The organism is Bacillus sp. FSL R5-0659 (genome assembly GCF_038008785.1).
Classification (GTDB): Bacteria; Bacillota; Bacilli; order Bacillales; family Bacillaceae; genus Bacillus; species Bacillus safensis.
In genome coordinates, this window is the sequence record NZ_JBBOZU010000001.1 from 2,878,634 (window position 1) to 2,993,976 (window position 115,343).

Consider the following 115,343-nt stretch of genomic DNA (forward strand, 5'->3'; position numbering starts at 1 on the left):
TAATACCGATACGCACCTTATCTCCTTCTACTTTGACCCATTCATGTTCTTCTGAATAACGTAAATCTTTTGGTGTGCTCATTCAATACCCCTCCAGTCTTTTCTTACAATCTATATTGAAGATACCACAATCTGAATGAAAGTTACATCATTTCCAGACGCTTTTAAATGTATCTTCGTTAAATCCAACTGTCACTCGTTTACCGTCTGTTGTAATCGGGCGCTTGATCAGCATTCCGTTAGACGCGAGTAATTCTAGCTGCTCGTCCTCTGACATTGCAGGAAGTTGATCTTTCAGCTGCAGCTCCCGGTATTTTTGTCCGCTTGTATTAAAGAATTTCTTCAGCTCTAAACCGCTTTTTTCGTAAAGGGCTTTTAATGTTTCTTTATCAGGCGTCTCTTCGACGATATGTATGCTGTTGATGTCTTTATTGTGTGCTTCCAGCCACTTTTTTGCTTTTCGGCATGTACCGCAAGATGGGTATTCGTAAAAATCTAAAGCCACCATTTTCACCTCCTGCAAATTGTGACAACATTTTATCACAAAATATTTTAAAAACCTAAATGTATGCTTACAAAAAGGTGCGGAGTGATATCCGCACCTTTTAAGCCATCCTTATACGATATATTTCTCTGCTTCAAAGATTCGTTTTGCCACTTCACGCTTTTTGGCGATGACATTGATTGGAGTAAATCTTGTCAGCTTGCGAAGGGCTGACAGGCTCATGCGGAGTGAATCTCCTTCCTCCATCGCAATCAAGGATTCTTTTGCATGGGCTTCAATCTTTAAGAAAGCCTCCTGCGTGAAAATTTGTGTGTAAGCCAGCTTTTGAGCGTTCTTTTCTGCGCCTGATGCAGCGATTGCCTTTTCCGTACGCAGAATTGCTGATTCAGCAGCAAAAATTTCATTGACGATATCGGCTATGTTCACAAGAATTTCTTGCTCTTTGTCTAAGGATTTCCCGTATTTCATGGCTGCCATACCAGCTACCATTAAGGCGACCTTTTTCGCATGGACGAGCAAATATTTTTCTTGATCGAGCGGCTGATCGCCTGGCTCTTCCGGCATCATCATCATCAGCTCTTCCTGTAAGGTCTGCGCTTTTTGAAGCAGCGGAAGCTCTCCTTTCATCGCTTTCTTCAAGAATGTACCTGGTACAAGCAAACGGTTGATTTCGTTTGTCCCTTCAAAGATCCGGTTAATTCGTGAGTCGCGATAGGCTCTTTCGACCTCGTATTCTTGCATGAATCCATATCCGCCGTGAATCTGCACGCCTTCATCCACAATATAATCTAACGTTTCAGAGCCAAGGACTTTACAGAGAGAGCATTCAATCGCATATTCCGCAATGGATTGAGCAATTTGTTTGCCGTCTTTTTGCTCTTCGTCACTTAATAGACCCATCCGCTGTTCAAATAATCCAACCGTGCGGTAAACAGCACTTTCCATCGCATAGAGCTTTGCTGACATATTGGCTGCTTTTTCACCAATTAAGCTGAATTGAGAAATTGGTGTTTTGAACTGCTTACGCTGGTTCGCATATTCGGCCGACAATTGAATGACGCGCTTTGATGCACCGATTGTGCCGACTGCAAGCTTATAGCGTCCGATATTTAAAATGTTAAAGGCAATCACATGTCCTCTGCCGGCTTCACCAAGCAAATTCTCCTTCGGTACTTGGGCATCTTCAAGAATTAATGTTCTTGTCGATGACCCTTTAATGCCCATCTTTTTCTCTTCAGGTCCCGTTTTGACACCTGGAAAATCCTTTTCGACAATAAAAGCAGAGAAGTGTTCACCATCAATCTTCGCATACACAACAAAGACATCGGCAAATGCGGAGTTTGTGATCCACTGCTTTTCTCCATTGAGGACATAATGGGTACCTGCTTCATTCAGAACCGCAGTTGTTTTTGCTCCAAGAGCGTCAGAGCCTGATCCTGGCTCAGTGAGTGCGTACGCCGCAATGGTTTCACCAGAGGCGAGTCCTGGCAGGTACGTTTCCTTTTGCGCTTGATTTCCGAAGAGCACGATCGGCAGAGAACCAATACCGACATGAGCGCCATAGGAAAGTGAGAAGCTGCCTGCTCTAGCGAATTTTTCAGTAATGATAGCTGAACTGATTTTATCCAATCCAAGCCCGCCGAATTCTTCAGGTACATCGGCTCCTAAAAGTCCAAGCTCACCAGCCTTTTTGAGAAGCCTGACCGAATGCTCGAACTCATGATTTTCAATTTGATCTATATGCGGAACCACATCTTGTAAAATATAATCCTCTGTGGTCTTTCCAATCATTTGATGTTCATCAGAGAAATCCTCCGGTGTAAAGATATGCTCATAATTCGTCTCATCAATTAAAAAGCTTCCACCCTTTTTTACATCTTCCAATGCTTTCATCCTGATTTCCCCCTTTAGATCAATTCAAAAATTCCTGCTGCTCCCATGCCCCCGCCGATACACATTGTGACAATACCAAATTGCTCGTTTCGCCGTTTCATTTCATGAATAAGTGACAGCGTTAGTTTTGTTCCTGTACAGCCGAGCGGATGTCCGAGCGCAATTGCCCCGCCGTTGACATTCACTTTTTCTTCATCAATTCCTAAATGGCGAATGACTTGAATTGCCTGAGAGGCAAACGCTTCGTTTAATTCAAACAGTCCAATATCCTTCAGCTCAAGTCCAGCAATCTTCAGCGCACGCGGTATGGCTTCAACCGGACCGATCCCCATCACCTCAGGCGGTACACCGCCAACAGCAAATGCTCTGAATTTAGCGAGCGGCTGAAGAGAAAGTGATGATGCTTTCTCGCGGTCCATCATCATCACACACGCAGCCCCGTCACTTGTTTGAGACGAGTTCCCTGCGGTCACCGTGCCTTTTGTCGAAAAGGCTGGACGCAAAGTGGAAAGAATCTCTTCCGTTGTGCCTGCTCTCACACCTTCATCCTGTGAGAACGTGAATTGATGCTCTTCTAATTGATATTGCTCTCCTACCCGTCGCTCTGTTACATCAACGGGCACAATTTCATCAGAAAACTTCCCTTCTTGAAGTGCCTTTGCTGCCTTTTGATGACTCCTCACCGCAAAGGCGTCCTGATCTTGACGTGTGACCTGATACTTTTGCGCCACTTGCTCTGCCGTGTGCCCCATGCTCATGTAGTATTCAGGTGCTTGCTCTGCCAAGAGAGCATTCGGACGAATGGAATGCCCCATCATCGGCACCTGCGACATCGATTCGACTCCTCCGGCTAAAATCGTGTCTGCCTGACCGAGCATAATTCGTTCACCCGCATAAGCGATAGACTGAAGACCTGACGAGCAGTAACGGTTTATGGTGATGGCAGGTACCGTATAAGGCAGTCCCGCTAGTGCTCCAATATTTCGGGCTACATTTAACCCCTGCTCTGCTTCTGGCGTTGCACAGCCGATGATCAAATCATCTATTTGACCGTCGTATTCACCGGCACGCTTTAACGTTTCTTTTACACATAATGCGCCCATATCATCAGGCCGGACATGTTTTAACGATCCCTTTTTCGCCTTCCCTACTGGTGTTCTTGCGCCAGCGACAATGACTGCTTCTCTCATTTTGACTCCCCCTTAGTTACGTAAAGGTTTTCCTTTGACGAGCATGTGCTGCATACGTGCCTGTGATTTCACTTCTCCTACAAGACTTAAAAAGGCTTCTCTTTCAAGCTCTAATAAGTATTGCTCTTCTACCTCTGTTCCAAATGGCAGTTTCCCGCCGGAAATGACATGAGCTAATTTTTTTACGATGGTCATGTCATGCTCTGAAATGTATCCTGACAGTCTCATATTTTCAGCAGCCAAAATCATCGCTGCATAGCCTGTTTCTCCCATGACCGGCACCTTTTGCTTGAGCGGCGCACGATAACCGGCTTCATCAAGAGAGAGCACCAGTTGTTTTGCATCATAGATCAGGTGATCCCCGTTCATACTAATCCGGTCGCTCACGCGGAGCATGTTCATATCCCGCGCTTCCTCAGCTGAAGTTGACACTTTTGCCATTGCAATTGTTTCAAATGTTTTTAGCGTGGCATCCTGTATAGCCGTCTGCGACGGCTTCGCTGATCCTTGCAGGTGACGAAGATATAATTCTTTATTTCCACCGCCCCCTGGAATCAGTCCAACTCCCGCTTCCACAAGTCCCATGTAAGTTTCGCTGGACGCCTGTATAGCCGCTGCCGGCAGACAAACCTCCGTACCGCCTCCTAATGTCATCCCAAACGGTGCGGCTACAACTGGGCGGTCGCTATATTTCACCTTCATCATCGCCTGCTGGAAGCGCCTGATCACAAAGTCAATTTCAAAGAAATTGTCGTCCTGTGCTTCCATTAAAATCAGGGCAAGGTTGGCGCCAACACAGAAGTTCTTCCCTTGGTTTCCGATGATAAGCCCTTTGTAATTCTTTTCCGTCTCATCAACAGCGCGATTGATCATATCAATGACATCTAGTCCAATGGCATTGCTTTTAGAGTGAAATTCGAGCAAGGCGACATCATCACCAATATCAATCAGGCTCGCACCAGAATTTTTGAAGATGACGTCCTGTTTCTTTTTCAATCTAGCTAAAGAAATATGTTTGTCGTTCCCTTTTTCCTGTACGTAAGCCCCATCCTGATAAAACGCACGCTCTCCATCAGCATTCTCTTGATAGAATGTGTCGTGTCCTTTTGACAGCATGTCTTGCACCCATGCTGGGATGCTGTGGCCTTCTGCTTCCATGCGCTCGGCGGCTTTTTTGACGCCTATTGCATCCCACAGCTCAAATGGGCCGTGCTGCCAGCCGAATCCCCATTTCATTGCGTTATCGATGGACTGAATATCATCCGCAATTTCGCCTTTTAGATGCGCTGAATAAAGAAGTACGGGCGCTGTCATATTCCAAAGCAATTGCCCTGCACGGCCATCTTGATAAATAAGCGCTTTCAACTTTGCTTTTGTACCCTTTTGCTGTTTCGCCATCTCAATGCCTGGATCTTTAAGCTTTGTGCGCTCTCCATATGTGAGCGTCACTGGATCAAGCTCTAAAATGACCTTGCCATTTTTTTGATAAAATCCTTGTCCTGCCTTGCTGCCAATCCATCCTTTTTCGAGCATTCTTTCAATAAACTCAGGCAGCTGGAAAATCTCTTTTTCCTTTCCTTCTACCTGTTCATAGACGTTTCGTGCCACATGAGAAAATGTGTCAAGCCCCACTACATCAAGTGTACGGAAGGTCGCACTTTTCGGTCTTCCAATGAGAGGTCCTGTGACAGAATCCACTTCTCCAATGGTGTATTTGTTCTCAAGCATTTCACGCACTGTGACAAGAAGCCCATACGTGCCAATGCGGTTTGCAATAAAGTTCGGTGTGTCTTTAGCTTCAACCACACCTTTGCCGAGTACATCCTCGCCAAACGTTTTCATAAATGACAGTACTTCTGGATCTGTTTCTTGAATAGGAATGATTTCTAAGAGCTTTAAATAACGAGCTGGGTTAAAAAAATGTGTGCCTAAAAAGTGGCGTTTAAAATCATCTGATCGGCCTTCTGCCATTTTTTCAACCGAAATACCAGATGTATTGCTCGAAACGATGCTTCCTTCTTTGCGGTGTTCGTCGATGAGAGAGAATACGTGTTGTTTGATGCTGAGCTTTTCAGTGACGACTTCAATGATCCAGTCAGCATCGTGTAATAAGGAAAGGTGGTCTGTGAGATTTCCCGGTGTGATGTATGATAGGTTTTTTGCTGAAGTAAGAGGTGCTGGCTTTTGCTTTAACAATTTTTTCATCGCTTCTTGACTTAATCGATTCCGAACACTAGGGTGATCAAGCGTTCGCTTTTTCGCCGTTTCTTCTTTTGTCAGTTCATTTGGCACAATATCTAGCAGTGTTACTGGTATCCCGATATTGGCTAGATGCGCAGCAATGCCTGAGCCCATGACACCTGAACCAATGACAGCCGCCTTGCGAATATGTTTGCCCATAAATATCCCCCTAAACATTTTGAATGAACAGTCATTCATTTTTTGTCCAAAAAAAAGCAATGCCTCTTTCTTTATCTTAAAAGATTTTCCGAAACAGTTCAATAGCGGATTTCAAAAATTTACACATTCTCATGTGCCTTATTTTGCGGTGTATGAATTAAAGATCAAAGGGAATTGTAAGAATGGAGGTGATGTCCACATGTCTCGTTTGAAGAAAAACCCATCGAAAGCTGGCGTAAGCGCTGCAAGTGTAAAAGGAAACGCAGGTCCATCACAGGAAGCAGACCTAGGCGGGAAAAAAACCAGTCAAAATCAGCAATATAAAAAGAATCAGTAAGGAAACAAAATCGTAAGGAGGAACACATGTTGAACAATCAGCCAATGAATATGCCCCCAGAAGTCATTTCAGTGAAGGATTCCTTGTACTTAGAGGATATGCTCAACTGGAACTTGATCGCCATGAAAAAGGCTCATTTTATGGCCGAGCATTGCCAGGATCAAACATTGAAACAAGAATTAAATCAAGTTGGCCAAATGCATCATCAGCATTACACACAAATTCTTCAGCATTTAGGCAGCTCAGGGCAAGGCCAGTCTACTGGCTTTATGCAATAGGAGGAAAAAACATGGAACAGCAAAACCAACAAAAAATCGGGAATCCACAAACCCCGGTTCCCACAACTACAAACATGAACGATCGTGATTTCGTTACAGATCTCTTGTCTACTGAAAAATACATGACAAGTGGATACAACACAGCGCTCAATGAATTCAGTCATGAATCTCTTTACCAGGATATTCAGCGAATTGCGCTGGAAACACAGAAAACACAAAGACATTTATATGATGTCATGTTCCGATATGGCTGGTATTCTGTTGAAGCGGCTGATCAGCAAAAGCTCCAGCAGACACACCAGAAATTCCAGCAAACACTGACAGATCAATCTCCGTACGGATCATCACAAATGTCATAAGAAAAAAACTGCCAGTCTGATGCTGGCAGTTTTTTAACGGTCTTTATTGGCGCGATGAGCTTCGTTCAACTGTTTGATTCGTTGAATCGTGTGTTTGATTTCTTCTTTTGCTTCCGGATACGTTTCATTGAAATGCTTTGCTAGCGGCGGCATGCTTTTGGCAATATGAGAGTAGATCACCCATTGTTTCACATCTTGTTTCAGCTCGTCTGTTGATTCACCGAGCAGCAGCTCTGTATATTTATCAAGCAAGCCTTCCAGCTTTTCTTCTAATTCTTTTCCCATTGACATTCCGCTCCTTTTTCAGAAAAAAGCCTGACTCTGTGAGACACAGATGTCAGGCTTTTGACATACGATTATCTTGCAGCAAGAAATGTTTCAGCTTGCGCTTGCTGCACAATACAGCGTCCTCTACCGTGCGGAATACATAATGGTGTTCCAAATAGAGGATCTGTTGTCACTTGGCAATTCATATCAAAGACATTTTTCACGAGATCACAATTAATCACTGTTTCTGGTCTGCCTTCTGCATAAATTGACTTGTCTTTAATCGCGACAAGATGATGAGCATATCTGCATGCGAGATTGAGATCATGAAGAACCATCACAATCGTGCGCTGCTCTTTCTCATTTAAATCAAACAGAAGGTCCAAAATTTCGATTTGATGCGTCATGTCTAAATATGTCGTCGGCTCATCTAACAAAATAATATCGGTCTCTTGGGCCAGCGTCATCGCAATCCATGCACGCTGCCTTTGTCCACCTGATAATGAATCAACGGTCCGATCAGCAAGATCTTCCATCTTTGTTGACTTCAATGCGCGATTCACTGCTTCTTCATCTTGCTTCGACCACTGCTTCAGCCAATTTTGATAAGGATATCTGCCTTGCTTCACTAACTGATGCACAGTTAATCCTTCTGGCGCTTCTGGTCCTTGTGGAAGAATAGCGAGCTGTTTCGCTACTTCTTTTGTTGGTAATTTTGCAATGGAATGACCTTCAAGCAGGACAGAACCACCCATTGGCTTCATGAGACGGGCCAAAGAGCGAAGTAGCGTGGATTTACCGCATCCATTACTGCCAATAAATACTGTGATTTCACCCTTAGGGATTGATACATTTAGTTCATCGATGATCATTGTTTCTCCGTAGCCTAAGCTTAAACCTTCAGTAGAAATGGCACTCATTCCGCTCAAACGCTCCTTTTCTCATCCAAATTTTTATATGAAATATCGTCTATGTACAGACGTAAAAGATCACTTATCTCAATTTAGTGTATCAGATTTAAGTGATCTTGAAAATCATTTTCAATTAAAAAATGAGAAAGTCTCGTTTATTTCTTCCTTTGGAATGTACGTTTGGTCCCATCCTCGAGCTTCAGATCGATCTGAATCCGCTGATAATCATCATCTAAATTAAAAGCAGCTAATAGTTCATTTACATACGCTTCATTGATCTTTGCACTAGGAATCGACATATCATTCAGCTTCATCTTCATCTCACGCAAGGCTTCTTCCCCTTCATAGCGGACCCCATTCATATGATCACGAATGATTGCCTCCTCTTTGCCTCTTGCCTGACGGTAGGTCGCTTCGTATAATTCGTTTTTCTGTCCATATTGTACATGCAGATGCAGATGCTGAAATGGCAGTTCCTTCATTTGAACAGCTGACAGACTTTCTGCCTCTGCTTCATGTGTTTGTTGTAATGGTTCAATTGATTGACAGCCGGACAGCATAAAGAGCAGCACTCCTATTTGTCCCGCCTTCTTCCAACACATCATGTGTTTCCTCCTATTTCATAGCATCGCTTTTTATTCTTCTCCAGGCTCCTTTTTGTTATTCAATAAAACATCTCACTATGATAAATTTAAACAAAAAGGAGAACCGGATGATGAAAAAAACAGCCATTGTAACTGGTGCCAATAGCGGCTTTGGCAAGCTCATCACGATGCATCTCGCCAAGCAGGGCTATACAGTGATTGCCGGCGTCAGACAGGAAACCAATGCAAAAAAGCTCGCTGAAGAAATCGAGCAAGCCTCTTTATCCGGCATGATACATATTGAAGCGTTAGATGTGACGGATACGCAGTCGATCCAAGCATTTCAGAAGAAACTTCATGCCTATGCACCTATTACCCTGCTTGTGAACAATGCGGGAACAGCCTTTGCTGGTTTTGCGGAGGAGGTTCCTGTTGACACGTACCGCCAGCAATTTGAAGTGAATGTCTTCGGTGTGATGGAAATGACCCAAGCAGTGCTGCCGTTTATGGCGAGCGGCGCAAAGATTTTCAATATGAGCAGTATCAGCGGATTAATGGGAATGCCTGCACTTTCTCCATATGTATCCTCTAAGTTTGCGTTGGAAGGCTATACAGAAAGCCTACGGATTGAACTAGCTTCGTTCGGTATCCAGGCGGCCTTAATTGAGCCGGGCTCTTTCCAAACAAATATTTGGAATACCTCCATGAACGAGCAAATGATTCAGCCAGCAGAGGGATCGAAATACATAAAACTCTATCAAAAGATGATGGCCCATATTGATACCCAGAAATCCAACTATGGAGATCCTCATGAAGTGGCAGCGCTTGTTGTTCGATTAGCAGAGAAGAAGCGGCTGAAACGGCTAAGATATCTTGTTGGAAAAGGCGTACGACTTTCATTCACAGCAAAACAGCTTCTGCCGTGGAACATGTGGGAACACCTCATACTGCGTACACTCTCTTCAAAAAAATAAGCACAAAAAAACAGGTGGATATGTTGACATCCACCTGTTTTTTTCATTTATTCGCTCTCTGACTGCCCAAGGGTAATATCTAGATTTTTGTTCTTTCCTTCACGGATGACAGTCATTGTGGTTTTATCGCCGACTTTTGTTTCTTTGTAAAGAATTTCTTTCAGCTGAGAGCTGTTCACTACATCTTTCCCTTTGAACTTGATGATGACATCTCCAGATTTCAAGCCTGCTTTTTGAGCAGGTGAACCTTTTGAAACATCCTTTACGTAAATGCCTTTGCCGATTTGTTTATCAAATAAGCCGAGCGTATTTTCCTGATACGTCTCAGGCACTTGCTCAAGGTCAATCATTTGTACGCCAAGGTATGGACGTTCAACTTTTCCATTTTTCAACAGCTCATCTACAATCGGTTTGACATCGTTACTTGGGATGGCAAATCCGAGTGATTCCACACCGCTTTCGCTGATTTTCAAGCTGTTAATACCAATGACTTGACCATCTGTATTGATCAGTGGCCCCCCACTGTTTCCTGGGTTAATGGCTGCATCTGTTTGCAGCACATTCATCTCCACTGTACCAGATGACGTATTTGCTTCAACAGTACGATCAAGACCACTAATGATTCCTTCTGTCACAGTACCTGAGAACTGTGCACCGAGCGGGTTCCCAATGGCGATTACTTTATCTCCAGCACGCAGCTTAGAAGAATCACCAAAGCTCGCCACTTTATCAATGCCGTCAGCATTGATTTCAACAACGGCTAAATCTGTCATGACATCACTGCCGACAAGCTTTGCATCTTTTGTTTTACCATCGTATAGTGTGACCTTTAATTTATTGGCACCTTCGACAACGTGGTTATTTGTAATAATGTACGCTTTTTTACCATCTTTTTTGAAAATGACACCAGAACCTGTTCCAGCTTCAGCTTCTGTTTGATCACCGCTCAGGCCAAATGAATTTTGTGTAGATTGATAGTTTGAGACCCCTACAATGGTGGGCTCTAAATCTTCTACCATATCAGCAACATTTGTCGCATTGGTGATTTGTTTTGTCGAGAAATTATCTGAGGCTGCCGGCTCACTTGATGCGGTTTGCGTTTGCGTGTTGGCAGCTGTATCCTGTGACTGCGGCAAAAGCGGTGTAATGCCAAGTACAAGACCCCCGCCAATAATTCCTCCAAGAATCGGGCTGAGCCATGCCGCCTTCCGCTTTTTCTCCTTTTTTGACGCACGGTCATCCACCATTTGAGGAGAATGATTTGTCACACTCTCCTGCGCGGCAGATGCTTCGTTTTCATGCTGGTGTAAAACGAGTTCCTTCTCTTTTTCTGGTGCGTCTATTTGTTTCTCATTCTCTTGATGGGTATCTTCTTGATGGTTCATTTCATTGTCTTGATTCGTGTTTTCTGGATGATTCATCTTATTCTCTTCATCTTCTCTTCGGAAATCCATCGCTTGCACTCCTTTACATCATGTTTCATTTCATATGTCTAGATAGGACTCATGTCCTCTTAATGGAAAGATCATTGAAAAATACTTTATGGCAATATGTCAAATTATATAATACTTATTCATAGAAAAAAAGCAAGGTGCGCACATTGATGAAAAGCACCTATTCATCCGCCTTTTGTCTATGCCCTTTTTTCCCTTGACCTTATCATAATCAAACATTATGGGATAATGATGAGAAGAATATGTGAAATTGTGAAAAAAGCGTGTGATTGTTGACATGCCGCCTTTGTATCCCGTTATAATGACGTTGAGAGGATGTGGAAGACTTTGTCGTACACCATTTATTTAGTTGAAGATGAACAAAACTTAAATGAACTGTTAACCAAATATTTAGAGAGTGAGGATTGGAATGTCTCCTCTTTTTTAACCGGAGAAGCGGCACGCGAGGCAATGAACAAGCCGCCGCATCTATGGATTTTAGATATCATGCTGCCTGATACAGACGGCTACACCCTCATTAAAGAAATCAAAGCCGCATCACCTGACGTACCGGTCATTTTCATTTCAGCACGTGATGCCGATATCGACCGTGTCCTCGGTTTAGAGCTGGGAAGCAGTGATTATATTGCGAAGCCGTTTCTTCCGCGTGAGCTGATCATTCGGGTACAAAAGCTGCTGGAGCTTGTGTATAAAAACAGTGATACCCCGCAGCAGCAAAGTGTCACAACCGTTTCTTCTTATGTCATTCATGAGGATGTAAGAGAGGTGTATGAAGAGGGTCAGCTCATTAACTTAACTTCTAAGGAATTTGACTTGCTGCTTTTATTTACACATCACCAAGGACATGCTTTTTCTCGTGAAGATATCCTCGTCAAAATTTGGGGACACGATTACTTCGGGACAGATCGTGTAGTCGATGACCTTGTTAGACGGCTGCGCAAAAAAATGCCCGACTTAAAGGTCGAGACCATCTATGGATTCGGTTATAGGATGCTGAAAGGATGAAGAACAAACCGCTCGCTTTTCAAATTTGGGTTGTGATCTCTGGCATTTTGCTCGCCATTTCCATTGTCCTGATCATTCTATTTTCTAATACATTACGTGACTTCTTCACAAATGAAATTTATAAAAATATTGAAAATGAACAGCAAGTGCTGACAGAATATCCATTAAACCGAGACGGCTCGCCAAAGTCGACACCGGAAAACCGCTCCGTGCAGCACATTTTGATTCCGTCAAATGAATTAGATCAAATGGCGCAGTTTTTTCCGCATGCCTTTATTGAGAAAATCCAATCGTTTGTGAAAAAACAAAAAAGCGCAACGAAACGGTATTCTGAAGAGGTGAACGGCCAGCATATCTTTTTTGTCATCAAAAAGGTATCATCAGGCAATACACCATATATTCTTCTATCCTATGCACCAGATTCTTATCGAGACGACCTGTCCTTTACGCTGTTTAAACAGCTGATCTTTATCTTAGGCACCGTTATTTTACTAAGTTGGATTCCATCGATTTGGCTTGCCCGCTATTTATCCCGACCAATCGTTGCGTTTGAAAAGCACGTCAAACGGATTGCACAAGAGGACTGGGACGATCCTGTCATCGTTGACCGGCAAGATGAAATTGGCAAGCTTGGTCATACCATTGAAGAAATGAGACAAAAACTCATTCAAAAGGATGAAACAGAACGGACACTTTTGCAGAATATTTCACATGACTTAAAAACACCTGTCATGGTCATCCGCGGCTACACGCAGTCCATTAAAGATGGTATTTTTCCTAAGGGAGATCTTGAACAAACGGTGGAAGTCATTGAAGGTGAAGCGGAAAAGCTTGAGAAGAAAATCAAGGATCTGCTGTACTTAACAAAGCTTGATTATTTATCAAAACAACATCCCGCACATTCTTCCTTCCTAATCAGTAATACGATGCTAGAAGTGGTCGACCGAATACGCTGGTCGAAAAATGAATTGCAGTGGAACGTGGACTTAGATGATGAGGCTGCTCTTGAAGGCGATCCAGAACAATGGAGCAAATTATTTGAGAATGTACTAGAAAATCAACTTCGCTACGCAAAAAGTAAGATTGATATTCAGATGAAACAGGAAGAGGATCAAATCCGCATTGTTATTCGAAATGACGGTCCTCCAATTGAAGAACATATGCTGTCCAACCTATACGAACCTTTTAGTAAGGGAAAAAAGGGCGAATTCGGTATTGGATTAAGCATTGTCAAAAGAATCCTTTCAATGCATCAAGCGTCCATATCTATTGAAAATGATGATCTAGGTGTACGTTATACAATCATAGTTCCAAAGAAGAGACTGTAGGTTTTTGACCGCAGTCTTTTTTAGATGAATGAATACCCATTGAAATCACGGTATGTGGCTTTGATCTTTTTGCCAGCTTGATACATCCATTTCTTTTCAATTGTTGTCTCTTTCGGCATTTTGACTTTTTCTACTTGAATCCCTTTTGTTCGCAAGCGTCTAATCATATCATCAATTTCTCTCATGGAACATCATCCTTTCACATATTTTGACCAGTTGGTCACCTTACTTTATAATATAAAGAATTACACTGTAAAAAACAAGTTACAATCTGATTAATTTTTGAAAACTTTCGTCGTTTATGACCGATAAGTCATATCTCTTTGCGCACGTTTCCTAAGACATTTGTCTCTCGGTAAGAAAGGATGACATTCATATTGAAAAAGAAAGAAAAAATGATCATTGAGGCTGGCATGAAATTATTTGCCAGCAAAGGCTACAACACAACGTCTGTTCAGGAAATTGCGGATGAATGCCACATGTCAAAGGGTGCTTTTTATCTTTATTTTAAATCAAAGGAAGCATTGCTCATTTCGATCCTTCATTACTATTACGATAAGGTATTTACCCGGATTCATGAGGTTCAAACAGAGGGCGGCACACCAAAAGAAGCCTACCGAAAACAGCTCACTGTCTATTACGATAATATTTTGCAGCAAAAGGATTTTATTAAAATGCAGCTGAGCGACAGGGCGCTTCCACTGAATGAAGAAACGCAGCAGCTCGCAAAACAAATTAGGCTTGCGACCATCCAGCTTCACATTGATAACATTAAACAAGTATATGGAGATGCTGCAATTCCTTATATGGCTGATTTATGTTTGACGATTGAGGGCATGAGCCACGTTTATTTCGAGCTGGCGATTTTATATGATTTTCAGCTGGAAGCAGAAGAACTTGCCACAACCATGATTCATCGTATCGATGATTTGATGGGCGGTATGATGAAGCGAAATGACCTTCCTCTCATTTCTGTAGATCAAGCGAGCGATTGGTTTGGCCCGATTTATGAACGGTCATTCGATCCGCTCACAGAATCTCTTTTAAAGGAATTAAGAGAGATTGCTGAATCACAATATGAAGTGAAGAACGAACCTGAATTATTTGAAGCGCTTGGCATACTAGAAAATGAATTAAACAAACAAAAACCAAGACAAGTCATCGTGAAAGGCATGCTGTACCAATTAAAATTATACGCACCGCTTCAAACCAACTCTGAGTCACTTTTGCGTATTTTGAAAGAGGATCATTTGTAAACACATCACTTTTAATGAAAAAAACCAGGGGCAGCCGCCCCTGGTTTCTTATTTTGCTTTCGGTGTCACCATTTCTTCTGGTTTCACAAATTGCTCGAACTGCTCCTCTGTTAGCAGCTCTAATTGAAGTGCTGCTTCTTTAAGTGTTAATCCTTCTTTGTGAGCAAGCTTCGCAATTTTCGCTGCATTTTCATATCCGATGTGCGGGTTAAGTGCCGTCACAAGCATCAATGAATTGTTCAAGTTTTTCTCAATTGTTTCTAGGTTTGGTTCGATTCCAACTGCACACTTGTCATGGAATGAGTTCATGCCGTCAGCAAGTAGTTCAACTGATTGCAGGAAGTTATAAATGATGACTGGCTTGAATACGTTCAGCTCAAAGTTTCCTTGGCTTGCCGCAAAACCGATTGTGGCATCATTCCCCATGATTTGTGCTGCAATCATAGTTAAAGCTTCACTTTGAGTTGGGTTGACTTTTCCTGGCATAATAGAGCTTCCCGGCTCATTTTCAGGAATGATCAATTCGCCAATTCCACAGCGTGGGCCACTTGCAAGCCATCTCACATCATTGGCAATTTTCATTAAATCAGCTGCAAGTGCTTTTAAGGCACCATGCGCATACGTAATTTCATCATGGCTTGTCAGCGCATGGAATTTGTTTGGTGAAGAATTGAATGTTTGACCTGTCAGCTGGCTGATTTCCTCAGCAACATATTGACCGAACTCAGGATGTGCGTTAATGCCTGTACCAACAGCAGTTCCGCCAATGGCTAATTCTCTCATTTTTTCAGTTGATTCTAGAATCATTTCTTTTGAACGGTCCAGCATGTATACCCAGCCGCTAATTTCTTGGCCTACTGTCAGCGGTGTTGCATCCTGCAAGTGCGTACGGCCGATTTTCACAATCTCTTGATACGCTTTTGCTTTCTCATCAAGAGTTGTTCTTAACTGGTCAATAGCAGGCAGCAATTTTTTGTACACAGCTAAAACAGCTGCCACGTGCATAGCCGTTGGGAATGTATCGTTTGAGCTTTGGCTACGGTTAACGTCATCATTCGGGTGAATGCTGAACTCACTATTTTTATCTTTCAAATAAGCAGTTGCTCTATTTGCAACGACTTCGTTCATGTTCATGTTACTTTGTGTTCCACTACCTGTCTGCCAAACAACAAGCGGGAAATGCTCGTCATACTTTCCGCTGATGATGTCATCACATACAGCAGCAATTGCTTCTGCTTTTTCGCTTTCAAGGTTGCCAAGACGCTCGTTGGCAATCGCTGTGCTACGTTTCAAAATTGCAAACGCATTCACAACTTCCTTTGGCATTTTCTCAGAACCGATTTTGAAATTTTCTTTGCTTCGTTGTGTTTGTGCACCCCAGAACTTGTCCTTCGGCACTTTGATTTCGCCCATTGTATCTTTTTCGATTCTAAATTCCGTCATTATGTATCCCTCCATAGCTTCTCATCACTCAACTCTATTCTATACAAAAAACGAAAATCCTTTAAGCGTTTTCAATTAAAATTTTATCTTTATTTTAATTTTAGTTCAATATAAACGCGAACATCCTTCGAATATTTGTATTTTGGGTTCGTTTTTCCGTAGTCCTTTGATGTATATGTCACCTCATAATGCTTGTCAAACGACTGTAGAATACGGTCGATCTCCTCTTTTGTTCCTGCTAAACGAATCTGTGCCATCTTGTTTCCTCCAAAACCCTCATTCTTTCTTTTACCACAAAATAATGTAACACAGAATATTGTTTTTTCAAGCAGGTAATGCTAAGAAAAAGATTTGAGGCGGGTGATCCGAATGAATCAAACTCCATTAAAAGAGCACTTATACGATAACCTCTCCGTCATCCTTCCACAATTAAAAGAAATGGACGACTTGGTTCATGAGAAAAAAACGTTGCCTCACGGACAGGTTGTTTACTATTTATACATAAAAGAAATGAACGAAACGATGGAGATTCAAACCTTTTTAAAGCTGCTTCTCCAAGATCATACGTCTCTCACAAAAGAGAAGCTGGAATCCAATTTATCGATGATGACCACCCGTTCGGTGAAGACTTCTGAGGAATTGGTCGCTGCGATTTTTGATGGGCATTGCGTGGTACTGATTAACGGTTTTCAGCATGCGTACATTTTAGAAACGCATGGAACGAAGAAACGCAGTATAGGGGATGCTACCTCTGAAACAGTTGTGAGAGGACCGAAAATTGGCTTTATTGAAGATTTAGATACGAACTTAGCTCTTGTAAGACAGCGCTTGAAAAACCCCGATCTCAAAACGGTTGATATGAAGATTGGACAAAAGAAGTACACCCAAGTGACCATCATGTACATAGATGGCATGGCTCAATCGTCTGTTTTAAAAGAAGTGAAAAAACGACTCAAGCAAGTCACCATTGATGATATACAAGATTCTGGTGTTCTTGAGGAACTGATTGAAGACAATGTGTACTCGCCTTTCCCGCAAGTCCAAAACACAGAACGGCCGGATAAAGTGGCATCTGCTTTAAATAATGGACGTGTCGCCATTTTTGTCGATCATTCACCTTTTGTGTTAATTGTACCTGCTTCTCTCGCGACGATTATGCAATCACCTGATGATTATTATGAAAGGTGGATCGCCGCCTCTCTCATTCGGATGCTGCGGTTTACCTCTATCTTTCTGACCTTATTTTTATCAGCTATTTATATTGCGCTTGTGTCCTTCCATCAAGGACTTTTACCAACAACACTGGCTATTTCGATCTCAAGTACAAGAGAAAATGTCCCATTTCCTCCTATTGTGGAGGCACTCATTATGGAAATAACGATTGAGCTGCTGCGGGAAGCGGGTTTAAGGCTGCCAAATCCGCTCGGTCAAACGATTGGACTTGTAGGTGGAGTTGTCATCGGACAGGCGGCCGTTCAGGCTCATATTGTGAGCTCAATCATGGTGATTATCGTCAGTGTGATTGCCCTTGCGTCCTTTACTGTTCCTCAATACGGGATGGGCATGTCGTTCCGCGTGCTCCGCTTTGTGTCTATGTTTACGGCAGCTACTTTGGGTTTATATGGGATTGTGCTGTTCATGCTCGTTCTCCTTACTCATTTAACACGGCAAAAAAGTTTTGGTACGCCTTATTTTTCACCAGATTTTGTGTTCAGCTATAAAAATGAAGACAATTCCATCATTCGATTGCCTTTGAAAAATCAAAAGAAAGGAGAACGATATGGTCAATCATAAAGAGTCGATCACCAGCTATCAGGCAAGTGCCATTATTGCCAATACAACATTAGGTGCAAGTATGATGATTCTGCCAAGAGCAATGGCTCAAGCTGCAGCTACACCTGACGGCTGGATTGCGCTCTTGCTCATGAGTGCCATTTACATTATATTTATTTTTGCAAATGTCCTTATGATGAAAAAAGTCCCCTTCTCCTCTTACTATGATTATACAAATGAGGGTCTTGGAAAGTACATTGGCGCTCTTGCTAACATATTGATTATTATTTATTTTCTTGGCGTTGCCAGCTATGAAGTACGAGCGATGTCGGAAATGGTGAAGTTTTTTTTGCTTCAAAACACACCTGTAGCAGTGACAATGATCAGCTTTATTTTGGTTGGCCTTTATCTCGTAGTCGGTGGGATTGGTGATTTTGCCAGACTGTGCCCCTTTTTCCTCATTGTCACCTTGATTATCTTATTTGTTGCATACGGACTCAGTGTTCAAGAATTTAAGTTAGATAACCTCCGGCCTGTTTTAGGAGAGGGATTCTCCCCTGTCTTCAAATCCCTTAACGCATCAGCCATTTCGTTTGTTGGCATTGAAATGATACTGTTTATGCCTGTCTATATGAAAACGCAAAAACACACCTTTGCTTATGGCGCAGTCGGCTTTTTGATTCCTGCGATCATCTATATTTTCACCTATATTCTTGTCGTTGGTGCGTTCACGGTGAAAGAAACAGCGACTTTGACTTGGCCGACGATTGCCTTATTTCAATCGTTTGATATACAAGGAATCTTTATTGAGCGAATCGAATCCTTTTTGCTCATCGTTTGGCTTGTTCAACTTTATACGAGCTTTGTAGGATATACGTTTTTTGCTGCAATGGGGTTATCAAAACTCACAAAATTCCCTAAAAAGATCGTGCTCGCGCTGATGGGAATTGTCATCTACTTTGCCGCCATTTTCCCAAAGGATGTTGATACAGTGCGCAATTATTTAACGTATGTAAACCATTTATTTTTCCTTTTATTCGGTATCCTCCCGTTTCTCTTATTTATCATCGTGTTTTTGAAAAGGAGGCGGAAAACAGCATGAAAAAGAAGAAGGTCTTTGCATTACTCGCCCTTGTTCTATTAAGTGGATGCTGGGATAGTACCAATATTGAGGAGCTCAACATGGCGATTGGTTATGGCTTAGATAAAGGAGATAACGGTCATAAGCTGAAAATATCTATGCAAGTCCTTGTTCCTCAAAAAATTGAACAGGAATCCAGCGTAAAAGACCCAACAAAGATTATTGAAACTAGCGGTGATTCCGTGCATCAAATATTCCGAACAACGACTCTCAAAAGCCATCGGATTTTCGCCCAGCAGCTGAGGGTGTATTTATTTTCTGAGGAGCTTATCAATGAAAATAATTTCGACCTCGTCATCAATCAATTTATTCGCGACAATGAAACGCGGAGAGGAAGCCTTGTCTTTATGACCGCTGAAAAGCCTGGAGACTTGCTGAAAATCAATGATGATGGGCAGCCTGCTTCTTCTACATTATATGATATTTCGGGGAATACAAAATCGACCATCCGTATGTTAAAGCCTGTTTCATTAGGAGATATTTCTACTGCTATGCAAAACAACGTATCTTTTGCTGTTCCAAAAGTCAGTGTGGATCAAGGGAAATTAATACTCGACGGTGCCTCTATTATTAAAAACAAACGATTTCTCACCGACATCTCTCCGTTAGCCGTGCAGTCATACAACCTATTGACAGGGGAAGGAAAAGGTGGAGTCATTGAATTTAAATATGACCACAGCATCTATTCTTATGAAATATTTAAACTGAAACACAACATTGAAACGAAGAAAAAAGCCAGCGGAAGATATCAATTTGATGTATCAGTAGAGCTTGATGGAAGATTATCTGAGGATTGGAATGAGCGTGAGAATGCATTTAATGAGAAGTATCTTCAAGAGATTGAGGGTGCAGTGGAGCGTCAATTAAAGAAAACTGTAAAAGATTTCATTGGGGAATTACAGCATGAGATCAAAGCAGATATTTGCGGGTTTTCTCAAAAAGCCAGTATTGCGTATCCGAAGGACTTTCGAAAAGAAGCGAAGCATTGGGATGAGATTTTTAGTGAATCGGACATTCGTTACAAGGCAAATGTGAAAATCCGTGACTTCGGGACTAAGGGCGCAACACAATCTTTATAGAGTATGTTAAAATGGTAAGAAAAAAAGGGTGTCAATCATGAAACGAGCTTTACTTTCGGCCGGCATTCTATTTTTGATTCTAGGGATACTTCTGTTAATCGTTGTATTCATGCAATCAAAAGAAGATTTCTTCATTGAAGCCGACAGCTTTTCAAGCACATTTTTGATCGTGGTTTATTATGGACAAACCCCTGCGCTCCTTCTATTGGGAGGCGGATTATTCGTCGGACTTTCACAGATCATTGATTTGCAGGAAAAAAAAGCGGCAGCAGCAAAGGAGAGCGTAAAGCTTTTATCCGAAATGAAGAAAACCCTGGAAGAAAAATCGGCCAAGGAGCAGGAGGCTTTTCCAGTTCCTGAGCTCCATCAACTATCCGAACGTCCGATCACAGGACAGAAGGACTAATTTTACGCATGTTCTAGCAGCTTTCACTTGAAAGCTGTTTTTTTATTGAATCAGCTTATGGCGGTGGGCATACACAGCCGCTTGCGTTCGATCTTCCACATCAAGTTTGGAAAGAATGTTGGTAATATGGGTCTTCACCGTTTTAATTGTAATAAATAATTCCTCAGCAATGACCTTATTCGATTTCCCATCCGCAATCAGCTTCAAAATCTCCATTTCTCTTGCTGTTAATGAATCGTGAAGGATAGACCCATTTGATGAATGACGGAGTTTATTCATGACCTTTCCTGCCACTTTCGATTCAAGTCTTGGTTCGCCGATACTTGCAGATCTGATGGCATCCGCAATTTCTCCTGCCTTGGATGTTTTTAATAAATAGCTTAAAGCACCCGCCTCAATCACTGGATAGACTTTATCATCGTCAATAAAGCTCGTCAGAACAATGATCTTGGCATCTTCAATTTCCTGACAAATTCTTTTCGTTGCTTCTATGCCATCCATCCCTTCCATGACGAGATCCATTAAAATCACATCTGGCCTTAATTCAACGGCTAGCTCTACACCTTTTTGTCCATCTGACGCTTCACCAATGACTTCAATATCAGCCTGCGCCTCTAAAAAGGCCGCAAGCCCCATTCTCACCATTTCGTGATCGTCGATTAAAAGCACTCGAATCATCGAACGTTCTCTCCTTTTCCTTCATCAAAAATGGGAACCTTCACATCAATTTGTGTGCCTTTTCCCTCAAATGACATAATCTCCGCGACACCGCCTACCTCACTTGTTCTTTCTCGAATCGATTCCAGTCCGTAGGAGGCCGTCTTCACATGGTCTGTTTGAAAGCCAATACCATTATCAATAATCTTTAGCTGCACTTGCCGGTTTCTTATGAGCAGACGCACTGTCACTTTTGTCGCCTTTGCATGCCTAAACACATTCGACAGTGCTTCTTGCACAATTCGGAAGAGGTGGTCCTCTACTCCTTTAGATAACGGAACATCATCTTCGATTTCCCAATCAATATCAATCGGCTGCTTTGCTTGAAATTCATTTAGCAGCTCAATTAAGCCTTTTTTCAGGTCTTTTCCTTCTAGAGTGATCGGTCTCAAATGAAGCAGAAGAGCACGCATCTCATTTTGTGCATCGCCAGACATTCGTTCGACAAGCTGCATTTGTTTTAAAATCTTTTCGTCCTTTTCCTTCATGCCTTCAAGAATAGCTGAGGTCATCATCGAAATCGCAAATAACTGCTGGCTGACCGCATCATGGAGCTCTCGTGCCAGCCGCTGACGCTCTTCTGAGACAACCGATTTCTTCATTTGAACCTGCCATTCAGCCCGTTCATTCGAAAGCTTTTGCAAAGAGGCTACTTGCCCTTCCACCCGCTTCGCCATTTCGTTTAATTGATCGGCGGCTAAGCCAATTTCATCATCGCCAAGCGACGGCAGTCTGTATGCAAAGTTTCCATTTTCGAACTTCAAAATCGACTCTACAAGCTGGTCGAGCCTCTTCTTATGCTGATAGCCAAATACACTCGCGGCAGAAATCCCAATCGCAAGACTAACGATGAGTAAAATACAAAAAAACGGTATGCCAAACCAGCGGGTAGAAAGCAGGATCATTGGATCAAGCTGATAATAAAAAAACATCAGCAGTGTCGTCATCGTTACAACACCGAGCGAGACGCCGACTCCAAGACGAACAGATTGCCACTGGATACCTAAATGCAATTTCCTCATAAGTATCTCACATCCACATCTCCGATCAGTAGAGAGATGGAGATTTTCACTTTTCGTTTGCTCTCATCATAATCGTTGGTCATCACATACACTTTACTGCCGAAGCCGCTTCTTTTTTCATCTATGATTTTCATATCACCAATCGCGGCGGAAGCACTCACACATACTTCAATATCCTGCGGTACGTAAATATCCACATCGCCGATCAGTCCGCTAATCACGATTGTGCTCTCTTCTTCTGCAATGATCGCCTTTGATAAATCGATTTTAACATCGCCAATAAAACCTGAAATCGTCAAATCACTTAATTGAAACGGCTTTTTCATCAGCCTGACTTCACCGATAAAAAAGTCATGCTCTTTGCGCGGCTTTGTCTGGCTTTTTGTTTTCTTCTGATCGCCCTCTTTTTCAAGATTGACTTTCAGTGAAGGCTTCCCATCGTCTGATGTTTCCTTTTTATCGACATCAAAAACAGGTTTATTTTTCAATAAGCGATAGCCCGCATAAATCAAAAAGGCCGCAAATAAGTAACCTGTTAAACTAAATGTAATATTGAGCAGAAATTTTAAGAAGAGAAAGCCGGCAAAAATATAGGAAACTGAACCGAGCCAACGTTTGGATCGTGAGTGCAGCCAATAACCCGCCAGCGCAAAAAACACAGGCCAAAACAGATCTGCTCCGATCCCAATAATTTTGAGAAATAAATTAATACCAAAAATCACAACAATGATGCCTAATATTTGATTCCTTGTAAAACGCAGTTGACTCGCCTCCTTCCTTTTCTTTCATTCATTACCGCAGCTTGAGGTTACCACTTGTCATTTCAATATCGACTAAATGTGTCCCTTTTCCCTGCGTACCTGTAAAGCCTCGACCTTCATTATCCACTTGATCAAAGTCATACGAGTGATCGACGCTTCCACTTGTTTTTTTCACCTGAACGTTGAAATCTCCGTCATCTGGCAAATTAAATTTCGCGCTCCCTGATGTCATCTGAAAGGAGACAGGTGACTTAATTGTATCAAAACTTGCCGTCATTCGGCCGCTTGTCATGCCCAATTGCAGTTTGCCTTTGACATCATTAATATCGGCACGCCCTGAAGTTGCCCCAATATCACTATCCTTCGCATCGATATGCGACACTGCCATCCTGCCAGAGGTTGCTTTGATTTCTACATTTTTTGCTGAAAAATTCTCGGCTGTGAGGTTTCCACTCGTTGATTTGAGTATCACATCTTGAAGGGACAGCTTTCCTCCTCCATCAATCTCACTGACGCCGCTTCCACCTGTAATCTTCACATTTTTATGATAATCTGTTGGAATTTTAACCAAAAGCTCTCCTTTTTCAAATTGAGTGAAAAACAAGAAGCTTTTATTTTCAGCACGAATTTTGAAGGTACCACCTGTTTGCTCCGCATACATTTTCCCTTTTCCATTGACAGCAGTTACGGAAATATCGGAACGATTTTCAGGTTTTACCTTCACGCGAAACCCAGAAAGAGAAATATCTAATTGATCAATCTCCTCTGTTTTTGCTGAAGCTGTTGTCACTGGTTTTTCACGGGAAAAACTTAAATGAAAGAGACCTTCATTTTTGAAAAGCATGCCAATCATTAAAAAGATACCTACAAGTATACAAATTAGACCGATTAATCGCTTCATTCATACCATCCCTTTATCTTCTGACCTTTTCATTATAAGGAAAAGCGAAACAGAAAGAAATCAAATATCGGAAGAAAAAGCCTGCTTTTCTTCCGATGTGATCTCTATACGTTTGCTTGCTGCTGTTCAGGCTTTTTCTCGAGCTTCAGTTTCTGCCATTCTTTTTCAACCTCATCGGCATAGTCTAAATGAGCATATGCCCCTTGATCCGCAAATTGTGCATAGCTGCCTGCTTTTGTTTCCATTTCTTCAATACGGTTCTCCATTCGAAGAAATTCTTTATATGCACTTTCACTGTCTACTTTATTGATGGAATCATTCATATGCTGCTTTGCCTGTGCGGCATTGGCTCTTGCAATCAGTGCCTGTTTCTTGTCTTTTATATCACGCAGCTTCGTTTCTAAGTGCTGTAATTGCTCTTTCAGCTCTTTCAATTGTTTCACAGACTGCTGGTACGCTTCCTGATATTCGTTGTGCTTTTCTTCAAAATACTTCATTTCTGTGAGCGCTTTTCGTGCAAGCTCCTCTTCTCCCGCATGATATGCCAGCTCCGCCTGCTTCTTTCGCTTTTCAGCAAATGCTTCCGTCTCTTCTGCTTTTCGCAGGAATCCTTGCTGAATCGTTTGCTGTTTGATGATGGCATGTTTCGCTTTCGCAACATCATCCTCCATATCACGTACGTATTGATTCAGCATGACACGCGGATTCTCCAATTTATCTAACCCTTCATTGACAGTTGCAACAAACATATCTCTTACTCTTCTTAATACCATTTGATGTTCCTCCTTTTATTTTTTCTTTAAAAAGTCTTCCCATTCTTGATCAAATGACGTGTGAATCGGTTCCTCCGTATTGGGTGCCGTGTTTGGCTCCATATAGGCTCTGCTTGATGATTTTTTGGTAGATTCACCACTAATCATCGACCAGCCAAAATAAAGAAGTACCCCTGCAAATGCAATGCCGAGTAAAAACGGCAGGAATTGCACGACAATCAGTACACCAATGACTGCTAGAATGATCCCTGAGGTTTTACTGCCTTTTTCATATTTTTTAACACCTACATAGATGAGCCATGCCCCAATCAAAACCGGAATCAGTCCACCTAATGAACCACCAAAGAAGATGGATAAACCGACAAACAATAAAATTGAACCGATAATGGTTTTACTTGTTATTTTCATCTTCATGCCTCCTTTCTTGCTCCTTGCTTTAACTATAGTCAAAAAAGAAAGCCAGCAAAACGTGTTACAGATTGATCTTTGATTGCGACTAGAGTCGTAACAATGCTCAGACTGAACGGTTGAATCAAACAAAAAACACTCATCGGAAAGAAGAGTGGTGTTAAACGTATGGTAGAATCACAGAATAAGTTGTATCTAAATCAAGTCAGAGGCAGGTGTCGTATATTGATAAATAAAGATCAACTAGCTGATCTATTTGCTAGTCATTCTTTTCACATACAAGAAATCTATCGTTTAGTCATCCAGCCCCATAGTACATTAAGGGAGTTTAAGACAGAAAGTGCTGGCTTTCTTTTCAGTATTCGCGGGGAAGCTAGGCTGAATGTTAATGGAAAGAGCTACGATTTGCAGCCAGGGTCCGTCATCCATGTAACACCAGGATGCCAGCTTGCCCTGCAGGTGATCAGTCAATCAGAATACGAGTACCATTCACTTTTCTATCATTTGAATTGTGATAAAGAATCTGACTGTGACACTGTTTTCAAGCTGGAAACGGGAGCAAATCCGAGAATCATTGAATTACTCACCATGCTCCATCAGAATGTCCATACACCTGGCGGAATGGGGAAACTTCGAGTCAAAGAATTATTTTTACGCATCCTATATCAAATACTAATGGGCTGTAAGCAGGAAGAGAGCTCTCCTCATGAAAGGGTCATTGAGGAAGCCATCGCTTATATTAGAGGACAATATATGATTCCATTAACACTTCAGGATCTCGCTGAACTGTTCGATATGAATCCTAAAAGCTTCTCATACTTTTTCCATAAATATACCGGACTTCACCCAATTGACTATGTCATCCAGTATCGTATGGAAAGAGCGCTTGAAATACTAAAGGCAGGCAATATTTCGATTCGTGACGTTGCTATGACTGTCGGCTATCCCAATCCGCTATATTTTAGCAGACTATTTAAAAAGAAATTCGGAGTGCCGCCTAGCGCATATACCGCGAAATAAATCTGTCGTATTTCTTCTCAAAACGATAGACGCCAGCCTCATTCCTTAAAGGAATTCCACAGCTCTCTATGAAATAACCAGCCTAACTGCCTCATAAATTGAAGTCGATCAAGATCATCGCTCTTCTGTCAGTCCAGATTAGATAATAATGCATATGATATTCGCTATTTGTGTATTCGCATTTCACGAGGTCCTTGCTATACTATTCAATGATAATGATTATCAATATCGATTATTACTGACTAATAATCAGCAACGACAGGGAGGCAGATGATGTGAACAAAAAAAGGCAGCTTTGTATCGGATTGTCCTTGTCAGCGACCTGGTTGAAGGGAAAAGGCTGGCAGCATCCGAGCAGCATGGTAGAACACTTATTTTCAACCAACTTTTACGTTGAGCTTGCAAAGAGAGCAGAGATGGCCAAGCTTGACTTTCTTTTTAAGCCGGATGCACTGACACTCCACATAGAGTCATTGGATCACTCCCCTGGCTTTGGCGGTCTTGATCCAACGGTTTTGCTTGCTTCGATTGCTCATGAGACGGATCGAATCGGACTTGTTTCAACTGCCTCGACTACGTTCAATCCTCCCTATGTAGTGGCGAGACAGCTTCAGTCCTTGCACTCGATCAGCAATGGGCGTGCCGGCTGGAATATTGTCACTTCGATCGACGGAGCCGATAATTTTAGCCATTCACCCATGCCAACCTCAGAAGAACGATATAAGAAGGCGATGGAATTTACGGATGTTGTACGCAAGCTTTGGGAGAGCTACCCAAATGAGGCGCTGCTCATCAATCGAGCGACAGGACAGTTTGCTGACAAGGAGAGAATTTCTTCTATTCAACATGAGGGTCATTTCTTTCAAATTAAGGGGCCGCTTAATGTGCCGGCTCATCCGTCAGGAACTATTCCTTTGTTTCAGGCAGGTGCTTCGGAAACGGGGCGGGATTTTGCCGCTTCAACCGCAGATGCGATGTTTGCAGCAACCCCTGATATGGCCTCAGGCATTGAATTACGGAAAGACATGAGGAGAAGAGCATGCAAGCATGGCCGCCAGCCTGATGAGATCCGTGTGTTGCCTGGCTTGTACTTTTTTATAGGAAAAACACGTGACGAGGCGCATGAAATGTATCGAGAGGCGCATTCCCATTTAAGCACTGCACAAGGTTATGCATCGATACAATCGATTCTAGGTCTCGATATTCGTCACCTTCCCTTAGATCAACCCGTTCCTGCCGATATGCTGCAAGGATTGGATGAGCAGGTACGCAGTCAGACTCATGCTGATTTGCTGTGCAGGTTGATTGTACAAACGCAGCCTACCATAAGAGAACTACTCTCCAGACCAGAGGTCATTGGATCGGCACACTGGGTCATCGTGGGAACAGCTGAGGATGCACAGAGAGAAATAACCAGATGGTTTGAAGCAGGCGCTTTAGACGGTTTCATTGCTCTTCCGGGCTCAGTACAATCACTAGAATTATTTTTTGACGAATTGGTCCCCTTACTCGTCCAACATGGCTTATTTAAAAGTGAATATACAGGATCCACCTTACGGGAGCAACTGGGGATGAAATAAAGCACGACTACAATAGACAGTTTGAGAGGAGTTTTAAAAAGATGAATAAGAAATTAATGATCATCGGCTTCATTTCCTTATTGATGCTGATCATGGCGGCATGCGGCGGAGGAGACAAGCCTAAGCAATCAACTACAGCCTCCGGAAGCAAAAATGCCGGAATTGAAAATTCAGGTGATGCTGCTACGAAAACAATAGAGTATCTTGGGAAAAAGTATACCATCCCGAAAAAAGCCGAAAAAATCGTCATTACTGGAGCAATGGAAGCGATGGAAGATGCCGTTGTACTTGATGTTCATCCGGCAGGGGCAATATCAGTAGGAGGAAAGTTTCCGAAAATATTTGCTTCAATCACAAGCGATTCCGAATCAATCGGTGAAAAACAGCAGCCAAATTTTGAGAAAATATTAAGTTTGAAGCCTGATGTTATTTTAGGCTCCTCTAAATTTCAACAAGTCGTACTGAACAAGTTAGAGAAAATTGCGCCGACCATTCCAATCTCCCATATCGCGACAAATTGGGAGGCTAATTTAGAGCTAATGGCCGAATTAACAGGAAAACAAACGAAAGCAGAGAAAATCCTCACTCAATACAAAACAGATGTCAAAGACGCAAAAGCTTCGTTAAAGGAAAAGCTCAAGGATAAAAAAGTAGCCATCATTCGCATTCGGGGAGCACAAGCCTTCGTATATCCAGAAGATGTGTATTTCAATCCTGTCTTGTATAACGAATTGGGTCTCGCCGTTCCTCAGCCGATTAGTTTGGCAAAGACACAAGAAGCAATTTCTGTCGAGCAGCTAGGGGAAATAAATCCGGATTATCTGTTTGTACAATTTTCTACGGATGAAAATCAAGAGGCAAGGCAGGCATTTGATGACATGAAAAAGAATCCTGTTATTCGAAACATGACGGCCTTTAAAAAGGATCAGGTTTATATCAATGTGGTACATCCACTCCTTGAAGGAGGACCTGCTTATAGCCGAATCCAGTTTTTAGAAGCCTTGCAGCAGCAATTAGAAAATAAATGAGACTGCATGAATCAGCTATGAAATCATGACTATGGTCATTTTTAAAAATAAATGAAGCAAAAGAAGTGGGGAGAATTGTACGATGCAGGATATGGAAGTTTATGATGTAACCATTATTGGCGGCGGACCTGCTGGATTGTTTTCCGCCTTTTATAGTGGATTGCGTGAAATGAAAACGAAACTGATTGAATTCCAGCCTTTCCTTGGAGGAAAGGTTCATGTTTATCCAGAAAAGATGATCTGGGATATAGGAGGATTAACGCCAGTTCCAGGCTCGCAGCTGATTGAACAAATTGTTACTCAAGGACTGACCTTTGATCCAAAGGTCGTACTCGGAGAAAAGGTGATCTCTATTTCTCAAGACGAAACAGGTCAATTTGTTCTCCACACCGCGTCCAATCAAAAACATTACTCCAAAACCGTCATTTTAGCTGTTGGAGGAGGTATCCTCAAGCCGATTAAATTAGATATTGAGGGTGCAGAACGATTTGAGGTTCAAAATTTGCATTATACGGTCAAATCCCTTGCACGTTTTAAAGATAAAACCGTGTTGATCTCAGGAGGTGGTAATTCAGCCATTGACTGGGCGAATGAGCTGGAGCCGATTGCCAAGCAAGTGTATTTAACCTACCGGAAAGATGCTTTAAAAGGCCATGAAGCCGAAATATCAAGACTTAATAACAGCTCTGTCCAATGTCTGCTTCATACCTCGATTGAAAAGCTCATCGCAGCAGACGATCATGAGCGGATTGAAACGGTTGTCCTCAAAAATAATCAGGACAATACTTTATTTAAGCTAGCCATAGATGAAGTCATTATCAATCATGGATACGAACGAGACAAAGAATTACTTTCGAATAGTACCATTAAACTAGAGCAGAAGGATTACTGGATTGCAGGAACTCCACTGAGTGAGACGTCAGTCCGGGGCATTTATGCAGCAGGCGATATTTTGCATCATGAAGGAAAATTACATTTAATTGCTGGGGCTTTCCAGGATGCTGCGAATGCGGTAAACCAAGCGAAGCAATACGTAATGCCTGATGCAAGCGCTCGTGGAATGGTTTCTTCGCACAATGACATATTTATTCAAAAAAACAAAGAGCTAATGAAGCATTTGTATACGAAATAAAGTGTCCATTGCACAAGCAAGACCTGGAATCCCTTTTGTGCTTATAGAACGAAGACGTTTTAGCACTCTTCTCATTCGAAGAGTGCTTTTTCTTATTTAGAACGAAACACGTCTGCACTTCGTTCATATTCAACATCAGCTTCACCAAGCCGATGATTCACGATTCGGGCGGCAGCAAATAAATAATCGGATAGACGGTTTACATATGTGAGCGCAACGGATGGAATCTCCTCCTGTTTCGCAAGCGTCACAATATGCCGCTCTGCTCTTCTGACGACTGTCCGCGCCACATGTAAGAGAGCAGCGCCTTCCTGACCGCCCGGTAAAATAAACTTGGTGAGCGGCGCAGCTTCTTCTACATAGACATCCATTCTTTCCTCAAGGACTGCCACAGAGGCTTCTGTTAATTTGCCTACTTTACGTGGTTTCACTGCTGCCAAATCACCGCCGCAGTCAAACAGCTCATGCTGTATAACGATCAGCTCTGACAAAAGGTCCTGAAACAATTCGCCATGCTGCCGTAATTTTGCATGGGCGAGTCCAATGAAGCTATTCGCCTCATCTAATGTGCCGTACGCTTCAACTCTCACGTCATCTTTATCGGCTCTTCCTCCGATCAAGCCTGTTTGTCCCTGATCCCCGGTTTTCGTATAAAGTTTCAACGGTATTCCCCCTTTTTTACTGCTTTGTCTCTTTAGTATAACCCGAACTAAATAGGATGTAGATGTTTTACTAAAACATGGTGAATGAATGTCATCAATGCAACAGAAAAGTGAACCATTTGTCCATTAGAAGGCCAACCATCCTTATTATTTCCTTATAAAATAATGATTGAAGATATAGTTTAGAGTGTCTAAAATGTGATTAAGACAAAATGAAGGAGGATGGTATGAGTAAATTTAGTTTATTTAACAAGTTTTTGGTGCAAGAAGGCGAAAAAGAAAAAATGGTTGATATTCTGTTACAAGCAGCAGAATCAATGAAGAATTTGGATGAATGTGAAATATATCTTGTGAATATTTCCGAGAATGAACCAAATTCTGTTTATGTTTATGAAGTGTGGGCAAATGAAGATGCCCATCAAGCGTCTCTAGGTCTTGAAGCTACCCAAACTTTAATAAGTCGTGCGAAACCAATTATTACTGGTATGGAAAGAATCAATACTTTAATAACACAAGGCGGAAAGGGCATTTCATCTAATTAGAATTCAACCGTCTTAGATATAAAATTAGAACTGGCTGACATTGTGGCAGCATTTTTTCTTATTTAAAGCAGAGATTAAGAACAATTGTAAGGACTACACATTTTAGATATGTGTAGTCCTTACAATATCAACAGTTTTATTCAACTAACCTAAATATAACTGTACGTTCACTTTTGAATGACTTTCAACTTATGAAGAAGCCCATACACCTTTTGTCCTAATCTTTCGTGTAGAAGGTCAACATCTTCCGTTTCCTGCGTATTGGGTGCAGCAATACAAAGATGATGGATTGGAATGCTTGTTTCTTGCTTTACGATGTGCATAAGCTGACCTATGAGCTGAACAGCTGCGCCGTCTGATAAAGATCGTTTCAGGATAAGCCAAATAGTCAACGTTTCCTGCTGAAGCATACCGTAAAGGATCAAATCGTCTTCGGCGTCTTCTTCGGCGTATTTCGCTAATCCTTTAGCTTGCTCGAAAAACAGCATATCTTCAGTTGGCTCTAACTGATGATGAAGCGTCTTCGTTCCCGTTCCAATCGACCTTTTCCAAAAGAACCCGCCGTTTTCCTTATGTGAGGTAAGGATGCGAAGAGGCTGATTAATGGAAAATGTCATTCCTTCTGAGCCATATGTCCTCCAGCCATCCGCTATGTTTACAATTGATGCATTAGAAGAAACCGCAGGTTCAACCATCAACTGAGGGTTTGCCCTAAATGGATGCTGGAGCGGTGTCACATTTGTTTCATACACACGGTTGATTCGTTCGGTGGTCAAAACGTGATGCGGCAGTCCTAACATGTCAGTCTTTCCTTCATGAAGCAGCAGCAGCCGATCACAATATAAACTAGCAATGTTCACATCATGGAATACGCCAATGACCGTTAACCTAGAGGAAGTCGTTTCTTCTTTAATTAAATCAAGCAAATCTTTTTGATAGGCTAAGTCAAGGAAACTGGTTGGTTCATCCAGCAATAAATATTCAGGTTGCTGCGCCAATGCCTGTGCCAAATACACACGCTGCTGTTCTCCTCCGCTTAACTCATGGATGGGTTGATCCTTAAACTGTGCAACACCCGTTTGTTCCATTACTTTTCTGACGACCTGCACATCTTCTTGCGTGACAGATTGCAGCCACCCTTTTTGATATGGATAACGGCCGAATTGGACGGTTTCTTCCACCGTAAATGAAAAAACTTGATCCGTTTTCTGCGGCAGAACTGCCATCTTTTGCGCAAGCGCCTTTGGCTGATAGGATTGAACAAGGTGACCGCCGAGGCGCACTTCACCGCTCTCAGGGGCTAAAATTCCTGCCATCATTTTAAGCAGGGTCGTCTTCCCGCTCCCGTTTGGGCCGAGTATACCGAGAAATTCTCCTTGCTTTACTTCAAGGCTAATGCCACGAATGATCTCTTTCTCTCCATAGCCACCTCTGATTTCCTTCACTTGAATCATACGTGCGTCCCCCCTCTATATTGACGAATGAGGATGATGCCAAATACAGGTGCACCAATTAACGCAGTAATGATGCCAATCGGTAATTCAGTCGGCTCAATGATGGTACGGGATAACACATCTGCTAATACGAGAAAGGAAGCACCGTTCAACATAGACAAAGGCAGCAGATGCCGATGATCCGTGATAGTTAAGAGGCGGATAAAATGCGGAATCACAAGTCCTACAAAACCGATCGTCCCTGATACCGCTACTGCACTTCCGGTCAGAATTGAGCCCGCCAGCAGCACAATATATTTGCTCCTTTTCACATGGACACCTAATAGCTTTGCTTTCTCCTCTCCATACGTCATGACATTCAAATCTCGCCCCATCAACATTAACGTAAAGGTCCCAATAAGAAAGAAAGGAAGAAAAAGCACAATATAACGCCAGCCCCTCATGGACACACTGCCAAGCAGCCAATGAATGATCTCTTTTAGATCATCACCTGTTAAAGCAATCATCAATGAAATGAGCGCACCTAAAAAAGAGCTAAAAATCACTCCTGTCAAAATTAAAGAAGAAATGCTCATCCCCCGATGAACAAGACGCGCAAAAAAGAGAACGAGACACAAGGTCACAAGCGCCGTTGTCATACTGAATAATGGCAGTGTGAAACTGCCAACAAGCGGGAGCTGCAAGCTAAAAAACAGAGTCGCTACGGCTCCAACTGATGCCCCTTGAGATACCCCCAGCGTATAAGGGTCAGCGAGAGGATTTTTTAATAAACCTTGAAAAGCTGCACCAGATAGCGCCAGTGATGCTCCGACTAATGCCGCTAATATGACTCTTGGCAGCCGAATGTTCATCATAATATTGCGATCGATGGAATCAATGGTTCCAAACTGTACTCCGAATAGTTCATGAACAAATATACGAAGAATAGAAGGAATGGGAATCCCTAAGCTTCCAAAGGAGATTCCCATTCCAATGCTCATCACAAGAAGTAAAGCACTTAGTGTATATGCGATGATCAATTTATTTGAACGTGTCAGGATAGACGCTTTTCGCAAGAGCCTCGACTCCTTCAACCAATCGCGGTCCCGGTCTTGATGCGAGATCCGTATTCAATTGAAAGACTTGTTTTTCTTTCACTGCTTTCATTGCATTCCAGCCGTCTCTTTTTTTCAAATCAGCTAAGCTGGAACCATCAATTGTCACGATGACATCAGGATTTCGTTTGATGATCGATTCTTCTGTCATTTGCACCCAGCCAGTTTGATCGCCAGCAGCATTTTTGGCATGGATAACAGAAAGCATTTCATCCATAAATGTATTTTTACCTGTTGTATAAATTTCAGGAGCACCTGACACTTCGACAAAGACAGTTTTTTGTTTGTCTTTTGAAATCGCCCCTGCTTGTTTCTTGATGTCATTCAATTTTGTTTTCATCTCGTCTACAAGTTTTGTTGATGCTTCTTTCACGCCAGCTGCTTCACCGATCATATGGATTGATTTGTACACATCCTTAAAGGAGGTTGCATCATTTACAGTCAGAACTTTTATCCCTGCCTCTTCAAGCTGTTTAAATCCTTCTTTTGATCCCATTTGAGATGCATGCGCTAACACAAGATCTGGCTTTAAGGAAATGACCTTCTCAACATTAAATTCAAGTCCGCCAATCTTCTCTACCTTTTCGACTTCCTTTGGATAATTATCAAAGTCTGATCGTCCAACCATTTTATCTCCAAGACCGAGTGCATAGGCAACTTCTGTATTACTTGGAATTAACGAAACAATTCGTTTAGGCTGTTCTTTGATTTCGACTGTTTTGCCAGCTGCATCTTTAATCGATACTGGAAATGCCGCAGTGACCGTTTCTTTATTTTGTGACCCTGTTGCTTTATGATCTGTCTCAGCGCCTGCACATCCTGCTAAAACACCCATCACAAGCAATAACGATAGCCAAATAGCTGTTAACTTTTTCATGAGTGAACCCCCTGGTTTATGTACTGCTTAACGAAATCTCTTTCGTCAATTCTTTTCTAATTTCGGGAATATTATACTACAGTGCAGATAGGTTGTATATGTGATTTCTAAAAGCGTCTTTTCTGTTCATAAAACAAAAAAACAGCCTCTAAAAAGACTGTTTTTCACTCTTCTATTGATTGATTGGTTCTCCATTGATAACGACTTTCTGAAAATCAGGAGAAACTGCATGCTCTAAAGATAAGGGATACGCCACTTCATCTATGACACAATCTTTCATTTTAAAATGAGTAACAGGAGAATGTGCGTATGCGGCTATTTTCACACCATATCGTCCGCCGCTGCTTTTGAGTCCTTCTACTTCAATATGACGTACAACAGGACGATGCGGACCAGCATCTCCTTCCTCATACATCATGTCGATACAGATCACTTCATGATTTAGACTTTTGACTGTATTGTTTTTAAAATAAATATGTTCAATCGTACCGCCTCTGACAGAGTTGGTTTTAATACGCAGTGCCCGATCAAGGTTTGGACTGTCCATTACGTTATCTTCTGCATAAACAAACTTTACCCCGCCAGAAATCTCGCTCCCGATCGTCACACCGCCGTGTCCATCCCTCATCTCATTTCTACGAATGACGATGTTTTCAGATGGAACCCCTATTCTCCGTCCATCCTCGTTTCTGCCCGATTTGATGGCAATACAATCATCTCCGTTATCAAAGTAACAATCTTCAATGAGCACATTCCGGCAAGACTCCGGATTGACACCATCTGTGTTTGGTCCATGCCCAATGATTTTAACGCCGCGGACGATGACGTGACTACTTAATACAGGATGAATTTGCCACATCGGTGAATCCTTCACTGTCACTCCTTCGATTAGAACTTGCTGACATTGGTATGGCTGAATAAAGCTCGATCTTAAATAATGGCCTTCTCCAAACACCCTTTCTTCTACCGGTATTCTCTTTTCCGCCATTTCAAACAAAAGCTGACGATCCCGATCCTGAGAGGGCTGGCCATTTGTCCCATACTTCCAAGGCCACCAATGATGCTCATCCCCTCTGCCATCAAGCGTTCCTGCTCCTGTAATAGCGATATTTTCTGCATGGTGTGCATAAATGAGAGGTGAATAATTATAAAGCTCAACCCCTTCATATCTTGTCAGTACAAGAGGCAGGTAATCCTTTGGGTCTTGGCTGAATGTTACATAGGCTTTCTCATGCAGATGAAGTTCTACATTGCTTTTCAATTCTAAAGCACCTGTCACAAACGTCCCTGCTGGGATCAGCACACGTCCCCCTTTCAACCGATGCGCATCATCGATGGCAGACTGAATGGCATTTGTAGATAACTCTTTCCCTTCCGCATCTGCTCCATAATGAACCACATTCAATTCACGATCTGGGAAATGCGGCGCTTTTATCTGCTTTAACACTTGATCGATCCCGTTTGCTTTTTTATCTTTCTTCCCTTGCTTTGCTAAACGAGCAATTCCGACTCCAGTTAGTACCGTTCCTGCTGTGATATACATCAAATTCCGTTTTTTAGACACTTTCTCATCCCCCAGTCGCCTTAAAGTGTGACACCTGTTTTGAAAATAGCCAGCTCTCTAAAATTGTTTTTTTCATGATTTAACAGCTTCCCACTCGCCACATCAATAACCGTTGAAATGAATTTTTCTAACACAACATCTTCCGGTACATCTTCAACCAGTTCTCCAGCATTAAAATCAATCCAATGCTTTTTTGTTTCATATAAAGCTGTGTTGGTCGAGATCTTCATTGTTGGCACAAACGTACCAAATGGTGTCCCCCTGCCTGTTGTAAAAAGCACCATTTGACAACCGGAAGCAGCAAGAGCAGATGAAGCAACCAAATCATTACCAGGTGCACTTAATAAGTTCAATCCCTTTTGTTTCAGCAGCTCCCCATATTTCAATACATCTTTAATATCAGAAGTGCCTGCTTTTTGTGTACAGCCAAGAGACTTATCCTCTAATGTCGAAATTCCACCAGCTTTATTTCCCGGGGAAGGATTTTCATATACCGGCTGTCGATGATCCAAGAAGTATTGTTTAAAGTCATTGATCATTTGCACAATATTGTCGAAAGTCGCTTCTGATGCTGCTCTCTCCATTAAAATCGTTTCAGCACCAAACATTTCGGGCACTTCTGTCAGCACCGTCGTTCCGCCTTGTGCGACAATAAAATCGGACAGTCTGCCTAAAAGCGGATTTGCAGTAATACCAGAAAATCCATCTGATCCTCCACACTTCAAGCCAATTTTCAGCTCAGATAACGGAATGTCTTCACGATGATCTTCTTTCGCCGCATCATAAATTTCCTTGAGTAAAGCGACTCCCGTCTCAATCTCATCTCCTACTTCTTGACTTCTTAAAAATTTCACTCTCGTACGGTCATATTCACCTAATGTGGACTGAAAATCCTCAATATCATTGTTTTCACACCCAAGTCCAAGAACAAGTACTCCTCCAGCGTTAGGGTGCTTCACCACATTTTGTAAAATGGTTTTCGTATTTTCATGATCGTCCCCAAGCTGTGAGCATCCATAATTGTGCTTTAATACGAGGGCTGTTTCAAAAGGATGGATGTTTCCACCCATTTCAGCGGTGAATATTTGGATCATTTGATCGGCGATGCCATTCACACATCCAACGGTAGGAACAATCCAAAGTTCATTGCGGATTCCGCTTTCGCCATTTTTTCGTTTATATCCTTTAAATGTAAGATTCGTTTTTTCATAGGGGTTTTCTGATAATGAAGGCTGGTATTCGTATTCTAGCTTGCCAGATAAATTGGTTTTAATATTATGCGTATGCACCCATTCTCCAGCAGAAATGGCAGTCACTGCATGACCAATGGGATAGCCATATTTGATAATATTCTCTCTTTGCTTGATATCAGCCAATGCAAACTTATGACCTTTGCCAACGGTCTCTTTTAAGATAATCGTCTGTCCTTGATGCTGCAGCTCTTCCCCTTGCTCCAATCCTTTTAAAGCAATACCGACATTATCTGAAGGTCGGATGACAATAAAGTCTTTCATGCCTTCTCCCCCTGGTTTTCATATTGATGAAGCATCATTTGGTGAACAGCCGCACTCATCCCGTGCTTCTGTATGAGGGTAAGCTGATCAGCTACAGCTTGACTCAATCCATTTACATCGGTTAAATCTCTGCCCCATAATGATTCGTATGAAAGGATCCTCGCTGCAACCGTTTCATTGGAACGGTTTTCCCAAGCTTCCTTCATGAGCGTGAGCACAGTTTCATCATCCTTTACCCTTCCTGCATGTGCTCTGTAGAAATAAATGAGACTGCTAAGTGAAAACACAAGTTTCATTGGCAGCTGTTTCTTTTGCTCGACATAATCAAGCAATGACGGAAGATTACGGGTTCGGAATTTGGATACCCCATTCAGTGCAATATCCAGCAATTGATGCTTTACAAATGGATTGCAAAAACGATCCCAAACGGATTGTGTATAAAGAAGAAGCTCATCTTGAGGAAGTTCAAGTCCTGGAAGTACTTCCTCCTCCAGCATACGCCGGATGAACGGACCAACATGCTCATCATCCACAGCTTCTTTTACAGTTTCTATACCGCATGAGTAAGCAATCGGCACCATCGCTGTATGTGCACCATTTAAAATTCGTACCTTGCTCATACGATAAGGCGCAATATCCTCTACAAAAAGAACATTTAACCCTGCTTCTTGAAAGGGGAGCTCCTTTTGTACGAAGGCAGGTGCTTCAATGACAAAAAGATGATAATATTCTGCCGTGACAAGCAATTCGTCAATATACCCTTCTTCCTTTTCTACGATTTCAGCCGCTTCCTTAGAGAATCCAGGGACAATCCGGTCCACAAGCGTATTACAAAACGTGTTGGCCTCTTTTATCCATGTCATAAACGCAGGCGGCAATTCCCACTCAGCTGCCATACTGATCACATATTCCTTCAATCGATCACCATTTTGTTCAACCAATTCACAAGGTAGAATGATCAGACCTTTCCGCTCATCTCCAGCAAAAGCTTTAAACCGGTGATACAAGAACGCTGTCAGCTTTCCTGGAAAACTGGCTTGTGGCCGATCCTCCAAACGATCCTCCTTTTTGAGCACAAGTCCTGCCTCCGTCGTGTTTGAGAAGACAAAGCGGAGATCCGGGTTTTCCGCTACGTGTAAAAACTCCTCGTAATCCGTATACGTACTAATTCCTCTGCTAATCGATTGGATGATCATACGTTCATTCATTTCTTGCCGGTCATGATATCCCTGAATACATAATGTGTACAAGCCATCTTGTTCATTTAAGGCTGACACTGATCCTTTTCGAGGAGGGACAACAACCGCTCTTCCTTTAAAATCTGTGCAGTCGTTCAGCTTCTGGATGTGCCAATTGATAAATCCTCGCATAAAATTTCCTTCGCCAATCTGCAAAATCGTTTCCGGATACTCAGGTGCCGGGTAAATGGCTTTTGATAATCGTTTCAAATGGATTCCCCTCTCCAAGTAAGATGCACACGTGAACATTTTTCTAAAAAGGTGCTGATTACTGCACCTTTTTAACTGAACCTCTGATCATCAGCTCTGTGTGAACATACACTTTTTCCATATGATCTTCTTCTTGCTCTTCACCGTTTATTACTGAAAGGATGGCTTCTGCTCCAAGTGCACACATTTTTTCAATCGGCTTTTTCACCGTTGTCAATGCAGGTGTGGTATAGGATGAAAATGCAATATCATCAAAACCAATAATAGAAATATCATTTGGACACGTTTTGCCTTTTGCAAATAAAGCATTCATTGCACCGATCGCCATGTCATCATTTGAGCAAAAGAGCGCTGTTGGTGGTTCATCAAGGGCCAGCAGCGATTCCATTGATTCATAGCCGCTTTTCATGTGATAATCGCCTTTCATCATATATTCTTTCTTCATAGGTATTTGGTGATCAATTAACGCTTGCAGGAAACCAGCTTTTCTTTCTTGAGTTGATTTAAAGCCTTCTTTCCCTTCAATGATGGCGATTTGTTCATGACCTTGCTGAATGAAATGGTGTGCAGCCTGGTAAGCTCCTTGACTATCATCTGCTAATATATTCATGACTTCATGACTTTCTACACGGCGATTCAGCACAATGATGGGAATGCCCTGTTTCTTCACATGATGGATAAACGCCTCATCGTGCTCGCTTTGACTCATGAGCAAAATGCCATCATAGCGTTGTTTATGAATGGTTGTATAATCGTGAAAGTCATCAATTCCTCTTACAAAGAGATTATAATACTCTGTCATGACGCTATTGACACCTTTTAACGCATCCACAAAGAAGCTTGAAGATGTGCCCTCTGTTAAACTCGTAAAAAACAGACCGATTGTAAATGATTTTTGTGATACAAGGCCTCTCGCATGGACATTCGGTGAATAATTCAGCTGTTTTGCAATCGACAAAATCTTTTGTTTTGTCTTCTCTTTAATAAAAGGACTGTTATTCAAAGCCCTTGATACCGTGGTATGAGAGACGTTTGCCAATTTTGCTATGTCTTTAATTGTGACTGTCATGCTATTCCGCCTTTTATGATTTTTTACCATCTTATCATAAAATCGCTTTCATTTTCTTCATGTCATTTTGTTCGGATGCTGGAGCTGCTTCGCCCGGTCAAATTGGAAATACTGTCTGGCATTTTCATAGCTGATTCCCTTCACGATTCCCCCTAACAGATCAAGATCATATGGAGCTTCCCCTTTTTCTACCCAATCTCCGATGATATCGCAAAGCAGTCTTCGAAAATATTCATGCCTTGTATACGACAAAAAGCTTCTTGAATCTGTCAGCATCCCAATGAAACGGCTGATCAGTCCAATACTGGATAGAGCCATCATCTGCTCTGTCATCCCTTGTTTCGTATCGTTAAACCACCAAGCTGTACCGTGCTGAATCTTCCCAGGTGCCGTTCCGTCTTGAAAGCTTCCAGCCAATGTGGCAATCACAACATTATCCCTTGGATTCAAGGAATATAAAATGGTTTTTGGCAGTGCCTGTTCTTGTTCTAAACGATCCAATATTCGGCAAAGCGGCTTGGCAATGTCTTCATCATTCATCGCATCATACCCTGTATCTGGCCCAAACCGCTCAAACATTTTCGTATTGTTGTTCCTAAGCGCATTGATATGAAGCTGCATCGCCCAGCCCCGCTCATAGTAAGCCTGACCAAGCTTAATGAATGTTTGTGTTTTAAATTTAATCTTCTCTTTTTCCGTCAATGCATGCCCAGACATTCTTTTATGAAAGATGGTTTCCACTTCTTCTTCCGTCGTTTCTTCAAACGTCATTTCGTTAATAGCATGATCTGAGATCAGGCAGCCCTGTTCATGGAAAAAATCAATTCTTGCACGGAGTGCTGTTAAAAAGTCTTGATAGGATTGGATTGGAGTAGATGAAGCCTCTGCCAGTTCGTGAACATACGCTGTAAATAGTTGATTCGTTATATCAAGTGCCTTATCAGGCCGAAATCCGGGCAGCACTTGCACAGTGAATCCTTCTTCCCGCAGTTTTTGATGATAGCAAAGCGAATCGACTGGATCATCTGTCGTCACGACTGTTTCAACATTCGATTTCACAATGAAGTCTCTTGCACCAAAACCCTCTCCTTGCAGCTTTTCATTTACTTTTTGCCAGATGATGTGTGCGGTTTTTTCGTTTAAAAGTTCCTCAACTCCAAAATATCGTCTCAATTCTAAATGAGTCCAGTGATAGAGCGGGTTTCCAAGGGTCATGGGAACAGTCTTCGCCCACGCCAGAAATTTCTCATAGTCTGAGGCATCCCCTGTGACGTGTGATTCTGGTATGCCGTTTGCTCTCATGGCACGCCATTTGTAATGATCTCCGTAGAGCCATGCTTCGGTGATATTATGGAAGGTTTTATTTTCATAGATTTCTTTGGGGCTTAAATGACAATGGTAATCTATAATTGGAAGGTCCTTAGCAAACTCATGATATAGCTTTTCTGCCGTTTGACTGTTGAGTAAAAACTGATCATCTAAAAAGGCTTTCATCAAACTCCCCCATCTCTCTTATAAATAAAAATGATTTGTTCACGTTAACAATTTTATTGTAATCGTTTACAAAATTGATTTCAATCCTAAAACAGGAAAAAACGATCTCCTTTAGAAAAGAAAATCGTTTTTTGGCTATTTTACAGGTGATGATTTTTTTAGGATAATCGCAATAGTTGTTCCAGAGCCTAGTTCACTTTCAACTTGAATATCACCGTCATGCAGCAAGACGAGCTCTTTTGCTATCGCAAGCCCGAGACCAGTTCCGTTCGTTGGATCATTTGTATTTGTCCCTCTGTAGTAGCGGTTAAATAGGTGATCCACCGTTTCCTGTGCCATTCCGCGGCCATTGTCTTTCATTTCGATCCGAACTTCTTCATCTGTTTCAGATAAAACAGCTGTAATATGAGTGCCTTTTTCGTTATGCTTCACTGCATTCGCCAGCAGGTTCTCAATCACTCGTCTGAACCAGGCTTTATCGATCTCAAATATGACACCATCTGTTTGATCTTCAAAGGTGGATGGATAATCCTCTGATGAGGAGCTTCTTGAGAACTCGTCCATAATGGAAGCTAAAAATTCACTGAGTTCAACCGGTTTCCGATTAATAGGCAGGGCGCCATTCTTCAATCGATACGTGAGGTTTAAATCCTCAATCAGTGTCGACATGTATTCTGATTTCTCACGAATCACTTGTCCCATTTCCATGACTTCTTCCTTGGACCATTGATATTGATCGGACTCAAGCATGAGTCCATAGCCGTAAATCGTACTTAAAGGCGTTTTCAAATCATGAGACAATCCTGCAATCCATTCTTCCCTTGTGGTTTGAATTTTTCTTCGGTTTGCTTCATTCTCTTTTAACGTATGTGTGAGCTGATCCATTGTTTTTAGGATATCCTCAAATAAACGGTATTCCCGCTTAATACGGCCTTTTTTATTTTTACTGACGGGAATTCCCTTTCTATTTGTTGGTTCCTGCAATTTATTTTTTGATAAGAAAATCAGCCAGCGAATAATGTGATAAATTGGCAGCCCATAGCGATACGAATACCATAATGTCATGACAATGATAATAGTGAGCGCAAGACCTGCAATTAAGATGGTTGTATATTGATTTAAAGCGTCTGTCTCTTTATCGTATAGCTCGTCTGGGCTGTATACTTTATTTGGTACCGAAACGATGATATACAGGTTTTTATTCACCTTCATATAAGTGAGGTCACTTCTAAACTCCCAGGGCTTTGATTGATACTTGAGCAATTCAACATCTGTTACGTTATGTTTCAAACTGGTGTTGGTTCGAATGCCTTTTAAATATTTTCCTTCTTCATTAAACAGATGAACTGATCCGTTCATTCTCTTCAGGAATTCTTTCGTTTCAACCGAATATTGAGATAATGCAGCCAAATTTTTCTCGTGCTGTTTCAGATAATTGGCTACCTTTGTGCTGTTCGTTTTGAACCCATATAACACAATAAAGCTTTCTTGATCAATCTCAACTGGCCAGAAGTACATCTTGTAATCTTTAAATTCTTTTTTTTCAAAGATCTTGATCATTTCATCCTTTTGATAGGATGTTGGAATGGATTTAGGGCGGTGATAGCTATAAACAGTATTCTTTTTTGAATCAATCACTTGCAGCCAGCCGTCTCGTTTTTTCACTGCTTGCTTGAGCTGATCGTCGGCTTCCATTTTCCCATCCTCGTTAAAATAAAGCCAGCTCATGAGTGTATCTCCATCAGCTTTTGTTAAACCGGTTTCAGCCATGTTCTCGTAGTGCTTTGTTAAATATAAATTATCAGAGAACGTCTGTCCGATCGTCAGAATGGCAATCACAATAAACATTTGTCCGACAAAGTGAAAGAAAAGTTTTGATCGTAAATTCATAAATTATTGAAGAACCTTTGCAGGGTGTGGTATAAATTTATATCCCATACCACGGATCGTCACAATATATTCTGGCTGACTCGGATCTAATTCGATCTTTTCTCTCAACTTTCGTATATGAACCATGACAGTGTTGTTATCACCATATGATGGGACGCCCCATACTTTCTCATAGATTTGATCTTTTGAAAGAACCACATTCGGATGATCACAAAAGTACTTCAGCAAAGAAAGAAGCTGAGCAGAGCATGCCGTCACCTCTCCTCTTACTTTCAATTCGGCTGCATGAGGATGATAGGAGAAATGGGCATAATGATATTGGCTTTGAGTGTCTTCTTGTTCCTCCTGTAAGGAGATATATGTTCGGTTTAGGTGAGCCTTAATTCTAGCCACTAACTCAAGTGGATTAAATGGCTTCGTGATATAATCGTCTGCCCCCTGCGCAAAGCCCGTCAGTTTATCGACATCAGACGTTCTTGCAGTTAAATAAAAAATAGGCGCTTTCGTTACTTTTCTGATTTCAGGTAGAACGTCAAAGCCAGATTTACCGGGCATCATCACATCTAGAAGTAAGAGGTGGATGTCCTCGTTTTTGACAACATCTAATGCTTCATCTGCATGGTAGGCTTTATAAATATGCTTGAATCCTTCTTTTTTTAATACGCGTTCAACCATTTTCACAATTGCTTCTTCGTCATCTGCAATCAATATTTTTGCTGTTTCCACGCATCTCTTTCCTTTCTAGCTATGATCTCTAACCGTATATTACCATTGTCTAAAGTAAAAAAGTACCTCTTTTCTGCATAAAAGCGAAAAAAATCAACTGGAGAAAATAGCAGCACTAGGAAGTTTCAAACACGCAAAAAAACCCGGCATCTGCACCGAGTTCCTTTACATCTATTATCCATTTACAGCTTCTAGCTTTCGTTCATGATTCATTAAATCATATGTTAAACAAATCGGCTTATTCGTTCTAGGATCAAGCACAATTTCTGCATCAATATGGAATACCTGACTGAGTACCTCTTTGGTCATGACCTCATGAGGCGTACCGTCTTTTATGACTTTCCCTTGATTGAGGGCAATCATGTAATGTGAAAAACGCGCCGCATGATTCAAATCATGGATGACCATCAACACAGTTCGCCCCTGCTCTCTATTTAAGCGTTCTAACAGCTGAAGAATCTCGAGCTGATGTGCAAGATCCAAATACGTCGTAGGTTCATCCAATAGGAGCAGCTCTGTTTCCTGGGCAAGTGCCATCGCAATCCATACTCGCTGGCGCTGTCCGCCGGAAAGTGCTTCAATTGGTCGATCATGAAAAGCGATCATTCCCGTTTCCTCAAGTGCCCATCTGATGATTCGTTTATCTTCATTTGATAAGCGACCAAACCCATTTTGATGTGGGAAACGTCCATATGACACAAGCTCATACACTGTCAGTCCACTAGGTGCTTCGGGTGTTTGCGGTAAGATCGCCATTTGTTTTGAAATTTCTTTTGTCGGCGTCTCATGGATAGCCTGGCCATTTAAATAAACAGCTCCTCGATTGGCCTTCATAATACGAGACATCGTTTTTAAAATGGTTGATTTCCCGCAGCCATTCGGTCCAATCAGTGTTGTCACCTTGCCTTTTGGGATACTGACATTCAAATCTTCTACAATCAAACGGTCTTGATAACCGATACAAAGCTTTTCTGTTTCGAGCGATTTCATATGTTGTCTCTCCTTCCTCATTAGTTCGATTTCATCAATAAGTAAATGAAGTAAGGTGCGCCTAAAGCAGAAACGACAAGGCCAACTGGCACTTCTGATGGTGCAAGTATGACGCGGCCAAGTGTATCCGCCAATAATAATAACAGCGCCCCAATTAACGCGGAGGCCGGTATCATTCCTTGATGCTTTGGCCCAACAAGCTTTCTCGCCAAGTGCGGTGCGGCTAACCCTAGGAAAGAAATACTCCCTGCAACAGCAACACTCGCACCAGCTAATGCAACGGCAATCAGCATGAACAAGCTTCTTTCTTTATGAACTGAAATGCCCAATCCATAGGATAGCTGATCACCCAAATTCATGATATTTAAATAGCGTGATCTGACAATCGCGAATATAAGGAAAATCACCATCCATGGTAGAACAGACAGGACATACGTCCAGCTCGAGCCATAAATACTTCCAGATAACCACACGATGGCTTGGTTAAAATCATTTGGGCTCATTTTTAACTGAATGACCACAATCGCTGCTGAAAATGCAGCATTCACACCAATACCAGTTAAAATCAATCGGAAAGGTGTGATGCCTTTTTTCCACGCTAACACATAGATAAGAAATGCAGCAAAGCCTGCACCTACGAACGCGAAAAGCGGCAGTACAAAAATCGTAAAGTCACCTAAATTCGCCATCGTGCCTTGAAATGCAAAAATAAATAGCACAACGGCAAAGCCAGCGCCGGCATTGACGCCGAGAATACCTGGGTCAGCTAAACCATTTTGAGAAACGCCTTGCCAAATCGCGCCTGATACAGCGATAGAAGCACCGACAAGTAAAGCGATGACCATTCTTGGAAGTCGGAATTCGAATAATACGAGCTCATCCATCTCACTTCCGAATCCAAAAAGTGTTTTCAATGTATCCATCGGAGAGATCCGAATTTCTCCGGTATTTAAACTAATAAGGAACACAGCTACGATCGCGAAAAAGATCATGAGCATCGTTCGTTGATATTTCTTTTTCTTTGCTTGCTGCACCATTTCCATTTAGATTCCGCTCCTTTCACGTCTAGCTAAATATAAGAAGAAAGGAACGCCTATAATCGCCGTGATGGCACCGACTGGCGTTTCAAACGGAGCGTTGACCAGCCTCGCAGCAATGTCTGCATAAATTAACAAAGTGGCCCCTAAAATAGCGGAGCATGGGATAATCCAGCGGTAGTCCACTCCAACCAAGAATCGAGTGACATGAGGGATCACAAGCCCGATAAAACCAATAGAGCCCGCTACCGACACGGCAGCACCCGTTAAAAGAATAACAACCAATACGCCAAGCACCTTGACCGTTTTCGTATACTGTCCAAGTCCTTTCGCCAATTCTTCACCTAAGCTCAGAACCGTGATCGAACGGGCAAGGATCATTGCAATGATTAGTCCTGCAATGGCAACTGGAATGATGATATGAATGTTGCTCCAATTCACACCTGCCACTCCGCCAGCATACCAAAAGCTCATATCTTGAGCGACGTCAAAACGAATGGCAATGGCTGAAGAAATTGAGCTCAAAAGTGCTCCAACCGCTGTACCAGCTAGTGCGAGTTTAACCGGAGTCAGTCCCCCTTTTGACATAGTACCGACACCAAATACAATAGAGGCACCGAGTGCGGCTCCAACAAATGACCAAAGAATTAATGTGAAAGAAGATTGGCCAGGGAAAAATGCTAATGCAATGGCAATCGCAAATGCGGAGCCATTTGTCACACCCATAATCTCCGGTGACGCCAGCGCATTTCTTGTCATTCCTTGCATAATGGCACCTGATACGGCTAAAAAGGCACCGACGAGCGCGGCTCCAACTGTGCGCGGCAGCCTCAATTCCCGAATGATTTGATGTGAAGTTTCTTGTGGATCAAAATGAAAAACGGCTTCCCATACAGTCTGTAGATGAATGTTTGCCGCTCCTAATGATACCGATAAAAAAAGACCAAATGATAAAGCGATGATTCCTATGATGATAACAGCTGCTGTTCCAAAAGGCTTCGTGACAATATCGATCGTATCATCGCTGGCTGGCAGCTGTTTATTCGATTGTGAGCCCAAAACCAGTCTCTTCCTTTCCGTTCATGTTTATTCTTTATTAGTGATAATGATTATCAATCTCGAAGTCTAGTATATCACTTTCTTTTCTTTTTGAAATCATTGTTCTGATAAATTTCTTTATTTTCATCAAAAAACTGTGAGAATTTCATCATTTTTCTTTAGGCCTAAATTAGCCAATGCATTTTTGTTCCTATCATGTTACGATAAAAAATGAAATTGAGAATCATTATCAAGGAAAAATGAATAGGAGAGAACTTTTGTGAAAAAACGAACTGGATTTCTTTTGATTTCTTTATCGATTCTTATGATCTTTACAGCCGCTTGCGGCAGCACTTCAAATAAACAATCTGCAGCGAAAAAGAATGACATGATGACATATCAGGATGCAAAAGGTGAAGTGAAGCTTCCGAAAAATCCGAAACGAATAGTGCTTCTTGCAGAAAGCTATTACGGGGACCTCGTCACACTCGGCAAAACTCCGGTTGCTACAACATCACCCATCTTTAAAAACCCTTTTTATAAAGGGAAAACAGATGGAGTGGAAAATCTCGGAAGGACCCCATCGGTCGAAAAAGTAGCCGCTTCGAAGCCAGATATGATTATTGCTTGGGGGGAAGATGAGAAGTTTGATCAATACAAAAAAATCGCCCCAACTGTAGCGGTAAAATACAATCAATATTCTTTCAAAGACCAGCTAAAAGAATTCGGTAAAATGACAGGTACACCAAAAAAAGCAACAGAATGGATCACAAAATGGGATACCAAAATTGCTGAGGTGAAACCAAAGGTAACCAAAGCTGTTGGCAGCAAAACGGTCTCGATCGTATCGCCATTTGATAAAGGCATTTATATCTTCGGAAACACCTTTGCCCGCGGGGGCGAAATCATTTATGACGAGCTGAAATTAAAAGCACCGAAGGCTGTCAAAAAAGAAGCGATCGACAGCGGTGTTGGCTATGCGAATATTTCTCTTGAGAAGTTGCCAGAATTCGCAGGCGACTATATTTTCACAGGTCCATGGAGCGGCTCAAAAAGTAAAGGTGACCAAGTGTATCAAAGCAGCATTTGGACATCACTTCCTGCCGTCAAAAATAAACATGTATTCGAAATAGATCCAGTCGGTTTCTTCTTTAATGACCCAGTGTCACTAGAAGGTCAGCTAGAGTTTATTGTGGATCGATTGACATCTGCATCATAAAAAAACGTTTCTCCAGAGATGGAGAAACGTCTTCCTTATACCGTTCCTTTGGCAAATCCTTTTGACATGAATGGATAAAGCAAAATACCTACTAAGAATAGACCGATTCCAAGACCAAAGGTTTTCAAGTCGGCTGTTCCTGAAATAATGACCCAAGCTGAATACCCCATGGCAACAAGTGCAATGATGCCGTCTCTCGTTCGATTTCCTTTTTGAAGCTCATACGTGTCACCTTGCATAATGACCTTAAAGCTGTAGATGGAAGACACAATATACGGAATAAGATACGCAAGTGTCGCTGATGTAGTTAAAAAGGTAAAAGCTTCATTAATCGTACGTGACATCACAGAGAAGATAAACAGCTGTGACATAATATTTGTAACAGTCAAAGCGAAAGCAGGGCTTCCTTTTTTGTTTGTTTTTGCAAATACTGCTGGAAAATCACCAGCCTTTGCTGCTTGATACGGTACTTCTGAACCAAGTAAAATCCACCCAAGCATCGAACCAAACAAGCAAATAATCGCCAGCAGAGCCATGACAATTCCGCCAGCTGGCCCAATAATAAGCTGAAGCACGTCTACGAATGGTTTGTCAGAGCCTTGCAATTGATCGTGCGGTAGAACGCCCATTGTAATCAACGTGATAATCATGTAGATCGAAAGTGCGATTAAAAGACCTGTAATGGTCGCACGCTTCACATCACGCTGTGAGGATGCTCTTCCTGATAAAATGACAGCTGATTCAATTCCAATAAATGCCCATAGTGTGGAAATAGCCGCATGATGAATTTGACCTCCAAGGCCAAGCACTCCTTCGCTGCCTGTTTCAACCGGGAAGTAGTAATGTTCAAATAATGCCGTTTGAAATGCAAATAATCCCGCAACAATAAAAAGGACAAATCCAAGCACCTTTGAAAAGGTCGTAATAAAATTCAATTTACTAGCAGCACTTAAGCTTGTAATTAAAATGGTATGTGTTCCCCATAGAAGAAGGGTACATACGATAAACGTCATGAGCTGACCAAGCGTGACCGATTCTTTTCCAAAGGTAAAAACTTCAGTCTTCACGGTGAGAATCGGGAAAAAAGTCGTTAAATAACCAGCAAGACTTGTAATAATTGCGACATTACTAATCCAGCTTGCCACCCAATATCCCCAAACCATTGTAAATCCAGCCGCTTTCCCTTTTTTCGGATCTTTAAAAAGCGCCCTTGCATAACTTTGTGGTCCAGCCGTCAGCTGCGGCTTATGAATGGACAAATGCCCAAATACAAGCGCAATCATCAGCACACCGCCGCCTGTGACAAGCCATGCCATCGTCACACCTAAAGGACTTGCGTGCTGGGCAAGCGTACTTGGCAGCATAAAGATGCCTGAACCTACCATATTTCCGACGACAAAAGCCGTCAATAACCAAAAACCCCATTTTTTTGTCTGTTCCATTTCCGTACCTCCGTTTTATTCACTTTGGACCAGACCCGGCAGTATCTTCATTGATATATTTGTGAAGCAATGACTTGCATTCTTTATGTTCATAATGGATTACTTTTTAACAGCATACCCTTATTTTTGTGACTCAGAACATAAAAAAAAGCCTGAACAAAAGTCCATGCTTTTCAAAACATACACCTTGATCTCCGGATAGCCCTCCACGCTTCAAAGACGTGGCAGTCCTGCATTTATTCAATGCAGACCCAGCATAAAGAAAGTTGGAGCTCTCTCTACACTTCGGCGCTGATGCCTTTTTTCTCATGATCTACGATTCCATCTCTCCTATGAGTGACTCATCATCCGCGCAACCTCTACCTCACTGAGACATAGCGTGAGGATTTCTATTCATTTTTACTACACGAAGGTTATCAAACATTCTCACATCTGTCAAAGGGAAAAACATAGAAAAAAGGCAGAGAACTGTTTCTCTGCCCTATACCTTGCTTATTGATCGTTGTTTTTCTTCTTTTGTACAGCTTCCTGAAGCGGATCGCCTGCTAGCTCTTTACTTGCTTCCTCTAACAGTTGATCTACCTGCTGATGGTTTTTCTCACTTTTCGCTTTTTTATCCTTTTGGAAAAATGACATCGCTGTTTCCTCCCTTTTCATATAATGCGGTTGCCTGTTTAATTTGTGCTACAGCGCTCAGCATTATACAAGGGAAGAGGCTCAATCATCATGAAAGGTCTGTCTCATTTTTTGCAGGTACGACAGAAAGGTTTTTAAATCATCCTTTGTGAAGTCTGACATCATATGCTGAATTACCTTTCCGAAAAGACGTGTATGCTTTTCATAAATGGCCATTCCTTTTTCCGTGACTTCTAAACGGACAAGTGATGAATCGTCCTTGTCCCGTTCTCTTTGAATATAACCCTGCTCACATAATTTATTGAGTGCAATAGAGGCTGCACCAGGGTTTAAAGAGAGTCTTTGCTTCAGCTCTTCGGCATGTGATACTTTGCCTTGTATCAAAATAGAAAGAGCATATATCTGTGGGGGCGTGATGTCTTTCTCTAACTCAAGTAACTTGCGGTTTAATTTACGGCTGACTTCATAATGTACAAGAACAATTTCTTTTAAAATGTCTGCATTACCCATCCGAATCGCATCCTTATCGTTAGTATCAACATGACTTCCCCCTTATTATAGAATGTTTTTCCATTCAGCCAACCCTTTTGGCCTCTTTTTCTTTAGAAATAAGCCTTGCTGAATGAATCTACCCTTGATATAGTGAGTACTTGAACTAAAGATAGAACAGGAGTACGCATCATGACAGGAAAAACACACATCATGGGCGGAATTGCCGCCTCCACAGCCGTTGCCTACTATTATGGATTCGACCCAGTGAAGATGGCTGCTGCTGGATCAGCAGGTGCTCTGATCCCTGATCTTTGCCATACAAAAAGTAAAATCGGCAGAAAATTCCCGCTGCTCTCGACACTGATCAGCAGTGTGTTCGGTCATCGCACGTTTACACACAGTTTATTATTTTTGCTGATCATTTATTTTCTAGCAACAACATACATTCCAAATGACAGCTTAAGTATCGGTTTACTAGTCGGGATGGCAAGCCATCTCATTCTGGATGCAGGAACAGTGAATGGGATTAAATTTTTATTTCCGGCTTCCATTAAAGTGCGTCTTCCCTTCTATGTCAAAACAGGCAGCACAGGAGAACAAGTCGTACTAGCTGCTCTCACCGTCGTTACCTGCTATTACATCGCTGTCCTCTGCGGCATCTCCATCCCATTCTAATGAATCAGAAAGAGTTTTCCGAAAAACACAGGATATGAATTGATCATTCCTCATTTTTTTAGTAGGTTTAAGATAAGTGTTTTTGCCTTGCAGCTGAATACAGAATGGTGAGGAGCTACATAAATGAAAGCGTTTTTCAAAAATCACTGGTTTTTAGTGTACTCCATCCTCTTCATGTGGATGAAAACATACATCATTTATCAATTCGGATTTCACATACGAACGGCCAATCTGTTTCATGAATGGCTGCTTTTGATCAATCCACTTAGCTTTTTGCTCCCTTTGTTTGGGATTGCTCTTTTTTTAAATGAAAAGAAGCAAAAGGTATTTTTATTAACCGCAAATTTGATTTTGACGGCGATTCTCATATCGAATACGATCTTTTATGGATTTTATATTGATTTCATTACAATCCCTGTATTATTCCAAGCGAAAAACATGGGAGATATGGGCAGCAGTATGACAGAATTATTTCACCCGCTGTTTTTACTGATGCTCATTGATTTCGTGGTGCTGGCGTGGCTTTTAAAGCGCAAACCTTTACCGCCAAAAGCCTCCTTTAAAACGATCAAAACATATTATGCGGTGTGCTGCAGCTTTCTATTGTTTCATGTCAGTTCAGCCATGATGGATCACCCTCGCTTTCTGACAAGCTCTTATGATCGAGAAGTGATTGTACGAAACCTTGGGCTGTTCCAGTTCCACCTATATGACGGGGCTGCCCAAACAGCGCGTATTGGACAAAAAGCCTTTGCAGATGAAGATACACTTTCAACCGTAGCAAACTACACAAAGGCTGATTACAGTGCACCAAACGAAGAGTACTTTGGACTTGCTAAAGGTAAGAACGTTGTGTTCATTTCACTCGAATCAACACAGCAATTTGTCGTTGATCAAAAGGTAAATGGACAATACATCACCCCCTTTTTAAATCAACTCGCTAAAAAGAGTTTTTATTTTGATGAATTTTATCAGCAGACTGAGCAAGGAAAGACATCGGATTCAGAGTTTATTGTCGCAAATTCCCTCTACCCATCTAGCAGCGGCGCAGTCTTTTTCACAGCGAGTGACAACGAATACGACACGTTATACAAGCAGTTGAAAAAAGAGAACTATCAATCCGTCCAATTCCATGCGAATAATAAAACGTTTTGGAATCGTGATGTCATGTATGAATCGTTTGGGATTGACCGTTTTTATGATGTCGATTCGTATCAGGTCAATGAACAGAATTCAACTGGCTGGGGCTTAAAGGATATTGACTTCTTTGACCAATCCATTGATTATTTAAAAAAGTTGAAGGCGCCTTATTACAGCACGTTTATTACCTTGACCAATCACTTTCCATTTGAAATCGATCCAAAGGATCAATTGATTGATGAATATGATTCGTCCAGCACCATTTTAAACCGCTATGTGACGACCGTCCGCTATCAGGATGAAGCCATTAAGACATTTTTTGACCGCATGAAAGAAGAAGGACTGTATGACAATACGATGTTTGTCCTCATGGGGGATCACTATGGTATCTCCGAGGCACACCACCAGGCAATGGCAGAGCTGCTCAAAAAAGATGAAATCACACCGTTTGATGCTGTGAAATTGCAGCGGGTGCCCTTTTTAATTTACATTCCGGGGGTCACAGATCAAGCACCGCAGACAATTTCTGAAACAGCTGGGCAAATCGACGTGAAACCGACACTCCTGCACTTACTCGGTATTGAAACGAAGGATGCCATTCAATTTGGCAATGACTTATTTTCAAACGAACGGACGCCTTTTGCTGTTTTGAGAAACGGGAACTTTATTACAGATGATTATCTCTATACAAAGAACACCTGCTATGATCAAAAAACAAAAGAACCTGTTGAACAGGATGAGGTGTGTCAGCCTTATATCGAAAAAGCCAATAAAGAACTTTCCTTATCAGACAAAGTGATCAATGGGAATTTGCTGCGTTTTTATCAGCATTAAAAAGTCGCCATCTGGCGGCTTTTTCTTTTCTCTTTTTACTGAAAGCCTATGAATGGTCAAATAAGTTTGCTTATAATAAAGAATACATATGATATTGAATAATAAGAGGTGTGAACATGAAGTATGCGTTCTTCGCCTTCATCGCCATCTGCTTGCTCCTGAGCGGGTGTCAAACAGAGATGAAGTCATCGGATACAAGCAAAAAAACAGAGCTTGTCATTTCAGCAGCGGCAAGTCTTCAGGATGCACTAAAGGAAATTGAATCCGCCTTTAATGATGAGCACCCGAATGTGACATTAACAAATAATTTCGGGTCATCCGGCGCATTGAAGCAGCAAATCGCGCAAGGGGCAAAAGCGGATCTCTTTTTCTCAGCAGCTGAAGCGCCCTTTGATGAGCTTGTGCAATCTGGAGATATCGATCAACATTTTATCAAGGATGCCATCCAAAATGAGCTTGTACTCATTGTGCCAAATGATCATTCTTCCTCTCTTAAAAGCTTTCAAGACGCCCAGCACATAAAAGGGAAGATTGCTCTTGGCACACCAGAATCCGTTCCTGCTGGTAAATACGGCAAAGAGATTTTCACAAAGCTGAACATCTGGGATCAAGTGAAAAAGAACGCTGTATACGGCAAGGATGTGCGGCAAGTTTTAAGCTACGTAGAAACAGGAAATGTGGAAGCTGGTGTTGTGTATAAGACAGATGCCCTCGTTTCCAAAAAAGTAAAGATTGCGGCTGAAGCCAATCAGGACATGCACTCCCCGATCATTTACCCAGTTGGAATCGTCAAAGGGACAGAACATGTAGAGGAAGCCAAGTCCTTTTTTCAATTTCTTCAATCAGAAACAGCCAAATCAATTTTTAAAAAGTACGGCTTTCAAGTGAATTAATGCCTATGATGACTGAAGAATTTCTATCTCCTATTTGGCTGTCCGTTCAGGTTGCTTTTGTGAGCGGGCTGCTTGCCACTGTTTTTGGCACAACGATTGGCTTTTGGATGGCACGAAGCTCGTTTAAAGGAAAAATGATTGTGGAAACGCTGTTGATGCTTCCGCTTGTCCTCCCACCAACGGTTGTAGGTTTTTTATTGCTCGTCATATTCGGAAGGCATAGCATGATCGGGGGCGCGATTGAATGGATCTTTCACCAGCCGATCATTTTCACATGGTGGGCGGCAGTTATTGCATCAACAGTTGTGGCATTCCCGCTTATGTATCAATCTGCAAAGGCTGGATTTTCTACGATTGAGTCAGACATTGAAGGGGCTGCAAAAGTAGATGGTGCTCATTCATTTCAAGTCTTTGCCTATATTACAGTACCACTTGCCCTGCCTTCCCTCTTATCAGGCAGCATCCTCAGCTTTGCCAGAGCCCTTGGAGAATTTGGGGCGACCTTAATGTTTGCCGGCAACATCCCAGGAAAAACGCAAACACTCCCAACCGCTATCTATGTGGCGATTGATTCCGGACGAATGGAGCTTGCTTGGGCGTGGACAATTTGTATTGTGATCCTATCTTTTATCATGCTGTTGGCTGTGCGCCGAAGCAGTACGTAAAAAATCCCCTTTCTCACATGAGAAAGAGGATTTTTTTATTTATTCAAACCCAACCGTCATCGTCTCTGGATTCGAGCCGACGCGTTCGTTATTGTTTAATGCATCGATTTTTTCCATGTCTTCTTTAGAAAGCTCAAAGTCAAAGATGTCTGCATTTTGTTTAATACGTTCTTCATTGATTGATTTAGGAATTGTCACGACACCGCTTTGCAGATCCCAGCGCAAGATGACTTGAGCAACAGATTTGTTGTAGCGTGCAGCAATGTCTTTCAAAACGTCATGATCTAATAGCTTCCCTTGCATCAGCGGAGACCATGCCTCAATTTGAATGCCTTTTTCCTTTGCATATTGACGCAGTTCAACAAGTGTCAGTTTCGGGTGAAACTCCACTTGGTTCACAGCTGGAACAACCTCAGCATCTTTTAACAGCTCTTCTAAATGCTGAATATAGAAGTTGCTGACTCCAATGGCTCTGACTTTCCCGTCTTTATAAAGCTTCTCAAGTGCGCGCCATGTGTCTTTAAATGTATCTGCTTTTGGTCCAGGCCAATGAATCAAATAGAGGTCTAAGTAATCAAGACCTAATCGGTTTAAGCTTGCGTCAAACGCCTCAAGCGCTTTATCATAGCCTTGATCTGTGTTCCATACTTTAGACGTAATGAATAAATCTTCTCGTTTCACACCAGATTCTTTAATCGCTTTTCCTACGCCTGTCTCATTTTTATAAACAGCTGCCGTATCAATGCTGCGATATCCGTTCCGTATGGCTGCTTTTACGGCATCTACCACTTGATTGCCGTCCTCCACTTTGAATACACCTAAACCAAACCAAGGCATTTCGACTCCGTTATTCAGTGTTACGGTATCATTCAAGCTTTTGACCATTTTAACAACCACCTTTTTTATAGATTCCATCTCTTTCATTATCTCATGTTGCGCTTCAAAACTCTATTATCAGGCGTTTCTCTTCGCTTCGATAGCTAAGAGCAGCGCACCTGTCATGCCAGCCTTGTCCTCAAGTTTAGGGGAGACAATGTATGTATCAAGCGGCGGCAGGTCCACATAATCATTGACATAAGCAGCTAGCTTCTCTCGAATGAGTGGGAAAAGCTGCTTTTGCTTCATGACGCCTCCGCCCATGATGATGCGCTCTGGGCTTAAAATGAGCGAGTATTGCATAAGCGCCTGCGCTAAATAATCCGCTTCAAGTGCCCAAACCGCTTCATCCTGCGTCAACTCTTTGGCAGGTTTCCCCCACCTTTTCTCAATCGCTGGTCCAGCTGCCAGTCCTTCTAAGCAATTTCCATGTGTCGGGCAGACACCTGCAAATGGGTCAGATTCATGCTGCCTGACAAGGATATGCCCCATCTCAGGATGTGAATGACCGTGTAGAAGCTCATTTTTCACAACAGCCCCCGCACCAATGCCTGTCCCGACCGTGATATACAAACAGCTGCTTAGCCCTTTGGCTGCCCCTTTTGTTAATTCACCTAGTGCTGCGGCATTGACATCGGTTGTAAAAGATACGGGGACACCTAATTGCTTCTCAAGCTCAGGAATGAACGGGTATTGCTTCCACTCCACTTTCGGTGTGTTCATGATATAGCCGTATGAAGGATCGTCCTGTTGAACACAAATGGGTCCAAAGGAGCCAACCCCTAATGCTGCAATGTCATGCTGCTTCAAAAATGGAATGATCTTTTGTATTGTTTGATCCGGGTGCTCTGTCGGAATCGTCATTTCCTCTAAGATGTCTCCATGCTCATTACCGATTGCACAACAAAATTTTGTACCCCCAGCTTCAATTGCTCCATAATAGGCCATCATTGATCTCCCCCTGCTCGTTCTCTTTCTTCATCATAAAACACGGGGGAGAAGATGACAACATCACGTATTGGTAAGCAGAACAGCTTCCATGTCATTGATATACTCTCTTAAATGATGGGCAATATCACGGTTGATCTCACCATCTTCATATAAGGTTTGTATTTCATTTCGAATCGTCTGTACAGCTTGGAAGTTAAGCTCTTTTTTCTTCCGGTCAAATGAACGGTCTTTTTGCTGGAAGAAGCTTGGACCGTGTTCACATCGGAAAATGACTTGGTTGTAAAAACCAATGACTTGATGACACGTTTGCTGGTTTTCATCTGTCATATGCTGTTTGATCGAGTCTACCGCAGCTTCAGCCGTTTTCTTACGGATTTGTTTATACGAGTCCTCTTTTTCTAAAATACCGCTTGAAATGTGCTGATTCGGCCGCCATAATTGCAGCCATTGAAGCAAACGCAGAAACTTCACTTTTGAAAAACGAATTTTGAAGGAGTTTGAATACAGCATTTCCAGCTCATGAAATCTCTCTTGCAGCTCATAAGCTTCTTCCTTGTCAATTTTCTCTTCATCAATTAATTGTTGAAGTTTCATCTGTTCTGCTTTGATACCGTGCAGTCTGATTTTCCGCTCTTGTCTTCTCATCCCGAATTGGTATGGTTCACGCTGGATATTTCTCAGCTTCATTCGGTAATCATTGATGAGTGCAAGGGATACTTCCCTGTTGTCCTCATTCATCCCTTCTTTTAACGTTTTAATAGCACTTCTGAGCAGCTTCCGTTTTGCATGCTGAATCTTTGTATCCAAGTCCACGTCGACCTGCTTGTCTTTTTTCTCAGATAAAAGAGGCAGTAACACACTAGCTAAAATGAGTGTACATAGGATCACGCCTGCTGCGAGGAAAATAATCAAGTGCCGCTCAGGAAATGGTGATCCGTCCGCAAGCGTAAATGGTATTGAAAAGGCACCTGCTAATGTCACAGCCCCGCGGACACCAGAGAATGTCATCAGCATCGAGGCGCGAAACTTCGGCTTTTTCACATTTTGCTTTTTTGTTGCACTCCATTTTCCTGCCCAGAACAGCCATACCCATAAGAACCGCAGCACCATGAGACACAGTGTAATAATTAAGATGTAACCAATCACCTGCATGTTGTTAAAGGATTCATCTTGGAAAATGACTGTAGAAACATCCGGAATCTGCAATCCAAGTAAGACGAAAACAAGTCCGTTTAAAATAAATAAAATAATATTCCATGTGTTTGATGAAGCAATTTGCAGTTTGGCTAAATTCGCTTCCATTCGATCTTGCTCAATGGCATGCGTCACACCACCGGCCACAACGGCTAAAATTCCGGATACACCAATTTCTTCTGCTGCTAAATAAATCACAAATGGTGTAAGGATTTGCAGGATGATATGCATCGTGACATCGTCCATTCCTAAACGGCGGAGAAAATAGCGAAAACGAATGATAAAGAAGGATAGAATAAATCCAGTTAATAAACCACCTGCGGCAATGAGGACAAAGCTAAAGGATGCCTGAGCAATTGAAAAGGCTCCCGTCACTGTTGCGGCAATGGCAAATTTAAAGGCGACAAGTCCTGATGCATCGTTCATCAGCCCTTCGCCTTCCAGCAGTCTCATGATGCCCTTTGGCATATTCACACGGCTGGATAAAGCACTTACTGCCACGACATCTGTCGGTGATAAAATCGCTGCAAGCGCAAATGCGGCTGGAAGCGGTATGCTTGGAATCATCCAATGAATGGTATATCCCGCTACAATCACGGTCGCAAACACTAAACCAAGTGCTAAAAGAAGAATAGGTGCTCTTAATTTCCAAAGCTCGTCCCTTGGGGTACGCTTCCCGTCATTAAATAACAGCGGCGCAATAAATAGAACGAAGAAGAGTTCAGGATTTAAAGAAATATGTAAACCTGAAGGAAAAGCTGCCACCAATATTCCTAAGCCCACTTGAATTAACGGAACAGGAATAAAGGGGACAAAACGATTGATAATATTAGATGCTGCAATGAGTGCCAGTAGTACGAGCACTGCCAAAAAAATCTCCACTAGTACATGTCCCTCCTATGTATATTTTTCGTCAAGTTTTGCTTACATGCAAAGATGTGTTCATTTCATCCATCCGTCCGATCAGAAGTGCTTCTTTAGTATTCCGCAAAAAGTGAAACCAACACATAACAATCCATCTAGGCAAAAAAAGGCTGAATCCAGATATTCAGCCTGCTGACAAAATTTTCATCATATGTATTGTTCAAATGATGAACAATAGACCTACTTTTATTTTACACGAAAACTCCAACATCTGCTGACAATCAGCTCTTATTAAACACAAAAAAAGAGCGAAATCGCCCTTTTTTCGTTTCACCCTTTATTTAAAAAATAAGACCTGGCAGGAAGACGCCATTTGAATAAGTAGGAACAAACCCTGCATACGACGAGGATGACAAACAGCAGATATAAAGCTAGCTCGCCTTGCGCTAAGCCGAGTCCGACGAATAAGCCGCCAAAAGCTGCCCATACGGCGTAAATTTCTGCTTTTAGCACAAGCGGCTTTCGTCCTGCTAATAAATCACGTACAATTCCGCCGCCGCTTCCAGTCAAAATGGCTGCCACAATGACCGCACTGAGCGGGAGTTCTCTTTGCACAGCAAATAGTGCGCCTTGAATCGCAAACGCTGCTAAACCGATCGCATCCGAGAAATTTCCCCAAGTGCTCCAGTGTTTGAGCAAAAGCTTTGGAAAAAGAAACACAATCGTAATAGATACAAGGGCAATCGTAAACATTTTGCCCTGTGACCATAAAGCAGACACCGGAAGACCAATTAATAGATTCCGAATCGCTCCACCGCCAAATGCTGTTACAATCCCTAAAATGTACACACCAAGAATATCGTACTCTTCCTCCATTGCCACAATCGCACCACTAATGGCGAATGCGACAATGCCAATGATACTTAAGACTTCCCATGCCATTTTCCGCTTATCTCCTTACCATTATCTAATCATCTAATACTACTCCCTTAATGTATATCTGACACAGGCGAAAAGCAATACAAATTTTCTTTAAATTTTATCTTTTTGCAAAAATAAAAAATAGCCCGCTTTAGTAGCAGGCTATCTCTTTCAATCTTCTTTTGCATTTAACAGCAGCATACTAATGATGATGAGAATAAATGCAATAAGGGCTAGTAGTGGAATCGTGATAAAACCAAACCAGTTCAAATAATCAACAGAACAAGGAATACCGCTCAGGCAAGGGCGAATCGATGCAAAGCCAGGTATCTTTTGTTCCATATAATGATAAATAGAAAAACAAGCGCCTATCACAGCCAAAGGCAGGACATAATATTTTATTTTGACATCGCCTCTGAATGTCGCAATTCCAAGTAAAAGCACAAGCGGGTACATGAAAATGCGCTGAAACCAGCACATATCGCATGGGATAAACTTTTTTACTTCACTTAAATACAGGCTGCTCATCGTCGCAACGATAGAGACGATCCAAGCACTGTATAAGTAAACAAGCTTATTCTTCATGATTTTTTCCCTTTGAGCTCTTGATCAATTAATTCTTTGATTTCATCATAGTCATAAAAGTTTTGGACTTGTTTATTGTTAATGAAAAGAGTTGGTGTTGCATTCACTTTATATTGGTTCACAAGCTGATCGTCTGTGTTCAGCTGCGGCTGATATGTTTTCTTCGATAGGTTATCTTTAAGCTTGTCCGTATCTACTTTTGTTGTCTTTTTCGCTAGCTCCGTCAGCTTAGCAGGCGTGACCCATTCTGCTTCACTATCTGGCTGTGCTTGATAGACAGCTTCATGAAATGCCCAAAAGTTTTTCGGATCTTCCTTCCACACTTCTTCAGAAGCTAGTGCTGCTAATACAGCGCCATCTCCATGAACAGGAAGTGGCAAGTTAATAAACGAAAATGATACATCGCCTTTATCTATGTAGTCCGCTTTCAGTTTTGGGAAAATGTCTGTTTCAAATGATTTACATGAAGGACATTTATAATCCCCAAACTCGACAATTTGCACGGCTGCGTTTTTATCTCCCATGACAGGCTGTCCTTTAATAGAAGGCTTACTGTCAACCGTTTGTGCTTCTTTGCTGTTGTTGTTCCCAATGACGACGAATAATCCGATGAGAAGAGCTGCGATAATGGTTAAAATAACAGCAAATTTAATGGATGAAGATTGATTATTTTTTTTACTCACATAAGCACCTACCTTATCTTTTTCATTCCTTCAAAAGAAAAAGGATAATAGCTTAGAATAATGCCATTATCCAACTTCTTCTATTTTAACAAGAGGGGATTCATTATGAAAGATGGTATTAATGAATTTTTCCTTACAATTTTATTTCATCACCCTCATGGCATTTAAAACAGCTAGTACGGTCACACCGACATCCGAGAAGACGGCTTCCCACATGGTCGCAATACCAAATGCACCGAGTAATAGGAAAACCCCTTTAACCCCAAGAGCAAATGCAATGTTCTGCCAGACAATCCTTCTTGTTCGTTTAGCGACAGCGATGGCTTCTGCAACTTTTGACGGCTGGTCTGTCATAATGACGATATCAGCCGCTTCTACCGCTGCATCTGAACCAAGTCCGCCCATCGCAATACCTATGTCTGCTCTTGCTAATACCGGTGTATCATTAATGCCATCCCCAACAAATAATAATTTTTCTTGAGGCGCTTTTTTCTGATCAATTTCTTCTAATTTTGTTACTTTATCCTGCGGTAATAATTCTGCATGTACTTCATCTATGCCAATTTGCTGGGCGACCGCTGTTCCGACTTGTTTGGCATCACCAGTCAGCATGACAGTTTGAATGCCAGACGCTTTTAGAGCGGAGACAGCTTCAATTGCATCATCCTTTAATTCATCTGCAATCAAGATCGATCCGGCAAACTCACCGTTAATCGCCATGTACACAACCGTTCCGCTTCGTTTTTCTTTTTCATATGAAATGCCTTCTCGTTCCATCAAACGGTGATTTCCCGCTAAGACTTGTGAACCACTGATGGTCGCTTTAATTCCATGTCCTGCAATATCCTCATATGCTTCAATCTGGCTTTCATCAAGCGGCGAACCATATGCTGCTTTAATTGATTCAGCAATCGGATGTGAAGAATGAGCTTCTGCTAAAGCTGCAAAAGAAAGCAGCTCCTCTTCTGACCACTTTTCACTAGTTGTCACGATATTGGTCACTGTAAAGTTTCCTTTTGTGAGTGTGCCCGTCTTATCAAATACAGCATAGCTCACAGAGTTCAGTGCTTCTAAATAGTTACTGCCTTTTACAAGGATGCCTCGTTTAGAAGCTGCCCCAATTCCCCCGAAGAATCCTAATGGGATGGACACGACAAGCGCACATGGACATGAAATAACAAGGAAAACAAGTGCTCGGTAAACCCAGTCAGACAATTGTGCTGATGGAATGAGAAGCGGCGGCACAAAGGCAAGCAGTAATGCCAATACAACAACAGCCGGTGTGTAGTATTTTGCAAACTTTGTGATAAAGTTTTCTGTCTGCGCTTTTCGGCTGCTCGCATTCTCAACCAAGTCTAAAATTTTCGTCACTGCCGATTCGCTAAGTCCTTTTTGTACTTCAATTTCAAGAATCCCGTTTTGATTCACAAATCCTGCAAGAACTTCCTTCCCTGCTTCTACATCCCGCGGCACTGACTCCCCTGTTAATGCGGAGGTATCCACGAGTGAAAAGCCTTCAATGACGAGGCCATCGAGTGGAATTTTTTCGCCCGGTTTCACGACGATACGATCACCGACTTTTACTTCTTCCGGCTTCACTTTTTTCGTTTCATTTCCTACTTTGAGATTCGCATATTCAGGGCGAATATTCATTAATTCACTAATGGATCGTCTTGAACGATTCACTGCTGCCCCTTGGAACAGCTCTCCAATTTGGTAAAACAGCATCACTGCCAGTGCCTCTGGATATTGCTGAATCACAAAAGCGCCAGCTGTTGCAATGGTCATTAAGAAGTTCTCATCAAATACTTGGCCGCGCACGATATTTTTCAGCGCTTTAAAAACAACATCACCGCCGACTAGTAAATAGGCTGCGAAAAACGTGATGAATTTTAGTAAGCCATCTTCTGGTATGAAATAAGCCGCTGTTCCAATGACTGCACCGCCAATTAATTTCAGCACAATCGCTTTTAAATTCTTTGTCCCATGATCATGATCGTGATGATGGCCTTCTTCTTTTGGTGATACACTCACATGAGGTTCGATGGACTGAACCGTTTTTTCAATACGCTTTGACATCGTTTCTTGCTTATCTGCATGTGTGACAGTCAATGTCCCTGTCGCAAAATTAACGGAACAAGCTTCAACGCCATCCATTTTGCTGACACCTGTTTCAATTTTACGTGCACAGTTTCCACAATCAAGACCGTTTAATACGTATTCATCCTTCATTTTTTTCATGTTCTCACCTTTTTTCTATATGATAAGTAACGTTCCCTGGATCGATTAAACCTATTAAAAATCAAAAACTTTATATATGAGCATATATTCATATATTGGATTACCTTTATTATATGAGGAGTTCTTGTCTTCTGTCAATCATTTATGAAGAAATAATTGGTTTTTTTGTGTCCGATTCTGTCATACGGATTTTCAATAAACCAAGCTCATGTCCCCTGCTCCCCGCATAACATAAAAACGATCGTTTTCAGTTTTTCTCTTTACAAAAGAAGGACAGACGCTTAGAATAAAATAAAAGTTTCCCTAAGGAAACAAATTAGCATTAGAGAATCATTTCATCCTTTAGTCAAAATTATTTATTTTATGCATATATCTTTAGGAAGTGCAATCATGATTGAAAGGGGCCGCAAGAGATGTCAAATGCTTTAACAATCGACCGTCTTCATGTCTCATATCACGGACAAGATGCATTAGAGAACGTCTCTCTTTCCATACAGGAAGGGACAATGACAGGAATCATCGGTCCAAATGGTGCTGGTAAATCGACGTTACTCAAGGCATGTTTGGATTTAATTGAAAAAGATCAAGGGGATATTCGTTTTTTTGAACAGCCCTTTAAACAAGTGAGAAAACAGATCGCCTATGTACCGCAGAGAAATGATTTAGATTGGACGTTTCCCATTCATGTACTGGATACCGTACTACTTGGAACATATCCGAAGCTCGGACTAATGAAACGTCCAAAAAAAGAAGACCGGGCATATGCGTATCACTGTTTAGAAAAAGTCGGAATGCAAGACTTTGCCAAAAGACAAATCGGTGAGTTATCCGGCGGGCAGCAGCAGCGTGTCTTCCTTGCAAGGGCTCTTGCTCAAAACGCACAGCTCTTCTGTTTGGATGAACCGTTTGTCGGGATTGATATGGCAAGTGAAGAAACGATGGTGCGCATTTTGAAGGAATTACGAGATGAAGGAAAAACCATTTTGGTTGTCCATCACGATTTGAGTAAGGCAGATGATTATTTCAGCCATCTTGTTCTGTTAAATAAAAAACTCATCAAAGCAGGGTCTGTACACGACATCCTTCGCCCAGAGATCATGCTGGAAGCATATGAAACACAGCTGCCATTCTTAAAATCAGCAGGAGGAGACGTGTAATGGAATTTTTAACCGGACTCTTTGAATATGCTTTTTTACAAAAAGCGCTATTTACATCCGTTATGGTAGGCATCATTTGCGGCGTTATCGGCTGCTTTATCATTTTACGCGGCATGGCCTTGATGGGAGACGCCATTTCACACGCCGTACTGCCAGGTGTCGCCATTTCTTATATGCTTGGAATTAACTTTTTCTTCGGTGCCGTTTTAACTGGCGTGTTAACAGCGATTGGAATCGGTTACGTGAGTCAAAACAGCCGCATAAAAAATGATTCAGCCATCGGCATTGTCTTTACAGCCTTTTTCTCAATCGGGATTATTTTGATCACATTTTTGAAAAGTTCGAGTGATCTATATCATATTCTATTTGGAAACGTACTAGCTGTTCGATCAGCTGATATGTGGATTACACTTGGCATCGGCATTTTTATTTTGCTAGCCGTCATCGTTTTCTACAAGGAACTGCTCATTAGTTCATTTGATCCGGTGATTTCTTCGGTTTACGGTTTGCCGAATCGTATGATTCATTATTTTCTCATGACCTTATTGACCCTTGTAACCGTTGCATCACTGCAAACCGTTGGGATTATTCTTGTCGTTGCCATGCTGATCACGCCGGCAGCCACCGCTTATCTCTTGACAGACCGGCTCTGGATCATGATTTATTTATCTGCTTTTTTCGGTGCTGTATCTGCTGTCGTAGGCCTAGGGCTTAGCTTTACGTATAACTTATCGTCTGGTGCTTCCATCGTGCTGGTCGCCACCATTTTATTCGGCAGTGCCTTTATCTTTTCACCAAAGCAAGGCATTCTATGGAGATCATTAAAATCTAAACGAAAACGAACGCACTTAAAAAAGGAAGCGTCTATGTAAAAGGAGGACATATATGAAGAAGGTATTTGCAATCCGTTTGACCGCAGTATTCATTGCCCTTATGATCATCGCAGGCTGTTCGACCCAGCAAAGTAATTCCGGTAAAGATGACGGCACATTAAAAGTTGTCACGACCTACTCCATTCTTTATGACATTGTGAAGGAAGTAGGCGGGCAGCATGTCTCTATTCACAGCATTGTTCCCATTGGTACAGACCCACACGAATTTGACCCACTGCCAAAGGATGTTCAATATACGACGGATGCAGACCTTGTTCTATATAATGGCTTGAACCTTGAAACAGGAAACGGCTGGTTTCAAAAGCTGCTTGAATCGAGCGGCAAGGACGGGGATGATGCACCTGTAGCCGAGCTGAGTAAAGGCGTCAAAGTGAAGCATTTGTCTTCAAAAGGGCTCGAAAGCCAGCAGGACCCCCACGCATGGCTGAATGTTGAAAATGGGATCCTTTATGCCCAAAATGCCCGAGATGCGCTTATTCAAGCGGACCCTGAGCATAAAGAGGATTACGAAAAAAATGCAGAAGCCTATATCAAAAAGCTTAAAGCGCTTCACGATGAAGCAAAAGACAAGTTTGATCAGCTGCCAAAAGACAAAAAGCTCCTAGTCACAAGTGAAGGAGCATTCAAGTATTTTGCAGAGGCGTATGGACTGAAAGCCGGCTACATTTGGGAGATCAACACAGAAAGTGAAGGAACACCAGGACAAATGAAGCGCATCATTCATTTTGTCAAAGATCATCAAGTTCCTGCTCTCTTTCTTGAAACAAGCGTTGATAAACGAAGCCTTGAAAGCCTCTCTGAGGAAACCGGGGTTCCAATCAAAGGAAAAGTCTTCACTGACTCTATTGGAAAAAAAGGTGAAGATGGAGACAGCTACTATAAGATGATGAAATGGAATATTGACACCATTTACAAAGGGTTGTCATCATAAGGAAAGACAGGTGGAGTGAATCCGCCTGTCTTATTTGTCAGCCTGCTATATTTTCCGGATGTTTTTTCGGCCAAATGACGTAGCTGATGCTAATGACAAAATCAATGGCTAGGATCATTCCCCATGTATTGACAAGCTGCATCAGCGCTTCCGTCCGCTCTGGTGCTTGGATGAGATAGGTCAAACCATATAACAGCCCCGCTCCGATGACATAAGAAATGACATGCCGAGCCCAGCCGACCATTTCATACATAGACCGCTCTTTACCGTACTTTGGTTTTCCCTTTGGCTTAGGGCCACCTGCAAAACGATAAGCAAACTTAGCATCTGCCCATTTCACCATTTGATGTCCAAAGGCCAGACTCACACCAATATAAACAGCCGCAAGCCCGTGGATGACAGTCGCCACAGCCCCCTGTCTTAAATCTATATAAGTAGCCGCAAGAAGGATGAGATCTAAAACCGGCGTACAGACAAGAAAGAAAGCACCCCACTTTTTCTGTTTAAACACATAACGAAGCGTTAAACCCATTAAAATAAACAGCCAAAAACCAATTTCACATGCCACAATCAGTAACCCGACCAATTTCCCCACATCCTTTTTAACACAATTGTATTAAATAAAAAATAACACAGATGTGTTAAAAAAACAACAGCTATGCTAAAATCAATGTATGCCAAAAATCGTTGATCACCATAAACAAAAACAAAAGGTCGCTCAAGCTGCAATGAGAGTGATTAAACAAGAAGGTTTGGAAAGCGCTTCTGTACGAAAAATAGCAGTAGAAGCTGGAATTTCAGCCGGCTCTATGCGTCATTATTTTTCCACACAGCAAGAGTTGTTTCTATTCTCCATGAATTTAATTCAGGAAAGAGTCAAGGAGCGGATTACAGGGCTTCCATTAAACGGTTCAACGGAGGAAAATGTCATCAATTTATTGGAGCAGGTTCTTCCACTTGATGAAGAACGAAAATTTGAAATGGAGGTGTGGCAGGCTTTTTCCGTCAAGGCACTGACTGAACCAGATCTACAGCCGCTCAATGCAAAGATGTATGACGAACTTTTCCAAACCGCCCAATATTGTTTAATGAAATTGAAAGAGGATGGGCTGCTGCTAGATGATATCGATCTTTTATTAGAAACTGAGCGGCTTTATGCGGTCATTAATGGGCTTGCATTGAATGGAATTGTACAGCCTCATCGGTTACCGCCTCAGCTCATACGCTCCGTGCTGCAAATGCACCTGCAATCCATCACAAAAAAAGACATGTCTCCCTAATTGGAGAGCATGTCTTTTTTTAATCTTCCATAAAAATACGTTTTGCTTCGTAGTAAAGCACCTGCACAAATTTCTTCACATTGATACGGGTGTGTTCTTCTCTTCCGCTCATCTCTTTCGTCAATTCACTCATTTTCTTTCGCACGATGGTGAAATCGAAAAATTTTGATGCGTAATTTTCAAATGTTGGATGGGAAAAGTCGGTTAGCCCAAGTGATGCGATATGTTTCAATGATTGGTTGATCGCACGTCTTACCCGCTGCTCGGCTGCCTTTGCTTCTCTTGCGATGTCTGCCGATGTGTAGGGCTCACTTAATTTATCCTCCGTAATCCCAGTGAAAATGATCTTTAAAGAAGGAAAGGAATCATGATGATCAGCATGCAGCGCTAAATACTGGTCTGTAAACAGGATCATATCTAATAAATCTTTAGACCCCTTCTCACCAACAATACCAAGCTCCGCCAGCAAAAACTGCCCTGCCTCTGCAAGACTTTTCCCCCGCTGCTTCGTTTTCGTCTGACCGCGCTGCTGAAATTGCATGACCGATTTAAGTGAGTGCTGAATATTTTCAATTGAATGCTCTAAATGAAGGCGTTCAATCATGAGATGGAGAACGCTTAAGACCTCTACACGATTGATCGGCTTTGTCACATAATACTCAACGCCAAGTGTATACGCCTGTCCGATTAATTCCTTTGTTTCAACCTGTGACAGCATTAAATATTTCCCGTGAAACTCATCCTTGATTGCTCGAATCGTTTCAAGCCCGTCTCTTTCCGGCATCAATAGATCAATACATAAAATATCAATGTGCAAATCATTTAAGTAGCTGGCTGTTAACTCTGCGCCATCCTCTGCTTCTCCGGCCACAATACCAAGCTCTTCATCTTCAATGAGCTGAGCCAGTGAAGAACGAACGGCTTCATCATCATCAACAATAAAAAATCTCATCTCCCAATCCCCTCTTTTCTACTGACTTGATCTACTGGTATCGTTAATGTGAAAATCGTTTGTTTATTTGGGATACTCTTCATCTCAACACTCCCACCAAGCTTCTCCGCTGTATCCTTTACATACGCAAGCCCGATACCGCTCGATGGATTCCCAACCTGGTCGTATTTTAAAGTGAAGCCTGGTTTAAAAATAACATGATGATTACGTTCTTTTATGCCAGGCCCGTTGTCGCTGATTTGAAAAATCACCTGGTTTTCTTTCTTTGAAATAGAAAGTGACACCTCTCCATCTACAGGAATGGCTTCAACAGCGTTGGATACGATGTTATTTAACAAAGATAGAATGGTATACACGTGATAGGCGGGGTGCTGCCCATCTTCATCATAATGAAAGACGATGTTTTTTTTAAGAGATTCAGCATAATTTTCATGTATGCGAATGACAAGCCCAGCGATATGAGAAGGACTCTCATAAGCCTGGAAATTTTCCTCATGAATCAGCTTTGATAAGGCAGAAAAAATCCGCTGGTTATCCTTTTTGATTTCATGCACCTCTCCTGCAATTTGCAAGGCGGTTTTACCGAGCTTTTTCAAATCCAATGATTCTGCATCCTTTGCGTGGTGAAGAGATTGATACAATTGATAGGATGTAGCCGTAATGTGCTCAGCATGTGCGAGTGTTTTATGAAAATATGTAGATTCCGTGTAAAGGTTAGACAGGAGCATCAGCAGATGTTCCTTTTCCTTTTTCATCTGACGCTCTCTCGCCTGCTCTTCATATAAGCGAATCATTGTATAACAAGCTAACACGAAAAAGCTTCTGAAAATCGCCAAAACAAATAATTGAAACAGCGTCCGCCCCGTTAAAATTTCATCCATGGTGCCTCGAAGTGCAATGATCTCAACAACGCTTGCGCACAGCTCCATGATGATGCCTGTTGCTCCAATCAGCCAAGGCCGATCACGGAAACGTCTGACCTTCAATAAATAAAAGAGTGTGCCATAGACGACATAATAAAGCAGGGAAGGAAATCTTAATGAAACCGCCTCTTCCAGCGGAAGATGCCCTGTCACGGCTGTATCAAGCAGCACGCGAAACGCAAAAACAGATATCCCAGCGATGATGCCGCTTGCCCATGCAGGAAATCTTTTCATTTGAAGCAGGATAAAGAAAAAGACAACGGTTCCAAAGCTGACCCGAAAGCTGTCCTCAAATGGATAAAATTTAAACTCTCCGCCAATCGGCGTCAGTACAATGAGCAGCACAATTAAATAAGGCTCTGTATTCAGCCATTTTTTCAGTAGATTCAAACGCAGTCACATCCCTAATAATTGACGATAGTATACTATGTGAGCTAAAGAAAAACAAACCTCCATGAAAAAGCGCACACCGGAACTTTGCCGGTGTGCGCTTCTCATGATGCCGCTTAATCTTCTAAACGATCTTTTTCTAAAAGTGATGCGCCAGCAATACCTGGTTTTGTCATTTCAAAAGGATTTAAGATGACATCAAGCTCTTCCTCTGTTAACACATCATTTTGCAGACAAAGCTCACGTACAGATGCGCCTGTAAGAATGGCTTCTCTTGCAATTCGTGCAGCCGCTTCATAACCAATATGCGGGTTCACCGCCGTCATGACACCGGCACTCTTTTCTACATATTCTTTTAATCTAGATTCATCTGCTTTTAGGTCACGCAAGCAGTTGTCCACGAAGGACTCGAATACATTTTTCATCATGCTGAGAGATTGAAGCAGGTTGAACACCAACACTGGTTCCATAACGTTCAGTTCAAGCTGGCCAGCCTCTGATGCAAGACAGATTGTGTGATCGTTCCCAATGACTTGGAAAGCCACTTGGTTCATGACCTCAGGCATAACTGGATTGACTTTCCCTGGCATGATAGATGAACCTGGCTGTCTCGGCGGCAAGTGAAGCTCACCAAAGCCTGCTCTTGGACCAGAAGCCATCAGACGAATATCGTTCGCCATTTTGGACATATTCATCATACATACTTTAAGCGCAGCAGATACTTCTGTATAAGCATCTGTATTTTGCGTTGCATCGACTAAGTCTTCAGCACCAACTAACGGTAATCCGCTAATATCAGATAGATAGCCAACCACATGGCGAATATATTTAGGATCTGCATTCAATCCAGTTCCGACTGCTGTTGCACCCATATTGACTTCATATAAATGCTGTCTAGACTGCTTGATACGTTTAATATCACGAGCAAGAACTTTTGCATACGCACTAAACTCTTGTCCAAGTCTGATTGGAACAGCGTCCTGAAGATGCGTACGTCCCATTTTGATGACATGATCGAATTCCTGCGCTTTTTCGGTCATGACTTGATGCATGTTTTCCATCGTATAAAGTAGTTTTTCAATCATATTCAATGTTGAAATATGAATCGCTGTTGGGAAAACGTCGTTTGTTGACTGCGACATGTTCACATGCGTGTTTGGACTTAGCTCAGTATAAGCGCCTTTTTCCTTTCCTAGTAGTTCAAGCGCTCTGTTTGCAATGACTTCATTGGCATTCATATTCATTGAAGTGCCAGCCCCGCCTTGAACTGGATCGACAATAAATTGATTGTTCCATTTTCCTTCGATGACCTCATCTGCGGCTTCAACAATTTTTTCTCCAAGGCCAGAATATAGTCGCTGTGTATCCATATTTGCAAGTGCGGCTGCCTTTTTGACAATCCCTAATGCTTTGATGAGTTCCTCATGAATACGGTAGCCTGTAATTGGAAAGTTCTCCACTGCACGTAATGTTTGAATTCCATAATATGCTTGAGTGTCTACTTCCTTTTCACCTAGAAAGTCTCGTTCGATTCGAACTTGCTTGTCCTGTAGCTTCGTCATTTGAAAAGATCTCCTTTTTTACGCTGCTTTTGTTTGTTGTTTCAATTCCTCAATATACTTCTTCGATTTCTCTTGATCAAATACTTTTTCCCACTTAGACATGACAATGGCTGCAAGTGAGTTACCAAATACGTTCACTGTTGTACGAACCATGTCAAGAAGTCGGTCGATCCCAACGATGAAGGCAAGTCCTTCAAGTGGCAGTCCCATAGCACCAAGAGTTGTGATGACAACAACGATCGATGCACCTGGTACACCAGCCATTCCTTTAGATGTCAGCATTAAAATTAATAGTAACGTAATTTGCTCATAGATGGAAAGCGGCATGCCGTACATTTGTGCAACAAATATCGCAGCAATGGATTGATAGATGGCACTTCCATCTAGGTTAAAGGTATAGCCTGTTGGAATAACGAACGACGTGATCGCTTTCGGGCAGCCGAACTTCTCCATTTTGTCCATTAATCTAGGCAGTACAGCTTCTGAACTTGCTGTTGAGAATGCAAGAATGATTTCTTCTTTTAATACTCTAAATAGTGTAAAGACGCTTGTTCCAGCCATTTTAGCAATAATGCCAAGTACAACAATGACGAAGAATGCCATTGTACCGTAAACGACAAGTACCAGTTTACCTAGCGGGAGAAGCGCTCCGACCCCGAATTTGATCACCGTCACACTGATGAGCGCGAATACACCAAATGGTGCAAACTTCATCACTTTATTGGTCACCCAGAACATGGCTTCGAGTATACCCTCAAAGAATCCTAATACTGGTTTTCCTTTGTCTCCTACTGCGGCAATTCCTAATCCGAATAAGACTGTAAAGAAGATGGTTGGTAATAGATCACCTTCTGCAATAGATTGGAAAACGTTTGTTGGTACAAGATGAACCAACGTTTCAGAGAAAGTCGCTTTTTCAGAAGAAGCCTTAGATGTCTCTTCATATTTAGAGATATCGCCTTTCTCCATGTTGCTCATATCAATTCCTGTACCAGGATGGAAGACGTTTGCTGCAAGCAGTCCAACTGCTAATGCAATCGTTGTCACAATCTCGAAGTAAAGAATGGTCTTTCCGCCGAGTCTTCCGATCGTTTTCATATCGCCTACACCTGCAACTGCTACAATCAATGCAGCAATAACAATTGGAAGAACGATCATTTTAATTAAATGGATGAATATATCGCCAATCGGCGTTAACACATTAATAACGGTTTCATTTTGATAAAACAGCGCTCCCACGACAACACCCAGAACAAGTGCAATGAGTATTTGAGAAGCTAACCCTAACTTTTTCATACGTGAACCCCCTTTTTTTGATAACGCTTTCTTTGTTGCTTAATCGCATCTTAACGACGAACCTACAAAAAACGACAAAAAGGAACAAAAAGAAGTGAATTTTTTATGAAAAATCTTTAAAAAGGTGGGTTTTTCCACAATATTGTTAAAAAAAGACTTCGCTTTTGGCGAAGTCTTAGAATATAGACAACGTGCTAAAATGATTTTGTTTTAGCACGTTGTCTTCTTTTCAGCGTGATAGAAAATCTTTGAAGTCTAGGAAGGGCGAGTACCAGCGCGGAGCAAATGGACATTCGTGAGCACTGGCGCACAGACCTGACAAAGAATGCGAGGGTTTGTCTACACGCTGGGACTTCGCTTTTGGCGAAGTCTTAATGATTTTGCATCTGTTCACTTGGTGTATCTTGTTGTGTAGAAAATCTATCGTACATCGCATATCCAATGAGGACAAGAACAACGTAGAACAATGCACTAATCGTCCAAATCCATTTGACATTCAGCTTCATTCTGCCACTCCTTCTCTGACTGGCTTCAATCGCTGCAATCTGAGTGCATTCAGCACAACGGACACTGAGCTAAAGGCCATTGCCGCTCCTGCAAGCCATGGCGCAAGGAAACCAAATGCAGCGATCGGTATCCCAATACAGTTATAGGCAAGCGCCCAAAATAAATTTTGCTTAATGTTCCTCATTGTTTTTTGACTAAATTCCAGCGCATCTGCAATCGCATGGAGATCTCCTGTCATGAGCGTAATATCTGCTGCTTCCATGGCAACGTCTGTCCCTGTTCCCACAGCCATCCCAATATTCGCTGTTGCAAGAGCTGGGGCATCATTGATACCGTCTCCGACCATGGCGACTTTTTTTCCTTGTTTCTGAAGCGCTGCAATGTGCGCTGCCTTTTCCTCAGGCAGAACTTCAGAAATGACATGATCAATGCCCGCCTGTTCCGCAATCGCCTCTGCTGTTAGTTTATTATCACCTGTCATCATCACAACGTGAATCCCCTGCTCTTTCAGACGAGCGATGGCTTGAGGAGAGGATGATTTGATCGTATCTGCGACCGCGACAATGCCAGCGACTTCGCCGTCAATCGCGACAAGCATAGCCGTTTTTCCTTGCTCCTCCAGCGTTGTGACGGATGATTCGACTTGATTATATGGGATATGATGTTTCTGTAAAAGCTTCCGTGTGCCAATGAAAAGCTTGTGCCCTGCGGCCTTTGCTTCAATTCCATGACCTGGATCTGCTTGGAAGGCTTCAACTCCGACTGCTTCAAGACCTTGTTCCTTCATTCCATCTGTGATCGCTCGGGCAAGCGGGTGTTCCGACTGCTGTTCTGCCGATCCTGCTAGTTGCAGCACCGCATCTTCTGTCCAATTCGCATATGCCAACACATCTGTCAGACTCGGCTCCCCTTTTGTCACAGTTCCTGTTTTATCTAACACCACCGTGTCGAGTGATTGAGTCACTTCTAAATGCTCTCCGCCTTTAAACAGAATGCCTGATTCAGCCGCACGGCCGCTGCCAGCCATAATAGAGGTAGGTGTAGCAAGTCCGAGCGCACATGGACATGCGATAACAATGACGGCTATAAAGGTTTCAAGTGCTGACGTCACATTCCCAGGGTCGACAAAGAAAAACCATATGAGGAATGTGAGCACAGCAATTCCTACAACGATGGGCACAAATATCCCTGATATTTGATCTGCCATTCTTTGAATCGGTGCTTTTGAGCCCTGCGCTTGTTCTACAACTCGGATAATCTGGGAAAGCGCCGTCTCTTTCCCGACTTTAGTCGCTTTTATTTTCATAAATCCATTTTTATTGATCGTTGCTCCGATGACCATATCTCCTGCGGTTTTATCAACTGGCAGGCTTTCTCCTGTAATCATGGACTCATCTATTGCGGTTGTCCCCTCTATGATCTCTCCATCTACCGGCACTTTTTCACCTGGTTTGACAAACACAAGATCATTCACTTTCACGTCCGAAATAGGCACAGTCATCTGTTTGCCATCTCGCTCGATAACCGCTTCTTTCGCTTGTAAGCCCATCAGTTTTTGAATCGCTTCTGATGATCTTCCTTTTGCTCTTGCTTCCATTAATTTTCCGAGCACGATCAACGTAATGAGGACAGCACTTGTTTCATAATAGAGGGCTGCCTCATGTGTGCCTCGAATCGCTGACTGGATGCTTTCATATAAACTATAGAAAAACGCGGCAGATGTCCCAAGTGCGACAAGAACATCCATATTGGCGCTTTTATTTCTTAAAGCCTTATACGCGCCTACATAAAATGGCCAGCCGACAATAAACTGCACAGGCGCTGCTAACGCCAGCTGAACCCATGGATTCATGAACGCTTCAGGCAGCCAAATAAAGGATGTGAAAGAAAAATGGCTGACCATTGCCCAAAGAAGCGGCAGTGACAAAATCATTGAGAATAAAAAGCGTGCCGTCTGCTTCTCTATTGCTGCTTGGCGGTGATCTTTTTTTCCTCCCTCTGCTTGATCTACGTCTGGTTCAATTAAGGAATACCCTATAGACTGCACTGCATTTTTTATATCATTTGTAGACGTTTGGCCCGGATGATATGTGACCTGAAGTGTCTCTAGCGCAAAGTTTACAGACCCGTGATCGACACCGTCCATTCGGTTAATTTTTTTCTCGATTCGGTTTGCACAAGCCGCACAAGTCATTCCCTCTATATCAAATTCTGCTTTCTCTATCACCACATCGTAACCAAGAGATTGGACTTTTCGCTTCAAATCATCTGGTGTTAACTGCTCTGATTCGTAGATGATATGGGAAGTTTCAAGCGCCAAATTCACACTGGCATCCTCCACACCTTCCAGCCTGTTCAATCCCTTTTCGATGCGGCCTGCACAGGCAGCACAGGTCATCCCCGTAATTTGAAAGTCAATTTCCTTTTTCATTGATCTCACCTCTCCATATACTCCATGGGGGTATTATATTTTGAAAAAAAGACGTGCTGTCATGCAGCACGTATGTTCATTTATACGACATCATATCCCTGTTCTTCAATCACATCAGAGATACGGTGTAATGTGACTTGATCCGGGTGAAATGAAACCTCCACCTGTCCTTTGTCTAAATGGACTTTCACAGATTCAACACCTGCTAATTCTCCTACATTTCCTTCGACTGCTTTCACGCAATGTCCGCAAGACATGCCCTGCACTTGAAGTGTTGCTTGTTCCACTTCTCATCGCCTCCATCAATCATTTTCTATAACTTACTATACCCTAGTAGGGTATCAATGTAAACATAAATGCTACGATTTTGTCAGTTTCGTAAAGACCGTCATTAACTCTTCAATGGCTTCATCCCCATTGCCGCTCTTGATAGCATCTGCTACGCAATGATGTGTATGCTTTTCCATCAAATGCAGACTGACTTTTTTCAAAGCCGCATTGACTGCGGAAATTTGATTCACAACATCTATACAGTAACGATCGTTTTCAATCATTTGCTGAATCCCGCGAACTTGTCCTTCCACTCGTTTCAAGCGATTGATCAATTGATCTTTTTCCTTCTCGGCTCTTGGCGAAGCCATATGTCGTTCTTCATGTTCTGTCATGTGATCACCTTTTTTCTATTATGACTTTTCATTACCTAAATTAAAGCATATCTCCACCGGAAAAGGCAAAGATATGCTGAGCATCGCATATAAAGCTATGTTTGTCCTAATTTGTTAATTGTTCGATATCCTGCAAAAGATTGACGGATTGTTGAAGCTGTTTCATCAATCCCTGCTGATCCTCCAGTATGGAGGCAGCATCAATATCGCCTGCTTTCAATTGCTGTAAATACGTTTGGATTTCCTCTGACAGCACTTTATTTTTTTCAATGATTTGTGCATGCAGGTCTTCTGCTATTTTTGGCGCTGTGACTTCATTAAAATCTTGAATATCTGCCTTCAATGATTCAAGCTGCTGCGTTAATTCTGCTTTTTTGGCGGCATTTTGCACAGCTTCTTCAGCGAGTTTTGGAAAGTCCTCTATAAATTGCTGAATGTCTGTCACATAGTCATTTGCCTCAGTGACATATGTCGTTGTATCGTTGACTTGATCAAGCAAGCCGGAGCACCCGCTTAATACAAGCGTTCCGGAAAATAGGAAAGCCATCACATATTTTTTCAAGATCGATCATCCTTTCATCTGTAGGATTAAAAGCATCATTTGTTCCGCTTCCCTCTATATCACACAGATGCAAAAAGACCTTAAAAATAGCCAGACCTTTGCCTCATGTGTGATAGGCAAAGGTCTGGCTAACATTGTTCATGCCGGAATGACCGAGAAACAACGAATGTTTCTGTAATGACGACCAGACCGTAAAAGCTACTCCCCTTTTAGGAAACCGTTCAAATGTTATGTTTATCATATCGAATGTCGGGACAACAGTCAATTCGGGAGGTCCTGCTCATGATACAGCACATGGCCCTTACCAGTTGATGCATAAATCCGGTTCCGTCCTTGGCGTTTTGACATATACAAGGCCTGATCCGCTTCAAATAGAAGTGTTTCTAATACACAAGGATCATTGGCTGTATGAGCAATTCCAAAGCTCGCTGTCACTCGCACTTTTTCCTCATCATTCGTAAAGAAACTCGCTTCAAACGAATGTCTTATTTGTTCCGCGATATGACATGCCTCTTTAAATGACTGATGCGGCAGACAAATGGCAAACTCTTCTCCCCCATATCGTCCAAATAAATCATCCATTTGTAAATGCTCCTGACAAATAGAGACAACATGACGCAGTGCTTCATCTCCAATATGATGTCCGTGTGTGTCATTAATTTGTTTAAAGAAATCAATATCAAACAGCATAACCGCCGTATCCTGCGCATCCTCTTCCAAAATCAGCTGCGTTCGTTCGATGAAAGAAGAACGATTGAAAATATTCGTCAAACCATCGATATACGCACGACGCTCCAGCTCTTCCTGCAGCAAACGCTGCTCTGTTACATCACTGATCACTATTTGCCTGCCCTCGATCTCTCCTCTTTTATTAAATAGAGACGAAGCGGTCAGATGATAATAGCAGGACTGGTCTTTTTCCTTTTTCCACATTAGATCATATTGCGAATGATCCTGCGGAGAGCGCAGCCACTGAATGAACGCTGAATCTTTGATGATTCCAGAGAAAATATCGTCGACTTTATAGCCAATTCCCTTTTTATTCGCAAGTGTCGGAATGATCGATGCTGCAGCGGGGTTGTAATCAATGAGTGTCCGATATCGATCTAAAATCAGAACCCCTTCAGACATATGCTCAAACACACGCTCCATTGCAATGGGAGAGATTTTAAAGAGCTGGAACGACATAATCGCCCATAAATAGAGTGCGTTAGTCAGAAACATCACCACAGGGACCGGATCAATATGAAAAGGAGTGACGCCTAATAAATAGATAAAAGAAGTCATAATGGGTAATAACATTCCCACTAACAGTATCAGAATCTGCTTTAAATATTCTTTTTTTGTGACACGTAAAAACCAAACCAGCATAAAAATAGCGAGCATCGAACAGCCAAACGTATAAACGCCATGGATGATATACCAATAGCCAATCGTAAAATCAGCCAATAAAAAACCATCTACTGGATTTATCGTGATGTCTCGATAAAAGAGCGAATGTAAAGAGTTGGTGAACACCAAAATGGTTGTGAGAGTTGGAATCAATAAGATGAGAAGCACGCGGCGCTTTGTGAAATATTGATGGAATCCCGTAAATTGCAGCACAATCAGCAGACTGAGCGGTGCGATAAACGGAAGACCTATGTATTGAAAACAAACCCAGAACATGATTTCTCCAGGGGTACGAGCCAATAATTCAAACGTATGCCCAAAGATATAAATCGCAGTTGCTCCAGACATGTACATAAACAATTGACAGCCAATATACCGATGGCGGTTTGCATGAGCAATGATTGATAATATCACGGACAGAATGCCAGAAACACTCATGATCACAATAAAATGTAAAACAATCGAATCCATGTAAACGCCCCAATTTCAGTCATTTAGAACTAGTCTAATCTTACTATATATGAGGACGTCACAAATGGGAAGATGTGATTTTGAATTGGTTGGAGGTTTTTTGTAAATTTTCAGGCGTTACCTGTTCGTGCCCCCTTATATTTTCACTACTTTTTGCTTAATTTGAGGGAGAAGTATGTTGCGCCCAGAAAAATATATGTACAATGTGGGGATCAATGGAGAGGAGACTCGAAAGGAGAAAGGAATATGACTTTTTGGATGATCATGATGGGGCTGTTTATGCTGATTCTTTTGGAAAAACCGTTTGAAAAGAGAAGTTCTGGATTATTATTTTTGATCAGTTACTTGCTGCTGATTGCGATTTATGTGATTCAGACAACATTTGTGGAACTTGTGTCAGATGAATTTTTGATGATGATTGCGGTGGTTGTGGTTTTTCCTTTGTTTGTTCGGTTGGTGGTGTCTTCTATGAGAAAGGGTACATAAGAAAAGAGATGCCAAATCTGGCATCTCTTTTTCTGTTGTGATCCAAGTTCGGTGTATCTCCCTTAAAAAGTTTCAGCATCATTTTTTAAAATCAAGATTTTGATTTGTCCTTTGGTGTATCTTTAGCTTTCTCATCTTCAATTTTACTAACTTCTGTTTTTGCAAGAACCATCTCTTCTAATGCTTTCTTCATTCTAGAATCTATGAAATTCAAATCATCATCAACGACCTTATCTTGCTTTGTAACCTTTATGATATCTTTGAAAACCGGTTCTAATTTGTCATCTGTTTTTACTAAGTAACTATTTACTTTTTTATACGTATCTGGAACTTTGTTTTCGTTTTCTTTGGCTTCGCTAAGTAATTCTCGCAGGCTATCAATTTTCTTCTCAAGTTCACTAGCCCATTCTTTATCATAAACATTATCCATTGGAACTAATGAAAAAAAGAAAGGCATAATTCTATCTTCAAAACGTTTTAAATACCCCTTATACCATGCAGCATATTCTTTATCGGTCATCTTTTCAATTTTTTCTTGTTTTGCCGGCGTTTTATTTGACGATGAACCGTTTGCTGCTTCATTTTTACCGCATGCTGTGCTCATAATCAATGTAAATACTAGAAGAAATACTGAAATCATTGTCCTTTTATTTGTCTTCATGTGTGAATTACTCCTTATCCTTTGAGACTTTTTCTACTTCGTCATCGGCTTTGGCTGTTTGATCGTATGCTTTGTCGAGACTTTTCGAAATGTTATCCAATGATTCAAGATCAAGATTTTCAAGTGCTTTCGGTGTTTCTTCTACGGCATATTGATATCCTTTGTTTGCTTTTAGCAAATACTCATGTGCTTTTTTATAAGCACCAGGAACGTTTTTCTTTTCATTACCTTCATCAATGACTTTTTGTACATCAAAAAGTGACTTCTCGACAGATCCAAGCCATTCATCATTACCTGCATCAATGGCCACCATCTTTTTAGCAAACACGAGCATTGTGTCTTCGATATCACTTCTGTAGTTCTCATACCACTCGGCATATTCTTTTTCTGCTTTTTGGTTGCTGCACGCTGTACCGAATACCATCAGCACAGCAAGCATGATCATCGTTGCGAATAGTGATTTAGTCTTTACTTTGTTCACTAAGATAAACTCCTTCTGCATTCCTGCTGTTATTTTCAAGCTTTAAATTTAATGAAATTGCCACTTGTATATGGTGTAACATTCCTACATTTCATCGGTTAAATAGTGGTTATATTTAGCTATTCATTCAATTTATTAGTAAATAGATTCTCATTTGACTTTTCTGTTAAAAAATTATAAAAAGCATAAAAAAAAGACGCTATCAATAGCGTCTTCTTGTATTTAATCTCAATTTTCATGTTGCCAGCCCCACATCAAGGGCTTTCAAACCCTTTATACATGCTGCAAAGGATGATGATACAGTCAATCAGATAGCTGTATTTTGGAAAGTTCCTTATATAGATGAAGAAGAAACAGTGGCTAAATTCTTGAACGAACGTTCGGGGGGAACAAATGAAAATTACCGATAAAGTATCTTCTTTAATATGACCCTTCAAGTTGAAGGGTTTTTATTATCTTTTTGTAGAAGGGTACGACGTGACGGATCTTGAAAGGAAGTTATACCGAATCATTTATAATATGAGCCGATTTCGCAAGAACCCTTCGATGGATGACCTTAAAAAAAACTAGTAAAGATGAACTCGCGATCCGTAAGGCTGTTAAAAACCTGATGTCTAGAAATGAAATAGAATAGGATAAAGAGAAGCATGAGTGGAAGTTCAGTAATTTAAAAAAGCCGCCCAGGTGGACGGCCAATTTTACATATTAATCTTATTCATATTGAGCAGGAGCAATTTTGGCTACTGGCGCACCACAAAACAGCATGAATACAAATAACACGCTCGGCTTAATTGCAAGGCCCATACCGCCTAAGTATACTGCCACTGTCATCCAATCTCCCTTATCTATTGCTTTTTGCAGATGCTTTAAAGTACCTTTAGCGATGCCAACTGCATCCTCGACACAGCGAGTTACCGTGTTACTTTTCGTGGTCGCTTCCTGATTCATTAATTTTGCGAAAGCGATCATTCCATTTTTTTCTGCATCTGTATAAGGTGATTTTGCAAGCTCTTCTTTATTAATGGTGTAGCCTTTTTCTTTATCAGAAATGATAATCTTTGTGAAAATGTATTCAATTTCTTTTAAAGACTTCTCAATTTGCTCTTCTGTCAAACCTTCTAATCCCTTTGTGCTTTGTGTCTTTGCAGCAGCAGCTGGAGCAAAGGCAGTCACAGCCAGAACTAATGCTAACATTAAAAAAACCAATCTTTTCATATTAACTCCCCCTTTTTTCAACTCAAAATTACCTTATCATACATTTATGTAAAATAAAGGGTTTTAAGAGAGAGTTAAACCCATTAGTCATAATCAGACATACATCGACATATTACGCCCACAAGTTTAAAGATAAAAACGAGAGAAAATAAATTACCATGCCTAACATTACAAAAAATTTAAGGAAATTTTCGTACTTTGTGAGAGGTCGCTCTTTTTTTGTTTTGATTAGTTTCCAATAAAGAGCGTATCCAGAGAAGAAAAGAATTAATTGACCAAGTCTTGAAGCGTCCTCTAATATATCTATTCCATTCATTATAGTTCACCTCCCAAATCACAGAAAAATCAAACATTCTACACATCTATTTTTCATGTATATCCAAGGTAATTTCAATTCATTATCTCAAATTTCCTTTCACCTTCCAACATTTATGTAAAAATAAGTAATAAGAAGCATTAGACAAGATAGATGTATCCCTCCTTTCTTTAAATGTTTTTTTGATATTCCAAAAATACGAATGATAAATAGGTGGACTTGAAGTAAAGAATTAACACAAAAAAGCCCCTCCAAAAAAAATGGAAGAGTTCTCAATTTACATATTTTAATGAAGCAGTGATGTATAATCCTGATCTAATTTTAAACATTTTCGATCCGTTACCGGTCACCTAATCAAGCGTAAATGCTTCACCAAACTTTATTTCTTTGTGTTTCGCTGACCAATTGGGCTTATCATAAAACATGCCTAATATTTAATAAATTATGGCCTCAGATGTTGCAGAAACACTAAAAAATTATAGCCACATATACCCTTCCAAACAAAAGGAAGTTGTAGCTTTTATGAAAGAAGTAGTTTTCTAAAATGTTGCCAGAATGATGCCAGCCTCACATCAAGGGTTTTCAAACCCTTGATACGACTGCATTCTAAAAGTTTTGATGGAGACGGTGGGAGTCGAACCCACGTCCAGAGACATCGATTACTTAAGCGTCTACGAGCGTAGTCAACATATTTTGTGTTCACTCATCCTCATGCCTGCTGACGGGCGCTTGGAGAGCTAGTCTGATGGATCTCTTCTTACGTCCTCAGACGGAAACGTAAGCGTAGCCTACTTCATTGGGCTCCTCACAGACACATAGGCGATGTCAGGAAGAGCTCGCTGCGCTTATTAGGCAGCTAGTGCTAAGTTTTGGTTAAAACTTTTAGTTTTGCCAGTTACATTTAAGTGCGTGTTAACGAGATCGCCTCTCGGCTCGCAGCCTAAGCTCGAACCATCCCTGTCGAATCCGTAACGTCCCCTTGTAAAAGGGATATACGGGATGGAAGTTCAGCTTAACTGCTTCCGTATATAACTATTATAACAATCTCATCGCTCGAAACAACTGGTGGTTTCTGTAAAAAAACGATGATTGTTTTCTGCATAACATATTGTAGCATAATGCTTCCGCTCTCAGCAAGCCATCTGCATCGGGCTAGAATTGCTTTTGACGATCGCGGAAGGCACGTTCGATTTCACGTTTTGCATCTTTTTTCTTCAGATCTTCACGCTTATCGTATTTCTTCTTCCCTTTTCCGATTCCGATCAGCACTTTGGCAAAGCCATTTTTCAAATATAGTTTCAGAGGCACAAGTGAGTAGCCTTCTTCCTTTGTCGCACCAATCAATTTGCTGATTTGTTTGCGATGAAGCAGCAGCTTTCTCGTTCTCAGCGGATCATGGTTATAACGGTTCCCCTGTTCGTATGGGCTCACGTGCATGTTGTGAAGAAACACTTCTCCTCGCTCGATTTTGGCAAAGGAATCTTTTAAATTCACTTTTCCAGCACGAATCGATTTGATTTCAGTTCCTTGTAATACAAGGCCGGCTTCGTAAGTTTCTTCTATAAAGTAATCATGATTTGCTTTTTTGTTTTGGGAAACAACCTTTCCCTCTCCCTTTGGCATTGGCGTACACCCTCCTTTTGACACAGACACGGTCCAAATCGTACGGATTATTTTATCAAACAATCCACCTTTCGACAATGCTGACGCCATGTGGTCAAAAAGCAAATAGAGCGTGATGCCCTATTTGCTTTTTGGCACGTTACTTTTTCTTTTTGCGTTTTTGTTTCGGTGCGTTTTCAAATACACGTTTTTTCTTTTTCTTCTTCTTACGGCTTGTGAACCAGTCACTTCCGCTTTTATCCTCTTTGCCTTTTTCCCCAGAGGCTTTTTGACCTCCACGCCCTTTTTTCGCTGGTGGATCTGTCCGTTTTTTGAACTTGAAATCTTTTGGTGATTTACGGCGAGTGCCCTTCATACCGACGATTTCAAAATCAATCGAGTGCTCATCTTTATTGACATTCACAACTTTGACAGTGATTTCATCACCGATTCGGTAGACATTTCCTGTACGTTCACCGATCATGGCAAAGTGCTGCTCATCAAAGCGATAATAGTCGTCAGTCATGTAGCTGACATGGACAAGACCTTCTATCGTATTTGGCAGTTCAACGAATAGTCCGAAGTTCGTCACGGAACTAATCATGCCATCAAACTCTTCACCGATTTTATCTAGCATAAACTCTGCCTTCTTCAGATCATCTGTTTCACGCTCTGCATCGACTGAGCGGCGCTCCATCGTAGATGCATGATCTGCGATTTCAGGCAGCAGCTGGCCCCACTTTTCTAAGGTCGCTTCATCTGTCTTTTTCTGAATCAAATAGGTTCTAATCAGTCTATGCACGATTAAATCCGGGTAACGTCGGATCGGTGATGTGAAATGTGTATAGAATTCCGTTGATAATCCAAAATGGCCAATGCTTTCTGGATCATACTTCGCCTGTTTCATAGAGCGAAGCATCACAGTTTGAATGACGACTTCTTCTGGTTGATCCCTGACAGCATCGAGGACACTTTGAAGTGCGCGCGGGTGAATATTCGTTGACGTTCCTTTTACAATGTAACCAAACGTCGTCACGAACTCTAAAAAGCGCTGAAGTTTCTCAGGATTTGGTTCTTCGTGAATTCGGTAAATGAACGGAACATTCATCCAGTGGAAATGCTCTGCAACTGTTTCGTTTGCAACAAGCATGAATTCTTCAATTAATTTCTCTGCAACGGAACGCTCACGAATGACAACATCTTTCGCTGCGCCTTCATCATCTACAAGTACTTTTGCTTCCTTGAAATCAAAGTCTACAGCTCCGCGCTCCATTCGTTTGTCACGTAGAATCTCTGCAAGCTTCTCCATCTCTTGGAACATCGGAACAAGCGGCTCATATTTGTTTAGAAGCTCTTCGTCTTGGTCGACTAAAATCTTATTTACATCGGAATAGGTCATTCTCTCTGTCGTTTTGATCACACTTTGGAAAATCTCGTGTTTGACGACTTTCCCGTTACGATCAATGACCATTTCACAAGACAGGGTGAGACGATCGACCTTTGGATTTAATGAACAAATACCGTTTGACAAACGATGCGGAATCATCGGAATGACGCGATCGACGAGATACACACTCGTTCCACGTTCATAAGCTTCCTGATCAATCGGCGAATTCTCTGTGACATAATGAGAAACGTCTGCAATGTGCACGCCGAGCTTATATTTGCCATCATCCAGCTTTTGCACGGTTACGGCATCATCTAAGTCCTTCGCATCTGCACCGTCAATTGTCACGATCGTTTCATTGCGCAGATCACGTCTGCCTTCAAGGTCCTTTTCATCAATCGTTTCCGGTGTGTCCGCTGCCTGCTGAAGTGCTTCTTCTGGGAACTCACCTGGCAGACCGTGTTTATGAATGATCGACAAAATATCAATGCCAGGGTCATTTTTATGACCAAGAATTTCAGTCACTTCACCCTCTGCACTCATTCTTCCTTCAGGGTAGCTTGTCAGCGTCACAACGACTTTATGACCTTCAACCGCTCCGTTTTTAGCGGATTTCGGAATGAAGATATCGTTTGTGATTTTTTTATCATCAGGAATAACAAAGCCAAAGCTTTTCGTTTCAGTATAGGTACCGACAACCGTCTGAGTATTGCGCTCCAGAATGCGGATGACAGTTCCTTCTTTTTTCGTGCCGTTTGATTTGTGGCTGACACGAACCATGACGGTATCGCCATTCATCGCTGTGCCTAACTCATTTGGGGGAATGAAAATATCATCCTGTCCAAACTCTTCTGGCGTTACAAATGCAAATCCTTTTGCATGAGCAGACAGCTTTCCTTTTACTAAATTCATTTTTTCTGGTACACCGTAACGGTCGCTGCGCGTGCGAACGATGAGTCCTTGATCTTCCAGCGTCACAAGTGCTTTGACGAGCTCTTTATAATCATCAGGATTGGTAATCTCCATCATGACTTCCAGCTCTTGAACTGTTAACGGTTTATACGCTTCTTCTTTCATAAAAGCGAGTAATTCATCCATAAATTCTTCTTTTTGCACACTCTAACCCCCTATATATTTAAATTGACCAATCAAGTGATTCTAAGAATGCATAGACATCCTGATGAACCTTCTCCCGCTCTTTATCAAGCGTGATGACATGGCCTGATTCTTCATACCATTTCAGATGCTTATCATCTGTCTCTACTTCGTTATAAATGATATTCGCACTGTCTGTATTAATCATATGATCGTGACGTGCCTGCACAACAAAAGTAGGTGAATAGATCATGTCGACATTGTTTCTGACATCTGCAATCAGTTCTTGCAGGCTCTTGAGAGTATCCATTGGTGTCTTCTTGAACGCTTCCATTTCTTGTTCAATTTGGTCCTCTGACTTACCCTCAAATTTCTTATAGTTACGGGCATAATCTAGTACACCCTGGTACATGACTTCTTCACTTTTTATGTACATAGGTGCACACATAGGTACAATTCCCTTTACAGGTACAGTGTAACCTAATTTCAATGAAAAAACTCCTCCGAGGGATAGTCCGCAAACCGCAATCTCTTCATAGCCCTCATCTTTTAAGAATTGATAGCCTTCTTCTACATCTTTCCACCAGTCAGACGGGCCTGTATGGACAAGCTCTTCTGGCGGCACACCGTGTCCTTTATATTGAGGTGCATGGCATGTATATCCTCTTTCGTTCAAATAACGGCCAAGCATTCGAACATCGGCTGTATTCCCAGTAAAACCGTGAAGAAGAAGCACCGCCTTTTCTCCACCTTTAAACGTAAATGGTTTTGGTGTAACAACTTTCATGATGTGACTTCCTTTCCTTCTGATATGGTTTATATTTTCCACTTGTATGTATGAAACAAACACAAAAGAGTGCTGATAATAAAAAAAGGTCTGAAAAAAGATCAGACCTTCTGTTACTCGCGCTTTACACGCCTAAATATGCCAATGCAAGTGTTAAGATGAAGAAAAGCACTGACAAAATAACCGTTAATCGGTGAAGAATCAAGTCAAGGCCTCTCGCTTTTTGTTTACCGAAAAGCTGCTCGGCTCCACCTGAAATAGCGCCTGACAGTCCAGCACTTTTACTTGATTGTAGTAATACAACGATAATAAGTGCGATACTGACAATTACGAGTAATGTGATAACAAATGCGTGCATGAAAACACCTCCAGACAAACTGGTACACATAACTTTATTTTACATGAAAACAAGGTGCATGTCACGAAACATCAAAATAAAGATTTCCTATATATTGTCGACTTGATTCGTTATTTTGATACAATTTCGTTCCAAATTGCTGGTTGCAGCATTTTTATATGCAATTTTTCGGTTAAAAACTCATTTTTAATGAGTTGCTTCTTCCTTCAATAGCTGTTTTAATTCTTCTAACAAACGTTCAGCTCCTTCAGGACTCAGCATCACGCTTCCATTTCCATAGCTTTTGTTGTACTTCGTCACTTGTCCCGTCAGTAGGCAGCTCTTATCTGCATCATATTTTTTCAGCATAATGGTTTGATCTTCAATGAAAATTTCTAACAGCTGCTCTTCTTTAATATTGAGTACCTTGCGCATTTCTGACGGCAGAACAATTCTGCCGAGAGAATCAATGTGTCTGACCATCCCAGTCCTTTTCAATGACATTTCCTCCTTGGTGATGATATCGTCTATTGACTTTTGTCAACATTTTCATAGTAAAATAGATCTTCAAATTTTTTATCAAAGTAATGAATCATTTTGCCAATGACAAGCTGTCCTGGTTTTCGGTGACCATTTAATACCCTGCTAAGAGTGGCAGGAGAGATGCCAATTTCATCAGCGAGCTGATTTAAAGACATATCGTTCTCGATCATATACTGCATGACAAAAGCCCGCCTGATCTGAATCTTTTCGACCATCATTACAACCTCCTATGGAATCAATATGTACAACATGTAAGGCTCTCACATCAAGCAGATTCATTAACTTATGTCAACACTTTTGCTCCTCTGCTATTTCCTTTGGTCAATGATCATACTAAAATAAGTCATATACTGAAATGTGAGGTTCGATGTCATGAATCACTTTGGTGAACAATTACGCATTTTAAGAGAAAATAGAAAAATGTCGGTCAATCAACTTGCCATGTATTCAGGTGTAAGCGCTGCTGGTATTTCTCGTATTGAAAATGGAAAGCGCGGTGTGCCAAAGCCTTTAACCATAAAAAAATTAGCACACGCCTTGAAGGTGCCTTATGAGGATTTAATGCTGCTTGCCGGTCATATTGAACAGGAACAAGTTCATGAAATGAAACCGAAATATGAGTCCATGTTAAAAATCTATCAAACGGCGCTTCAAAAGGATGTAGAACATCTTCCCATTTTTGACGGGGACAAATGGGAAAGCCTCTCCGCACAAGACATCAGCCAGCTGAATGAATACTTTCTCACGCTCATCAACCAAAAAAAGGCGAACAAATAGCGGGGCATAAACCTAATGTACATCCACCATTAACTAATGTCAATATTTTCATGGTGTACTTATTGCCAATAGTCAACAAATCAAGTAAAATAGACATATCGAATCTATAACCATGTGAGGTTTTGCGTTGATGAACTTTGGTGCATATTTAAGAGCATTACGTGAAGAAAAGAAGCTGTCAGTGAACCAATTAGCGATGTATTCTGAGGTCAGCGCTGCCGGTATTTCTCGTATTGAAAACGGGAAACGCGGCATTCCGAAACCTCCTACGATTAAAAAGCTAGCTGGTGCGTTAAAGGTACCTTATGAAGACATGATGCAGGCTGCGGGCTATATTGAGGAAGTCTCTCCTGTCCATCAGATCAAGGAAGAGGATCTGGCTTTATCCAAAATAAAGGAAGCCTCAGCGAAATATGAACTTGATGATCTCGAAATATTTGATGGTGACATATGGTCGACCCTTTCGAAAAAAGAAATAGAGGACCTCAACCGCTATTTGTTATTTATGTTAAACAGCCGATCATCCTCATAAATGTTTTCATCATTAACAAGCTTTTTGCGCCGATTTATGACAGATTTACGGTATAATGGGTTCAGATTGGAGTGAAGGAAGATGAATCAATCTGACATGTGCCCGCGGTTTGAAAAAGCAGTTGAGTTATTGAGCAAACGCTGGGTGGCACTGATTGTTTTTCAGCTTCTCTCAGGTCAGCAGCGCTTTAGTGAAATTGAGGCAGCCCTGACAAATTTAAGCGGTAGAGTATTATCTGAGAGATTAAAAGAGCTGGAGGCAGCAGGTATTGTAAAACGGGAGGTTTTTGCTGAAACACCCGTGCGCATAGAGTATTCTTTAACAGATATGGGGCGTTCACTTGCACCCGTTTTTGAAGAAATTGCGAAGTGGTCCTCTGAATGGATCACGCTTGAATCATAAAATACATGCATGTGAACTGCCTGATCATCATAAAACAACCTCCCTTACAGATGTAAGGGAGGTTTTGTCTTTTCAACCGCTTAAGCAGATGTGATGTTTTTTTCAGCTAACGCTTTTCTTTCTTTTTTCTTGTTTGTCGGGCTTAAATAACGTTCGAGCCAGCCCATGACAAGGTCAGCAACGATAGCCATGAGTGCAGTTGGAATCGCACCTGCTAAAATGATGGCTGTTCCGTTTGTGGCGTTTGATCCTCTGATAATGATATCACCAAGACCTCCCGCGCCCACAAATGTTCCAATCGCTGTAATACCGATGGCGATGACCAGTGCGGTTCTTAAACCTGCCATAATGACTGATAAAGCAAGCGGTAATTCAACCATTCTCAGCACTTGCCATTTCGTCATGCCCATCGCTTTACCTGATTCTAAATACGCATGTTCAATGCTGACAATGCCTGTGTATGTGTTTCGGATGATCGGCAGAAGCGAATACAGAAAGAGTGATAGGATGACTGTATTTGCGCCAAGTCCTAATACAAGCATCAACACGGAAAGCATCGCTAATGCCGGTATCGTTTGAATGACGTTGGTAATGGCGAAGACCCAATTGCTCAGCTTGCGGTAATGCGCCACAAAGATGCCTACTGGAATCCCGACAATCGCCGCAAACAACACCCCGTACGCCGACATGAGAAAATGCCGATAAAATTCTTCTAACACATATGAACCGTTCTGCTGATAATACGTCCATAATTGCTGCAGTGTGTCCATCAGCCGTGACACCTCCCAATCTTACTCAAAGTAATTGTGTTTTTTCAGGAAATTCTTTGCAACGGTTGCTGGTTCTTGAAGCTCGCCGTCGACTTGGTAGTTCAGCTCTTGCATTTGTTCTGTATCGATTTTTCCGATCAGCCTGTTGATTACCTTATTAAGCCCTGGATTTTCTTTTAAAACTTTCTCCGGGACTACTGGCGATGCATCATAAGGCGGGAAGAACCGCTTATCATCTTTTAAGATTTTAAGGTTATAGGCCTTGATTCGTCCATCTGTAGAATAGGCAAGCACAATATCCATTTTTTCATTTTTTAATGCATCATAGACTAAACCAATTTGCATCGGATATGTGCTGCCAAATTTTATTCCGTATGTTTTCACAAATCCTTCATAGCCGTCGCCTTTCTTTTTGAGCCATACGTTATCGACACCAAAACGGTAATTGTTCGCATTCTTTTTTAAATCAGAAACCGTTTCTAACTTGTTTTCCTTCGCCATCTTCTGCGTCACGGCAAAGGCATACGTATTATCAAATCCATAAGAATCAAACCATTTGTAATCATATCGTTTCTTAAATTCTTTTTGGACGATCTCCATCGCACGCTCTGGGTCTTTTTCTGCATCCATTCCAAGCGTACTTGTTAAATCCGTGCCTGAATATCTTGTGGCAGAGATGTCAACGTCTCCGTTTTCCATTGCTTTCTGCTGCACAGTGTTGGAGCCTAGGTTTTTCACAATGGTCGTCTTTTTATCTGTGTAATGTTCGATCATATCGCCAACCATATAGGCCATAATTTCTGATTCGGTAAAGTTTTGTGCTCCGATTCGCAGCGTGCCCCCTGAGGAGCCGGCTAGTCCAGGAAGTGAACAGCCGCTTATCAATAGCAAGCATCCGGCAAGCAGTGCACTGATCCATTTTGTTTTTCGATTCTTCACATAAGCCAACTCCTTATGAAACTTCCTTCAATCCTTTTAAGCCTTCTGGTGTTACTTTTTTCTCCAGCTTCATTAATGATAGGTCGATGATGACTGCTAAAATCGTGACTGGGATCGCACCTGCAATAATAAATTCCGGCTGATACAGCTGAAGTCCAATCAAAATGTAGTCACCTAGACCGCCTCCACCGATAAAGGCTGCAAGTGTTGTCCAGCCAATCAAATAAATCGTTGACGTTCTGACACCTGCCATAATGACCGGTACAGCAAGCGGGAGTTCAACAAGACGAATTTGTTCCCATGTTGTCATCCCGATTCCTTTACCGGATTCAAGCAAGTTTTTGTTCACTCCTTGGACCCCGGCATACGTATTTCTTAAAATAGGTAAAACCGAATAGAAAAAGAGAGCAACGATTGCAGGTATTTTCCCAACCCCCAAAATAGGAATAAAAAAGGCAAGAATCGCTAAACTAGGGAGTGTTTGAAAGATATTCACGATACCGATGATAAAACCTGCGCCTCGTTTCATTCGTGTGAGAACCACACCTAAAGGAACGGCAACGATAATACCAAGCACAACAGCAATTAAGGAAATATATAAATGCTCCCACATTTTCGTAAGGAGTTCCCCACCATTTTTCTCTAGAAAGTCGATGATTTGATCCATGTGTACACCTCCCTTAATTCATTTCAGTGACAGCCGCCGGCGTATCGTCTCCCCAAATGGAGTCGTACACAACATCTACAAGACTTGCACGTGTCACAATGCCTTTTAAGTGCCCTTCTGCATCCACAACCGGTACATATTTAATGCCGCGTATTAAGATTTTCCGGACAGTGTCTCTTAGAAGTGCGCCTTCTTGTACGGTATAGAACTCTGTATTTAAAATATCACCAACGAAAGCTGCTTTTCTGCGGTTCGCATCGATTGTTTCAATGTCGATATAGCCTTTTAGCACATGATGTTCATCTACTACAAGCAAGGAATCGACCCGCTTTTCTCTCATGATGTAGATGGCATCTGTTAATGTTTTTTCAACTGTAATGGTGACTGGTGACGTGTTCATCATTTGTTCTACACGTTCCATATTCGGATTTGATTGAAGCAGACGTTCTTTTCCAATGAATTCTTCTACAAATTCATTGGCAGGGTTCCGCAGAATATCGTCAGGCGTACCTACTTGGACAATCTCTCCATCTTTTAAAATCACAATTCGATCAGCTAGTTTAATGGCTTCGTCCATGTCATGTGTGACGAATACGATGGTTTTATTTAACGTTTTTTGCAGTTTCTTAAATTCTTCCTGCAATGAATCTCGTGTGATTGGATCAAGTGCTCCGAATGGTTCATCCATGAGGATCAGAGGGGGTTCCGCTGCTAGTGCGCGAAGAACACCGATGCGCTGCTGCTGTCCTCCGCTGAGTTCATGAGGGTAGCGTTCTAAATATTCTGGTCCCATGTCGACAAGCTTCAGCAGTTCACGTGCCCGTTCTTTTCGTTTTTCTTCCGGCCATTTTAACAGCTTTGGAACAAGTGAAATGTTTTGTGCGATGGTCATATGGGGGAACAGTCCAATTTGCTGAATCACATAACCAATTTCTCTTCTTAATTGAACTGGATCTTTTTTCATAATATTTTCTCCCTCGATGAAGATGTTTCCTGAGGAAGGTTCGATGAGTCGGTTGATCATCTTCATGGTTGTTGTCTTACCACAGCCACTCGGTCCAATAAAACAAATAAATTCTCCTTTTGCTATTTCTAAATCAATATTTTTGACAGCTTTTTTTCCGCCTTTATACGTCTTAGATACATTCTCTAGTTTCAGCAAATGAGACACCTCCAATTAGTCGGATCAATATTTTCAGAAAATTTACACCTTATTTATTATAGTGCAAACTTTATAAAATAAAAAGTTTACGATGTGTTTGTATTGCATAACATTTATTTAAAATTTTCAGTTAACGGCCTGCTAGATAGAGATCTCTCCTTTTTCCTCCAAATTACGAGCAAATACTCAATATTTATTGTTTTCATCAACAAACAGGTATATGATATATTGTGTTACAAATTGTCAGTCGTGAAGGGATGAATCGGGGAGTGGACAAGCAAGCGTTAGGCGCCATTCAAAAAGCACAGGATCATTATATTGAAAAAGCTGCCGAGAACATGAATGCCTTTGGTCTTTCTTCTACAGTAGGTAGAGTGCTTGGTATCATTCACATGAACCGTAAACCAATGACGCTTGGAGAGCTATCAGAGGCGACAGGCATGAGCAAAACGAGAATGAGTCAAGTCGTTCGAGAAATGCTCGATTTGAATATTGCGGAAAAGGTTTATGAAAAAGGAATACGTAAAGATCTATATGACGTTGAGCAAGATCAATACCAAACGTTTATTTCCTTGTTTGCAGCCAATTGGTCTCGAGTTGTTAGCAAAAACCGCAAAGCACATAAGAAAACGTGCAAGGAATTGCTGGAATTGCTTGAACAGGACGACCTGCCAGAAGAGACAGAGGATAAAATCAATCTGCTTCTTTCAGAAATCAAGGAAAGTCTTGATTACTATGATTGGATTAGCCGCTTAATTGAATTCTTTGAGAGTGAAGAAGTGTTTAAGCATGTGCCGAAACCTTAAAAAAAGCTGTTTTATTTTACATCATTGTAGAAAAAAACAGCTTTTTTATATACACTTATGACATAAACATCGGAAACATCCCTTTTAAGCCCGCACCAATCATTTCAACTGCCACTACAGCAAGAATTAATCCCATTAAGCGCGTCACGACATTCATCTCTGTTTTCCCCATTTTTCGCATAATGAAACTTGAATAATGAAAAGCATAAAAGGTCATCGCCAGTACGATGACAATGCCGATTAAAATCGCAAACATGTGAAGCATCACTTGACTTCCCGGGGTTAAGCTCATCACTGTAGCGATTGTACCGGGACCAGCGATGATCGGAATCGCCAGCGGCGTAACGGAGACATCCGCCTTTTCTTTGCTTTCTGCCTTTTCCTCAGAATGAGGATTTTGGACATGTGACTCCTTTGCATTCAGTAAATTGTAAGCGATACCAAAAATGAAAATACCTCCGGCGATGCGGAGAGCATGAATATCGATCCCAAACAATTTGAAAATGAGCCTCCCTGCCAATAGAAAAGCAACCAAAATAATGAAAGAGACCACAATGGCTTTTTTGGCTGTTTGGGAGCGTTCTTTCTCTGTATATCCCTCTGTTAAGGTAATAAAAAGAGGCACGTTTCCAATAGGGTTTGATACAGCAAATAATGAGACCACGACATGAATCATAAAGGAAATCAACAGACACCCTCCTTTTTTCATAGTGTCTGCCAATCTGATGTGAATATTCCCTTGTGATGTTAAAACCTGTATATATTTAACCGATGATAATAAAGGTTTAAAGAAAGGGGAATGACACATGAAGAAAACGATCACCATCATCCTTCTATGCGCTGTGGTTTTAGGAGCAGCCGGCTGGATTGTTTGGCAGCAGCAGTCCATCCAAGCAGCAGAGGAAAAACATCAGCAAGAAAGCAAAACGAACACTGAGCAGCTTTCGAAGTTAAAATCAAATCAAGCAGATTTGAAGCATAAAAACGAAGATCAAAAAAAGAAACTGTCTACCATCACGAAAAAGCTCAAAAAAGAAAAGAAAGCCTATCAAAAAGAAGTCAAACAGCGTAAAGCGCTTGAGGCAAAAATCGACCAGCTTCAAAAAGAGCTGACAGCAGCGAAAGCCACTGTTCAAGCGAATAAACAGACTTCACAGACTACAAGGAAAACAACTGTCAAAAAAGACCCAAATGTCACCCACAATCCGCCTTCACAATGGGTACAGGATCAATATGATTGGGGTGTGAAACAAGGATATATTAAAGAATAGAAAGGATGAAAAACATGATACAAATTCGGCCATTGTCAGGTGATCATTCTGTCCCTATGGATCTTTTACTCTTAGCTGATCCTTCAAAGGAAAAGGTACTTGAATATGTGCAATCCGGTTCTTGTTATGCCGCTTATCATGAACAGGACGTGATTGGTATCTATGTGCTTTTATCTCTGTCTCAGCAGACAGTCGAAATTATCAACGTCGCCGTGAAGGAATCATGGCAAGGAAAAGGAATTGGAAAGCAGCTGATCCGCCATGCCATTTCTGAAGCGAAAGCCTCCGGCTTTCACACGATTGAAATCGGCACAGGTAACTCGAGTATCCAGCAGCTCGCACTTTATCAGAAATGCGGCTTCCGCATGACATCTATTGACCACGATTTCTTTCTTAAACATTATGATGAACCGATTTTTGAAAATGGCATTCAGTGTATGGATATGGTACGGCTCTCACTCACTTTGCAAGCAGACTGATGTTTTGTTCCGTCTGCTTTTTTTTATGTTCTGCGCTTTTTCACCACATGCTTCACATATTGAATAAAAAAATAGAGCACGGCGCCAGCTAAAAAGCAGACCACACATCCAAAGAGCGTCGCCTCTGAACTGAATTGATACTCTTCAATTTTCATGATATAAAATGGCATGCCAAACATTGATGGACTTGATTCAACATGATTGACCTCTAGCAGCAGTAAAAAAACAGGGGTCATAAACACAGCAAATACATACAGCATCGCAAGTGTTAAACCGCTGGAAAACGAATGAAATACTTTAATCATCTCTTTCTCTCCTTCATCTCTTTTAAACTGGCTGTGATATTTTTCCCGTCTGGGCAAGCTGGATGCAGCATCACCGTATTTAGTAAAGAAAAAAACAGCAGTTGATGACTTACCGGATGTTTCCATATCATAAAAAGCACAATCGAACAAAGCACCGGAAAGAGCGGGCCTGCAAGTGCCACCATCATATTGAAGCTCGGCCGGACAAATTTCTCATGGACGACCGCCACATGCTTCCAATCAATCGTTATCACAAAATCAAAGAGCGGTCTTTTTTCAATTTTGTTACACACCATGATCATCAGCATATGACCGAGTTCATGTATCAGCACAACCGCTAGGAAACTACACACAAGCTCTATCATCGCAAGACAGGCCTCTTTAACATGACCGCATAAATACAGCTAAAAAATGCAAGTGAACCTAGCAGATAGGCGGTGGCGAGAAGATACACATCTGTTGAAAGCCACTTCAATAAAAGCATATCGATGAAGCTGAATACAGCAATCATCATTACGATGACAAACAGTTTATTAAACTCACTGATCTTCACGATAAATCCGGTACAGGCCGCCATGACAGTGATCAACAAAATGGACAAACTTGCAAGGACATGGCCTTCACTTTCAATGCCTATCACCATAGATGCAAACCCAATAAACACAAAATATATCAACAAATTAATAGCGTAATAAAATAAAATTCTCGACAACAAATAAGCGCCCTTTGATGTATTTAACATAAAGATGGCCCTTTGATTCATATGATATTCTCTGCCAATCATCAGCGGAAGCATGATCAATATTTCCTTTAACGCATACTGAACAATAAAGGCATACAGCCAGCCGATTTCTACCGGTGTAAAAACAAATGGCAGCCCCGCCGTTAAACAAACGAGAAATAAAAACAAAATGCCCTGTTCTTTAAAAACAGCTGACCGGCTGAAATAGACCAATTCCTGCCGCAGGTGCGTTAGAAAGGAAGATTGCGTTCTGATTTTCTTATAAGAAAACGACTTCACCTCTGTTTTCAGCTGCAAAAACATCCAATGGACATAAGAAGCCGCTAACCCCTTCAGCCATAGCCAGCCAGCGCTTAAAAGGATCATTAGAAATATGAGATAGACTGATGGCCATACGCGGATCATCTCCATTGCTTTTTGCAAAAGGAGAAACACCAATAGATTCAGCACCGCAAAGCCAAGCGTTTGCAGCAGCAAATGCTCTTTTGTTTTTGATACGAAATGGCTCACAGCAATCCGCATTAACATCCAAGAAGCAAGCGCAAGCAGCGCCAGTACACAGCAAGTCATGCACACAACCGTTATCCAATAAAGAGATGGCGTAACACCGCTGATCAAAAGGCCTAATACAATCGGTAAAAAAAGCAGTCCAACCACGAGGAAACAAAAGAGCATCGGAAAGAAATATACACAAAGGACAAATGGCAAACTTTGTACCGCACTATTCAAAAAGTAGAATTGATATTCCTGGCGCTTTAATTTATTGCGGGATAACACAATACCTGCACTTAAAAGTAAAAGCGTCATTTTCATCAATTGGAGGTATAGAGCAGTTGGCTCGCTTTCTCCTGCCTGCATGAAAAAGCGCAGGCTGATAACGACGTATATCGCATACATGAGCAAGAAAAAAGCCGCGGCTGCGAGAAGCTGTATAGGGTACTTTTTTGCGAGCTGCTTGACTTTCGCTGTAAGCATCCCCCATTCTATTTTATGAAGAACGTGTCGTGTCCAGATCATTGAGTAACCTCTCCACCTGCATATAGTAATCTCGGTTCACTTCTTTATAAATCTCTTCAAGTGCCTGATGAGGAAATGTCTGATTCGTTTCTTGGCGGGACATATCCAGTTTGACGTCACCATTTCTCAAGATCATGAGATGGTCATAAAGCGTATCACCAAAACTCAAATGATGGGTTGAAATGAGAATGCCAGCGCCTTGCTCTCTCAGCTTCGTGAGCACCTTTTTTAAGATGATCATCATATCTGGATCAAGTCCGTTTGTTGGCTCATCGAACACATAATAATCACATGGCCTGAGGAGCTGGGAAATGATCTGTGTTTTCTTTTGATTGCCATGAGACAGCTGAGCGATAGGCTGATCCATATACGCCCCCAGCTCAAACAGATCAATAAACGTCTCTTCCCGTGTGACATCTTGCTCATTTGGCAGCTGAAGTAATTGAAAGTATTCCCTCGGCGATAAATAATCGAACAACGAATGGTCATCAGGAATATAGGAAACATGTTTTTTCAACAAGGAGATATGTTCTGAGGATTGAAGGTTCAGCTGTTTACCATGTAAAGTGACGCATCCTATAAATGGCGTCAGCCCAAACATGGATTGGATCATCGTTGTCTTTCCCGCACCATTATGCCCCAAAAGCAGCAGCATCTGCCCTTTCTCGACACTTATTTGAATATTGCGGAGAGAGAAGGTGCGGCTATATGTTTTTTCTTTTAATTGTAATGTCAGCATCATATCCCTCCGTTTGATTCAGATAGAACAGATGACCATGCATCTGTTCTCATCCCTGTTAATAACCACACTGGATTTTAACGTACATGCCTAATAATTTGAACTCTCCTAAAAATTTCGAGCCCTGTCCAAAGGTCTTGCATGCCCAAATCAATGCTCCAAGTGAAATAATGCCCAATATAGCGGCAAGGACATAAATCCAAAATGCGTTTTTCTGTACATTCTTAGAAGTTAGAATTCGTTGCTTCCTTTCATCATATGCCGCCAACAGGTGAAGGACATACATATACACACCTACTGGAAAACGAAGGCTAAAAGGATTCAGCATCTCATCACCCCCTAATATATGTAAAATGATACCACCCCCTTACAGAAAGCATAAGTTCATTTCAGATCATATTTTTAGACGAATTTTCATGATTTAGTGCTTATAAATGGAGGGGGTTTTGACTTCTTCTCTAACTGAAGGAGGAGGTTTTACAGAAATAGGATAAGTCAAATGAATTAGCCAGCGGATTTCGCTCAACAAAAAAAACGCTGCGTCCCGCTCTCATGAAAGAGTGGGACGCAGCGCATAGCTGACATTATTTATTCAAGTTATAGAATGTTGCAATGCCGTGATATTGTGCTGTTTCAGCCAATTGATCTTCGATGCGAAGTAATTGGTTGTATTTCGCCACACGGTCCGTACGAGACGGAGCACCTGTTTTGATTTGTCCAGCGTTTGTTGCAACAGCGATGTCTGCAATTGTGCTGTCTTCAGTTTCACCAGAACGGTGAGAGATGACTGCTGTGTATCCTGCGCGTTTTGCCATTTCGATTGCATCAAATGTTTCAGTTAATGTACCGATTTGGTTTACTTTGATCAGGATTGAGTTACCAACGCCGTTTTTGATTCCTTCAGAAAGCTTCTTCGTATTTGTAACGAACAAGTCGTCTCCTACTAACTGAACCTTGCTGCCAAGGCGCTCAGTTAATAGTTTGTGACCTTCCCAGTCGTTTTCATCAAGGCCGTCTTCGATAGAGATGATTGGGTATTTCGATACCATATCTTCATACCAGTCAACCATTTCAGCAGATGTTTTCACAACACCTTCGCCTGATAAATGATATTTACCGTCTTCTTTGTTGTAGAACTCAGAAGATGCAGCATCCATTGCAAGTTTCACTTCTTCACCTGGTTTGAAGCCAGCTTTTTCGATCGCTTCAACGATTGTTTGAAGTGCTTCTTCGTTAGAACCAAGGTTTGGAGCGAATCCACCTTCGTCACCTACAGCTGTGTTTAAGCCTTTTGCGCTTAATACAGATTTCAGGCTATGGAAGATTTGAGCGCCCATGCGAAGTGCTTCACGGAAGTTTGGAGCACCTACAGGCATAATCATGAATTCTTGAATGTCTACGTTGTTATCCGCATGCTCTCCACCGTTGACGATGTTCATCATCGGTACTGGAAGCGTTTTGGAGTTGAATCCACCAAGGTATTGATAAAGTGGAATTTGTAAGAAATCAGCAGCCGCACGTGCTACAGCGATAGATACGCCAAGGATTGCGTTTGCGCCTAATTTCCCTTTGTTTTCTGTTCCGTCAAGTTCGATTAACATTTTGTCGATCGCTACTTGTTCTGTTACATCAAAGCCTAAAAGCTCTGGTGCAATGATTTCGTTTACGTTGTTTACAGCTGTCAGAACACCTTTTCCAAGGTAACGGTCTTTGTCTCCATCACGTAGTTCTACTGCTTCATATTCACCAGTAGAAGCACCACTTGGAACAAGCGCACGGCCAAAGCCGCCAGATTCTGTGTAAACTTCTACTTCAACTGTTGGGTTACCGCGAGAGTCTAATACTTCGCGTGCATATACGTCAACAATGTATGGCATTTTTAATTTCTCTCCTTTTGAATCAATTTGTTATTTTTGAATCAATGATGTTCCTGTCATCTCTTTTGGTTTTTCAAGGCCAAGTAAGTCTAAAAGCGTTGGAGATAGATCGGCTAAAATGCCGCCTTCTCTAAGCGTCGCACCTTTTTTCGTCACGATGACTGGCACAGGATTCGTTGTATGTGCAGTATGCGGCTTTCCTTCTTCGGTAATTAGCACGTCTGCGTTACCGTGGTCTGCCGTGATGATGGCATGTCCGCCTTTTGCCAGGATTGCGTCGACTACAGCTCCTAAGCACTCATCTACTGCTTCAATGGCTTTGATTGTTGGCTCAAGCATACCTGAATGACCAACCATATCCGGGTTAGCAAAGTTCAGAATGATCGCATCATGCTTGTCAGCATTGATGTCTGCAACAAGTGCATCCTTTACCTCATAAGCGCTCATTTCCGGCTTGAGGTCATAGGTTGCCACATCTGGTGAATTGATTAAGATGCGGTCTTCACCAGGAAATTCTTCTTCACGGCCACCGCTCATAAAGAACGTCACGTGAGGATATTTCTCTGTTTCAGCAATCCGCAGCTGTTTCAATCCGTTTTGAGCAAGCACTTCTCCTACTGTGTTATCCAAATTCACTGGTTTGAAGGCAACATAGCCGTCAACCGTTTCACTGAAGTGTGTGAAGCAGACGAAGTGTAAATTCTTCGGATGAGCTTCTCCGCGGTCAAACGAGCGGAAATCTGCATTTGTGAAAGTGTTCGAGATTTGGATGGCACGGTCTGGACGGAAGTTATAGAAAATCACAGAGTCGCCGTCGTTTACTTTGGCAACCGGCTCACCATTTTCTCTCGTAATGACAGATGGAATAACGAATTCATCGTAGATTCCATTTTCATAGGAGTCATCAACGACATCATAGATGTTTTGATAACTTGGGCCTTCACCATACGCCATCGCGCGGTACGCTTTCTCCACACGATCCCAGCGTTTGTCACGGTCCATTGAGTAATAGCGTCCAGAAAGTGTTGCCACTTCACCGACACCGATTTCTTTGATTTGTTCTTCCAGCTGTTTTAAGTACACTTTGGCTGTCTTCTGACCAACGTCACGTCCGTCCAAGAAGCCATGAATGTATACCTTTGTTAAGCCTTCTTTTTTCGCCAGCTTCAGCAGGGCAAAAAGATGCTGGATGTGACTGTGCACACCGCCGTCTGACAAGAGACCAAATAAATGAAGCGCCTTGTCATTCTCTTTTGCATAAGTCATTGCATCTAGGAACGTTTCGTTTTTCTCAAATTCCCCATCACGAATGGCAACATTCACTCTTGTTAAGCTTTGATACACAATGCGTCCTGCACCGATGTTCAAATGCCCCACTTCAGAGTTCCCCATTTGACCTTCCGGGAGACCTACTGCCTCACCTGAAGCCGTTAAGGTTTGATGCGGAAATTCGTTCCAGTAGCGGTCAAAGTTCGGTTTTTTTGCTTGTGCGACAGCGTTACCGACTGTTTCGCCTCTTAAACCGAACCCGTCTAAGATGATTAATGCAGCTGGTTTCTTACTCATATTGACCTTCCTCCAATAATTGAACGAAAGACTGAGGTTCTAAGCTTGCGCCGCCTACCAAAGCACCGTCAATATCGGATTCTGCCATATATTCTTTAATATTTGCCGGCTTCACGCTTCCGCCATATTGAATGCGAAGGCTGTCTGCCGCTTCTTGACCAAATTCGCTTGCAACGGTTTGGCGGATGTGTGCGCAAACGTCGTTTGCATCTTTCGCTGTAGAAGATTTTCCTGTACCGATAGCCCAGATTGGCTCATAGGCAATCACAGATTCAGCCACTTGCTGCTTCGTTAAACCAGCTAGTGCTTTCTTCACTTGATCAGCGACAAGTTCATTTGTTTTGCCAGCTTCACGCTCTTCAAGCGTTTCACCTACACAAATAATTGGAACGATGCCATGCTTGAATGCAGCATGTGCTTTTTTGTTCACTGTTTCATCTGTTTCTGCAAAGAATTCACGGCGCTCTGAATGCCCAATCACTGAATAGCCAATGCCTAGATCTTTTAGAGCAGCAGGGCTGATTTCACCAGTGAATGCACCATTTTCTTCAAAGTGCATGTTTTGTGCACCAATTTTAAGGTCTGTTCCGTTTGATAGGCTGTTTAGCTTTTCAAGGAAAAGAGCTGGCGCACAGACAATGGATTCCACTTTGTCAGGAGATGGAATAGATGACTTAACTTCTTCAACAAAGCTGACTGCTTCGCCAAGTGTTTTGTTCATTTTCCAGTTCCCAGCTATAATTGGTTTTCTCATGATTGACACTTCCTTATAGCAGTTTTGGTCTTATTTATCGTTTAATGCAGTAACACCAGGAAGTTCTTTGCCTTCCATAAATTCAAGTGAAGCGCCGCCGCCTGTAGAAATATGGCTCATCTGATCGGCAAGACCAAATTTCTCAACAGCTGCTGCTGAATCTCCACCGCCAATGACAGAATATGTATCTTTTGCTTCTGCCAGTGCTTCTGCGATTGCTTTTGTTCCTTTAGCGAATGCATCGATTTCAAATACACCCATTGGTCCATTCCAGACAACAAGTTTGCTGTTTTTAATAACGTCAGCATACTTTTCTCTTGTCTCTGTTCCAATATCAAGTGCTTCTAGATCACTTGGAATTTCAGAGATTGGCACAATGCTTGTATTCGCATCATTTGAAAAGTCGTCGGCTACCAGAACATCTGTTGGAATCAGGAAGTTCACGCCTTTTTCTTTTGCACGGTCCATAAAGGATTTCGCTAAATCTACTTTGTCTTCTTCTAATAGAGATTTCCCTACCTCGTGGCCAAGTGCTTTCACAAATGTGTAAGCAAGTCCGCCGCCGATGATGAGGTTGTCTACTTTATCAAGAAGACTTTCAATCACACCGATTTTATCCTTTACTTTTGCGCCGCCGATAATCGCTGTAAATGGGCGATCAGGATTTGAAATGGCTTTTCCTAACACCTCAAGCTCTTTTTGCATGAGGAAGCCTGAAACAGCCGGAAGATAAGCTGCAATTCCTGCTGTCGATGCATGTGCACGGTGTGCAGCACCGAACGCATCATTGACATACACATCGGCTAAATCAGCAAATGCTTTTGATAATTCAGGATCGTTCTTTTCTTCACCAGGATAGAAACGAACGTTTTCAAGCACTAGCACATCTCCTTCTTTTAAGTCAGAGATTTGCTTTTTCACGTTGTCGCCGTAAGCTTCATCTGCTTTTTTCACTTCTTTTCCAAGAAGCTCTTGCAGACGTTTTGCCACAGGTGTCAGACGCAGTTCTTCAGTAACTTGACCCTTCGGACGACCCAAATGACTAGCTAGCAGTACCTTTGCGCCTTGTCCTGTTAAATACTCAATCGTTGGTAATGCTGCGCGGATACGAGTATCATCCGTCACTTCTCCGTCCTTCATTGGAACGTTAAAATCTACGCGGCAGAACACAACTTTACCTTTTACGTCAATGTCTTTTACTGATTTCTTATTCATGCTCGTCAGGAGATCCTCCTTTATTCTGGTTTCCTTACGCATTGGACAAGACTCTCTTTATCCTTTTCCCATTTTGCCCTCATCAAAACGAGAAATCGTGCAGAACGGATAAAAACAGAGAAAAAGGGAAAGGGATGCTTCCCCTTCCCTTGTCCGTCTTCATTATATCGTGTCTCTAGGAAAGAACCAAGTGAGTTCCTTCAGTGTGAGAAATTAAAGACCTTGTTTTGCAATGTAAGCTGCAAGGTCAACAACGCGGTGAGAATATCCACTCTCGTTATCGTACCAAGAGATCACTTTCACCATGCTGCCTTCCATCACCATTGTAGAAAGAGCATCGATTGTTGAAGAGTTTGCATTACCATTGTAGTCACCAGATACTAATGGCTCTTCGCTGTAGCCAAGGATTCCTTTAAGTTCTCCTTCAGCTGCTTCTTTAAGTGCTGCATTTACGTCTTCAGCTGTTACATCTTGGTTTAATTCAGCAACAAGGTCAACTAAAGAAACGTTAGGTGTTGGAACACGCATAGCGCCACCGTTTAATTTACCTTTAAGTTCAGGCAATACAAGTGAAACAGCTTTCGCAGCACCTGTAGAAGTTGGGATGATGTTTTCCGCAGCTGCACGAGCACGACGGTAGTCTTTGTGCGGAAGGTCAAGAATTTGCTGGTCATTTGTGTATGAGTGAACAGTTGTCATCATACCGCGTTTGATACCAAATTTATCGTTAAGTACTTTTGCAAATGGTGCTAAGCAGTTTGTCGTACAAGATGCATTAGAGATGACATCGTGGCTAGCTGCATCGTATTTGTCTTCGTTTACACCCATAACGATTGTGATATCTTCTTCGTTAGCAGGAGCAGAGATGATGACTTTTTTAGCGCCAGCTTCTAAGTGTTTCGCAGCGTCTGCACGTTTTGTGAAGAATCCAGTAGATTCAACAACGATTTCTACGCCTTGTTTACCCCAGCTTAATTTCGCAGGGTCACGCTCAGCTGATACTTCGATTGTTTTACCGTTCACTACTAAGTTTGTACCGTCTACAGAAACCTCTGCATCTAGTTTTCCGTGAACAGAGTCATATTGTAAAAGGTGTGCAAGCATGTTAGCATCTGTTAGATCGTTAACCGCTACTACCTCAACTTCAGGATTATTTAATGCTGCACGAAATACGTTACGTCCAATACGTCCAAATCCGTTAATACCGACTTTTACTGCCATGATGTTTCCTCCTTTTATAGGTCACAATGTTTTATATTGAGGGATCAATTGACTCCCTTAATAACTCTTTTGCGGCTCCTTCGTCTGTGACGAGAACCGTTCGGCGTGGTTTTTTGAAATAAGCTTCAATCGCCCCCGCCTTTGATGATCCACCTGCAACAGCAATGATGTGTGGAATGCTTTCTAGATCATCTAGCTGCATGCCGACGGAGTGCACTTTGTGTACGACCTCACCATCACGATTAAAGTAATAGCCAAAGGCCTCTGTCACTGCGTCATGCTCATCAATCTTTTTTAAATCTTCAGCTGGTGTATTTCGTCTCATCGCCATTGTTTTTGCTTCACCAATACCATGAATGAGCATCGTGGACGATTTAATCGTTTGAAGCACTTCTTTGACGGACGGCTCTTCAATAATGGAAGAGTAAGCACCTTCTGACAGCTGTCCTGGAACAAACAGCAGTTTGTAAGTACCGGAAGCTTTTTCAGCCATGTGGGCACAAATGGTGTTTGCCTGATTTTTTACATTCTCCCCAAGACCGCCTCTCGCAGGGACAAACATCATATCGCGGTTTTTGGCATCAGGGGTCATCATTTCGGCAACGGCTTCCATCGTCGTTCCGCCAGTGACGGCGACGATATTATTTCCAGTAAACCTTTTTTTCATACATTGGACAGCAGCTCTTCCCATTTCTTGCTTCACCCACGGGGATTCGTCACTGTCACCAGAAACGATAATGACTTCTTCCAGGCCTAACTTTCTCTTTAGTGTATTTTCCAAAAAGGTTAAACCTAAAACGTCCTTCATCATTCCTTCAAGCATTTCAAGCAAAGCGTGACCCTCACTCGTCAGCATCATGCCGCTCGTTTTGACATCCAGCAGATTTTGTTCTTTTAGAAACTGAACTTCAGCACGTAAGATGCGCTCACTGAGACCAAGACTCGTCGCAAGACTTCTGCGGCCAATTGGTTCAGCTAATCTGATGTACTGCAAAATGTCGTAGCGTTTTTGCATAACAATGAGAAGATCTGGCAATAATTTTTTTTGAGCTTCCAATAAACGATTCATGGCTAACGACCCTTTCTTTTCACGTTGGACTAAAAACGTCCCACTGTGACAAAAAACGTCCCGCCACAGCCAAAAAAAATCAATCCCTGCTTTCTTTAATTATTTTAACAGGATAATCTTGCATTTTCAACTCTTAGAAACACATTTAGACAAAAAATAGACACATTTTCACCGAAAGCCTGCTTGTCATCAAGGTTCTTGCGATGATATTTCTTTTCAAAATATTTATTTCCCTTTATATAGAATGAATACACGATTGAAAATGTGCATGCTGGTGATATCAGCATGCACATTTTTTTCAGGACCTGCTTATGTTTTTGTGATGGTTCCAAACTGTTTTGCCTCTTCCTTCGGTTTGATTTTAAGATAATAAATGATGTAGCAGGCGGCCATGAACGGGATTCCGCAATAAAGGCCGATCCGCTGATCCTCGATAAAAAATAAGCTGATGAGGACGATGCCAAATGCGATAAAGCCTGCTAATGGAACAAATGGATAGAGCGGTGTTCGGAAGACGAGATCCTTTACATCTCCGCCCTCCTTTATGAATTGTTTTCTAAAGAAATACTGAGACAAGCAAATGGACATCCACACCACAACAAGGACCATACCAGAAATCGAAATGAGCCACACATACACCGTTTTTGGTGCTACAACACTTGTAAGCAGAGATAGTGCAGATACACCCATTGTCACCAATAATGCATTGATCGGAATTTTACGCTTGGACAGTTTTTTCGTAAAGTTGGGTCCTTTTCCGTCTTTCGAGAGCGCCCAGAGCATACGTGATGATGCATATAACCCAGAGTTTGCTACAGATAAGACGGCTGTGATGATGATAAAATTCATGATATCTGCAGCATATGGTATGCCGACCTTGTCCAGCACGACGACAAACGGACTGTCGACGGTGCCTGCTGTCTGCCACGGAAGAAGAGCGGCCAGAACCGCAATGGATAAAACGAAGAAGACCATCGTTCTCCAAATAATATTTCGTATAGATCGCGGCAATGTTTTTTCAGGGCTTTCACTCTCTCCTGCGGCAATCCCTACAAGTTCTGTTCCTTGAAAGGAGAAATTGACCGTGACCATGGTTAATAAAATAGCAAAAACACCGTTAGGAAATAGTCCGCCATGATCCGTCAAATGACGAAATAGAGGGGCTGGTTCTCCATCTTTCAGATGAATCATTCCGAAAATTGCGCCAATTCCAATGATAATAAATAATAGGATGGCAGCGACCTTAATGGCTGAAAACCAAAACTCGGTTTCAGCGAAGCTGCGAGCTGAGATGGCATTCACGGCAAATAAAATCACACTAAATGCAAGACACCACAGCCAAACAGGGATATCTGGGAACCACCTTTGGAGCAAAATGCCTGCTGACGTAAACTCCAGTCCAATTGTACATGCCCAACTAAACCAATAAAGCCAGCCGATCATAAAGCCTGTGGACGGGCCTATATATTTGGTTGCATACTCTTGAAAGGAACCCGCTGTCGGCATCGCCACTGCTAATTCTCCAAGACAGAGCATCACCAAATACATTAACAATCCGCCAATGATAAAGGAGAGAATGGCTCCCCCGGGTCCAGCCTGATGGATAATGAGTCCTGATCCAAGGAAAAGACCAGTACCAATGACGCCGCCTAAGGCAATCATAAAGAGATGCCTGCTTTTCATGGAACGTTCTAGTTCATTATGCTGTTCTTGCTTCAAATCCGCTTCCCCACTTTCACTCTTCTATTCATCATCCTTTGACAAAATTCGCTGTTCGTGGAAAGAGAAAGGGAGAAAGTGATGGTTCTCCCCCTTTGACATTTATGCTTGAAATAATGCTTCAATATGACCAATCGCCCAGTCTAAATCTTCTTTAGAAATAGTGAGAGGCGGTGCAAAGCGGATGACGGTCTCATGGGTTTCCTTACATAACAGTCCTGCTTGTTTCAGCTTCTCACAATAAGGTCTCGCAGCCTCTGTCAGCTCCATGCCGATAAATAATCCGCGGCCGCGCACTTCCTTGATAACAGGACTTTGAATGCGAGACAGTTTGTCTTTTAAGTATTCGCCAAGCTCCATAGAACGCGCTGCAAGGTTTTCGTCGATTAAGACATCTAGTGCAGCCAGCGACACCGCACACGCAAGAGGATTGCCGCCAAAGGTAGAGCCGTGAGACCCGGGGTTAAACACGCCTAATATATCGCGGTTTGCTACTACACACGAGATTGGGAATACACCGCCGCCTAAAGCTTTCCCAAGAATCAGCATATCTGGCTCAATGTCTTCCCAGTCGCATGCAAACATCTTGCCTGTTCGCGCTAATCCGACCTGAATTTCATCTGCAATGAACAGCACATGTTCCTGTTCACAAAGCGCCTTCGCTTCCTTCAAGAAGCCCTCTGGCGGCATGACAATTCCCGCTTCCCCTTGAATAGGCTCAATCAGAAAAGCCGCTGTTTGTGGTGTGATGGCTTCACGTAACGCTTCAATATCTCCGTAAGGAATCAGTTTGATGCCTGGAAGCATTGGACCGAAACCTCTTTGATATTCTGCTTCAGAAGAAAGGGAAACAGCCGTCATTGTTCTGCCATGGAAATTTCCGACGCACGCAATGATTTCTGCGCGATTGTCTTCGATTCCCTTGACGTCATAGCCCCAGCGTCGTGCTGCTTTTACAGCTGTTTCTACAGCCTCAGCTCCAGTATTCATAGGGAGTGCCATCTCTTTATTCGTCAGTTGACAAATTTTCTCATACCATGGTCCAAGCTGATCATTGTGAAAAGCTCTTGAAGTCAGTGTCACACGGTCTGCCTGTTTTTTGAGCGCCTCAATAATGCGGGGATGGCGATGGCCTTGGTTCACTGCGGAATACGCACTCAGCATATCCATATATCGATTGCCTTCAGGGTCTGTCACCCAAACTCCTTCAGCCTCTGAAATCACAATTGGCAGCGGATGATAGTTTGCCGCACCGTATTGTTCCGTTTGTTGAATCAATTCATTTGTCTGTGTCATCGTCTATTCCTCCTTCTATAAGCTAGCCTTTTTTAAATTAGGTTCATCTACACACATATGATATGCAAGGATCGTGCCAACTTTCTGCCTGCATCATGGCGCTGATTGTAAAGGCTATTCATGCAAAATATATTTGCACCTGCAAATTTTTTTAGAGGAAACCGCAAAATTTTTCATGTAAAATAGAGGTAACGTCTGGAGGTGCCGCAATGAAAGAAGATTCGTATACTGCAAAGCTGGCAAATGAGATTGATCTGTATAAGCAAATGCTCGATTTAATAGATGTCGGGGTTCATGCAATTGACGAGAATGGCAATACTGTTGTTTATAATAAAAAAATGATGGAGATTGAGTCTTTGAAACGCTCTGATGTTCTCCATAAAAATGTATTAGACCTCTTCGTCTTCCAAGACGAAATGCACAGTACGCTCGTCCAAGCGCTGCGCACTGGGAAACAAACCGTTCATGCAAAGCAGACGTATCATAATTACAATGGAAAAGAAATCACAACGATTAATCATACATACCCGCTCGTTCGAGATGGCCTCATCCAAGGAGCGGTTGAAATTTCGAATGATGTGACCAAGCTGGAACGGCTGATTCACCACAATATGAAGAAAAAAGGAAGCACACGCTTTACCTTTGATTCCATTATTGGACAAAGCCCTGCGTTTTTAGAGGTGATTGAGCATGCAAAACGAGCAACACGCACCTCTTCCTATGTGCTCATTGTAGGAGAAACAGGAACAGGAAAAGAACTATTTGCTCAAAGCATTCATAACGGCAGCAGCCGGTCATCTGGACCATTTATTACCCAGAATTGCGCGGCACTGCCTGATAATCTCATTGAAAGTCTGCTCTTTGGCACACAAAAAGGGGCTTTTACCGGCGCAACTGATCAGCCCGGTTTATTTGAACAGGCGCAGGGTGGTACACTTCTGCTTGATGAGATCAACTCATTAAATCCTGGTCTTCAAGCAAAACTGCTGCGCGTATTACAGGAGAAGCGGGTGAGAAGGTTAGGCAGCACAAAAGAAATCGCTGTTGATGTAAGAGTCATTGCTAATATGAATGAGGACCCTGTTGATGCGATCGCAGGCGGACGCATGCGCAAGGATTTATTTTATCGGCTAGGTATTGTCACCTTATTTATTCCGCCGCTTTCTGAGCGAAAAGAAGATATTCCTACGTTTGTCAGTCATTTTATTCAAAAATATAATGAGCTGTTTCAAATGGAGGTGAAGGCGGCTGATGAAGAGGTACTAGCCCTTTTTCAAGCGTATGATTGGCCGGGGAATGTACGGGAACTGGAGCATGTGATTGAAGCGGGGATGAATATGATGATGGATGAGGATTACTTAAGCATGCATCACCTTCCATATCATTTTAGATTTAAACAACATAGGGAAAGCCGTCCTGCAGCGCAATTACAGACGAATCCTTTGCAGCATACCGCAGCAGCTGACACGTTTATTTATACAAGCCCAGAACATACGACTGATTTTCAAACCCAGATGGAACGATTCGAAAAACAATACATCGTCCATTACTTAGAAAAAATGGACGATAATATTTCACAGACTGCAAAGATATTGGGCATGAGCAGGCAAAGTCTGCAATATCGCATGAAGAAACTGCATATTTCTCGTTCATAATAGAGCTGTGCCCTCATTCGGCACAGCTTACTGTGGTTCTGACTGTCCTGCCGGTTCTTGACTCACATCACTCAGCAGTTTTTCTACATTTTTTAAATGCGTGAGCATCGCCCTTTCTGCTTCTTCTGGCTGTCTTGCCATAACAGCTTTGTAAATGTGTTCATGTTCTTTGTAAAGCTGCCGAATGGAGGCTTTCTTTGAAAACAAGACGACTTTTCTCGTTTCCCGCATTGTTTCTACCAGCAAGGTGGAGACCTGATTCATTAACGCCTTTAATAAATCATTCTTTGAGGCTTTGGCTAAAGCGAGATGGAAGGAGAGGTCTGCCTCTTCACCAATTTCTTTATGCGCTTCTGCTAGTTTCATTTGTTCGAGTGCCTCACGCAGCTGATGAAGGTCATCGTCCGTTCGCAAAAGCGCTGCCTTTTTGACAGCACCCGTCTCAATAATGGTTCTTAATTCAAGGAGTTGCGTGATATCATGCTGCTTCATTAAAAATGCAGGAGACAGACTAAATGTGAGCTGCTCAGGATCGAACTGCTTCACATACGTGCCTTCCCCTTGTTTCATCTCTATTAATCCGATCGCTTTAAGAGCAGACAGTGCCTCTCTTACAGCGGAACGGCTGACTTGAAAGCTTTCTGAGAGCGCTTGAACCGAATCTAATTTTTCCCCTGGAAGAAGCTCACCTGTACGAATGGATTCAATTAATGCATCCGCAATTTCTTCATATATTTTTTTCGTTTTGATTTGTTTATATTTCAATTGGTCTCACCTCATCACTGTTGTCTATCCCTATCGGCTCATGCCCTATCTTATACTTTACCCCAAAATTTCAGATCACACGTCTCCCCTCTTTAATTTTCAAGAAATCTTCGGGCTGCCTTGCTTTCAACAAAAAAAGAAGCACGTGCCATGTTCTGGCAAGTACTTCTTTTTAATCGTAGCGCTTCCTCAGCGTTGAGGCTGGGAGATTCATTTGTTCGCGATATTTTGCAATGGTTCTGCGCGACACGCGGATGCCAAAGGTTTGCTGAAGCAGCGTCATGATTTGCTGATCTGAATACGGCTTTTTCTTATTTTCCGTTTGAATGAGCTCTGCAATATGCGTTTTGACTGTGTAGCTGGACGCCTCTTCTAGCGAATGCCCTTCTAATTTTGCTTGGAAAAATTGTTTCATTTCCATGAGACCATAAGGGGTTTGCACCATTTTCCCTTTTACAGTACGGCTGACTGTTGACTCATGGACTTGCAGTATATCTGCGATCCGCTTCATAGTAAGCGGTTTCATTTTATGTTTCCCTGTTAGGAAAAAATCCGTCTGATGTGAGATAATCTCTCGAACGACATGAGTCATCGTTTGCTTTCTTTGCCTCAGCGCTTGGACAAGCCAATTGTACTGCTGCTCTTTTTCCTTTAAATACGTGTATGCTTCGTGCCGCTTTTGGTCTTGAATCATGGCGAAGTAGCCTTCATTCATTTCAACGTCTGGAAAAGCGCGCTGATTTAGCTCAAATGTGATGTGATCCTGCACCACAGTAATCGTCACATCAGGCTCGATATACACATGCTCTTCATCAGATGAGAAATGAAGGCCTGGTCTTGGTTCAAGCTGAGACACTTCATCTTGTACCGCTTGGAGTGTTTTCATTGAAACACCTGTTTTCGCCGCAATTTCCTTCCAAGCCTTTCTGGCAAAAAGAAAGAAATGCTCTTCGATGATCAGCTCAGCTTCATACCAGCGCTCCTTTTTTCTTCGCAGCTGAAGGAGAATGCATTCCTGCAATGATCTTGCGCCAATCCCGGCAGGCTCTAGTGATTGCAGCTGATGAAGGATGGCTTCTACTTCTTCAGCTGGCACCTTTAAGACAGCTGCCATTGCGTCGATCGGTTCATTTAGATAGCCATTGGAATCAATGGACTCAATCATAAAATGAAAGATTCTTTGATTCTTTTCACTTAAATTCAAATCAATCGCCTGTCTTTTTAAAAACATTTGCAGGCTTTCTTTTTGATGCGTTCGATACGGCTCTGTCATTCGTTCTTGTGATTTTTTATGATAAACTGGTTGATAGCTGTCCGTGTCTTTCCGCTCAATCAGAGGGTTCTCAAGCGCTAACTGGTCAAGATACTCGCCGAGCTCTGCGCAATTCAGCTGCAGCAGCGTAATGGCCTGCCTGAGTTCTTGTGTGAGCACCTGCTTTAATACCTGTTCTTGTTGCAGTTTAAGGCTCATTGTCTCCCCTCCCTCTCATCATTTTACATGAAGATTGACGGACCGTATATACGAAATAGGAGTGATTTCTATGTCTGAACTTTTTTCCGTTCCATACTTTGTCGACAACTTGAAACAGCACATCGCCATGAACCAAAATGAAGACAAAGTTCATGCGATGAATGCCTATTACCGCTCAGTGGTGTCAACGCTTGTTCAAGACCAGCTGACCAAAAATGCGGTTGTATTGAAGCGAATTCAGCATCTTGATGAAGCCTATCAAAAGGTGAAAAAAGAAAGCGAATGAACGAAAAAGAACACCCTTTTGTCAAGATGACAAAGGGTGTTTATCATATGCAAAAAGCTTCTGATCCAGCCTCGATTTATACATCATTAAAAAGCCAGACCGCCCTACAGTATAGATAATAAAGGCAAACCATAGGCCATGATTGTGCCAAATGGGCGTGACCACGGTTTGAACGACGATAAACAAAATCATTGCAAACAGCATCGAATTTCTAACAGGGGCAATTTCTGTCGCACCTGTAAATACGCCGTAAATGACCAAACCGAAACAAGCCGCAAACGGATAAAGTACAAGCCAGTCCGCATAGCGTAATGTCACGTCAAGCAGCTGAGGGAGATTTGTAAACAGGCTCAATATCGGCTCTTTTAATAGAAAATAAACCGCCGCAATGACACATGCCATAACAAGTGCCCACTGCCTTGAAAGGGTTAAAGTTTTTTCATAAAGAGAACGGTCATTTGCACCAACTGACCGCCCAACAAGGATGCTGGACGCATTGGCAAAACCATCGAACAAATAAGCCATGATGTAGTGAATTTGAAATAAGATAGCATTAGCTGCCAGCAGCTCCGTACCAAAAGAAGCCCCTTTTGCCGTAAACATGTTGATGACCACTAGCAGACAGATCGTCCGGATAAACAAATCTTTATTTACATGAAACATTTTCTGCACTGCCTGTGTATCCATGATCTTCTTAATGGAAGGCATCTGGAAACCGTTTGACGAATGCTTCATGATGATCCATGCCCCTAACACAAAAGCGGTTAGTTCAGACATCAATGTCGCAGCCGCAACTCCTTTGACCGCAAACGAAAACACATGAACAAGCAGAAATGCAAGCGCCATATTCATGACATTGATCAAGATTTGTAAAGTAAGGGCTTCTTTCATTTTTGCCATCCCCATCAGCCAGCCCAATATGACATAATTCATTAAAGTAAATGGCGCTCCCCAAATGCGAATATGAAAATAGTCTGCGGCAAATTGACGGACATCAGCATCAGGAGAGATCACTAGAAAAGCAGATTGAATAATTGGCCATTGCAGGGCAATAAAACAAAGTCCGACGATGATGGCGACGAAAAAAGGTCTTAGAAAAGCAAGAACACCCTGCTCCTCATTCTGCGCCCCGTTTGCCTGAGCAGCAAAAGCAGATGTACTTACCCGCAAAAAACCAAACAGCCAATATAATGTACTGAAAATGAGACTGCCGACCGCAACGCCTCCAATATAAGCAGGATTTGCGAGCTGACCGACAACCGCTGTATCAACAGCTCCAAGTAAAGGAGTGGTCATCGTTGAAATCGTTAAAGGAATGGCCAAAGCTAAATACGCTCGATGGTTCACGACGCCACCTGCCTTTCATGAAAAATAGCCTCTTCTACAAGAGGCGTTGATAATAAAGCTTTACCGAACCGGTCTGCCAATCGTTCTTGACAAAGGATGGTCTGCAAGCATTGCATCTCTCATTTTCCGCACCGCTTCCTCTTCTGATGAAAAGAATTCATCCTTTGATTGAAATTGGGCCACAAGCTCGCCTTGATCAAGAATCGCCAATTGATCACTTAAGTGATAGGCTGCTGTCATATCATGTGTAATAAATAAGTAAGACACACCCAGCTCCTTCTTTAATTCTGCTAATAAATCTAAAATGACCGTCTGGGTAACCATATCTAAGCTGCTCACAGATTCATCAAGTACAATAAGCTTTGGCTGCAGCAATAAGGCTCTAGCGATGTTGATCCTTTGCAGCTGGCCGCCGCTGAATTGGTGCGGATATTTAGACAAATCCTTTTCACCGAGCCCGACTCTTTCAAGCCAGTGAATCAGCACGTTTTTACGTTCCTTTCGGCTCATGGTTTCATAGTTTTCAAGCGGTTCAGA

118 protein-coding genes, 1 other RNA gene and 1 riboswitch (2 of these 120 running past the window's edge) are annotated in these 115,343 nt (G+C 42.0%); of the genes, 34 read left to right on the top strand and 85 right to left on the bottom strand.

Going from position 1 to position 115,343, the window contains the following annotated elements; translation table 11 throughout:
- From gcvH to NSQ72_RS14920, 5 genes are all read right to left on the bottom strand, one after another.
- On the bottom strand, window positions 1-82 hold the 5' end (the start) of the coding sequence (gene gcvH / locus NSQ72_RS14900) for a glycine cleavage system protein GcvH (protein ID WP_008347039.1). 302 nt of this gene lie to the left of the window's left edge; the window shows 82 of its 384 coding nt (coding positions 1-82); it begins with the start codon at window positions 80-82; the stop codon falls past the left edge of the window.
- A 66-nt stretch (window positions 83-148) separates the two neighbouring features.
- Window positions 149-505, bottom strand: coding sequence for an arsenate reductase family protein (locus NSQ72_RS14905; protein WP_024423406.1), 357 nt, complete (start codon window positions 503-505; stop codon window positions 149-151).
- Window positions 506-616: 111 nt separating this feature from the next.
- Window positions 617-2,398, bottom strand: coding sequence for an acyl-CoA dehydrogenase family protein (locus NSQ72_RS14910; RefSeq protein WP_341084427.1), 1,782 nt, complete (start codon window positions 2,396-2,398; stop codon window positions 617-619).
- Window positions 2,399-2,412: 14 nt separating this feature from the next.
- Window positions 2,413-3,588 carry an acetyl-CoA C-acetyltransferase gene (locus tag NSQ72_RS14915; protein ID WP_024426007.1) on the bottom strand — a complete coding sequence of 392 codons (1,176 nt, stop codon included), beginning with the start codon at window positions 3,586-3,588 and terminating at the stop codon, window positions 2,413-2,415.
- Window positions 3,589-3,600: 12 nt separating this feature from the next.
- A complete protein-coding gene (locus NSQ72_RS14920; protein ID WP_341084429.1) occupies window positions 3,601-5,988 on the bottom strand; it encodes a 3-hydroxyacyl-CoA dehydrogenase NAD-binding domain-containing protein in 2,388 nt (795 codons plus the stop codon).
- A 199-nt stretch (window positions 5,989-6,187) separates the two neighbouring features.
- Here NSQ72_RS14920 and NSQ72_RS14925 point away from each other — a divergent pair, with 199 nt between their 5' ends.
- The 3 genes from NSQ72_RS14925 to NSQ72_RS14935 are packed head-to-tail and all read left to right on the top strand — an operon-like array spanning window position 6,188 to window position 6,962.
- Window positions 6,188-6,325, top strand: a complete 138-nt coding sequence (locus NSQ72_RS14925; RefSeq protein ID WP_003212904.1) for a YuzL family protein — start codon at window positions 6,188-6,190, stop codon at window positions 6,323-6,325.
- Between the two features lie 26 nt (window positions 6,326-6,351).
- Window positions 6,352-6,603 (top strand): hypothetical protein, encoded by a 252-nt coding sequence (locus NSQ72_RS14930; RefSeq protein ID WP_047202428.1) that lies wholly within the window; start codon window positions 6,352-6,354, stop codon window positions 6,601-6,603.
- An 11-nt stretch (window positions 6,604-6,614) separates the two neighbouring features.
- Window positions 6,615-6,962 (top strand): spore coat protein, encoded by a 348-nt coding sequence (locus tag NSQ72_RS14935; protein ID WP_039181293.1) that lies wholly within the window; start codon window positions 6,615-6,617, stop codon window positions 6,960-6,962.
- A 33-nt stretch (window positions 6,963-6,995) separates the two neighbouring features.
- Here NSQ72_RS14935 and NSQ72_RS14940 read toward each other — a convergent pair whose 3' ends face one another.
- From NSQ72_RS14940 to NSQ72_RS14950, 3 genes are all read right to left on the bottom strand, one after another.
- Window positions 6,996-7,247 carry a DUF2573 family protein gene (locus tag NSQ72_RS14940; RefSeq protein ID WP_058838132.1) on the bottom strand — a complete coding sequence of 84 codons (252 nt, stop codon included), beginning with the start codon at window positions 7,245-7,247 and terminating at the stop codon, window positions 6,996-6,998.
- Window positions 7,248-7,318: 71 nt separating this feature from the next.
- On the bottom strand, window positions 7,319-8,149 hold the full coding sequence (locus tag NSQ72_RS14945; protein ID WP_008347057.1) for an ABC transporter ATP-binding protein: 831 nt from the start codon (window positions 8,147-8,149) through the stop codon (window positions 7,319-7,321).
- Between the two features lie 146 nt (window positions 8,150-8,295).
- Window positions 8,296-8,742, bottom strand: a complete 447-nt coding sequence (locus NSQ72_RS14950; RefSeq protein WP_180272447.1) for a YusW family protein — start codon at window positions 8,740-8,742, stop codon at window positions 8,296-8,298.
- A 113-nt stretch (window positions 8,743-8,855) separates the two neighbouring features.
- Between NSQ72_RS14950 and NSQ72_RS14955 the strand changes: the two genes are divergently transcribed.
- Entirely contained in the window at window positions 8,856-9,698 is an 843-nt protein-coding gene (locus NSQ72_RS14955) for an oxidoreductase (protein ID WP_341085038.1), read from the top strand.
- Window positions 9,699-9,745: 47 nt separating this feature from the next.
- Here NSQ72_RS14955 and NSQ72_RS14960 read toward each other — a convergent pair whose 3' ends face one another.
- The gene (locus NSQ72_RS14960; RefSeq protein WP_151284744.1) at window positions 9,746-11,152 is read right to left on the bottom strand and encodes a S1C family serine protease; all 1,407 of its coding nucleotides are present in this window, start codon (window positions 11,150-11,152) and stop codon (window positions 9,746-9,748) included.
- 327 nt (window positions 11,153-11,479) lie between these two features.
- On the opposite strand from NSQ72_RS14960, the gene NSQ72_RS14965 reads away from it, so the two are divergent.
- Complete coding sequence (locus tag NSQ72_RS14965) at window positions 11,480-12,157, top strand: response regulator transcription factor (RefSeq protein WP_075611893.1); 678 nt, start codon at window positions 11,480-11,482, stop codon at window positions 12,155-12,157.
- Entirely contained in the window at window positions 12,154-13,485 is a 1,332-nt protein-coding gene (locus NSQ72_RS14970; protein WP_341084433.1) for a HAMP domain-containing sensor histidine kinase, read from the top strand. Before NSQ72_RS14965 ends, NSQ72_RS14970 begins: the two co-directional genes overlap by 4 nt.
- 20 nt (window positions 13,486-13,505) lie before the next feature.
- Here NSQ72_RS14970 and spxO read toward each other — a convergent pair whose 3' ends face one another.
- Window positions 13,506-13,670, bottom strand: coding sequence for an anti-adapter protein SpxO (gene spxO / locus NSQ72_RS14975; RefSeq protein ID WP_003212782.1), 165 nt, complete (start codon window positions 13,668-13,670; stop codon window positions 13,506-13,508).
- 192 nt (window positions 13,671-13,862) lie between these two features.
- Between spxO and NSQ72_RS14980 the strand changes: the two genes are divergently transcribed.
- On the top strand, window positions 13,863-14,741 hold the full coding sequence (locus tag NSQ72_RS14980; protein ID WP_039181310.1) for a TetR/AcrR family transcriptional regulator: 879 nt from the start codon (window positions 13,863-13,865) through the stop codon (window positions 14,739-14,741).
- Window positions 14,742-14,789: 48 nt separating this feature from the next.
- Here NSQ72_RS14980 and fumC read toward each other — a convergent pair whose 3' ends face one another.
- A complete protein-coding gene (gene fumC / locus NSQ72_RS14985; protein WP_024423418.1) occupies window positions 14,790-16,184 on the bottom strand; it encodes a class II fumarate hydratase in 1,395 nt (464 codons plus the stop codon).
- A gap of 89 nt (window positions 16,185-16,273) precedes the next feature.
- Entirely contained in the window at window positions 16,274-16,441 is a 168-nt protein-coding gene (locus tag NSQ72_RS14990) for a YvzF family protein (RefSeq protein WP_003213147.1), read from the bottom strand.
- Window positions 16,442-16,553: 112 nt separating this feature from the next.
- Here NSQ72_RS14990 and NSQ72_RS14995 point away from each other — a divergent pair, with 112 nt between their 5' ends.
- The 4 genes from NSQ72_RS14995 to NSQ72_RS15010 are packed head-to-tail and all read left to right on the top strand — an operon-like array spanning window position 16,554 to window position 20,583.
- Window positions 16,554-17,978 carry a spore germination protein gene (locus tag NSQ72_RS14995; protein ID WP_126682298.1) on the top strand — a complete coding sequence of 475 codons (1,425 nt, stop codon included), beginning with the start codon at window positions 16,554-16,556 and terminating at the stop codon, window positions 17,976-17,978.
- Entirely contained in the window at window positions 17,965-19,059 is a 1,095-nt protein-coding gene (locus NSQ72_RS15000) for a GerAB/ArcD/ProY family transporter (RefSeq protein WP_341084436.1), read from the top strand. Before NSQ72_RS14995 ends, NSQ72_RS15000 begins: the two co-directional genes overlap by 14 nt.
- A complete protein-coding gene (locus NSQ72_RS15005) occupies window positions 19,056-20,177 on the top strand; it encodes a Ger(x)C family spore germination protein (RefSeq protein WP_099663708.1) in 1,122 nt (373 codons plus the stop codon). The genes NSQ72_RS15000 and NSQ72_RS15005 overlap by 4 nt, the downstream gene beginning before the upstream one ends.
- Before the next feature lie 37 nt (window positions 20,178-20,214).
- A complete protein-coding gene (locus tag NSQ72_RS15010; RefSeq protein ID WP_039181321.1) occupies window positions 20,215-20,583 on the top strand; it encodes a hypothetical protein in 369 nt (122 codons plus the stop codon).
- 42 nt (window positions 20,584-20,625) lie between these two features.
- Here the strand turns inward: NSQ72_RS15010 and NSQ72_RS15015 are convergent, their stop codons facing one another.
- The 6 genes from NSQ72_RS15015 to NSQ72_RS15040 all read right to left on the bottom strand — a co-directional run bounded on the left by NSQ72_RS15015 (window position 20,626) and on the right by NSQ72_RS15040 (window position 25,165).
- Window positions 20,626-21,261 carry a response regulator gene (locus NSQ72_RS15015; protein ID WP_024426015.1) on the bottom strand — a complete coding sequence of 212 codons (636 nt, stop codon included), beginning with the start codon at window positions 21,259-21,261 and terminating at the stop codon, window positions 20,626-20,628.
- Entirely contained in the window at window positions 21,258-22,322 is a 1,065-nt protein-coding gene (gene liaS / locus NSQ72_RS15020) for a two-component system sensor histidine kinase LiaS (protein WP_099663707.1), read from the bottom strand. The genes NSQ72_RS15015 and liaS overlap by 4 nt, the downstream gene beginning before the upstream one ends.
- Window positions 22,319-23,083 (bottom strand): cell wall-active antibiotics response protein LiaF, encoded by a 765-nt coding sequence (gene liaF / locus NSQ72_RS15025; RefSeq protein ID WP_039183309.1) that lies wholly within the window; start codon window positions 23,081-23,083, stop codon window positions 22,319-22,321. Before liaF ends, liaS begins: the two co-directional genes overlap by 4 nt.
- 31 nt (window positions 23,084-23,114) lie before the next feature.
- A complete protein-coding gene (gene liaG, locus NSQ72_RS15030) occupies window positions 23,115-23,984 on the bottom strand; it encodes a LiaG family protein (RefSeq protein ID WP_341084438.1) in 870 nt (289 codons plus the stop codon).
- Window positions 23,985-24,088: 104 nt separating this feature from the next.
- Entirely contained in the window at window positions 24,089-24,757 is a 669-nt protein-coding gene (liaH, locus tag NSQ72_RS15035; protein ID WP_024423427.1) for a stress responsive protein LiaH, read from the bottom strand.
- Window positions 24,758-24,772: 15 nt separating this feature from the next.
- The gene (locus NSQ72_RS15040) at window positions 24,773-25,165 is read right to left on the bottom strand and encodes a hypothetical protein (protein ID WP_047202415.1); all 393 of its coding nucleotides are present in this window, start codon (window positions 25,163-25,165) and stop codon (window positions 24,773-24,775) included.
- Window positions 25,166-25,390: 225 nt separating this feature from the next.
- Between NSQ72_RS15040 and NSQ72_RS15045 the strand changes: the two genes are divergently transcribed.
- The 4 genes from NSQ72_RS15045 to NSQ72_RS15060 all read left to right on the top strand — a co-directional run bounded on the left by NSQ72_RS15045 (window position 25,391) and on the right by NSQ72_RS15060 (window position 29,925).
- Window positions 25,391-26,185, top strand: a complete 795-nt coding sequence (locus NSQ72_RS15045; protein ID WP_126682301.1) for an AraC family transcriptional regulator — start codon at window positions 25,391-25,393, stop codon at window positions 26,183-26,185.
- 275 nt (window positions 26,186-26,460) lie between these two features.
- On the top strand, window positions 26,461-27,765 hold the full coding sequence (locus NSQ72_RS15050; RefSeq protein WP_341084440.1) for an NtaA/DmoA family FMN-dependent monooxygenase: 1,305 nt from the start codon (window positions 26,461-26,463) through the stop codon (window positions 27,763-27,765).
- A gap of 41 nt (window positions 27,766-27,806) precedes the next feature.
- A complete protein-coding gene (locus NSQ72_RS15055; protein WP_341084441.1) occupies window positions 27,807-28,793 on the top strand; it encodes an ABC transporter substrate-binding protein in 987 nt (328 codons plus the stop codon).
- Between the two features lie 82 nt (window positions 28,794-28,875).
- Window positions 28,876-29,925 carry an NAD(P)/FAD-dependent oxidoreductase gene (locus tag NSQ72_RS15060; protein WP_341084442.1) on the top strand — a complete coding sequence of 350 codons (1,050 nt, stop codon included), beginning with the start codon at window positions 28,876-28,878 and terminating at the stop codon, window positions 29,923-29,925.
- A 92-nt stretch (window positions 29,926-30,017) separates the two neighbouring features.
- Here NSQ72_RS15060 and NSQ72_RS15065 read toward each other — a convergent pair whose 3' ends face one another.
- Window positions 30,018-30,587: a cob(I)yrinic acid a,c-diamide adenosyltransferase gene (locus NSQ72_RS15065; protein WP_341084444.1), complete on the bottom strand. Its 570-nt coding sequence runs from the start codon at window positions 30,585-30,587 to the stop codon at window positions 30,018-30,020.
- Between the two features lie 227 nt (window positions 30,588-30,814).
- Here NSQ72_RS15065 and NSQ72_RS15070 point away from each other — a divergent pair, with 227 nt between their 5' ends.
- Window positions 30,815-31,129, top strand: a complete 315-nt coding sequence (locus NSQ72_RS15070) for a putative quinol monooxygenase (protein ID WP_341084445.1) — start codon at window positions 30,815-30,817, stop codon at window positions 31,127-31,129.
- Window positions 31,130-31,296: 167 nt separating this feature from the next.
- Here the strand turns inward: NSQ72_RS15070 and NSQ72_RS15075 are convergent, their stop codons facing one another.
- The 13 genes from NSQ72_RS15075 to NSQ72_RS15135 all read right to left on the bottom strand — a co-directional run bounded on the left by NSQ72_RS15075 (window position 31,297) and on the right by NSQ72_RS15135 (window position 47,345).
- The gene (locus NSQ72_RS15075) at window positions 31,297-32,583 is read right to left on the bottom strand and encodes a heme ABC transporter ATP-binding protein (protein ID WP_341084447.1); all 1,287 of its coding nucleotides are present in this window, start codon (window positions 32,581-32,583) and stop codon (window positions 31,297-31,299) included.
- A complete protein-coding gene (locus NSQ72_RS15080) occupies window positions 32,580-33,638 on the bottom strand; it encodes a FecCD family ABC transporter permease (protein WP_341084448.1) in 1,059 nt (352 codons plus the stop codon). Before NSQ72_RS15080 ends, NSQ72_RS15075 begins: the two co-directional genes overlap by 4 nt.
- Window positions 33,604-34,554 carry an ABC transporter substrate-binding protein gene (locus NSQ72_RS15085; protein ID WP_341084449.1) on the bottom strand — a complete coding sequence of 317 codons (951 nt, stop codon included), beginning with the start codon at window positions 34,552-34,554 and terminating at the stop codon, window positions 33,604-33,606. The genes NSQ72_RS15080 and NSQ72_RS15085 overlap by 35 nt, the downstream gene beginning before the upstream one ends.
- 172 nt (window positions 34,555-34,726) lie before the next feature.
- Window positions 34,727-36,118: a glycoside hydrolase family 28 protein gene (locus NSQ72_RS15090; RefSeq protein ID WP_341084450.1), complete on the bottom strand. Its 1,392-nt coding sequence runs from the start codon at window positions 36,116-36,118 to the stop codon at window positions 34,727-34,729.
- Window positions 36,119-36,138: 20 nt separating this feature from the next.
- Window positions 36,139-37,632 (bottom strand): UxaA family hydrolase, encoded by a 1,494-nt coding sequence (locus tag NSQ72_RS15095; protein ID WP_341084451.1) that lies wholly within the window; start codon window positions 37,630-37,632, stop codon window positions 36,139-36,141.
- On the bottom strand, window positions 37,629-39,080 hold the full coding sequence (locus tag NSQ72_RS15100) for a tagaturonate reductase (RefSeq protein WP_341084453.1): 1,452 nt from the start codon (window positions 39,078-39,080) through the stop codon (window positions 37,629-37,631). The genes NSQ72_RS15095 and NSQ72_RS15100 overlap by 4 nt, the downstream gene beginning before the upstream one ends.
- Before the next feature lie 58 nt (window positions 39,081-39,138).
- Window positions 39,139-40,149 carry a LacI family DNA-binding transcriptional regulator gene (locus NSQ72_RS15105; protein WP_330545533.1) on the bottom strand — a complete coding sequence of 337 codons (1,011 nt, stop codon included), beginning with the start codon at window positions 40,147-40,149 and terminating at the stop codon, window positions 39,139-39,141.
- Window positions 40,150-40,206: 57 nt separating this feature from the next.
- The gene (gene uxaC / locus NSQ72_RS15110) at window positions 40,207-41,643 is read right to left on the bottom strand and encodes a glucuronate isomerase (protein WP_341084454.1); all 1,437 of its coding nucleotides are present in this window, start codon (window positions 41,641-41,643) and stop codon (window positions 40,207-40,209) included.
- 135 nt (window positions 41,644-41,778) lie between these two features.
- Window positions 41,779-43,533: a HAMP domain-containing sensor histidine kinase gene (locus tag NSQ72_RS15115; RefSeq protein WP_341084456.1), complete on the bottom strand. Its 1,755-nt coding sequence runs from the start codon at window positions 43,531-43,533 to the stop codon at window positions 41,779-41,781.
- A 3-nt stretch (window positions 43,534-43,536) separates the two neighbouring features.
- On the bottom strand, window positions 43,537-44,259 hold the full coding sequence (locus tag NSQ72_RS15120) for a response regulator transcription factor (protein WP_059375037.1): 723 nt from the start codon (window positions 44,257-44,259) through the stop codon (window positions 43,537-43,539).
- Window positions 44,260-44,433: 174 nt separating this feature from the next.
- Entirely contained in the window at window positions 44,434-45,249 is an 816-nt protein-coding gene (locus NSQ72_RS15125) for an ABC transporter ATP-binding protein (RefSeq protein ID WP_039181374.1), read from the bottom strand.
- 20 nt (window positions 45,250-45,269) lie between these two features.
- Window positions 45,270-46,292, bottom strand: coding sequence for a FecCD family ABC transporter permease (locus NSQ72_RS15130; protein WP_445285747.1), 1,023 nt, complete (start codon window positions 46,290-46,292; stop codon window positions 45,270-45,272).
- Window positions 46,293-47,345 carry a FecCD family ABC transporter permease gene (locus NSQ72_RS15135; protein ID WP_039181376.1) on the bottom strand — a complete coding sequence of 351 codons (1,053 nt, stop codon included), beginning with the start codon at window positions 47,343-47,345 and terminating at the stop codon, window positions 46,293-46,295.
- A 259-nt stretch (window positions 47,346-47,604) separates the two neighbouring features.
- On the opposite strand from NSQ72_RS15135, the gene NSQ72_RS15140 reads away from it, so the two are divergent.
- On the top strand, window positions 47,605-48,543 hold the full coding sequence (locus tag NSQ72_RS15140; RefSeq protein WP_039181380.1) for an iron-hydroxamate ABC transporter substrate-binding protein: 939 nt from the start codon (window positions 47,605-47,607) through the stop codon (window positions 48,541-48,543).
- A 35-nt stretch (window positions 48,544-48,578) separates the two neighbouring features.
- Here the strand turns inward: NSQ72_RS15140 and NSQ72_RS15145 are convergent, their stop codons facing one another.
- The 3 genes from NSQ72_RS15145 to NSQ72_RS15155 form a co-directional block, all read right to left on the bottom strand.
- The gene (locus NSQ72_RS15145; protein ID WP_047202396.1) at window positions 48,579-49,985 is read right to left on the bottom strand and encodes an amino acid permease; all 1,407 of its coding nucleotides are present in this window, start codon (window positions 49,983-49,985) and stop codon (window positions 48,579-48,581) included.
- A gap of 191 nt (window positions 49,986-50,176) precedes the next feature.
- Window positions 50,177-50,355: riboswitch (Lysine riboswitch) on the bottom strand.
- A gap of 122 nt (window positions 50,356-50,477) precedes the next feature.
- On the bottom strand, window positions 50,478-50,621 hold the full coding sequence (sspJ, locus tag NSQ72_RS15150; RefSeq protein WP_041088277.1) for a small acid-soluble spore protein SspJ: 144 nt from the start codon (window positions 50,619-50,621) through the stop codon (window positions 50,478-50,480).
- Window positions 50,622-50,702: 81 nt separating this feature from the next.
- Window positions 50,703-51,131: a MarR family winged helix-turn-helix transcriptional regulator gene (locus tag NSQ72_RS15155; protein WP_024423455.1), complete on the bottom strand. Its 429-nt coding sequence runs from the start codon at window positions 51,129-51,131 to the stop codon at window positions 50,703-50,705.
- A gap of 171 nt (window positions 51,132-51,302) precedes the next feature.
- On the opposite strand from NSQ72_RS15155, the gene NSQ72_RS15160 reads away from it, so the two are divergent.
- The 4 genes from NSQ72_RS15160 to modB all read left to right on the top strand — a co-directional run bounded on the left by NSQ72_RS15160 (window position 51,303) and on the right by modB (window position 55,320).
- Window positions 51,303-51,788, top strand: a complete 486-nt coding sequence (locus NSQ72_RS15160; RefSeq protein WP_341084457.1) for a metal-dependent hydrolase — start codon at window positions 51,303-51,305, stop codon at window positions 51,786-51,788.
- Between the two features lie 123 nt (window positions 51,789-51,911).
- A complete protein-coding gene (locus NSQ72_RS15165) occupies window positions 51,912-53,762 on the top strand; it encodes an LTA synthase family protein (protein WP_341084458.1) in 1,851 nt (616 codons plus the stop codon).
- A gap of 116 nt (window positions 53,763-53,878) precedes the next feature.
- On the top strand, window positions 53,879-54,655 hold the full coding sequence (gene modA, locus NSQ72_RS15170) for a molybdate ABC transporter substrate-binding protein (RefSeq protein WP_341084460.1): 777 nt from the start codon (window positions 53,879-53,881) through the stop codon (window positions 54,653-54,655).
- On the top strand, window positions 54,655-55,320 hold the full coding sequence (gene modB / locus NSQ72_RS15175) for a molybdate ABC transporter permease subunit (RefSeq protein ID WP_099663698.1): 666 nt from the start codon (window positions 54,655-54,657) through the stop codon (window positions 55,318-55,320). The genes modA and modB overlap by 1 nt, the downstream gene beginning before the upstream one ends.
- 39 nt (window positions 55,321-55,359) lie before the next feature.
- On the opposite strand, the gene NSQ72_RS15180 is transcribed toward modB, so the two are convergent.
- The 7 genes from NSQ72_RS15180 to NSQ72_RS15210 all read right to left on the bottom strand — a co-directional run bounded on the left by NSQ72_RS15180 (window position 55,360) and on the right by NSQ72_RS15210 (window position 63,635).
- On the bottom strand, window positions 55,360-56,205 hold the full coding sequence (locus NSQ72_RS15180; RefSeq protein WP_341084462.1) for an aldo/keto reductase: 846 nt from the start codon (window positions 56,203-56,205) through the stop codon (window positions 55,360-55,362).
- A gap of 69 nt (window positions 56,206-56,274) precedes the next feature.
- A complete protein-coding gene (locus tag NSQ72_RS15185; RefSeq protein ID WP_341085042.1) occupies window positions 56,275-57,144 on the bottom strand; it encodes an ROK family protein in 870 nt (289 codons plus the stop codon).
- Window positions 57,145-57,207: 63 nt separating this feature from the next.
- Window positions 57,208-59,223: a Na+/H+ antiporter gene (locus NSQ72_RS15190; RefSeq protein WP_341084464.1), complete on the bottom strand. Its 2,016-nt coding sequence runs from the start codon at window positions 59,221-59,223 to the stop codon at window positions 57,208-57,210.
- Window positions 59,224-59,535: 312 nt separating this feature from the next.
- Entirely contained in the window at window positions 59,536-60,147 is a 612-nt protein-coding gene (locus NSQ72_RS15195) for a trimeric intracellular cation channel family protein (RefSeq protein ID WP_144494133.1), read from the bottom strand.
- Between the two features lie 150 nt (window positions 60,148-60,297).
- Window positions 60,298-60,711, bottom strand: a complete 414-nt coding sequence (locus tag NSQ72_RS15200; protein ID WP_047202387.1) for a disulfide oxidoreductase — start codon at window positions 60,709-60,711, stop codon at window positions 60,298-60,300.
- Window positions 60,708-61,394 (bottom strand): DsbA family protein, encoded by a 687-nt coding sequence (locus NSQ72_RS15205; protein ID WP_058838164.1) that lies wholly within the window; start codon window positions 61,392-61,394, stop codon window positions 60,708-60,710. Before NSQ72_RS15205 ends, NSQ72_RS15200 begins: the two co-directional genes overlap by 4 nt.
- 141 nt (window positions 61,395-61,535) lie before the next feature.
- The gene (locus NSQ72_RS15210) at window positions 61,536-63,635 is read right to left on the bottom strand and encodes a heavy metal translocating P-type ATPase (RefSeq protein WP_073979015.1); all 2,100 of its coding nucleotides are present in this window, start codon (window positions 63,633-63,635) and stop codon (window positions 61,536-61,538) included.
- Between the two features lie 413 nt (window positions 63,636-64,048).
- On the opposite strand from NSQ72_RS15210, the gene NSQ72_RS15215 reads away from it, so the two are divergent.
- From NSQ72_RS15215 to NSQ72_RS15225, 3 genes are read left to right on the top strand one after another with little or no spacing between them, the layout of a single operon-like run.
- Window positions 64,049-64,792: a metal ABC transporter ATP-binding protein gene (locus tag NSQ72_RS15215; RefSeq protein ID WP_058838166.1), complete on the top strand. Its 744-nt coding sequence runs from the start codon at window positions 64,049-64,051 to the stop codon at window positions 64,790-64,792.
- A complete protein-coding gene (locus NSQ72_RS15220) occupies window positions 64,792-65,664 on the top strand; it encodes a metal ABC transporter permease (RefSeq protein WP_058838167.1) in 873 nt (290 codons plus the stop codon). The genes NSQ72_RS15215 and NSQ72_RS15220 overlap by 1 nt, the downstream gene beginning before the upstream one ends.
- 13 nt (window positions 65,665-65,677) lie before the next feature.
- A complete protein-coding gene (locus NSQ72_RS15225) occupies window positions 65,678-66,616 on the top strand; it encodes a metal ABC transporter substrate-binding protein (RefSeq protein WP_341084466.1) in 939 nt (312 codons plus the stop codon).
- 37 nt (window positions 66,617-66,653) lie between these two features.
- Here NSQ72_RS15225 and NSQ72_RS15230 read toward each other — a convergent pair whose 3' ends face one another.
- Entirely contained in the window at window positions 66,654-67,202 is a 549-nt protein-coding gene (locus tag NSQ72_RS15230; RefSeq protein ID WP_039181417.1) for a hypothetical protein, read from the bottom strand.
- An 88-nt stretch (window positions 67,203-67,290) separates the two neighbouring features.
- On the opposite strand from NSQ72_RS15230, the gene NSQ72_RS15235 reads away from it, so the two are divergent.
- Window positions 67,291-67,896 carry a TetR/AcrR family transcriptional regulator gene (locus NSQ72_RS15235; RefSeq protein WP_058838168.1) on the top strand — a complete coding sequence of 202 codons (606 nt, stop codon included), beginning with the start codon at window positions 67,291-67,293 and terminating at the stop codon, window positions 67,894-67,896.
- 19 nt (window positions 67,897-67,915) lie between these two features.
- Here NSQ72_RS15235 and NSQ72_RS15240 read toward each other — a convergent pair whose 3' ends face one another.
- From NSQ72_RS15240 to NSQ72_RS15285, 10 genes are all read right to left on the bottom strand, one after another.
- A complete protein-coding gene (locus NSQ72_RS15240) occupies window positions 67,916-68,848 on the bottom strand; it encodes a response regulator (protein WP_034280916.1) in 933 nt (310 codons plus the stop codon).
- On the bottom strand, window positions 68,845-70,161 hold the full coding sequence (locus NSQ72_RS15245) for an ATP-binding protein (protein WP_341084467.1): 1,317 nt from the start codon (window positions 70,159-70,161) through the stop codon (window positions 68,845-68,847). The genes NSQ72_RS15240 and NSQ72_RS15245 overlap by 4 nt, the downstream gene beginning before the upstream one ends.
- A gap of 116 nt (window positions 70,162-70,277) precedes the next feature.
- Window positions 70,278-71,723, bottom strand: coding sequence for an aspartate ammonia-lyase (aspA, locus tag NSQ72_RS15250; RefSeq protein ID WP_341084468.1), 1,446 nt, complete (start codon window positions 71,721-71,723; stop codon window positions 70,278-70,280).
- 18 nt (window positions 71,724-71,741) lie between these two features.
- Window positions 71,742-73,019 carry a cation:dicarboxylate symporter family transporter gene (locus NSQ72_RS15255; protein WP_039181428.1) on the bottom strand — a complete coding sequence of 426 codons (1,278 nt, stop codon included), beginning with the start codon at window positions 73,017-73,019 and terminating at the stop codon, window positions 71,742-71,744.
- A gap of 371 nt (window positions 73,020-73,390) precedes the next feature.
- A complete protein-coding gene (locus NSQ72_RS15260; RefSeq protein ID WP_260981860.1) occupies window positions 73,391-73,525 on the bottom strand; it encodes a hypothetical protein in 135 nt (44 codons plus the stop codon).
- Window positions 73,522-75,957, bottom strand: coding sequence for a heavy metal translocating P-type ATPase (locus tag NSQ72_RS15265; RefSeq protein ID WP_341084471.1), 2,436 nt, complete (start codon window positions 75,955-75,957; stop codon window positions 73,522-73,524). Before NSQ72_RS15265 ends, NSQ72_RS15260 begins: the two co-directional genes overlap by 4 nt.
- A gap of 80 nt (window positions 75,958-76,037) precedes the next feature.
- Complete coding sequence (gene copZ, locus NSQ72_RS15270) at window positions 76,038-76,244, bottom strand: copper chaperone CopZ (RefSeq protein WP_024423475.1); 207 nt, start codon at window positions 76,242-76,244, stop codon at window positions 76,038-76,040.
- A gap of 72 nt (window positions 76,245-76,316) precedes the next feature.
- Window positions 76,317-76,622 carry a metal-sensing transcriptional repressor gene (locus NSQ72_RS15275; RefSeq protein ID WP_012011272.1) on the bottom strand — a complete coding sequence of 102 codons (306 nt, stop codon included), beginning with the start codon at window positions 76,620-76,622 and terminating at the stop codon, window positions 76,317-76,319.
- A gap of 106 nt (window positions 76,623-76,728) precedes the next feature.
- Window positions 76,729-77,184, bottom strand: a complete 456-nt coding sequence (locus tag NSQ72_RS15280; RefSeq protein WP_144490077.1) for a DUF6376 family protein — start codon at window positions 77,182-77,184, stop codon at window positions 76,729-76,731.
- Between the two features lie 261 nt (window positions 77,185-77,445).
- A complete protein-coding gene (locus NSQ72_RS15285) occupies window positions 77,446-79,047 on the bottom strand; it encodes a histidine kinase N-terminal 7TM domain-containing diguanylate cyclase (RefSeq protein ID WP_039181438.1) in 1,602 nt (533 codons plus the stop codon).
- Window positions 79,048-79,293: 246 nt separating this feature from the next.
- On the opposite strand from NSQ72_RS15285, the gene NSQ72_RS15290 reads away from it, so the two are divergent.
- Window positions 79,294-79,533 carry a hypothetical protein gene (locus tag NSQ72_RS15290; RefSeq protein ID WP_251181281.1) on the top strand — a complete coding sequence of 80 codons (240 nt, stop codon included), beginning with the start codon at window positions 79,294-79,296 and terminating at the stop codon, window positions 79,531-79,533.
- Between the two features lie 91 nt (window positions 79,534-79,624).
- On the opposite strand, the gene NSQ72_RS15295 is transcribed toward NSQ72_RS15290, so the two are convergent.
- The 10 genes from NSQ72_RS15295 to NSQ72_RS15345 all read right to left on the bottom strand — a co-directional run bounded on the left by NSQ72_RS15295 (window position 79,625) and on the right by NSQ72_RS15345 (window position 88,175).
- Window positions 79,625-80,194 carry a hypothetical protein gene (locus NSQ72_RS15295; RefSeq protein WP_341084474.1) on the bottom strand — a complete coding sequence of 190 codons (570 nt, stop codon included), beginning with the start codon at window positions 80,192-80,194 and terminating at the stop codon, window positions 79,625-79,627.
- Between the two features lie 7 nt (window positions 80,195-80,201).
- Complete coding sequence (locus NSQ72_RS15300) at window positions 80,202-80,675, bottom strand: hypothetical protein (RefSeq protein ID WP_039181448.1); 474 nt, start codon at window positions 80,673-80,675, stop codon at window positions 80,202-80,204.
- A 711-nt stretch (window positions 80,676-81,386) separates the two neighbouring features.
- The gene (locus NSQ72_RS15305; RefSeq protein ID WP_041088240.1) at window positions 81,387-81,890 is read right to left on the bottom strand and encodes a hypothetical protein; all 504 of its coding nucleotides are present in this window, start codon (window positions 81,888-81,890) and stop codon (window positions 81,387-81,389) included.
- Between the two features lie 932 nt (window positions 81,891-82,822).
- Window positions 82,823-83,185: a transfer-messenger RNA gene (gene ssrA, locus NSQ72_RS15315) on the bottom strand.
- A 173-nt stretch (window positions 83,186-83,358) separates the two neighbouring features.
- A complete protein-coding gene (gene smpB / locus NSQ72_RS15320; RefSeq protein ID WP_012011279.1) occupies window positions 83,359-83,829 on the bottom strand; it encodes an SsrA-binding protein SmpB in 471 nt (156 codons plus the stop codon).
- 139 nt (window positions 83,830-83,968) lie between these two features.
- Entirely contained in the window at window positions 83,969-86,311 is a 2,343-nt protein-coding gene (rnr, locus tag NSQ72_RS15325) for a ribonuclease R (RefSeq protein WP_025094047.1), read from the bottom strand.
- Window positions 86,312-86,330: 19 nt separating this feature from the next.
- A complete protein-coding gene (locus NSQ72_RS15330; RefSeq protein WP_064498032.1) occupies window positions 86,331-87,077 on the bottom strand; it encodes an alpha/beta hydrolase in 747 nt (248 codons plus the stop codon).
- Window positions 87,078-87,201: 124 nt separating this feature from the next.
- Window positions 87,202-87,435 carry a preprotein translocase subunit SecG gene (secG, locus tag NSQ72_RS15335; RefSeq protein ID WP_003212746.1) on the bottom strand — a complete coding sequence of 78 codons (234 nt, stop codon included), beginning with the start codon at window positions 87,433-87,435 and terminating at the stop codon, window positions 87,202-87,204.
- A 186-nt stretch (window positions 87,436-87,621) separates the two neighbouring features.
- Window positions 87,622-87,912, bottom strand: a complete 291-nt coding sequence (locus NSQ72_RS15340; protein ID WP_039181465.1) for an AbrB/MazE/SpoVT family DNA-binding domain-containing protein — start codon at window positions 87,910-87,912, stop codon at window positions 87,622-87,624.
- A 29-nt stretch (window positions 87,913-87,941) separates the two neighbouring features.
- Window positions 87,942-88,175 carry a helix-turn-helix domain-containing protein gene (locus NSQ72_RS15345; protein ID WP_024719830.1) on the bottom strand — a complete coding sequence of 78 codons (234 nt, stop codon included), beginning with the start codon at window positions 88,173-88,175 and terminating at the stop codon, window positions 87,942-87,944.
- 154 nt (window positions 88,176-88,329) lie between these two features.
- On the opposite strand from NSQ72_RS15345, the gene NSQ72_RS15350 reads away from it, so the two are divergent.
- From NSQ72_RS15350 to NSQ72_RS15360, 3 genes are all read left to right on the top strand, one after another.
- Complete coding sequence (locus tag NSQ72_RS15350) at window positions 88,330-88,734, top strand: helix-turn-helix domain-containing protein (protein ID WP_341084478.1); 405 nt, start codon at window positions 88,330-88,332, stop codon at window positions 88,732-88,734.
- A 130-nt stretch (window positions 88,735-88,864) separates the two neighbouring features.
- Complete coding sequence (locus tag NSQ72_RS15355; protein ID WP_126682592.1) at window positions 88,865-89,266, top strand: helix-turn-helix domain-containing protein; 402 nt, start codon at window positions 88,865-88,867, stop codon at window positions 89,264-89,266.
- Window positions 89,267-89,347: 81 nt separating this feature from the next.
- Complete coding sequence (locus tag NSQ72_RS15360; RefSeq protein ID WP_024423485.1) at window positions 89,348-89,668, top strand: winged helix-turn-helix transcriptional regulator; 321 nt, start codon at window positions 89,348-89,350, stop codon at window positions 89,666-89,668.
- 80 nt (window positions 89,669-89,748) lie between these two features.
- Here NSQ72_RS15360 and NSQ72_RS15365 read toward each other — a convergent pair whose 3' ends face one another.
- From NSQ72_RS15365 to NSQ72_RS15380, 4 genes are read right to left on the bottom strand one after another with little or no spacing between them, the layout of a single operon-like run.
- The gene (locus tag NSQ72_RS15365; RefSeq protein ID WP_099663687.1) at window positions 89,749-90,438 is read right to left on the bottom strand and encodes an ABC transporter permease; all 690 of its coding nucleotides are present in this window, start codon (window positions 90,436-90,438) and stop codon (window positions 89,749-89,751) included.
- Window positions 90,439-90,459: 21 nt separating this feature from the next.
- A complete protein-coding gene (locus NSQ72_RS15370; RefSeq protein ID WP_039181479.1) occupies window positions 90,460-91,377 on the bottom strand; it encodes an osmoprotectant ABC transporter substrate-binding protein in 918 nt (305 codons plus the stop codon).
- Between the two features lie 13 nt (window positions 91,378-91,390).
- A complete protein-coding gene (locus NSQ72_RS15375; RefSeq protein WP_025094045.1) occupies window positions 91,391-92,044 on the bottom strand; it encodes an ABC transporter permease in 654 nt (217 codons plus the stop codon).
- Window positions 92,045-92,057: 13 nt separating this feature from the next.
- On the bottom strand, window positions 92,058-93,206 hold the full coding sequence (locus tag NSQ72_RS15380) for a betaine/proline/choline family ABC transporter ATP-binding protein (protein ID WP_039181485.1): 1,149 nt from the start codon (window positions 93,204-93,206) through the stop codon (window positions 92,058-92,060).
- A gap of 269 nt (window positions 93,207-93,475) precedes the next feature.
- Here NSQ72_RS15380 and NSQ72_RS15385 point away from each other — a divergent pair, with 269 nt between their 5' ends.
- Entirely contained in the window at window positions 93,476-94,012 is a 537-nt protein-coding gene (locus NSQ72_RS15385; RefSeq protein WP_024426065.1) for a GbsR/MarR family transcriptional regulator, read from the top strand.
- A 55-nt stretch (window positions 94,013-94,067) separates the two neighbouring features.
- Here the strand turns inward: NSQ72_RS15385 and NSQ72_RS15390 are convergent, their stop codons facing one another.
- On the bottom strand, window positions 94,068-94,700 hold the full coding sequence (locus NSQ72_RS15390) for a MarC family protein (protein WP_058837609.1): 633 nt from the start codon (window positions 94,698-94,700) through the stop codon (window positions 94,068-94,070).
- A 118-nt stretch (window positions 94,701-94,818) separates the two neighbouring features.
- On the opposite strand from NSQ72_RS15390, the gene NSQ72_RS15395 reads away from it, so the two are divergent.
- Window positions 94,819-95,283, top strand: a complete 465-nt coding sequence (locus NSQ72_RS15395) for a hypothetical protein (RefSeq protein ID WP_341084480.1) — start codon at window positions 94,819-94,821, stop codon at window positions 95,281-95,283.
- A 14-nt stretch (window positions 95,284-95,297) separates the two neighbouring features.
- Complete coding sequence (locus tag NSQ72_RS15400; protein ID WP_039181496.1) at window positions 95,298-95,762, top strand: GNAT family N-acetyltransferase; 465 nt, start codon at window positions 95,298-95,300, stop codon at window positions 95,760-95,762.
- Window positions 95,763-95,785: 23 nt separating this feature from the next.
- Here NSQ72_RS15400 and NSQ72_RS15405 read toward each other — a convergent pair whose 3' ends face one another.
- The 13 genes from NSQ72_RS15405 to NSQ72_RS15465 all read right to left on the bottom strand — a co-directional run bounded on the left by NSQ72_RS15405 (window position 95,786) and on the right by NSQ72_RS15465 (window position 109,282).
- Window positions 95,786-96,067 (bottom strand): hypothetical protein, encoded by a 282-nt coding sequence (locus NSQ72_RS15405; RefSeq protein ID WP_039181498.1) that lies wholly within the window; start codon window positions 96,065-96,067, stop codon window positions 95,786-95,788.
- Window positions 96,064-96,432, bottom strand: a complete 369-nt coding sequence (locus tag NSQ72_RS15410) for a hypothetical protein (protein WP_039181500.1) — start codon at window positions 96,430-96,432, stop codon at window positions 96,064-96,066. Before NSQ72_RS15410 ends, NSQ72_RS15405 begins: the two co-directional genes overlap by 4 nt.
- Window positions 96,429-97,826 carry a hypothetical protein gene (locus NSQ72_RS15415; protein ID WP_341084482.1) on the bottom strand — a complete coding sequence of 466 codons (1,398 nt, stop codon included), beginning with the start codon at window positions 97,824-97,826 and terminating at the stop codon, window positions 96,429-96,431. The genes NSQ72_RS15410 and NSQ72_RS15415 overlap by 4 nt, the downstream gene beginning before the upstream one ends.
- Window positions 97,798-98,565 carry an ABC transporter ATP-binding protein gene (locus tag NSQ72_RS15420; RefSeq protein ID WP_341084483.1) on the bottom strand — a complete coding sequence of 256 codons (768 nt, stop codon included), beginning with the start codon at window positions 98,563-98,565 and terminating at the stop codon, window positions 97,798-97,800. Before NSQ72_RS15420 ends, NSQ72_RS15415 begins: the two co-directional genes overlap by 29 nt.
- Window positions 98,566-98,623: 58 nt before the next feature.
- Complete coding sequence (locus tag NSQ72_RS15425) at window positions 98,624-98,893, bottom strand: hypothetical protein (protein WP_073979003.1); 270 nt, start codon at window positions 98,891-98,893, stop codon at window positions 98,624-98,626.
- 256 nt (window positions 98,894-99,149) lie between these two features.
- The gene (gene eno / locus NSQ72_RS15430) at window positions 99,150-100,442 is read right to left on the bottom strand and encodes a phosphopyruvate hydratase (protein WP_003212752.1); all 1,293 of its coding nucleotides are present in this window, start codon (window positions 100,440-100,442) and stop codon (window positions 99,150-99,152) included.
- 30 nt (window positions 100,443-100,472) lie between these two features.
- Window positions 100,473-102,008: a 2,3-bisphosphoglycerate-independent phosphoglycerate mutase gene (gpmI, locus tag NSQ72_RS15435; RefSeq protein WP_039181511.1), complete on the bottom strand. Its 1,536-nt coding sequence runs from the start codon at window positions 102,006-102,008 to the stop codon at window positions 100,473-100,475.
- Window positions 102,001-102,762, bottom strand: coding sequence for a triose-phosphate isomerase (tpiA, locus tag NSQ72_RS15440; protein WP_017359213.1), 762 nt, complete (start codon window positions 102,760-102,762; stop codon window positions 102,001-102,003). The genes gpmI and tpiA overlap by 8 nt, the downstream gene beginning before the upstream one ends.
- Before the next feature lie 30 nt (window positions 102,763-102,792).
- A complete protein-coding gene (locus NSQ72_RS15445; RefSeq protein WP_024426073.1) occupies window positions 102,793-103,977 on the bottom strand; it encodes a phosphoglycerate kinase in 1,185 nt (394 codons plus the stop codon).
- Window positions 103,978-104,190: 213 nt separating this feature from the next.
- On the bottom strand, window positions 104,191-105,198 hold the full coding sequence (gap, locus tag NSQ72_RS15450) for a type I glyceraldehyde-3-phosphate dehydrogenase (protein WP_007500174.1): 1,008 nt from the start codon (window positions 105,196-105,198) through the stop codon (window positions 104,191-104,193).
- Between the two features lie 31 nt (window positions 105,199-105,229).
- Window positions 105,230-106,267: a sugar-binding transcriptional regulator gene (locus tag NSQ72_RS15455; protein WP_039181517.1), complete on the bottom strand. Its 1,038-nt coding sequence runs from the start codon at window positions 106,265-106,267 to the stop codon at window positions 105,230-105,232.
- A gap of 309 nt (window positions 106,268-106,576) precedes the next feature.
- Window positions 106,577-107,950: an amino acid permease gene (locus NSQ72_RS15460; protein WP_058837626.1), complete on the bottom strand. Its 1,374-nt coding sequence runs from the start codon at window positions 107,948-107,950 to the stop codon at window positions 106,577-106,579.
- A gap of 138 nt (window positions 107,951-108,088) precedes the next feature.
- A complete protein-coding gene (locus NSQ72_RS15465; protein WP_039181526.1) occupies window positions 108,089-109,282 on the bottom strand; it encodes an ornithine--oxo-acid transaminase in 1,194 nt (397 codons plus the stop codon).
- Window positions 109,283-109,491: 209 nt separating this feature from the next.
- On the opposite strand from NSQ72_RS15465, the gene NSQ72_RS15470 reads away from it, so the two are divergent.
- Window positions 109,492-110,937: a sigma-54 interaction domain-containing protein gene (locus NSQ72_RS15470; RefSeq protein WP_059377570.1), complete on the top strand. Its 1,446-nt coding sequence runs from the start codon at window positions 109,492-109,494 to the stop codon at window positions 110,935-110,937.
- A gap of 27 nt (window positions 110,938-110,964) precedes the next feature.
- Here NSQ72_RS15470 and NSQ72_RS15475 read toward each other — a convergent pair whose 3' ends face one another.
- Together NSQ72_RS15475 and rpoN are read right to left on the bottom strand one after the other, a co-directional pair.
- Window positions 110,965-111,702: a FadR/GntR family transcriptional regulator gene (locus NSQ72_RS15475; RefSeq protein WP_039181531.1), complete on the bottom strand. Its 738-nt coding sequence runs from the start codon at window positions 111,700-111,702 to the stop codon at window positions 110,965-110,967.
- A gap of 172 nt (window positions 111,703-111,874) precedes the next feature.
- The gene (rpoN, locus tag NSQ72_RS15480) at window positions 111,875-113,173 is read right to left on the bottom strand and encodes an RNA polymerase factor sigma-54 (protein WP_039181533.1); all 1,299 of its coding nucleotides are present in this window, start codon (window positions 113,171-113,173) and stop codon (window positions 111,875-111,877) included.
- A 70-nt stretch (window positions 113,174-113,243) separates the two neighbouring features.
- Here rpoN and yvfG point away from each other — a divergent pair, with 70 nt between their 5' ends.
- Complete coding sequence (gene yvfG, locus NSQ72_RS15485; RefSeq protein WP_024423509.1) at window positions 113,244-113,459, top strand: protein YvfG; 216 nt, start codon at window positions 113,244-113,246, stop codon at window positions 113,457-113,459.
- Between the two features lie 21 nt (window positions 113,460-113,480).
- Here yvfG and NSQ72_RS15490 read toward each other — a convergent pair whose 3' ends face one another.
- Both NSQ72_RS15490 and nikE read right to left on the bottom strand, forming a co-directional pair.
- Window positions 113,481-114,806: an MATE family efflux transporter gene (locus tag NSQ72_RS15490; protein WP_327842135.1), complete on the bottom strand. Its 1,326-nt coding sequence runs from the start codon at window positions 114,804-114,806 to the stop codon at window positions 113,481-113,483.
- Between the two features lie 60 nt (window positions 114,807-114,866).
- Window positions 114,867-115,343, bottom strand: partial view of a nickel import ATP-binding protein NikE gene (gene nikE, locus NSQ72_RS15495; protein ID WP_327842134.1) — the 3' portion only. 339 nt of this gene lie beyond the right edge of the window; 477 of the gene's 816 nt are visible here — the last part of the coding sequence; the start codon falls outside the window, past its right edge; its stop codon occupies window positions 114,867-114,869.

What these genes read in the sequence shown, in the direction of transcription:
- NSQ72_RS14910 (WP_341084427.1), bottom strand. Translation starts at nt 2,398, where the DNA reads ATGAAAGCATTGGAAGATGTAAAAAAGGGTGGAAGCTTTTTAATTGAT.
- NSQ72_RS14915 (WP_024426007.1), bottom strand. Translation starts at nt 3,588, where the DNA reads ATGAGAGAAGCAGTCATTGTCGCTGGCGCAAGAACACCAGTAGGGAAG.
- NSQ72_RS14920 (WP_341084429.1), bottom strand. Translation starts at nt 5,988, where the DNA reads ATGGGCAAACATATTCGCAAGGCGGCTGTCATTGGTTCAGGTGTCATG.
- NSQ72_RS14925 (WP_003212904.1), top strand. Translation starts at nt 6,188, where the DNA reads ATGTCTCGTTTGAAGAAAAACCCATCGAAAGCTGGCGTAAGCGCTGCA.
- NSQ72_RS14930 (WP_047202428.1), top strand. Translation starts at nt 6,352, where the DNA reads ATGTTGAACAATCAGCCAATGAATATGCCCCCAGAAGTCATTTCAGTG.
- NSQ72_RS14935 (WP_039181293.1), top strand. Translation starts at nt 6,615, where the DNA reads ATGGAACAGCAAAACCAACAAAAAATCGGGAATCCACAAACCCCGGTT.
- NSQ72_RS14940 (WP_058838132.1), bottom strand. Translation starts at nt 7,247, where the DNA reads ATGGGAAAAGAATTAGAAGAAAAGCTGGAAGGCTTGCTTGATAAATAT.
- NSQ72_RS14945 (WP_008347057.1), bottom strand. Translation starts at nt 8,149, where the DNA reads ATGAGTGCCATTTCTACTGAAGGTTTAAGCTTAGGCTACGGAGAAACA.
- NSQ72_RS14950 (WP_180272447.1), bottom strand. Translation starts at nt 8,742, where the DNA reads ATGTGTTGGAAGAAGGCGGGACAAATAGGAGTGCTGCTCTTTATGCTG.
- NSQ72_RS14955 (WP_341085038.1), top strand. Translation starts at nt 8,856, where the DNA reads ATGAAAAAAACAGCCATTGTAACTGGTGCCAATAGCGGCTTTGGCAAG.
- NSQ72_RS14960 (WP_151284744.1), bottom strand. Translation starts at nt 11,152, where the DNA reads ATGGATTTCCGAAGAGAAGATGAAGAGAATAAGATGAATCATCCAGAA.
- NSQ72_RS14970 (WP_341084433.1), top strand. Translation starts at nt 12,154, where the DNA reads ATGAAGAACAAACCGCTCGCTTTTCAAATTTGGGTTGTGATCTCTGGC.
- spxO (WP_003212782.1), bottom strand. Translation starts at nt 13,670, where the DNA reads ATGAGAGAAATTGATGATATGATTAGACGCTTGCGAACAAAAGGGATT.
- fumC (WP_024423418.1), bottom strand. Translation starts at nt 16,184, where the DNA reads ATGACGGAATTTAGAATCGAAAAAGATACAATGGGCGAAATCAAAGTG.
- NSQ72_RS14990 (WP_003213147.1), bottom strand. Translation starts at nt 16,441, where the DNA reads ATGGCACAGATTCGTTTAGCAGGAACAAAAGAGGAGATCGACCGTATT.
- NSQ72_RS14995 (WP_126682298.1), top strand. Translation starts at nt 16,554, where the DNA reads ATGAATCAAACTCCATTAAAAGAGCACTTATACGATAACCTCTCCGTC.
- NSQ72_RS15000 (WP_341084436.1), top strand. Translation starts at nt 17,965, where the DNA reads ATGGTCAATCATAAAGAGTCGATCACCAGCTATCAGGCAAGTGCCATT.
- NSQ72_RS15005 (WP_099663708.1), top strand. Translation starts at nt 19,056, where the DNA reads ATGAAAAAGAAGAAGGTCTTTGCATTACTCGCCCTTGTTCTATTAAGT.
- NSQ72_RS15010 (WP_039181321.1), top strand. Translation starts at nt 20,215, where the DNA reads ATGAAACGAGCTTTACTTTCGGCCGGCATTCTATTTTTGATTCTAGGG.
- NSQ72_RS15015 (WP_024426015.1), bottom strand. Translation starts at nt 21,261, where the DNA reads ATGATTCGAGTGCTTTTAATCGACGATCACGAAATGGTGAGAATGGGG.
- liaS (WP_099663707.1), bottom strand. Translation starts at nt 22,322, where the DNA reads ATGAGGAAATTGCATTTAGGTATCCAGTGGCAATCTGTTCGTCTTGGA.
- liaG (WP_341084438.1), bottom strand. Translation starts at nt 23,984, where the DNA reads ATGAAGCGATTAATCGGTCTAATTTGTATACTTGTAGGTATCTTTTTA.
- liaH (WP_024423427.1), bottom strand. Translation starts at nt 24,757, where the DNA reads ATGGTATTAAGAAGAGTAAGAGATATGTTTGTTGCAACTGTCAATGAA.
- NSQ72_RS15040 (WP_047202415.1), bottom strand. Translation starts at nt 25,165, where the DNA reads ATGAAAATAACAAGTAAAACCATTATCGGTTCAATTTTATTGTTTGTC.
- NSQ72_RS15055 (WP_341084441.1), top strand. Translation starts at nt 27,807, where the DNA reads ATGAATAAGAAATTAATGATCATCGGCTTCATTTCCTTATTGATGCTG.
- NSQ72_RS15060 (WP_341084442.1), top strand. Translation starts at nt 28,876, where the DNA reads ATGCAGGATATGGAAGTTTATGATGTAACCATTATTGGCGGCGGACCT.
- NSQ72_RS15070 (WP_341084445.1), top strand. Translation starts at nt 30,815, where the DNA reads ATGAGTAAATTTAGTTTATTTAACAAGTTTTTGGTGCAAGAAGGCGAA.
- NSQ72_RS15075 (WP_341084447.1), bottom strand. Translation starts at nt 32,583, where the DNA reads ATGATTCAAGTGAAGGAAATCAGAGGTGGCTATGGAGAGAAAGAGATC.
- NSQ72_RS15085 (WP_341084449.1), bottom strand. Translation starts at nt 34,554, where the DNA reads ATGAAAAAGTTAACAGCTATTTGGCTATCGTTATTGCTTGTGATGGGT.
- NSQ72_RS15095 (WP_341084451.1), bottom strand. Translation starts at nt 37,632, where the DNA reads ATGAAAGACTTTATTGTCATCCGACCTTCAGATAATGTCGGTATTGCT.
- NSQ72_RS15105 (WP_330545533.1), bottom strand. Translation starts at nt 40,149, where the DNA reads ATGACAGTCACAATTAAAGACATAGCAAAATTGGCAAACGTCTCTCAT.
- uxaC (WP_341084454.1), bottom strand. Translation starts at nt 41,643, where the DNA reads ATGAAAGCCTTTTTAGATGATCAGTTTTTACTCAACAGTCAAACGGCA.
- NSQ72_RS15115 (WP_341084456.1), bottom strand. Translation starts at nt 43,533, where the DNA reads ATGAATTTACGATCAAAACTTTTCTTTCACTTTGTCGGACAAATGTTT.
- NSQ72_RS15125 (WP_039181374.1), bottom strand. Translation starts at nt 45,249, where the DNA reads ATGAAATCGCTCGAAACAGAAAAGCTTTGTATCGGTTATCAAGACCGT.
- NSQ72_RS15130 (WP_445285747.1), bottom strand. Translation starts at nt 46,292, where the DNA reads ATGGAAATGGTGCAGCAAGCAAAGAAAAAGAAATATCAACGAACGATG.
- NSQ72_RS15145 (WP_047202396.1), bottom strand. Translation starts at nt 49,985, where the DNA reads ATGGAACAGACAAAAAAATGGGGTTTTTGGTTATTGACGGCTTTTGTC.
- sspJ (WP_041088277.1), bottom strand. Translation starts at nt 50,621, where the DNA reads ATGTCATTTTTCCAAAAGGATAAAAAAGCGAAAAGTGAGAAAAACCAT.
- NSQ72_RS15155 (WP_024423455.1), bottom strand. Translation starts at nt 51,131, where the DNA reads ATGGGTAATGCAGACATTTTAAAAGAAATTGTTCTTGTACATTATGAA.
- NSQ72_RS15160 (WP_341084457.1), top strand. Translation starts at nt 51,303, where the DNA reads ATGACAGGAAAAACACACATCATGGGCGGAATTGCCGCCTCCACAGCC.
- NSQ72_RS15165 (WP_341084458.1), top strand. Translation starts at nt 51,912, where the DNA reads ATGAAAGCGTTTTTCAAAAATCACTGGTTTTTAGTGTACTCCATCCTC.
- modA (WP_341084460.1), top strand. Translation starts at nt 53,879, where the DNA reads ATGAAGTATGCGTTCTTCGCCTTCATCGCCATCTGCTTGCTCCTGAGC.
- modB (WP_099663698.1), top strand. Translation starts at nt 54,655, where the DNA reads ATGCCTATGATGACTGAAGAATTTCTATCTCCTATTTGGCTGTCCGTT.
- NSQ72_RS15180 (WP_341084462.1), bottom strand. Translation starts at nt 56,205, where the DNA reads ATGGTCAAAAGCTTGAATGATACCGTAACACTGAATAACGGAGTCGAA.
- NSQ72_RS15185 (WP_341085042.1), bottom strand. Translation starts at nt 57,144, where the DNA reads ATGGCCTATTATGGAGCAATTGAAGCTGGGGGTACAAAATTTTGTTGT.
- NSQ72_RS15195 (WP_144494133.1), bottom strand. Translation starts at nt 60,147, where the DNA reads ATGGCATGGGAAGTCTTAAGTATCATTGGCATTGTCGCATTCGCCATT.
- NSQ72_RS15200 (WP_047202387.1), bottom strand. Translation starts at nt 60,711, where the DNA reads ATGAAGAATAAGCTTGTTTACTTATACAGTGCTTGGATCGTCTCTATC.
- NSQ72_RS15210 (WP_073979015.1), bottom strand. Translation starts at nt 63,635, where the DNA reads ATGAAAAAAATGAAGGATGAATACGTATTAAACGGTCTTGATTGTGGA.
- NSQ72_RS15215 (WP_058838166.1), top strand. Translation starts at nt 64,049, where the DNA reads ATGTCAAATGCTTTAACAATCGACCGTCTTCATGTCTCATATCACGGA.
- NSQ72_RS15220 (WP_058838167.1), top strand. Translation starts at nt 64,792, where the DNA reads ATGGAATTTTTAACCGGACTCTTTGAATATGCTTTTTTACAAAAAGCG.
- NSQ72_RS15225 (WP_341084466.1), top strand. Translation starts at nt 65,678, where the DNA reads ATGAAGAAGGTATTTGCAATCCGTTTGACCGCAGTATTCATTGCCCTT.
- NSQ72_RS15235 (WP_058838168.1), top strand. Translation starts at nt 67,291, where the DNA reads ATGCCAAAAATCGTTGATCACCATAAACAAAAACAAAAGGTCGCTCAA.
- NSQ72_RS15240 (WP_034280916.1), bottom strand. Translation starts at nt 68,848, where the DNA reads ATGAGATTTTTTATTGTTGATGATGATGAAGCCGTTCGTTCTTCACTG.
- aspA (WP_341084468.1), bottom strand. Translation starts at nt 71,723, where the DNA reads ATGACGAAGCTACAGGACAAGCAAGTTCGAATCGAACGAGACTTTCTA.
- NSQ72_RS15255 (WP_039181428.1), bottom strand. Translation starts at nt 73,019, where the DNA reads ATGAAAAAGTTAGGGTTAGCTTCTCAAATACTCATTGCACTTGTTCTG.
- NSQ72_RS15260 (WP_260981860.1), bottom strand. Translation starts at nt 73,525, where the DNA reads ATGAAGCTGAATGTCAAATGGATTTGGACGATTAGTGCATTGTTCTAC.
- NSQ72_RS15265 (WP_341084471.1), bottom strand. Translation starts at nt 75,957, where the DNA reads ATGAAAAAGGAAATTGACTTTCAAATTACGGGGATGACCTGTGCTGCC.
- NSQ72_RS15275 (WP_012011272.1), bottom strand. Translation starts at nt 76,622, where the DNA reads ATGACAGAACATGAAGAACGACATATGGCTTCGCCAAGAGCCGAGAAG.
- NSQ72_RS15285 (WP_039181438.1), bottom strand. Translation starts at nt 79,047, where the DNA reads ATGGATTCGATTGTTTTACATTTTATTGTGATCATGAGTGTTTCTGGC.
- NSQ72_RS15290 (WP_251181281.1), top strand. Translation starts at nt 79,294, where the DNA reads ATGACTTTTTGGATGATCATGATGGGGCTGTTTATGCTGATTCTTTTG.
- NSQ72_RS15295 (WP_341084474.1), bottom strand. Translation starts at nt 80,194, where the DNA reads ATGAAGACAAATAAAAGGACAATGATTTCAGTATTTCTTCTAGTATTT.
- NSQ72_RS15305 (WP_041088240.1), bottom strand. Translation starts at nt 81,890, where the DNA reads ATGAAAAGATTGGTTTTTTTAATGTTAGCATTAGTTCTGGCTGTGACT.
- smpB (WP_012011279.1), bottom strand. Translation starts at nt 83,829, where the DNA reads ATGCCAAAGGGAGAGGGAAAGGTTGTTTCCCAAAACAAAAAAGCAAAT.
- NSQ72_RS15330 (WP_064498032.1), bottom strand. Translation starts at nt 87,077, where the DNA reads ATGAAAGTTGTTACACCAAAACCATTTACGTTTAAAGGTGGAGAAAAG.
- secG (WP_003212746.1), bottom strand. Translation starts at nt 87,435, where the DNA reads ATGCACGCATTTGTTATCACATTACTCGTAATTGTCAGTATCGCACTT.
- NSQ72_RS15345 (WP_024719830.1), bottom strand. Translation starts at nt 88,175, where the DNA reads ATGATGGTCGAAAAGATTCAGATCAGGCGGGCTTTTGTCATGCAGTAT.
- NSQ72_RS15350 (WP_341084478.1), top strand. Translation starts at nt 88,330, where the DNA reads ATGAATCACTTTGGTGAACAATTACGCATTTTAAGAGAAAATAGAAAA.
- NSQ72_RS15355 (WP_126682592.1), top strand. Translation starts at nt 88,865, where the DNA reads ATGAACTTTGGTGCATATTTAAGAGCATTACGTGAAGAAAAGAAGCTG.
- NSQ72_RS15360 (WP_024423485.1), top strand. Translation starts at nt 89,348, where the DNA reads ATGAATCAATCTGACATGTGCCCGCGGTTTGAAAAAGCAGTTGAGTTA.
- NSQ72_RS15365 (WP_099663687.1), bottom strand. Translation starts at nt 90,438, where the DNA reads ATGGACACACTGCAGCAATTATGGACGTATTATCAGCAGAACGGTTCA.
- NSQ72_RS15375 (WP_025094045.1), bottom strand. Translation starts at nt 92,044, where the DNA reads ATGGATCAAATCATCGACTTTCTAGAGAAAAATGGTGGGGAACTCCTT.
- NSQ72_RS15395 (WP_341084480.1), top strand. Translation starts at nt 94,819, where the DNA reads ATGAAGAAAACGATCACCATCATCCTTCTATGCGCTGTGGTTTTAGGA.
- NSQ72_RS15400 (WP_039181496.1), top strand. Translation starts at nt 95,298, where the DNA reads ATGATACAAATTCGGCCATTGTCAGGTGATCATTCTGTCCCTATGGAT.
- NSQ72_RS15405 (WP_039181498.1), bottom strand. Translation starts at nt 96,067, where the DNA reads ATGATTAAAGTATTTCATTCGTTTTCCAGCGGTTTAACACTTGCGATG.
- NSQ72_RS15410 (WP_039181500.1), bottom strand. Translation starts at nt 96,432, where the DNA reads ATGATAGAGCTTGTGTGTAGTTTCCTAGCGGTTGTGCTGATACATGAA.
- NSQ72_RS15415 (WP_341084482.1), bottom strand. Translation starts at nt 97,826, where the DNA reads ATGATCTGGACACGACACGTTCTTCATAAAATAGAATGGGGGATGCTT.
- NSQ72_RS15420 (WP_341084483.1), bottom strand. Translation starts at nt 98,565, where the DNA reads ATGCTGACATTACAATTAAAAGAAAAAACATATAGCCGCACCTTCTCT.
- NSQ72_RS15425 (WP_073979003.1), bottom strand. Translation starts at nt 98,893, where the DNA reads ATGCTGAATCCTTTTAGCCTTCGTTTTCCAGTAGGTGTGTATATGTAT.
- eno (WP_003212752.1), bottom strand. Translation starts at nt 100,442, where the DNA reads ATGCCATACATTGTTGACGTATATGCACGCGAAGTATTAGACTCTCGC.
- gpmI (WP_039181511.1), bottom strand. Translation starts at nt 102,008, where the DNA reads ATGAGTAAGAAACCAGCTGCATTAATCATCTTAGACGGGTTCGGTTTA.
- tpiA (WP_017359213.1), bottom strand. Translation starts at nt 102,762, where the DNA reads ATGAGAAAACCAATTATAGCTGGGAACTGGAAAATGAACAAAACACTT.
- NSQ72_RS15445 (WP_024426073.1), bottom strand. Translation starts at nt 103,977, where the DNA reads ATGAATAAGAAATCAGTAAAAGACATTGACGTAAAAGGTAAAGTTGTG.
- gap (WP_007500174.1), bottom strand. Translation starts at nt 105,198, where the DNA reads ATGGCAGTAAAAGTCGGTATTAACGGATTTGGACGTATTGGACGTAAC.
- NSQ72_RS15455 (WP_039181517.1), bottom strand. Translation starts at nt 106,267, where the DNA reads ATGAATCGTTTATTGGAAGCTCAAAAAAAATTATTGCCAGATCTTCTC.
- NSQ72_RS15460 (WP_058837626.1), bottom strand. Translation starts at nt 107,950, where the DNA reads ATGAAAAGCAGGCATCTCTTTATGATTGCCTTAGGCGGCGTCATTGGT.
- NSQ72_RS15465 (WP_039181526.1), bottom strand. Translation starts at nt 109,282, where the DNA reads ATGACACAGACAAATGAATTGATTCAACAAACGGAACAATACGGTGCG.
- NSQ72_RS15470 (WP_059377570.1), top strand. Translation starts at nt 109,492, where the DNA reads ATGAAAGAAGATTCGTATACTGCAAAGCTGGCAAATGAGATTGATCTG.
- rpoN (WP_039181533.1), bottom strand. Translation starts at nt 113,173, where the DNA reads ATGAGCCTTAAACTGCAACAAGAACAGGTATTAAAGCAGGTGCTCACA.
- yvfG (WP_024423509.1), top strand. Translation starts at nt 113,244, where the DNA reads ATGTCTGAACTTTTTTCCGTTCCATACTTTGTCGACAACTTGAAACAG.